General features: G+C 48.9%; 116 protein-coding genes, 3 tRNA genes and 1 pseudogene. 61 read left to right on the top strand and 59 right to left on the bottom strand.

The window, feature by feature from the left end; genetic code table 11:
* Nucleotides 1–89 precede the first annotated feature (89 nt).
* Together GKC03_02395 and GKC03_02390 are read right to left on the bottom strand one after the other, a co-directional pair.
* Nucleotides 90–581, bottom strand: a complete 492-nt coding sequence (locus GKC03_02395; protein ID NYT11384.1) for a DNA-3-methyladenine glycosylase I — start codon at nucleotides 579–581, stop codon at nucleotides 90–92.
* 193 nt (nucleotides 582–774) lie between these two features.
* Nucleotides 775–1,044, bottom strand: coding sequence for a hypothetical protein (locus tag GKC03_02390; GenBank protein ID NYT11383.1), 270 nt, complete (start codon nucleotides 1,042–1,044; stop codon nucleotides 775–777).
* 343 nt (nucleotides 1,045–1,387) lie between these two features.
* On the opposite strand from GKC03_02390, the gene GKC03_02385 reads away from it, so the two are divergent.
* Nucleotides 1,388–1,543 carry a DNA-directed RNA polymerase gene (locus GKC03_02385; GenBank protein ID NYT11382.1) on the top strand — a complete coding sequence of 52 codons (156 nt, stop codon included), beginning with the start codon at nucleotides 1,388–1,390 and terminating at the stop codon, nucleotides 1,541–1,543.
* A 412-nt stretch (nucleotides 1,544–1,955) separates the two neighbouring features.
* Here the strand turns inward: GKC03_02385 and GKC03_02380 are convergent, their stop codons facing one another.
* Both GKC03_02380 and GKC03_02375 read right to left on the bottom strand, forming a co-directional pair.
* Nucleotides 1,956–2,465 (bottom strand): isoprenylcysteine carboxylmethyltransferase family protein, encoded by a 510-nt coding sequence (locus GKC03_02380; protein ID NYT11381.1) that lies wholly within the window; start codon nucleotides 2,463–2,465, stop codon nucleotides 1,956–1,958.
* 180 nt (nucleotides 2,466–2,645) lie between these two features.
* A tRNA-Gly gene (locus tag GKC03_02375) sits at nucleotides 2,646–2,719 on the bottom strand.
* A gap of 140 nt (nucleotides 2,720–2,859) precedes the next feature.
* Here GKC03_02375 and GKC03_02370 point away from each other — a divergent pair.
* The gene (locus GKC03_02370) at nucleotides 2,860–4,263 is read left to right on the top strand and encodes a DEAD/DEAH box helicase (GenBank protein ID NYT11380.1); all 1,404 of its coding nucleotides are present in this window, start codon (nucleotides 2,860–2,862) and stop codon (nucleotides 4,261–4,263) included.
* Nucleotides 4,264–4,282: 19 nt separating this feature from the next.
* Here the strand turns inward: GKC03_02370 and GKC03_02365 are convergent, their stop codons facing one another.
* The 6 genes from GKC03_02365 to GKC03_02340 form a co-directional block, all read right to left on the bottom strand.
* Nucleotides 4,283–6,904, bottom strand: a complete 2,622-nt coding sequence (locus GKC03_02365) for a valine--tRNA ligase (protein ID NYT11379.1) — start codon at nucleotides 6,902–6,904, stop codon at nucleotides 4,283–4,285.
* A 44-nt stretch (nucleotides 6,905–6,948) separates the two neighbouring features.
* A complete protein-coding gene (locus tag GKC03_02360; protein ID NYT11378.1) occupies nucleotides 6,949–8,127 on the bottom strand; it encodes a CBS domain-containing protein in 1,179 nt (392 codons plus the stop codon).
* Between the two features lie 134 nt (nucleotides 8,128–8,261).
* Complete coding sequence (gene glyS, locus GKC03_02355) at nucleotides 8,262–9,968, bottom strand: glycine--tRNA ligase (GenBank protein ID NYT11377.1); 1,707 nt, start codon at nucleotides 9,966–9,968, stop codon at nucleotides 8,262–8,264.
* 2 nt (nucleotides 9,969–9,970) lie between these two features.
* Nucleotides 9,971–10,819, bottom strand: coding sequence for a CBS domain-containing protein (locus GKC03_02350; protein ID NYT11376.1), 849 nt, complete (start codon nucleotides 10,817–10,819; stop codon nucleotides 9,971–9,973).
* Complete coding sequence (locus GKC03_02345; GenBank protein NYT11375.1) at nucleotides 10,820–11,263, bottom strand: universal stress protein; 444 nt, start codon at nucleotides 11,261–11,263, stop codon at nucleotides 10,820–10,822.
* The gene (locus GKC03_02340) at nucleotides 11,260–12,333 is read right to left on the bottom strand and encodes an amidohydrolase family protein (GenBank protein ID NYT11374.1); all 1,074 of its coding nucleotides are present in this window, start codon (nucleotides 12,331–12,333) and stop codon (nucleotides 11,260–11,262) included. The genes GKC03_02345 and GKC03_02340 overlap by 4 nt, the downstream gene beginning before the upstream one ends.
* A 98-nt stretch (nucleotides 12,334–12,431) precedes the next feature.
* Between GKC03_02340 and GKC03_02335 the strand changes: the two genes are divergently transcribed.
* Both GKC03_02335 and GKC03_02330 read left to right on the top strand, forming a co-directional pair.
* On the top strand, nucleotides 12,432–12,602 hold the full coding sequence (locus GKC03_02335; protein ID NYT11373.1) for a 4Fe-4S dicluster domain-containing protein: 171 nt from the start codon (nucleotides 12,432–12,434) through the stop codon (nucleotides 12,600–12,602).
* Between the two features lie 157 nt (nucleotides 12,603–12,759).
* The gene (locus GKC03_02330) at nucleotides 12,760–13,503 is read left to right on the top strand and encodes a PrsW family intramembrane metalloprotease (protein NYT11372.1); all 744 of its coding nucleotides are present in this window, start codon (nucleotides 12,760–12,762) and stop codon (nucleotides 13,501–13,503) included.
* Here GKC03_02330 and GKC03_02325 read toward each other — a convergent pair.
* Nucleotides 13,495–14,442 carry an NAD(P)/FAD-dependent oxidoreductase gene (locus tag GKC03_02325; GenBank protein NYT11371.1) on the bottom strand — a complete coding sequence of 316 codons (948 nt, stop codon included), beginning with the start codon at nucleotides 14,440–14,442 and terminating at the stop codon, nucleotides 13,495–13,497. The two genes, GKC03_02330 and GKC03_02325, sit on opposite strands and share 9 nt — an antisense overlap.
* Before the next feature lie 80 nt (nucleotides 14,443–14,522).
* Here GKC03_02325 and GKC03_02320 point away from each other — a divergent pair, with 80 nt between their 5' ends.
* From GKC03_02320 to GKC03_02300, 5 genes are all read left to right on the top strand, one after another.
* Nucleotides 14,523–15,053, top strand: a complete 531-nt coding sequence (locus GKC03_02320) for an Appr-1-p processing protein (protein ID NYT11370.1) — start codon at nucleotides 14,523–14,525, stop codon at nucleotides 15,051–15,053.
* Nucleotides 15,050–15,604, top strand: a complete 555-nt coding sequence (gene thpR, locus GKC03_02315; GenBank protein NYT11369.1) for an RNA 2',3'-cyclic phosphodiesterase — start codon at nucleotides 15,050–15,052, stop codon at nucleotides 15,602–15,604. The genes GKC03_02320 and thpR overlap by 4 nt, the downstream gene beginning before the upstream one ends.
* Nucleotides 15,605–15,700: 96 nt before the next feature.
* Nucleotides 15,701–16,180, top strand: a complete 480-nt coding sequence (locus tag GKC03_02310; GenBank protein NYT11368.1) for a carboxypeptidase regulatory-like domain-containing protein — start codon at nucleotides 15,701–15,703, stop codon at nucleotides 16,178–16,180.
* Nucleotides 16,177–16,656: a hypothetical protein gene (locus tag GKC03_02305; protein NYT11367.1), complete on the top strand. Its 480-nt coding sequence runs from the start codon at nucleotides 16,177–16,179 to the stop codon at nucleotides 16,654–16,656. The genes GKC03_02310 and GKC03_02305 overlap by 4 nt, the downstream gene beginning before the upstream one ends.
* Nucleotides 16,653–17,114, top strand: a complete 462-nt coding sequence (locus tag GKC03_02300) for a hypothetical protein (protein ID NYT11366.1) — start codon at nucleotides 16,653–16,655, stop codon at nucleotides 17,112–17,114. The genes GKC03_02305 and GKC03_02300 overlap by 4 nt, the downstream gene beginning before the upstream one ends.
* On the opposite strand, the gene GKC03_02295 is transcribed toward GKC03_02300, so the two are convergent.
* Entirely contained in the window at nucleotides 17,063–18,268 is a 1,206-nt protein-coding gene (locus GKC03_02295; GenBank protein NYT11365.1) for an aminotransferase class V-fold PLP-dependent enzyme, read from the bottom strand. The genes GKC03_02300 and GKC03_02295 overlap by 52 nt on opposite strands.
* 136 nt (nucleotides 18,269–18,404) lie before the next feature.
* Between GKC03_02295 and GKC03_02290 the strand changes: the two genes are divergently transcribed.
* Together GKC03_02290 and GKC03_02285 are read left to right on the top strand one after the other, a co-directional pair.
* On the top strand, nucleotides 18,405–19,313 hold the full coding sequence (locus tag GKC03_02290; protein ID NYT11364.1) for a dihydroorotate dehydrogenase: 909 nt from the start codon (nucleotides 18,405–18,407) through the stop codon (nucleotides 19,311–19,313).
* Nucleotides 19,306–20,082: a dihydroorotate dehydrogenase electron transfer subunit gene (locus GKC03_02285; GenBank protein NYT11363.1), complete on the top strand. Its 777-nt coding sequence runs from the start codon at nucleotides 19,306–19,308 to the stop codon at nucleotides 20,080–20,082. Before GKC03_02290 ends, GKC03_02285 begins: the two co-directional genes overlap by 8 nt.
* Here the strand turns inward: GKC03_02285 and aksA are convergent, their stop codons facing one another.
* Nucleotides 20,083–21,246 carry a homoaconitate hydratase gene (gene aksA, locus GKC03_02280; GenBank protein ID NYT11362.1) on the bottom strand — a complete coding sequence of 388 codons (1,164 nt, stop codon included), beginning with the start codon at nucleotides 21,244–21,246 and terminating at the stop codon, nucleotides 20,083–20,085.
* Between the two features lie 227 nt (nucleotides 21,247–21,473).
* On the opposite strand from aksA, the gene GKC03_02275 reads away from it, so the two are divergent.
* Entirely contained in the window at nucleotides 21,474–21,911 is a 438-nt protein-coding gene (locus GKC03_02275; protein NYT11361.1) for a hypothetical protein, read from the top strand.
* Here the strand turns inward: GKC03_02275 and GKC03_02270 are convergent.
* Nucleotides 21,900–22,763, bottom strand: a complete 864-nt coding sequence (locus tag GKC03_02270) for a hypothetical protein (GenBank protein ID NYT11360.1) — start codon at nucleotides 22,761–22,763, stop codon at nucleotides 21,900–21,902. The two genes, GKC03_02275 and GKC03_02270, sit on opposite strands and share 12 nt — an antisense overlap.
* Before the next feature lie 114 nt (nucleotides 22,764–22,877).
* On the opposite strand from GKC03_02270, the gene GKC03_02265 reads away from it, so the two are divergent.
* From GKC03_02265 to feoB, 8 genes are all read left to right on the top strand, one after another.
* A tRNA-Cys gene (locus tag GKC03_02265) sits at nucleotides 22,878–22,965 on the top strand.
* A 101-nt stretch (nucleotides 22,966–23,066) separates the two neighbouring features.
* Nucleotides 23,067–23,477 (top strand): universal stress protein, encoded by a 411-nt coding sequence (locus tag GKC03_02260; GenBank protein NYT11359.1) that lies wholly within the window; start codon nucleotides 23,067–23,069, stop codon nucleotides 23,475–23,477.
* Between the two features lie 21 nt (nucleotides 23,478–23,498).
* Entirely contained in the window at nucleotides 23,499–24,422 is a 924-nt protein-coding gene (cysK, locus tag GKC03_02255) for a cysteine synthase A (GenBank protein ID NYT11358.1), read from the top strand.
* 175 nt (nucleotides 24,423–24,597) lie between these two features.
* Nucleotides 24,598–25,242, top strand: coding sequence for a serine O-acetyltransferase (cysE, locus tag GKC03_02250; protein ID NYT11357.1), 645 nt, complete (start codon nucleotides 24,598–24,600; stop codon nucleotides 25,240–25,242).
* Nucleotides 25,243–25,345: 103 nt separating this feature from the next.
* Nucleotides 25,346–26,743, top strand: coding sequence for a cysteine--tRNA ligase (locus tag GKC03_02245; protein NYT11356.1), 1,398 nt, complete (start codon nucleotides 25,346–25,348; stop codon nucleotides 26,741–26,743).
* Nucleotides 26,728–27,768 carry a radical SAM protein gene (locus tag GKC03_02240; protein ID NYT11355.1) on the top strand — a complete coding sequence of 347 codons (1,041 nt, stop codon included), beginning with the start codon at nucleotides 26,728–26,730 and terminating at the stop codon, nucleotides 27,766–27,768. Before GKC03_02245 ends, GKC03_02240 begins: the two co-directional genes overlap by 16 nt.
* Nucleotides 27,769–27,843: 75 nt before the next feature.
* Nucleotides 27,844–28,503: a metal-dependent transcriptional regulator gene (locus GKC03_02235; protein ID NYT11354.1), complete on the top strand. Its 660-nt coding sequence runs from the start codon at nucleotides 27,844–27,846 to the stop codon at nucleotides 28,501–28,503.
* 5 nt (nucleotides 28,504–28,508) lie between these two features.
* A complete protein-coding gene (gene feoB / locus GKC03_02230; protein NYT11353.1) occupies nucleotides 28,509–30,419 on the top strand; it encodes a ferrous iron transport protein B in 1,911 nt (636 codons plus the stop codon).
* 1 nt (nucleotide 30,420) lies between these two features.
* Here the strand turns inward: feoB and GKC03_02225 are convergent, their stop codons facing one another.
* Nucleotides 30,421–32,106 (bottom strand): glutamate--tRNA ligase, encoded by a 1,686-nt coding sequence (locus tag GKC03_02225; GenBank protein ID NYT11352.1) that lies wholly within the window; start codon nucleotides 32,104–32,106, stop codon nucleotides 30,421–30,423.
* 218 nt (nucleotides 32,107–32,324) lie between these two features.
* Here GKC03_02225 and GKC03_02220 point away from each other — a divergent pair, with 218 nt between their 5' ends.
* On the top strand, nucleotides 32,325–33,587 hold the full coding sequence (locus GKC03_02220; GenBank protein ID NYT11351.1) for a UbiD family decarboxylase: 1,263 nt from the start codon (nucleotides 32,325–32,327) through the stop codon (nucleotides 33,585–33,587).
* Here GKC03_02220 and GKC03_02215 read toward each other — a convergent pair.
* The 6 genes from GKC03_02215 to GKC03_02190 form a co-directional block, all read right to left on the bottom strand.
* Nucleotides 33,584–34,888, bottom strand: a complete 1,305-nt coding sequence (locus GKC03_02215; protein ID NYT11350.1) for an adenylosuccinate synthase — start codon at nucleotides 34,886–34,888, stop codon at nucleotides 33,584–33,586. The genes GKC03_02220 and GKC03_02215 overlap by 4 nt on opposite strands.
* Nucleotides 34,889–34,940: 52 nt before the next feature.
* Nucleotides 34,941–35,996 carry a tRNA (guanine(10)-N(2))-dimethyltransferase gene (locus GKC03_02210; GenBank protein NYT11349.1) on the bottom strand — a complete coding sequence of 352 codons (1,056 nt, stop codon included), beginning with the start codon at nucleotides 35,994–35,996 and terminating at the stop codon, nucleotides 34,941–34,943.
* Nucleotides 35,997–36,040: 44 nt separating this feature from the next.
* On the bottom strand, nucleotides 36,041–36,586 hold the full coding sequence (locus GKC03_02205) for an NTPase (GenBank protein ID NYT11348.1): 546 nt from the start codon (nucleotides 36,584–36,586) through the stop codon (nucleotides 36,041–36,043).
* A gap of 191 nt (nucleotides 36,587–36,777) precedes the next feature.
* The gene (locus tag GKC03_02200) at nucleotides 36,778–37,158 is read right to left on the bottom strand and encodes a dihydroneopterin aldolase (protein NYT11347.1); all 381 of its coding nucleotides are present in this window, start codon (nucleotides 37,156–37,158) and stop codon (nucleotides 36,778–36,780) included.
* Between the two features lie 48 nt (nucleotides 37,159–37,206).
* Nucleotides 37,207–37,929 carry an acetyl-CoA synthetase gene (locus tag GKC03_02195; protein NYT11346.1) on the bottom strand — a complete coding sequence of 241 codons (723 nt, stop codon included), beginning with the start codon at nucleotides 37,927–37,929 and terminating at the stop codon, nucleotides 37,207–37,209.
* The gene (locus GKC03_02190) at nucleotides 37,926–38,513 is read right to left on the bottom strand and encodes a 2-oxoacid:ferredoxin oxidoreductase subunit gamma (protein NYT11345.1); all 588 of its coding nucleotides are present in this window, start codon (nucleotides 38,511–38,513) and stop codon (nucleotides 37,926–37,928) included. The genes GKC03_02195 and GKC03_02190 overlap by 4 nt, the downstream gene beginning before the upstream one ends.
* Before the next feature lie 90 nt (nucleotides 38,514–38,603).
* Here GKC03_02190 and GKC03_02185 point away from each other — a divergent pair, with 90 nt between their 5' ends.
* The 6 genes from GKC03_02185 to GKC03_02160 all read left to right on the top strand — a co-directional run bounded on the left by GKC03_02185 (nucleotide 38,604) and on the right by GKC03_02160 (nucleotide 44,555).
* Nucleotides 38,604–40,394, top strand: a complete 1,791-nt coding sequence (locus GKC03_02185; protein NYT11344.1) for an ABC-F family ATP-binding cassette domain-containing protein — start codon at nucleotides 38,604–38,606, stop codon at nucleotides 40,392–40,394.
* 40 nt (nucleotides 40,395–40,434) lie between these two features.
* A complete protein-coding gene (locus tag GKC03_02180; protein NYT11343.1) occupies nucleotides 40,435–40,716 on the top strand; it encodes a peptidylprolyl isomerase in 282 nt (93 codons plus the stop codon).
* 119 nt (nucleotides 40,717–40,835) lie between these two features.
* On the top strand, nucleotides 40,836–41,246 hold the full coding sequence (locus GKC03_02175) for a hypothetical protein (protein ID NYT11342.1): 411 nt from the start codon (nucleotides 40,836–40,838) through the stop codon (nucleotides 41,244–41,246).
* Nucleotides 41,247–41,352: 106 nt separating this feature from the next.
* Entirely contained in the window at nucleotides 41,353–43,167 is a 1,815-nt protein-coding gene (locus tag GKC03_02170; GenBank protein ID NYT11341.1) for a hypothetical protein, read from the top strand.
* Between the two features lie 75 nt (nucleotides 43,168–43,242).
* On the top strand, nucleotides 43,243–43,776 hold the full coding sequence (locus GKC03_02165) for an ArsR family transcriptional regulator (protein ID NYT11340.1): 534 nt from the start codon (nucleotides 43,243–43,245) through the stop codon (nucleotides 43,774–43,776).
* A gap of 182 nt (nucleotides 43,777–43,958) precedes the next feature.
* The gene (locus tag GKC03_02160) at nucleotides 43,959–44,555 is read left to right on the top strand and encodes a PH domain-containing protein (GenBank protein ID NYT11339.1); all 597 of its coding nucleotides are present in this window, start codon (nucleotides 43,959–43,961) and stop codon (nucleotides 44,553–44,555) included.
* Nucleotides 44,556–44,657: 102 nt separating this feature from the next.
* Here the strand turns inward: GKC03_02160 and GKC03_02155 are convergent, their stop codons facing one another.
* The 3 genes from GKC03_02155 to GKC03_02145 are packed head-to-tail and all read right to left on the bottom strand — an operon-like array spanning nucleotide 44,658 to nucleotide 46,835.
* Entirely contained in the window at nucleotides 44,658–45,473 is an 816-nt protein-coding gene (locus GKC03_02155; GenBank protein ID NYT11338.1) for a 2-oxoacid:ferredoxin oxidoreductase subunit beta, read from the bottom strand.
* A gap of 1 nt (nucleotide 45,474) precedes the next feature.
* Nucleotides 45,475–46,593, bottom strand: coding sequence for a 2-oxoacid:acceptor oxidoreductase subunit alpha (locus GKC03_02150; protein ID NYT11337.1), 1,119 nt, complete (start codon nucleotides 46,591–46,593; stop codon nucleotides 45,475–45,477).
* Nucleotides 46,590–46,835 carry a ferredoxin family protein gene (locus GKC03_02145; GenBank protein NYT11336.1) on the bottom strand — a complete coding sequence of 82 codons (246 nt, stop codon included), beginning with the start codon at nucleotides 46,833–46,835 and terminating at the stop codon, nucleotides 46,590–46,592. Before GKC03_02145 ends, GKC03_02150 begins: the two co-directional genes overlap by 4 nt.
* A gap of 217 nt (nucleotides 46,836–47,052) precedes the next feature.
* Here GKC03_02145 and nadA point away from each other — a divergent pair, with 217 nt between their 5' ends.
* Nucleotides 47,053–47,955 (top strand): quinolinate synthase NadA, encoded by a 903-nt coding sequence (gene nadA, locus GKC03_02140; GenBank protein ID NYT11335.1) that lies wholly within the window; start codon nucleotides 47,053–47,055, stop codon nucleotides 47,953–47,955.
* A gap of 20 nt (nucleotides 47,956–47,975) precedes the next feature.
* Here the strand turns inward: nadA and GKC03_02135 are convergent, their stop codons facing one another.
* Nucleotides 47,976–49,463, bottom strand: a complete 1,488-nt coding sequence (locus tag GKC03_02135; protein ID NYT11334.1) for a hypothetical protein — start codon at nucleotides 49,461–49,463, stop codon at nucleotides 47,976–47,978.
* 114 nt (nucleotides 49,464–49,577) lie between these two features.
* On the opposite strand from GKC03_02135, the gene GKC03_02130 reads away from it, so the two are divergent.
* Complete coding sequence (locus GKC03_02130; protein NYT11333.1) at nucleotides 49,578–50,423, top strand: hypothetical protein; 846 nt, start codon at nucleotides 49,578–49,580, stop codon at nucleotides 50,421–50,423.
* On the opposite strand, the gene GKC03_02125 is transcribed toward GKC03_02130, so the two are convergent.
* The 6 genes from GKC03_02125 to GKC03_02100 form a co-directional block, all read right to left on the bottom strand.
* Nucleotides 50,396–50,785, bottom strand: coding sequence for a hypothetical protein (locus GKC03_02125; GenBank protein NYT11332.1), 390 nt, complete (start codon nucleotides 50,783–50,785; stop codon nucleotides 50,396–50,398). The two genes, GKC03_02130 and GKC03_02125, sit on opposite strands and share 28 nt — an antisense overlap.
* A gap of 39 nt (nucleotides 50,786–50,824) precedes the next feature.
* Nucleotides 50,825–51,454, bottom strand: a complete 630-nt coding sequence (locus tag GKC03_02120) for a LysE family transporter (protein ID NYT11331.1) — start codon at nucleotides 51,452–51,454, stop codon at nucleotides 50,825–50,827.
* Between the two features lie 63 nt (nucleotides 51,455–51,517).
* On the bottom strand, nucleotides 51,518–52,153 hold the full coding sequence (locus GKC03_02115; protein NYT11330.1) for a hypothetical protein: 636 nt from the start codon (nucleotides 52,151–52,153) through the stop codon (nucleotides 51,518–51,520).
* 51 nt (nucleotides 52,154–52,204) lie between these two features.
* On the bottom strand, nucleotides 52,205–52,444 hold the full coding sequence (locus GKC03_02110; protein NYT11329.1) for an Lrp/AsnC family transcriptional regulator: 240 nt from the start codon (nucleotides 52,442–52,444) through the stop codon (nucleotides 52,205–52,207).
* Nucleotides 52,445–52,727: 283 nt separating this feature from the next.
* Nucleotides 52,728–55,268, bottom strand: coding sequence for an RND family transporter (locus GKC03_02105; protein NYT11328.1), 2,541 nt, complete (start codon nucleotides 55,266–55,268; stop codon nucleotides 52,728–52,730).
* A gap of 58 nt (nucleotides 55,269–55,326) precedes the next feature.
* Nucleotides 55,327–55,905, bottom strand: a complete 579-nt coding sequence (locus GKC03_02100; GenBank protein ID NYT11327.1) for a TetR/AcrR family transcriptional regulator — start codon at nucleotides 55,903–55,905, stop codon at nucleotides 55,327–55,329.
* A 236-nt stretch (nucleotides 55,906–56,141) separates the two neighbouring features.
* Between GKC03_02100 and GKC03_02095 the strand changes: the two genes are divergently transcribed.
* Complete coding sequence (locus GKC03_02095; GenBank protein NYT11326.1) at nucleotides 56,142–56,396, top strand: hypothetical protein; 255 nt, start codon at nucleotides 56,142–56,144, stop codon at nucleotides 56,394–56,396.
* An 85-nt stretch (nucleotides 56,397–56,481) separates the two neighbouring features.
* Here the strand turns inward: GKC03_02095 and GKC03_02090 are convergent, their stop codons facing one another.
* Genes GKC03_02090 through aspS form a run of 3 tightly spaced genes read right to left on the bottom strand, consistent with a single transcriptional unit; the run spans nucleotide 56,482 to nucleotide 59,608 of the window.
* Complete coding sequence (locus tag GKC03_02090) at nucleotides 56,482–57,696, bottom strand: hypothetical protein (protein ID NYT11325.1); 1,215 nt, start codon at nucleotides 57,694–57,696, stop codon at nucleotides 56,482–56,484.
* 17 nt (nucleotides 57,697–57,713) lie between these two features.
* Nucleotides 57,714–58,241: a Holliday junction resolvase gene (locus tag GKC03_02085; GenBank protein ID NYT11324.1), complete on the bottom strand. Its 528-nt coding sequence runs from the start codon at nucleotides 58,239–58,241 to the stop codon at nucleotides 57,714–57,716.
* Nucleotides 58,242–58,288: 47 nt separating this feature from the next.
* Nucleotides 58,289–59,608, bottom strand: coding sequence for an aspartate--tRNA(Asn) ligase (gene aspS / locus GKC03_02080; protein ID NYT11323.1), 1,320 nt, complete (start codon nucleotides 59,606–59,608; stop codon nucleotides 58,289–58,291).
* Between the two features lie 246 nt (nucleotides 59,609–59,854).
* Between aspS and GKC03_02075 the strand changes: the two genes are divergently transcribed.
* The 5 genes from GKC03_02075 (at nucleotide 59,855) to GKC03_02055 (ending at nucleotide 64,677) form a co-directional block, all read left to right on the top strand.
* Nucleotides 59,855–60,112 carry a ferredoxin gene (locus GKC03_02075; GenBank protein NYT11322.1) on the top strand — a complete coding sequence of 86 codons (258 nt, stop codon included), beginning with the start codon at nucleotides 59,855–59,857 and terminating at the stop codon, nucleotides 60,110–60,112.
* A gap of 175 nt (nucleotides 60,113–60,287) precedes the next feature.
* The gene (locus GKC03_02070; GenBank protein ID NYT11321.1) at nucleotides 60,288–61,430 is read left to right on the top strand and encodes a fructose 1,6-bisphosphatase; all 1,143 of its coding nucleotides are present in this window, start codon (nucleotides 60,288–60,290) and stop codon (nucleotides 61,428–61,430) included.
* Nucleotides 61,423–62,100 carry a triose-phosphate isomerase gene (gene tpiA, locus GKC03_02065; GenBank protein NYT11320.1) on the top strand — a complete coding sequence of 226 codons (678 nt, stop codon included), beginning with the start codon at nucleotides 61,423–61,425 and terminating at the stop codon, nucleotides 62,098–62,100. The genes GKC03_02070 and tpiA overlap by 8 nt, the downstream gene beginning before the upstream one ends.
* A 188-nt stretch (nucleotides 62,101–62,288) precedes the next feature.
* A complete protein-coding gene (locus GKC03_02060) occupies nucleotides 62,289–64,226 on the top strand; it encodes a hypothetical protein (GenBank protein NYT11319.1) in 1,938 nt (645 codons plus the stop codon).
* A 16-nt stretch (nucleotides 64,227–64,242) separates the two neighbouring features.
* Nucleotides 64,243–64,677, top strand: a complete 435-nt coding sequence (locus GKC03_02055; GenBank protein ID NYT11318.1) for a GNAT family N-acetyltransferase — start codon at nucleotides 64,243–64,245, stop codon at nucleotides 64,675–64,677.
* On the opposite strand, the gene GKC03_02050 is transcribed toward GKC03_02055, so the two are convergent.
* From GKC03_02050 to GKC03_02035, 4 genes are all read right to left on the bottom strand, one after another.
* A complete protein-coding gene (locus GKC03_02050) occupies nucleotides 64,674–66,203 on the bottom strand; it encodes an AAA family ATPase (GenBank protein ID NYT11317.1) in 1,530 nt (509 codons plus the stop codon). The two genes, GKC03_02055 and GKC03_02050, sit on opposite strands and share 4 nt — an antisense overlap.
* Nucleotides 66,204–66,205: 2 nt before the next feature.
* Nucleotides 66,206–67,447, bottom strand: a complete 1,242-nt coding sequence (locus GKC03_02045; protein ID NYT11316.1) for a DNA primase — start codon at nucleotides 67,445–67,447, stop codon at nucleotides 66,206–66,208.
* A 297-nt stretch (nucleotides 67,448–67,744) separates the two neighbouring features.
* A complete protein-coding gene (locus GKC03_02040; GenBank protein ID NYT11315.1) occupies nucleotides 67,745–67,951 on the bottom strand; it encodes a MoaD/ThiS family protein in 207 nt (68 codons plus the stop codon).
* A gap of 60 nt (nucleotides 67,952–68,011) precedes the next feature.
* Nucleotides 68,012–68,425, bottom strand: coding sequence for a CBS domain-containing protein (locus tag GKC03_02035; GenBank protein NYT11314.1), 414 nt, complete (start codon nucleotides 68,423–68,425; stop codon nucleotides 68,012–68,014).
* Between the two features lie 136 nt (nucleotides 68,426–68,561).
* Here GKC03_02035 and GKC03_02030 point away from each other — a divergent pair.
* Together GKC03_02030 and GKC03_02025 are read left to right on the top strand one after the other, a co-directional pair.
* Nucleotides 68,562–68,667 (top strand) — tRNA-Ser (locus GKC03_02030).
* 135 nt (nucleotides 68,668–68,802) lie between these two features.
* Nucleotides 68,803–69,186, top strand: coding sequence for a winged helix-turn-helix transcriptional regulator (locus tag GKC03_02025; protein ID NYT11313.1), 384 nt, complete (start codon nucleotides 68,803–68,805; stop codon nucleotides 69,184–69,186).
* A 126-nt stretch (nucleotides 69,187–69,312) separates the two neighbouring features.
* Here GKC03_02025 and GKC03_02020 read toward each other — a convergent pair whose 3' ends face one another.
* Complete coding sequence (locus GKC03_02020; protein NYT11312.1) at nucleotides 69,313–69,876, bottom strand: hemerythrin domain-containing protein; 564 nt, start codon at nucleotides 69,874–69,876, stop codon at nucleotides 69,313–69,315.
* Between the two features lie 129 nt (nucleotides 69,877–70,005).
* Here GKC03_02020 and GKC03_02015 point away from each other — a divergent pair, with 129 nt between their 5' ends.
* Both GKC03_02015 and GKC03_02010 read left to right on the top strand, forming a co-directional pair.
* Nucleotides 70,006–71,442 (top strand): TldD/PmbA family protein, encoded by a 1,437-nt coding sequence (locus GKC03_02015; GenBank protein NYT11311.1) that lies wholly within the window; start codon nucleotides 70,006–70,008, stop codon nucleotides 71,440–71,442.
* On the top strand, nucleotides 71,439–72,770 hold the full coding sequence (locus GKC03_02010; protein ID NYT11310.1) for a TldD/PmbA family protein: 1,332 nt from the start codon (nucleotides 71,439–71,441) through the stop codon (nucleotides 72,768–72,770). The genes GKC03_02015 and GKC03_02010 overlap by 4 nt, the downstream gene beginning before the upstream one ends.
* A gap of 8 nt (nucleotides 72,771–72,778) precedes the next feature.
* On the opposite strand, the gene larE is transcribed toward GKC03_02010, so the two are convergent.
* From larE to GKC03_01985, 5 genes and pseudogenes are all read right to left on the bottom strand, one after another.
* The gene (gene larE / locus GKC03_02005; protein ID NYT11309.1) at nucleotides 72,779–73,570 is read right to left on the bottom strand and encodes an ATP-dependent sacrificial sulfur transferase LarE; all 792 of its coding nucleotides are present in this window, start codon (nucleotides 73,568–73,570) and stop codon (nucleotides 72,779–72,781) included.
* A 43-nt stretch (nucleotides 73,571–73,613) separates the two neighbouring features.
* Nucleotides 73,614–73,877, bottom strand: a pseudogene (locus GKC03_02000) (hypothetical protein).
* 196 nt (nucleotides 73,878–74,073) lie between these two features.
* On the bottom strand, nucleotides 74,074–74,190 hold the full coding sequence (locus GKC03_01995; GenBank protein NYT11308.1) for a DUF1059 domain-containing protein: 117 nt from the start codon (nucleotides 74,188–74,190) through the stop codon (nucleotides 74,074–74,076).
* 51 nt (nucleotides 74,191–74,241) lie between these two features.
* The gene (locus GKC03_01990; GenBank protein NYT11307.1) at nucleotides 74,242–74,619 is read right to left on the bottom strand and encodes a TfoX/Sxy family protein; all 378 of its coding nucleotides are present in this window, start codon (nucleotides 74,617–74,619) and stop codon (nucleotides 74,242–74,244) included.
* Nucleotides 74,619–74,996, bottom strand: coding sequence for a hypothetical protein (locus GKC03_01985; GenBank protein ID NYT11306.1), 378 nt, complete (start codon nucleotides 74,994–74,996; stop codon nucleotides 74,619–74,621). Before GKC03_01985 ends, GKC03_01990 begins: the two co-directional genes overlap by 1 nt.
* 115 nt (nucleotides 74,997–75,111) lie before the next feature.
* On the opposite strand from GKC03_01985, the gene larB reads away from it, so the two are divergent.
* From larB to GKC03_01965, 4 genes are all read left to right on the top strand, one after another.
* On the top strand, nucleotides 75,112–75,882 hold the full coding sequence (larB, locus tag GKC03_01980; protein NYT11305.1) for a nickel pincer cofactor biosynthesis protein LarB: 771 nt from the start codon (nucleotides 75,112–75,114) through the stop codon (nucleotides 75,880–75,882).
* A gap of 110 nt (nucleotides 75,883–75,992) precedes the next feature.
* Nucleotides 75,993–76,967: a GNAT family N-acetyltransferase gene (locus GKC03_01975; GenBank protein NYT11304.1), complete on the top strand. Its 975-nt coding sequence runs from the start codon at nucleotides 75,993–75,995 to the stop codon at nucleotides 76,965–76,967.
* Between the two features lie 58 nt (nucleotides 76,968–77,025).
* Entirely contained in the window at nucleotides 77,026–78,318 is a 1,293-nt protein-coding gene (locus GKC03_01970) for a hypothetical protein (GenBank protein NYT11303.1), read from the top strand.
* On the top strand, nucleotides 78,302–79,159 hold the full coding sequence (locus tag GKC03_01965) for a radical SAM protein (GenBank protein NYT11302.1): 858 nt from the start codon (nucleotides 78,302–78,304) through the stop codon (nucleotides 79,157–79,159). The genes GKC03_01970 and GKC03_01965 overlap by 17 nt, the downstream gene beginning before the upstream one ends.
* Nucleotides 79,160–79,165: 6 nt before the next feature.
* Here the strand turns inward: GKC03_01965 and GKC03_01960 are convergent, their stop codons facing one another.
* Entirely contained in the window at nucleotides 79,166–80,077 is a 912-nt protein-coding gene (locus GKC03_01960; GenBank protein ID NYT11301.1) for a hypothetical protein, read from the bottom strand.
* A gap of 170 nt (nucleotides 80,078–80,247) precedes the next feature.
* On the opposite strand from GKC03_01960, the gene GKC03_01955 reads away from it, so the two are divergent.
* Nucleotides 80,248–81,921, top strand: a complete 1,674-nt coding sequence (locus GKC03_01955) for a thermosome subunit (GenBank protein NYT11300.1) — start codon at nucleotides 80,248–80,250, stop codon at nucleotides 81,919–81,921.
* Between the two features lie 160 nt (nucleotides 81,922–82,081).
* Nucleotides 82,082–83,440, top strand: a complete 1,359-nt coding sequence (locus tag GKC03_01950; GenBank protein ID NYT11299.1) for a hypothetical protein — start codon at nucleotides 82,082–82,084, stop codon at nucleotides 83,438–83,440.
* Between the two features lie 115 nt (nucleotides 83,441–83,555).
* On the opposite strand, the gene GKC03_01945 is transcribed toward GKC03_01950, so the two are convergent.
* Nucleotides 83,556–84,011, bottom strand: a complete 456-nt coding sequence (locus tag GKC03_01945) for a YbhB/YbcL family Raf kinase inhibitor-like protein (GenBank protein ID NYT11298.1) — start codon at nucleotides 84,009–84,011, stop codon at nucleotides 83,556–83,558.
* 144 nt (nucleotides 84,012–84,155) lie between these two features.
* Between GKC03_01945 and GKC03_01940 the strand changes: the two genes are divergently transcribed.
* Nucleotides 84,156–84,905, top strand: a complete 750-nt coding sequence (locus GKC03_01940) for a hypothetical protein (GenBank protein NYT11297.1) — start codon at nucleotides 84,156–84,158, stop codon at nucleotides 84,903–84,905.
* 50 nt (nucleotides 84,906–84,955) lie between these two features.
* Here the strand turns inward: GKC03_01940 and GKC03_01935 are convergent, their stop codons facing one another.
* A complete protein-coding gene (locus tag GKC03_01935) occupies nucleotides 84,956–85,396 on the bottom strand; it encodes a hypothetical protein (protein ID NYT11296.1) in 441 nt (146 codons plus the stop codon).
* Nucleotides 85,397–85,598: 202 nt separating this feature from the next.
* Here GKC03_01935 and GKC03_01930 point away from each other — a divergent pair, with 202 nt between their 5' ends.
* The 4 genes from GKC03_01930 to GKC03_01915 all read left to right on the top strand — a co-directional run bounded on the left by GKC03_01930 (nucleotide 85,599) and on the right by GKC03_01915 (nucleotide 89,268).
* Nucleotides 85,599–86,438, top strand: coding sequence for a recombinase family protein (locus tag GKC03_01930; GenBank protein ID NYT11295.1), 840 nt, complete (start codon nucleotides 85,599–85,601; stop codon nucleotides 86,436–86,438).
* A complete protein-coding gene (locus GKC03_01925; protein NYT11294.1) occupies nucleotides 86,431–87,294 on the top strand; it encodes a recombinase family protein in 864 nt (287 codons plus the stop codon). Before GKC03_01930 ends, GKC03_01925 begins: the two co-directional genes overlap by 8 nt.
* 470 nt (nucleotides 87,295–87,764) lie before the next feature.
* On the top strand, nucleotides 87,765–88,313 hold the full coding sequence (locus GKC03_01920) for a hypothetical protein (GenBank protein NYT11293.1): 549 nt from the start codon (nucleotides 87,765–87,767) through the stop codon (nucleotides 88,311–88,313).
* Between the two features lie 238 nt (nucleotides 88,314–88,551).
* Nucleotides 88,552–89,268 carry an alanyl-tRNA editing protein gene (locus GKC03_01915; GenBank protein ID NYT11292.1) on the top strand — a complete coding sequence of 239 codons (717 nt, stop codon included), beginning with the start codon at nucleotides 88,552–88,554 and terminating at the stop codon, nucleotides 89,266–89,268.
* A gap of 897 nt (nucleotides 89,269–90,165) precedes the next feature.
* Here GKC03_01915 and GKC03_01910 read toward each other — a convergent pair.
* Entirely contained in the window at nucleotides 90,166–90,882 is a 717-nt protein-coding gene (locus GKC03_01910) for a hypothetical protein (GenBank protein ID NYT11291.1), read from the bottom strand.
* A gap of 137 nt (nucleotides 90,883–91,019) precedes the next feature.
* Nucleotides 91,020–92,213 carry a tetratricopeptide repeat protein gene (locus tag GKC03_01905; protein NYT11290.1) on the bottom strand — a complete coding sequence of 398 codons (1,194 nt, stop codon included), beginning with the start codon at nucleotides 92,211–92,213 and terminating at the stop codon, nucleotides 91,020–91,022.
* Between the two features lie 151 nt (nucleotides 92,214–92,364).
* On the opposite strand from GKC03_01905, the gene GKC03_01900 reads away from it, so the two are divergent.
* The 7 genes from GKC03_01900 to trpA all read left to right on the top strand — a co-directional run bounded on the left by GKC03_01900 (nucleotide 92,365) and on the right by trpA (nucleotide 99,483).
* Nucleotides 92,365–92,754, top strand: coding sequence for a VOC family protein (locus GKC03_01900; GenBank protein ID NYT11289.1), 390 nt, complete (start codon nucleotides 92,365–92,367; stop codon nucleotides 92,752–92,754).
* 233 nt (nucleotides 92,755–92,987) lie between these two features.
* The gene (locus GKC03_01895) at nucleotides 92,988–94,373 is read left to right on the top strand and encodes an anthranilate synthase component I family protein (protein ID NYT11288.1); all 1,386 of its coding nucleotides are present in this window, start codon (nucleotides 92,988–92,990) and stop codon (nucleotides 94,371–94,373) included.
* A gap of 2 nt (nucleotides 94,374–94,375) precedes the next feature.
* Nucleotides 94,376–94,951, top strand: coding sequence for an aminodeoxychorismate/anthranilate synthase component II (locus GKC03_01890; protein ID NYT11287.1), 576 nt, complete (start codon nucleotides 94,376–94,378; stop codon nucleotides 94,949–94,951).
* Complete coding sequence (gene trpD, locus GKC03_01885; GenBank protein ID NYT11286.1) at nucleotides 94,948–96,903, top strand: anthranilate phosphoribosyltransferase; 1,956 nt, start codon at nucleotides 94,948–94,950, stop codon at nucleotides 96,901–96,903. The genes GKC03_01890 and trpD overlap by 4 nt, the downstream gene beginning before the upstream one ends.
* Nucleotides 96,900–97,487, top strand: coding sequence for a phosphoribosylanthranilate isomerase (locus GKC03_01880; protein ID NYT11285.1), 588 nt, complete (start codon nucleotides 96,900–96,902; stop codon nucleotides 97,485–97,487). Before trpD ends, GKC03_01880 begins: the two co-directional genes overlap by 4 nt.
* Nucleotides 97,484–98,659, top strand: a complete 1,176-nt coding sequence (gene trpB / locus GKC03_01875) for a tryptophan synthase subunit beta (GenBank protein NYT11284.1) — start codon at nucleotides 97,484–97,486, stop codon at nucleotides 98,657–98,659. Before GKC03_01880 ends, trpB begins: the two co-directional genes overlap by 4 nt.
* Complete coding sequence (gene trpA / locus GKC03_01870) at nucleotides 98,656–99,483, top strand: tryptophan synthase subunit alpha (GenBank protein NYT11283.1); 828 nt, start codon at nucleotides 98,656–98,658, stop codon at nucleotides 99,481–99,483. Before trpB ends, trpA begins: the two co-directional genes overlap by 4 nt.
* On the opposite strand, the gene GKC03_01865 is transcribed toward trpA, so the two are convergent.
* The 9 genes from GKC03_01865 to GKC03_01825 form a co-directional block, all read right to left on the bottom strand.
* On the bottom strand, nucleotides 99,484–101,043 hold the full coding sequence (locus GKC03_01865; GenBank protein NYT11282.1) for a hypothetical protein: 1,560 nt from the start codon (nucleotides 101,041–101,043) through the stop codon (nucleotides 99,484–99,486).
* On the bottom strand, nucleotides 101,030–101,821 hold the full coding sequence (locus GKC03_01860; protein NYT11281.1) for an ABC transporter ATP-binding protein: 792 nt from the start codon (nucleotides 101,819–101,821) through the stop codon (nucleotides 101,030–101,032). The genes GKC03_01865 and GKC03_01860 overlap by 14 nt, the downstream gene beginning before the upstream one ends.
* 4 nt (nucleotides 101,822–101,825) lie before the next feature.
* The gene (locus tag GKC03_01855) at nucleotides 101,826–102,824 is read right to left on the bottom strand and encodes an LD-carboxypeptidase (protein NYT11280.1); all 999 of its coding nucleotides are present in this window, start codon (nucleotides 102,822–102,824) and stop codon (nucleotides 101,826–101,828) included.
* 41 nt (nucleotides 102,825–102,865) lie between these two features.
* The gene (locus GKC03_01850) at nucleotides 102,866–103,672 is read right to left on the bottom strand and encodes a hypothetical protein (protein ID NYT11279.1); all 807 of its coding nucleotides are present in this window, start codon (nucleotides 103,670–103,672) and stop codon (nucleotides 102,866–102,868) included.
* A 67-nt stretch (nucleotides 103,673–103,739) separates the two neighbouring features.
* On the bottom strand, nucleotides 103,740–104,303 hold the full coding sequence (locus tag GKC03_01845; GenBank protein NYT11278.1) for a hypothetical protein: 564 nt from the start codon (nucleotides 104,301–104,303) through the stop codon (nucleotides 103,740–103,742).
* Between the two features lie 185 nt (nucleotides 104,304–104,488).
* Nucleotides 104,489–106,321, bottom strand: coding sequence for a cobyric acid synthase (locus GKC03_01840; GenBank protein ID NYT11277.1), 1,833 nt, complete (start codon nucleotides 106,319–106,321; stop codon nucleotides 104,489–104,491).
* A 2-nt stretch (nucleotides 106,322–106,323) separates the two neighbouring features.
* Entirely contained in the window at nucleotides 106,324–107,688 is a 1,365-nt protein-coding gene (gene cobB, locus GKC03_01835; GenBank protein NYT11276.1) for a hydrogenobyrinic acid a,c-diamide synthase (glutamine-hydrolyzing), read from the bottom strand.
* A gap of 120 nt (nucleotides 107,689–107,808) precedes the next feature.
* Entirely contained in the window at nucleotides 107,809–108,909 is a 1,101-nt protein-coding gene (locus GKC03_01830; GenBank protein ID NYT11275.1) for a DUF362 domain-containing protein, read from the bottom strand.
* Nucleotides 108,910–108,965: 56 nt separating this feature from the next.
* Complete coding sequence (locus GKC03_01825; GenBank protein NYT11274.1) at nucleotides 108,966–111,308, bottom strand: hypothetical protein; 2,343 nt, start codon at nucleotides 111,306–111,308, stop codon at nucleotides 108,966–108,968.
* A gap of 175 nt (nucleotides 111,309–111,483) precedes the next feature.
* On the opposite strand from GKC03_01825, the gene GKC03_01820 reads away from it, so the two are divergent.
* The 3 genes from GKC03_01820 (at nucleotide 111,484) to GKC03_01810 (ending at nucleotide 112,993) form a co-directional block, all read left to right on the top strand.
* On the top strand, nucleotides 111,484–111,927 hold the full coding sequence (locus GKC03_01820; GenBank protein ID NYT11273.1) for a GNAT family N-acetyltransferase: 444 nt from the start codon (nucleotides 111,484–111,486) through the stop codon (nucleotides 111,925–111,927).
* A 184-nt stretch (nucleotides 111,928–112,111) separates the two neighbouring features.
* Entirely contained in the window at nucleotides 112,112–112,333 is a 222-nt protein-coding gene (locus tag GKC03_01815; GenBank protein NYT11272.1) for a hypothetical protein, read from the top strand.
* A gap of 51 nt (nucleotides 112,334–112,384) precedes the next feature.
* Nucleotides 112,385–112,993, top strand: coding sequence for a hypothetical protein (locus GKC03_01810; protein NYT11271.1), 609 nt, complete (start codon nucleotides 112,385–112,387; stop codon nucleotides 112,991–112,993).
* Here the strand turns inward: GKC03_01810 and GKC03_01805 are convergent.
* Nucleotides 112,917–113,735 carry an aldo/keto reductase gene (locus GKC03_01805; protein ID NYT11270.1) on the bottom strand — a complete coding sequence of 273 codons (819 nt, stop codon included), beginning with the start codon at nucleotides 113,733–113,735 and terminating at the stop codon, nucleotides 112,917–112,919. The two genes, GKC03_01810 and GKC03_01805, sit on opposite strands and share 77 nt — an antisense overlap.
* Before the next feature lie 156 nt (nucleotides 113,736–113,891).
* Between GKC03_01805 and GKC03_01800 the strand changes: the two genes are divergently transcribed.
* On the top strand, nucleotides 113,892–115,178 hold the full coding sequence (locus GKC03_01800) for a response regulator (GenBank protein NYT11269.1): 1,287 nt from the start codon (nucleotides 113,892–113,894) through the stop codon (nucleotides 115,176–115,178).
* The last annotated feature ends 165 nt before the right edge of the window (nucleotides 115,179–115,343 follow it).

Genomic DNA, 115,343 nt, shown 5'->3' with positions numbered 1-115,343 from the left:
CTAGGAAGAAATGTTGACCTATCAAAGATACCTGGAAGCCAAGAATGCGGTTGATGGTCGGTTTCAAAAATCTACTCAACTGATTCAGATCAATCCCTTGACATCTCCTGGGGACGATGTATGTCCTCACCGATACTGTAGAGAAATATTCGGGAAGAAGATGGACCCATTCTTATGAATCTCTTACTAATATCCTTGATGGCTTCAGAGTAATTATCTCTCTTATCCAGGGAATTGATATAATTCTTAAAAGAACCATATTCTCTCTGAATCTCTATGATTCTTCTCGCATTTTCTATGGTTGCCTCTATCTTGGCTTTATTCCTAATGATTTTGGGATTGGAGAGCAGTCTCTTCTCATCATCGGGTCCGAACAATGCGATCTTCTTCAACGAGAAATTATTGAAAGCCTTCCTGAACTCGGGCCATCTATCATTGATAACCTTCCATGAGAATCCTGCGAGAAATATCACCCTTGCCATATTCTCGAAGTAGGAATCTTCAGATGGAGGGCTTTCTTCTCGATACATCCAGCTCGGAGGGCGCCTTCTCTCGTCCTCGAGCATTTCGTTCCCTTCCATATTATAATTCCTCCAATTCTTTCCAATCTTTCCAATTGATTGGACTAATGAATAATCTAGTTGCCTGCTGCTTATAAGGCTTTAGGCAAATGATCAAATCATTCAGAGAACATCAATAGGTCAGACACTTGAGAATTGAAATTAATTATTATTTCAATTGATCGAATAAATGGAAAATAGGGAGGTGTTCAATTCAGTCCTTGCCCCAAAACTCATCGGCTTCCTTTTCCATCTTCTCAAGTCGATCATAGTAGTCCGGAAATTCGTTGAGATGAGCCAAGGCGATCTTTCCAGTCATTAGCAGATCATTATTGGTAACATTTGTTGAGGGATCCCTGATACCATGTTCAAGTTCCACTTCCATCCCTCTCTTGAATTGATCGACATCGAATTTGTCCCACTTGATTCCCAGTTTCTCCCCTATTGATCTCGCTTCCTCGTCGGTAATCTTTCCAGAAGTCATAAAATTACCCCGAGAAACAATGATACTCAATCATACTAATTCTTTCTCTTCTTTTGAGTAATGCACTTCACGACTTCATATGAAAATGCAATAAAACAATGCCAATTTTCGTATGAATCTCAAGAGTAATTTTCGCACTTGATTGTTTCAATCTATTGACCATTACCTATTGATCATCAGAGTTTGTAAGGTATCATTACTTCCAATAGATTAAAATAGTAATAAGGTCTGACTGGAATTAACTAGATAGGAGATTCGCTGGTGTCCTAGCTCCTTCACCAGGAAGTCAGGCAAGCTAGAGGAATAATCCGTATTTAGGTAGAATTGAAGGAGGTGAGAAAGAATGTACAACGACAGGGCACCCAGACAGATGCACAAGACAACTTGCTCAGATTGTGGGCAAGAGTGCGAAGTACCGTTCAAGCCCACTGAGGGCCGACCGGTCTACTGCCGCGACTGCTACCAGAAGCACCGCCCACCTAAGCGCAACCGATACTGAGAGTTACACTCCATATCAGTAGTTTTTTCAATTTTTCTTATCATTCTTTTATTGATTTTTTTTTGTTTCTCAATCCGACAGGTAGAGGAGCCCCTAAATAATTACAAATCTCAACTCTCCTCTGGTTTCGATTCTTCGAGACAAATTCCTTTTTCAATCTTCAACACCTGTAGTTCGAGCAACCCAATGTTATTGAATCATCAGGTTTCACTCCGTGAAATCCGTTAATAAGAATCATCTTCAAATAGACATTCTTCACCTTGAAGAATTTGAAAATATCATTGCTAGAGTGATATTGAAATTCAGGGGGAGTATGCTTGTAGATGGTGAGGGGCCGATTCCCGCCTCCATCGATGGTTTGATCCAAATGGATGATAGGTGAGTTATGAGAACTAATACAAGCCAATGTCTATCATTTCCCTTCGTTACTTCCTCGTCTTAATAATCTAATAATCCCCAGTATGAAATTCGTTCTTGGAACCCTTTTCATATAGAGCTTGTACTCTTCTCCGAATTTCTCGAGCTCGTGCTTATCTGTCATTAAAATATCTATATACAGCAATAAAATCACCAAAACACCAATTGCCAAAATTAACCAGCTTTGCGAAATCAGAATCAGTGAAATGCTAAGCAATATTCCCGCCGTATACTGAGGATGGCGAACGATCGAATAAAGTCCACTGTCAACAAGTCTTGTCGTATGGACATATCCTTTCCCCGTTGGAACACCACCCCTTCTCTTCAAAATGAATATTGGTAGCCACCCAAGGATCAAGGAAATCACCCAGATCACCCACCCGACGTACATCACTAGATCGAGTTCAGCCTCATTGAATATCCCAAGAAAAAATACGATTACGAATTGGGCCACCAATAAAGGACTCCAAACGCATGACAAGATATGCATTTTCCTTTTTTTCATGCCGGACGTTCCCCATTGTTGAATGGCATACCAAGCCACTGAAGGGTATTCTCATACTCTTCTTAGACGCAGCGAATAATACACCTAACTAGCAACATCGGTCATCCACTGAGGGTGTACCTATGTTAACATTGTTTATATGATAAAATCCATAATGAATATAACCCCGGACAAAAAGAGTGCGGGCGCCGGGATTTGAACCCGAGTTTTAAGCTTGGCAAGCTTAAGTGATAACCAGACTACACTACGCCCGCTTAACTGAATTCACTGTATGGCATGACCTCTTATAAACTTTGTTTCATGCTATCCAGTCATCGCAGATGTAAATAACCCGTCCTATGATAAAGGTTATTACAAACAAGACAATACAGACTTGGAAATCAAGTGATAGCCCATGGGAAAACGTTTCGAGGATTTCAAGATCGAGCCCAGAATACTCAAGGCGATTGGAGATATGGGATTCGAGGAACCCACACCGGTCCAAGAGGAGACTATACCGCTTATGCTTGGGGGTACCGATGTCATGGCTCAAGCCCAGACCGGTACTGGAAAGACAGCTGCTTTTGGCATACCAATTATTCAGCTAATCAAGCCTGAGAAGAAGCCTCTGGCTCTAATCATTGTTCCAACAAGGGAGTTGGCGACTCAGGTTGCGGAAGAAATAGATAACCTGGCCAAGTATTCAAAGGTAAGATCATTGGCAATCTATGGGGGACAGTCCATAAACGTCCAGATCCAGGCTCTAGAACAAGGAAGGGAGATAATTGTTGGAACCCCTGGTCGTCTGATCGATCACATCAGAAGGGGAACGCTGAGACTTGGAGAGATACAATTCGTTGTCCTGGACGAGGCGGATAGGATGCTTGACATGGGTTTCATCGAGGACATAGAGTACATCCTGAAGCATGTCAAGAAGGGAGTTCGAACCTCATTATTCTCGGCCACTATCCCACCCGAGGTCCGTAGGCTGGCTAAGAGCTACATTGAGGATCCTAAGACTCTTATCGTAAGTGAGGACGAACTCACTGTTCCCTCAACAGAACAAGCCTACATCAGTGTTGGAAGAAAGAACAAGATCTGGGCTCTATGCAGAATACTGGACAAGGAGAAGCCCAAGGCCATTGTGTTCTGCTCCACCAAGAGGATGGTCGACATATTAGTGAGGAAACTTCAATCATACGGCTATGCCGCGGAGCCCCTTCATGGCGATCTTACCCAAGCAAAGAGGGAGAAGATCCTAAAGGACTTCAAGAACGGCAAGATCAATGTTCTCGTAGCATCGGACGTTGCGGCGAGAGGCCTGGACATCGATAATGTCACTCATGTGATCAATTACGACATTCCTGAGAACCCAGAGGTATACGTTCACCGCATCGGCCGTACGGGACGAGCGGGACATGAGGGAAAGGCAATAACCTTCGTCTCCTGGGACGAGAGGCATCTTCTAAAGAACATAACGGATTTCGCTAGGTCCAGCATTTCTGAGACCGATGTTCCGCAGAAGAATGGCAAGGACCTCGTGCGCAGGGTGTGGGACTTTGACGAGATGTCGGACATCTTTGGGATGGTTAAGTTCCGTATCAACCTCGGCTCCAAGGACGGGATGAAATTCGTGGATATCGGGGACTTCGTCATGGAAGAAGGCGGTGTAAGCAACATCGCAATAGGCAACATTGAGGTCGGTACGGAGGAGTCCGTTGTCGAAGTGCATAAGGACTACGCAGAGAAGATGATAAGGCGCCTCCGAAAGATGAAGTTCAAGGGAAAGGAAATCAGGGCTCAGCCATTCAGAGATTGACCCCATCCTCTTCAATAATTCAAAGCTGGATGGCAATCAGCATTTCTCTTACCTGGAGAGTTTCGACCTCCTTTCCGCCGAGTGTAAGGCTTTTCTCCACCTGGAAGTACTCTCCCTCTAGTTTGACCTGAGTGCCATCAGATAGCTCGATCTCGAGGGTCCCTTTCTCGATGGATGAGGCTATCTCCTCAGGATCGAATAGCAGAACTTTGGAGATGATCTCCTTCGCCCCCTGCTTGAATTCTGGACCCAGTTTCGAAAGCACGGGTTTGATGTTGGTGATCCTCTCCTCCAGTTCGATCTCGCTCGTGATCTGGAGCCTCTTGGCCCTGATGGTCTCAAGGATATCCCTCTCCACTCCAAGCAGGTATGAGGCTTTCTCTCCCACCAATTCCACCAGTTCGATTTCTTCGTTAAGTGCCATCCCTCTCTCCGATTTCCAGTTGCGGATGGCAGAGATAACCTCTTTCAGGAACTCACCTCGCTCCTCCTCGTCCTCGTCGATGAGAATGGGTTCTGGCCAACCGCTCACGTGGACGCTCTTCGCCCCTTCCATCTCCTGGAAGAAGCTCTGATAGATCTCCTCGGTGACATGTGGGATAACTGGGGCCATCATCTTGATCACTCCAAGGAATGTTGTGTAGAGTGTGAACCTCACACCTTCATCGTCCGGGTCGCGATTTCGGTACTTCACCATTTCCAGGTAATGATCGGCCAGCTCATGCCAGGCAAATGCCTCAAGCTCCCTCATGGCTTTGTCGAAGTTGTAGTTGTCGTAGTGGGAAGTAACGGACTCGACTAGCCTGCTGAATTTTGAAAGGATCCACATGTCCGGAAGCTTCAACTTCCCCTGTTCGGGTTTCTCTTTCACGAAGTTGCTAATGAACCTCCCAATGTTCCAGAGCTTGGTCAATAGCTTCTTACCATGCTTGACATCCTTCTCCCGGAATGCGTTGTCTTCTCCCAGGGAGCAGGTACTCGCGTAATATCGGAGTGCGTCTGCCCCGTAATCTTCCAGAATGGGGATGGGATCGATTACGTTTCCCAGCGATGAGTGCATGGGGGTGCCATCAGACGACATAATGAACCCGTGGATCATGATATGATCCCAGGGCTTCTTCCCTACCGCGAGGTGTTCTCTTAGAATCGTGTAGAATGCCCAGGTCCTAATGATGTCATGGGACTGAGGCCTCAGTGACATGGGATAGAGCCAGTTGAACCTCTCCGCATCCCTTTCCCAGAATGTGTTAAACAGTGGAGATATTGAAGAGTCCATCCAGGTGTCGAATACGTCCTCGCACCCCTTGAGCTCGCCATCGCATTTTGGGCATTTTTCCAAGGGGGGAGGATCAGTAGTGGGATCGATGTAGCAATCCTCTTCACGGGCTGGAACCACATGTCCACACTCGGCGCACTCCCATAGCGGAATGGGAGTAGCGAAATACCTTTGTCTGGAGATGACCCAGTCCCACCCCAGCGAGTTAACCCAGTCCTGCAGACGGACCTTCATGAACTCAGGGAACCACTCGATTTCTTCCGCTTTATTGAGAACATCATCTTTGAAGTCAAGTATCTTCACGAACCACTGTGGTACCTGCAGGTACTCGATGGGTTCGTGGCATCTCCAGCATATGCTCACGTTCTGCTGGAGCTCTTCTTTCTTCATGAGCTGACCGGCAGACTCGATGTCCTCTATGATGAGCTTCCTAGCCTCTTTGACTGGAAGTCCTTCGTACTTACCGGCGACCTCGGTCATCCTGCCCTGCTCGTCGATCCCCTTCTCCAGTGGCAGGTTGTACTTCATTACCCACTCCAGGTCGTCCTTGTCACCGATGGTGCAGATCATCACCACTCCAGAACCGAAAGCGGGATCGACCTTGGGATCTGCGATTATATCGACTTCCTTCTCATAGATGGGAGTGAGAAGCTTCTTGCCTATGAGGTGGCCCCGTGCCCTGTCCTCGGGATGGACCGCCACGACTTGACAGGTACAGATAAGCTCTGGCCTAGTGGTCGCGATCACCGCGTAATCGTCCGTTCCCTTGACCCTGAATTTGATGAAGTTGAGCTTGGTCACGTTATCAGTATACTCCACCTCGGCATCTGCCAAGGCGGTCATGCAGCGGGGACACCAGTTCACTGGGTAGGTTCCTTTGTAGGCCAACCCCTTCTCCAGTAGCCTCAGAAACGATATCTGGGTTATACGGCGGTAGTAGGGTGCGTCGGTCTGATAGTAGATGCTTGGGTCCATGGATTCCCCGAGAATCTCGAACTGCAAGGTCATCTCGTCAATGAAGCTCTCGGCGTACTCAGAGCAGAGTTTGATGTATTCCTGCCTGCCCACTGATAACTTGTTGATGCCGTACTTCTTCTCCACCCTGACTTCGGTCGGTGTGCCGTTGACATCGAAGCATAGGGGAAAGAACACGTTGTAACCTCTCAGCCGGCGGTAACGGGCAGCGAAATCGATGAGCGAGTAGCCTGTGGCATGTCCAAGGTGCAGCGAACCCGAGGTGTATCTGGGAGGGTTATCAACGCTGTACACCGGCCGGTCGGAGTCGAAGTCGAACTTGTAGAGCTCCCACTCCTTCCACTGCTTTTGCCACTTTCTCTCTGTGGGAACAGGATCGTACTGAGTCATGGCAGGATGGGAAATGAGCCCAGATTAAAAAAGGTTGTTGAGGGCTAGCGCCCCTTGCGCCTGTGCAGGCGCTCCTCTTTCTTCTCCATGACCCGTCGTTCAAGGTGTTCCATCAGCTGGATGGTCGCCCTGGTGATGTTCCAGTCGACAGCCTTTGCCACGTATACGTTGTATTCGGTCGTCAGCCTTCCAGAGAGACTGTACTTGGATGAGTTGCCTTTCTCGTGATACTTGGAGACATGCATGGTGAATAGCATTGGGCGAGAGACCTTAGCGATCTTGGCCAAACCTGCCTGGATCTCTTTCTCCATCACCTCGAGTTCCCTGCGGTCTTCTTCCTCTAGGCCAGTTATCTGCACGTAGACCATGTCCCTTTCCCTCAATGATGCCACAAGCTCCACCATATCATAGTTCGTCACGATTCCAACTATGTCCTTTCCCATGATCACGGGGAGGGTGGATATGTTCTTTTCGAGCATGATTTTTACCGCTTCGCCCAGCGTGGTGTCTGGTGATACGGTGGTGGGTGAGTTTACCGAAAGGGACTCGACCTTAATCTCCACCGGCGAACTATTCCCGGTGATCTCCCCGACCGTCTGCTTCTGCTTCTCTCTCCAATTGTAGCGGACGATATCCTTAACGCCCACAATTGCCGTGAGTCTTCCATCATCGTCAACAACAGGAAGGGTTCGAATATCGAGATTGCGCATGAGCTCCACTGCATCTCTGACCGCATCATTCTCTTTGATGGTCCTGACATCCTCGGTCATGATATCAGCCACGACGAGGTTTCTGAGGTCCTTGATCTGGGGGATGATCTTGATTATATCCGTCCTGGATATTATCCCAGCGATCTTGTGTCCCTTCACTACGGGCATCTGCCTGTAGCCAGTCGAGACCATATTCTCCGCCACCTCCGTCAGAGGCGTGTCGGTTCCTACCTCTGGTGGGGACTCCATGACCGATCGTGCCTTTGTGGTCACGGCCACGGTCTTCCTTCTAAGAAGGGTACCGAAGCTCACGATCCCAGCCATTCCATTTCCATCGAGTACGGGGATCTCGTGCAGATCCTGGGATTTCATCTTCGCCAGGATATCGTAGAGCGGAGTTTCCACATTCACGGTGTCGAACTCCTCGCTCATCATGCCACTCAGGCTCTTCGAATCGATCTTGGACCTGAGAATCTCTCTCTTCTTGATACCTTCCAGTTCTTCAACACCCATTCCAATCACTCCCTACGGTCGGGCAGATCCCGACCGAAATATGATTCAATCTGAATAAATCGCACAAGCGTTTCAAGGGGGTGTCCCCTTTGAAGGATTGAACGCAATACGTTTTCCTCCTGGTCGGGGATTGTTTACTCGCCCTCGAGCATCTCCCCGATATCGGTGAACTCCAGGCCGTAGATTAGTGCCCCAACTACTACAGGCACATCATCTGCATGGATTCTCACCTGCTCCGCCGTGTCCCGGTCCCTTATGGTTACAGTACCGTTCTCAAGGGTCTCATAGTCTACGGTGATACACCACGGAGTCCCTATCTCGTCCATTCTCGCATATCTACGCCCAATGGACCCCGAGTCGTCGTAGTAGGTGGGAACCCCGCTCAAACGGAGGTCTTCGTCCACCTCCATGGCTTTCTCCTCTAAGCCATCCCTTGACATGAGTGGGAAAACACCTACCTTAATTGGTGCCACTTCGGGCTTGAGTCTCAGAATGGTATAGCCATCATCCTTCTGGGTGAAGGCGTGTTCCATCACCGTGAAGAGTATTCTGTCCAGGCCGTGGGAAGGTTCTATCACATGGGGTATTACCTTCTCCCCCGAGACCTTCTCTTTCACCGTGGTGACCTCGAAGAACTTCGGGTCGATTAAGATATCCTCTCCATCGACCGAAACTGTTATGCCCTCCTCCACTCCGGAAGGGGTCATCTCCTCCAGTGCCTTGCCGATCTTGGCCGACTTGGCCTTGAACTCCGGACCCAGCAGTCCAAACTTGGGTTTGATGATTTCCTTTTCGATCTCCTTGGGCTCATCGAAGCGCTTGAATGCGGACATGTCCGCCTTGGAGTAGTCAATGTGCCGAGAGAGGTCCCAGCATCCACGGTCGGCAATGCCCACCAGTTCCGTCCAGCCGTAGGAGAGAAGGGCCTCAGCATCCCAGCAATCTGCTGCGTAATGGGCCATTTCAGTGGAGAGATGCTGCCTGAATCGCATCCTTTCTGGATCCACACCAACCATCTTCAGGAACTCGGAGGTGAACCACATGAAGTAGGCAATGGTCTGGTGGGCGATGATGCCCTTATTAACAGCCTCATCTAGGCTCATTTCCAGCTCCTCGCCGTCCTGGGGAACAAGTTTGAGCATCTCGTCCTTGACATCTTCAAAGGCTTCCCAATTCTTGTCCTCTGGGTCAACGAACAGCTCTGCCTCCATCATATTGAACTCCCTGAGGCGGATCATTCCCTGCCTTGGGGAGATCTCGTTTCGGTAGCCTCTACCGATCTGTATGACCCCGAATGGAAGCTTCTCTCTCATGTAACGGTAGAAGGGAATGTAGTTCACGAAGATGCCTTGAGCGGTCTCTGGACGAAGGTAGCCCACTCGTCCGGTACCGGGACCAATGGTGGTCCTGAACATGAGATTGAACTCCTCAGGAGGGGTGAGCTCCCCCTCGCACTCGGGGCACTTCACTTCGTTCTTCATCATCAAGGAGTGCATCTCCTCCTTGGAGAGCGAGTCTGGATTTGGATGATAATCAGTAAGCAGATGATCGGCTCTATAGCTCTCCTGGCATACCCTGCAGGAGACTATGGCATCAGAGAATTCGTCAACGTGACCCGAGGCCTTGAAGACCATCTCAGGTCCGATGGTCGGTCCATCGATTTCTATGAATCCCTCGCCCAAAGTGTAGGCGTTGCGCCAAACCTCTATGATGTTGTTCTTGAGCCCTATGCCTAGAGGGCCGTAGTCGTACATACCCGCAACTCCGCCGTAGATCTCGTAAGCGGGCCACAGGTAACCTCTACGCTTGCAAAGCGAAAGAACGTCCGAAGCATCAACCATTTTCATTCCTCTGCTAGAATGGAGACTACATCAATGTCGTATATCATAGCGAGTAATCTATCTTTCGAATCTCGGACGGGCAGTTGACCGAAATCGTTCTTCCTCATTATCCTGGCTGCCTCCGAGACGGTGGTCTTCTTGAACACTGTCGTAGGGCAGGGAACCATGATTTCCTTCACTGGTAGCCCGGGGATCTCGATTTTGGAGACCTCGTACCACAGCTTCATGACGTTTCGGAGACCCTCCCAGGACCAATCATCCTCGTCCTGCCCGATACCAAGGTCAGAGATGGCGACCGATCCGTTTATGTGGGACTTGTTGAAGATGTCCCTATCAGTAAGTATACCAGCCAGCCGTCCTCCGTCATCTAACACAGGCAGTGCACTGGCTTTGCTCACCTTGAAAGTGACCAACGCCACGGCCAAAGGAGCATCCTGGTATATTGGTATGCAGGGAGACGAGATCACGCTCTCAACCGTCGCTTCAGTCCCAACTTTCTCCACTACTTCTAGCAGGTTCGTGGGGGTGATTATTCCCACGAGCTTATCACCCTCGACCACGGGAAGGTGCTTAACACGCCCCTCAAGGAAAATCTTCGCCGCCTGATTTACGGTATCCTTGGGTGTGATGATCTCTGGATTCTTATTCATGATCAGAGCTAGCTGATCTTCATCTGGCTTTTCGAATATGTTCTGTCTGGTTATCATCCCTGCAAGGGAACCGTCACTCCTCTTGACTACAGGCAGGCCGGTAAGATTGTGTTTGACCATTATCTTGAGGACCTCGGTCCTGCTGCCTGGAATCTGGGCGACGATGGGGTTTGTGGTCATTACTTCTTCGATGAGGACCATTTAAGATTCCTCCGAGGACGCCCGAACCACGAGAACTGGACAGTAGGCATGTCTCAACACACGCTCGGCCACACTTCCCAGCAACAACTTGGACACACCTGTTCTTCCCAGCGTGCCCATAACGATCAGATCGTGGTTCTTGGACGCTTCCACGATCTTCTTCACGGGTGAGCCCTCCTCTATCTTGGTGGTGACCTCTACGCCTAGCTCTTTCCCCCTCTCATTGACATATTCAAGGGCATCATTACCTTCTTTCTCCAAGAGGGAGTAGACATTGACAATGGTGGAATCCATCGGGAAGTTCACGAACGATGTCTGGTCGACCACGTATATGGCGGTGACCTTGGCATTACTTAGCTTTGCTAGGTGGATGCCCTTCTCGATGGCTGCTTTCGTATACTCGCTTCCGTCAGTTGGTATCAGTATTCTATTGAACAGGCTCACCTTGGTTCCCTCCTTGTTGTCTTGCCCTTAATCACCAGGAGTGGATTCGCCGATCCCGAGCGGAGTACGAAATCAGTCACAGCTTCCCCCCTCCTAGGTCCAACTACCAATAGGTCGCAGGGCGACCCGGGCTGGATACCTATTGTCTCATTCAGGTTTAAAATCTTTCGGCCATTGCATAGGGCCATATGAAGAACTGGGTCAACTCTATTGAAACCCTGTTGTCTGAGAATTCTGCCCGCGAACTCCATCTCCGTCAGCATGTCTGGCAAGGAGATCATGGCATTGTCTGTACCCAGGGCGATGGTGACACCTGCATCGAGCATCCTTGCGAGAGGAGGCTTCCTTCCATAGAAGAGGTTGGAGCGCGGGCAGACCACCACTGGCAATCCATGGTCGGAGCAGATCTCCAGGTCTGAATCTGTGGCCATCGTCATATGCACTAAGTAGTCCGGCTTAAGGTCCAATATCAGGTCGATGTCCTCGCGTAACCTCTCGCTGGCGTGAAGGGCGAACATCTTTCCCTTTTGATGGGTGAGTTCCGCGACCTCCATCAGTTCTGAGTAGTTCCAATCGGAGATGCTTGAAATGCCCACTCCGTTCACTACCGATAACAGGGAAATCATCTCCTCCCTGTCGAATTTGAGGTCCATAGGTCTCCCCATTATCACTGGGAGAGCCCCTCCGCAATCGCTCTGGTAAAGGAGGCGCGACCCTTCAATGCCCGATTCTCTGAAATCAGCGAAGGTGGAAACGCCCCTTTGGAACATGAACTCCGACGCCTCCCGGAAGACATCGCGCAACTCTACCTTGCTCATTGAGCTAAGCATTCTGTGCTTTAGCCCGTCTGGAGGGGCTACTAGTTCCTCCAAGGACAAGGACAGGTCAACCGGGACACGTAGATCGGCCACATGAGTATGGGAATTGATGAGCGTGGGGGTCACGATCCCCTTGGCTATGTGGGTTGGAGGTTCTCCTCTCTCGACCTCAACGATAAGATTGTCCTCGAATCCCACATATCCTTCCACGAATCCTTCGGGTGTGAGGATTGCCCCAGCCACGTATTCCATCGACGGTGGAATTGCAGATATAATATATTTAACCTGATAGGTGTTCGTTCGGAAACGATTATATACGGCCATTCAATTCGGCGGGACAAGGTGTTAACATGGTTGCCAAGATCAATGAGGATGAGTGTGTCGGTTGTGGAGCTTGCGAGGACGCCTGCCCCGTCGGTGCTATCACCGTAGATGACATCGCTGTGGTGGATGCCGACGAGTGCACCGATTGCGCCACCTGTGTCGATGAGTGTCCCAACGACGCCATTGAGGTCGACTGAAAACAATCACCTTCGCCAAACTTTGTGAAGGATTCGACCCAAACCACTTTCCCTTAGGGATATTTGATTTTTTACCTTTGATTCCTCGAGAGGAATTTTTCTCTTTTTCGTAATTGTGAACCATGGGTTAAAAAGGGGTTGTCCTATCGGTTCATGGATGGACCTAGAGGTACTGTGGACTGTGACCTTGCTGATATTGGTGGCATTCATTCCCACCATTGCATTCATGGCGTGGTTCAGGGCCACTGGAAAGAGGATAAGAGAGCCTTGGTCTGTTGTCATCTTGTCCTATCTCTTCGGTGCCATTGGCGCCATCATCATCGCCCTTGTACTCGAGATGGTCGCCATGGGCCTTCTCTCCAGTCCTGTCGTGCGAGAATACGATATATTCGCCTTGGATCCTACGGCCTTCACCTTCGTTATGGTCATCGTTGTGGCCCCTATCGTGGAGGAGGCGGCAAAGGCACTGGGAGTCTCAAAGAGCATGACGCGGGCTCTAGGAACGCCAAGAAGCGGTCTTGTGTTGGGAGCAGCCGCGGGATTGGGATTTGCCGCCACCGAGAATCTCCTGTACGAGGGAGGGGCTCTAATGGAGGGAGGGGTTTCTGCTTTCATCGCAATTGCCGTGGTAAGAACATTCTCCTCGGCACTGATGCACGCTTCGGCGACCTCGGTTTCGGGCTACGGAATTGCGAAATCCTCCTTGGGAGGTGGTTCATGGCTACCTTACTACCTATTGGCGGTGCTCATGCACGCATCGTTCAATCTATTCGCATCCTTTGGAGAACTGTTCAAGGGCACGCTTGGCGAGACGGCAGCGTTGATCGGGTTGATCTTCGCTTTCATTCTAGTCATAGCTTCGGTCTCATGGACAAGGAGAAGGATCAGTGCCTTATCCTGATCTGGCCCAGTATGGATTCTTAATGAACTTGTAGGCGCTGTTGGCAGCGGTAGCGGCCTCTCCACATCCAGTTACGATCTGTTTGTACTTTCCAGGATAGGTGACGATGTCACCGCAAGCAAAAACACCTGGCCTGGAAGTTCGCATATCGGGGTCCACCACAATCTGAGTGCCTTTAAGTTCGACATTCCACCTTTTCAATTCTTCGAGCTCTGGTGTGAATCCGATATTGATGACCACAAGATCGATCTTCAGGATCAAGTTTTCCTCCATGTCCGCAACTTTGATAACCACTTCCTCGACCACTTCGTTGCCCCGGATGTCCTCAATCTGTCCGCTCATAATGGTCTGAATGCTGGAGTTCTCGACCTGCTCCACGATGCCCTCGTCAGCCCGGAATTCATCCCTCCTGTGGAGTACGTATGTCTCGGCTACCTGCGAGGCGATCAAGGCCATCTCAAGAGCACTGTTACCCCCACCGACGAACAATACCTTCTTGTCGATCAAGGTGTCCTTTTCAGGAATCTTGTAGGTGATTCCCTTTCCGTAGAATTCCTTCTCACCTTGAATGCCCAGCTTCTTCGGCTTGAAAAGCCCGATGCCTGCTGCAATGATCACCGCCTTGCAGGGATAATCCTTCTTATCACTTCTCACTAGAAGCTGCCCTTCGCTGTCTACGATGTCCACTACTTTCTCATTCTCGTGCATCTCACAGCCCATGTGCTGGGCATGCGCTATCATCCTTTCCGCCAGCTTCTTTGCCTGGGTCATCACGAAACCGGGATAGTTTGCTATGCCCTTGTCAGGGTATAGGCTGGTAAGTTGCCCCCCCGCTTCTCCAGCATCAAGTATAAGTGTGGTGAGCTTCCTCGATCTGCAATAGACACCGGCGGTAAGACCGGCGGGTCCTGCACCGATGATCACCAGGTCAAGGCTCATTGGTCGTTTTATTCAGCTGATTACCCATAAACCTTGCTGTCACTGGAAAATATTACATATCTACAAACAAATGAAATTGCATGCGAAGGGAAATCGATGGGGTCCTGATCGAGGTTGTTGGTGGCAACATAACGGAGCAGGATACCGAGGCCATTGTCAATGCGGCCAACACCCACTTACGGATGAGATCAGGAGTTGCCGGAGCCATTAAGGTGAAGGGTGGCGAAGACATAGAGCGGGACGCGATTTCCAAGAGCCCTTTGGAGATGAGCGACATCATGGTAACGGATGTAGGTACACCCAGGAGGCTGATCATTCACGCGGCTGTCATGGGAGAAGACCTCAAGACAGACGAGGAAAAGGTCTCCTTAGGGACGGAAACAAATCTGATAAGGGCAGTCGAGAAGAATTTATCAATCATTTCATTTCCAGCTCTTGGAACGGGAGTTGGAGGATTTCCTTTAAAAGCTGCCGTTAAAGCCATGTTGGGGACTGTCATCGAATATGTGCGCGGACACACAGATTTGACACTGGTACGTTTCGTTCTCTTTGATGAGCGGAACGAATCAATGTTCAGGAATGTTCTTTTTGAATTGGGGGGAGGGGATTGAGTTTCAGGGCCTTCATATCAATCGATATCGATGCTGGACAATCACTTCGTGAACTCTGCAGGGAGCTGAAACAGAGTGGAGCAGCACTGAAGGTTGTCAATCCAGATATAATGCACATCACCTTGAAGTTCCTGGGGGATGTGGAGGAACCATTGGTCGAGGATATATCCAGAGTTATCAGGGACTCGGTCCATGATGTAAGTAGATTTGAAATGAAGTTGCACGATATTGGCGCTTTTCCCAACAAGAACAGGATACGGGTGGTTTGGGTAGGCATACCTGACCCTGGACCGCTCGAGAGCGTCGCCGAGAGACTCGATGAGGGCTTATCACCCCTCGGTTTCGAGATGGAGAAGCGCAAATTCAGACCTCATCTGACTGTAGCCCGAGCCAAAACCCCTCAGGGAATGGATAGGGTCCAGGAGATAATGGAACGTTGGGGGAATACTGATTTTGGGAGTCAGGTTGTCGATAGGATCAGACTTAAGAAGAGCGTGCTAGGGCCGAAAGGTCCCACCTATTTCACGGTTGAAGAGGTTGGGCTACTCTGATCGATCCCCTTTCTAGGGATCATTGGTTGATGAATATTAACTGTAAAAGTCCTGTTCATAAAAGGTGCTGAGATTCCTCATCACAGGGATAAGATGATGAGGAAAATAAAGACCTTCAAGAAGGATTGGAAGGCCGGCATAGAGGGTCTGCCCCTCCAGCTGATGATCATGGTAGTTATAGCCGGAGTCGGCACCACGGTCATTCTGGGTTGGATGTCGGGCCTTCAGCCTCCATCCTCCATAGGAAGCGTTCACGCATATCCTGGGGAGATCATTCTCACCGATACAGATGGAGACGGAATATTCCAGGCGAAGGATATCACTATCCAGGTCACGGTTCTGGACCGTGAAGGCAACGGGATCCAGGGAGCAACGGTTCTACTGGAGGGTGCCGGTATCTCCTACCAACTGAATGATGGAACCGTTCACGGGATGACCGATTCTTCAGGACAGCTGACTTTGAGCGAGCTCGAAGTCTCTCTGGCGGGAGGCCCTTTGGGATTCGTTACAGTGACCGTCACAAAGAGCGGGTACGGGTCTGAAGGTGGGCTGCAGGTGCCAGTGATATGCGAATGATGAAGAGAATGCATGAGGACAGTAGAGCGCTTGAGGGCCTTCCCCTCAGGTTGATGATAGTCCTCCTTCTCATTTCGATTTCCTTTCCCATTTTCATCAATACCTACCACCATTACACATGCGCCCTCTTCTCGGAAGCCATAGAGGCTGAGATGGAAAGGCTAGAATCGGCAGCAATCTCCGTATTTCTAGGAGGTCCAGGTAGTAAGAGGACGGTCGATCTGCATCTGCCTACAGGTTCTGAGGCTCAAAACGTCATGATCGAGATCGGGGGCAAGTGTGGTTCCGCTCAAGCAAGGAGTTTGAGGTATCATGTTGGAGATGTAAGTGGAACGAAATTCATTGAAGATCTTCCCATAGACATCACATCCGCAGAAGGTGACGCAATCATCATAACAGCACCCGGTGCGAAACTGATCCTCGAGTGCCTTCAGGACGAGACAGGGTCATGGATAGAAGCGAGGCCTTTATCATGATCGAGTTCGTGTTATCCAAGCTTTGGACAGTATTTTTCGGTCTTGCCCTAATTGGCGTTCTTGTGATCTCCTTCGATGCGATAGACAGGGATTGTCAGATAAGGGATATGGAAGCCGAAATGGAGAACATTTTGAAGGTTCTCGACGATATTTCCGATTTGCCTATAGGGTCAAACCTTGCAGTGTCTCTTGAGGGAATGATTTGCGAGGGAGAGGCCCTCGAGTTTGAAAATGGGTCCTTCAGATTATCAAGAGAGGATATCTCATTTTCTTGTTCGTATCAAATACCGACCTTACTTGTTTCTGCAGAAGGTGAACTTAAGAAGGATTTCTGGATCTGCTTGAATCATCAGAGCATCATTCTGATAGAGAGGAGTGGTTCTGAGAACTATCCATGTTTGACAGTTCACCTAGCGAAAAGCTCAATGATCTCCTTTAGAACATTCACGAATCGCTGACATTCCTCTATTGAGTTGTATATGTACAAAGAGGCTCTTACCGATCCTTCGATCCTCCTGGAGTGGAAAAAGGGATGGGCACAATGCATCCCCGATCTTAGTAGAATACCGCCCATCTCATCGAATATGGTCGCCACATCATGAGATTTCATTCCTCTGACGTTGAAGGATAGGATTCCCCCCCTCAGTTCGGGGTCCCGCGGTCCCACAACGTCTATTTCGGGCAGATCGATCACTCTCTTCGAAAGTTCCTTGTTCAAAGTGGTCAAGTGCTCGTCGATCTCCTCCATACCGATTTTCAGAAGATACCGGATGGCTGGCCCTGATCCTATTATCCCAGCATAGTTCATGAGCCCCGCCTCGAACTTCTCGGGAGGTGGAAGCAGGTCCATTCCCTCGTAGGATGAAAGGCTGACCCCTCCTCCGCCCAGTATAAGAGGTTCTAGCTCCTTTTGGATATCCTCCTTAGCATAAAGGGCTCCAACCCCAGACGGACCTAGCATTTTATGGAGTGACAGTGCGTAGAAATCCACGTCCAGATCACGAACATCAATTACATGGTGAGGGGCGGCTTGTGAACCATCAAGCATTACCAAGGCCCCGTTGTCGTGAGCAATTTCTATCACTTCTTTAGCGGGAATTGTTGTTCCAGTCACGTTGCTGGTGTGGACAAGACTGACCATCTTGACCTCCCTCGACATCTTCTCCTTGAAAACCTCAATATCAAATATTCCATCTATTGTAGGAACGAAGACCCTATCTGTGCCCTTGTCCCTTGCAACTCTTAGCCACGGAAGGTGGTTGCTGTTGTGTTCGATGTCGGTTGTGAGTATCTTCTCCCCCTTCTTGAATGGATATCCATTAGCGACAATGTTGATCGATTCTGTGGCATTCTTGGTGAAAGCAATCTCGTCCGGTGATGCATTAAGAAAATCGGAAAGAGCCTCTCGGGATTCGTCCATTCTCAGGGTCACTTGTGTGGCGAGTCGATGAACACTTCGACCTCCGCATGCTGGATACTCTATGTAGTATTCGTTGATAGCATCTATGACTTGATCGGGACGAAGTGTCTGGCATGCGCTATCGAAATAGATGAGCTCGCTTCCATACTTGTCGTAGAACGGGAAGTCTTTCCTGATTCGTGCAACATCCATGGGTGTCGTCAATGAATCCCTATGTACTATATTCTCATTTCGGGAGGTACCAAGGTTAGGGAAATCGGGATTCGATATTCAACATGGTTTCCTCTTGACAATCTTCTTATCTTCTGAGACAATATCTGGAATTTAGATGTCATCGCTTTCAGTGAGGATAGCAGGAATGGATCTGGACAATCCTACGATGCTTGCCTCGGGCATAATGGGGGAGACAGGACCCTCATTGGTGAAGATGGCCGAGTGGGGAGCAGGGGCTCTGGTCACCAAATCCATCGGCATCGAGCCCAGGTTTGGATATTCGAACCCAACATTGGTGGAGCTGCCCTTTGGCTACCTCAACTGTATGGGTCTGCCCAATCCCGGCATCGAAGCCTTTGGAGATGAAATGAGCATAGCTTCCACGGCTAATATCCCGATTGTCGGAAGTATCTTCGCTTCCGACGAAGATGGTTTCGCAGAACTGGCAGGTCGAATGGAGGATTACGGAGCATATGCTGTAGAGCTCAATTTGAGCTGCCCCCATGCTGAAGGCTACGGTATGGAACTGGGGACCGATCCAGAGACAGTCAGATCCATAGTTACCGCGGTCAAGGGGTCAATCAACATTCCAGTCTTTGCCAAGGTCACTCCCAACACCGAGAAACTGGTGGATGTCGGGAAGGCAGTTCAGGAGGGTGGGGGAGATGCTGTCGTCGCAATAAATACAGTGAAGGCAATGTTCATCAACGTGGAGATGAAAAGGCCAGTTCTATCCAACATTACCGGAGGGCTCTCTGGACCCGCCATCCGACCTATAGGGGTCAGATGCGTCTACGAGCTGTACGAGGCGCTGGATATCCCATTGATTGGGGTGGGGGGTATCGAGAATTGGAGGGATGCCCTCGAGTACATCATGGCTGGAGCCACGGCAATTCAAGTAGGAAGCGTCCTGGGCAGGAAGGGTCTGGACTCCTTCAGGGAGATTCTGGGAGGCATAGAGAATTACATGAACATCTCAGGTTTCAATAGCATCGAATCGATGGTGGGGATAGCCCATGAGTGAAAGATCAGTGGTAATCATCGAAGAGGTCGTGAAGGAGACCGAGGATATCATTACCCTCAGGTTCAGGTATGATGGTCATTTCCTTCCAGGTCAATATATAATGATGTGGATCCCCGGAATAGATGAGATCCCCATGTCGCTCTCATATCTTGGAAGGATGAAAGGGGTCACGGTCAAAAAGGTGGGAGAGGCCACCAAGGCCCTCTGTTCCCTTAAGGTAGGAGATCAAATTGGTGTAAGGGGCCCTTTCGGACAGGGCTTCGCAATATCTGAGGAGAGAACACTTTGTGTCGGCGGGGGAGTGGGCATGGCAGCAATAATGCCTGCAGTTACCTCCTTCAAGGACCGGAGATTGGTGGATGTTGCCATCGGAGCCCCGACAAAATCAGAACTCCTATTCGAGGACCGGGCCATTGGCAATTGTCGTGAGGTCATCGTTTCAACCGATGATGGTTCGAAAGGGTTCCATGGGACGGTCGTCGATATGATCAAGCCCATGTTGGAGAGTGGCGAATATCAGATGCTCCTGGGGTGTGGCCCTGAGTTGATGTTGGACGCACTTCACAAAGTATGCATGAAGGCCGGGGTGGAATCGCAGCTCTCCCTGGAGAGATTCATCAAATGTGGCGTGGGCCTTTGCGGATCCTGTGCAATCAACGGCATAAGGGTATGTGCCGATGGGCCGGTTTTCTGGGGAAGTGAATTAACAAAATGTTCTGAGTTCGGTAAGTACAAGAGAGATCAGTCCGGCAGGAAGACAAGGCTTTGATCAATTGGATGAGAGAACCTTTTCCACGATTCGACGGAACTCGTTGTCGTCCACGATCCCATTCTCCTCCCCTTTTATCTTGACCCTAAGAAGGATCTCGCAGATGTGCTCTTCCGAGGTCTTGTATCCAAGCTCATCGATCCTTTTCTTGATGTAGGTGATACCACTGTGCTTGCCCATCCTGAGCTGCCTGTGATTGCCGACCGCCTCCGGTGGGATGGACTCGTAAGTGAATGGGCAGTTGAGAACCGCAGCTACATGAATTCCGGATTCATGAGCGAAGGCATTTTCCCCTACAAGTGGTTGGTTCCGAGGCATGGGATTGCCTGTGAAATTGGTGACCATTTCAGAGAGATCCTTGAGTCTGGTGGTATCAATTCCCAGATCCGACCCGTATAGATACTTCATGGAGACGACGAACTGCTCGAGCGGGACATTACCGCCCCTCTCCCCGACGCCGTTCACGGTGGTAGTTATGGCCTTGGCCCCGCTCTTCACACCTGCGATTGCATTTGCCAGGGCTAGACCGTAATCGTTGTGAAGATGAAGCGAAACGGGGGTGTTTGTCTTATTGACGACCTTAGAGACAATGGTGGTGATAGCCTCGGGTGCAGCGCAGCCAACCGTATCTGTGAGACCAAGCCTTTCAGCTCCTGCCTCCTCAGATGCCTTGAACAGCTCCAGAAGAAAGTCCAGATCGGTCCGAGTTGAGTCCTCAGAGCTCAGGCTAGCCCTTATTCCTCTATCCTTACAGTATTCAATAGCATCGACAGCCATCTGCACAATGCACTCTCTCGGCTTCTTGAGCTTGTACTTCAGGTGGATGTCCGAGGTCGCAATGAACAGTAGGGCCATGTCAACTCCACTTTCTACAGCGGCGTCTATATCCTTCTTCACAAGCCTAGACAGAGCCAATATCTCGGCGTTCAATCCCATGGATGTGATCTCCCTGATGGAATCGAACTCATTTTCGGAAACTGCCGGGAATCCAGCCTCGATTTGAGGTACCCGTATCTCGTCTAGAAAGGTAGCGATAGCAACCTTCTGTTCCAGGTTGAAAGCCACTCCTGGCATCTGCTCACCATCCCTTAAGGTGGAGTCGTAGACGACAATCTTGGATAATTCGAGAGAAGGGTTGAAAGGACTAAGAGCGCTGGGTTCCATACTCCACCAAAACGTTTTGGCCTTTTCTTTAAGCTTTCGACCATACACTTCGACAATCAATGAACTCAAGCCGAAATCTAGAAGAACAGCCAATAATTGACCGATTGCCTCAAGTGCATGCTCGATGAACCACTGATGTCACGCATTGACGAAAATTGTACCCAGGATCCTTGTCAAGGCAGTCAAGGGAGCAATTATTCATATCAGGAGCGGATAACAAGTATGGAATGTCACTGAGCGATGTTGTCGAGAGCCGAAGAAGTTACTTCAAGATAACACATGGCAGTCTTTCTATCAGTGTTCCTTACAGCATTTTCAAAGGAAACACCGCAGTGCTCGATCCGAAAGGTGTCGAAGAATTCCGGGACCTCCTGGCCTCAAGGTACCCTTGGCTTTCCAGGTATGCTCTGGACATTATCGTGGAGAATGCAAGGACTGGAAGAGAGCAGAAGCTCTTGGAGACGCGGTCCGTTGCCCAGAGGGCAAGGGATCTATTGGAGAGGGGATCTATTGAACATTCTCTCGGTCTGCTAGACAAACACATCAAGGAATGCCCTGAGGACGCTGAGGCGCTCTATGTGAGAGGCGAGGCCCTCTGTCGAGTAGGGCGTTTGGAAGAAGGGTATAGCTGCATCTCGAAAGCTAGACTACTCTCAAGGAGTTGAGTCAACTTCCCATTGATCGAAGAAGGCGTTGATGGCCTCGGTGACCTCTCTCACGGAAGCGCCCCACTGAACCACAACTATGTTTTCATCTATCAAGTGGTCTGACTTCACCTTACAGCATTTCACGATCGTAGGGATCCCATCTCTGGGCGCCAGGTCCCAGGGGCATATGTTGACGAGTCCAGGTTCCTTTTTGTATATGGACCTGAAGATCCTGGCCGATAGGTCACACCCTATCAGGTCGGTCTCGATGTCCAGCTCTGGTGTCTCATCCAAAAAGAAATACCTCTTGTCCGAGCTCATGTTTGATGCCTTACAGGGGAAAATCACTCCCTCATTTTTCACACCCTTTGCCAGCTCGTTGAGATCGATCTCCTCCAAGATTGGGAGAATTGGGAGGTCGATGTAACCTGATGCAAGGGCATTTTCAACTAGGCAGGATAGTTTCGAAGGGCTAGGGGGTACGGTATCAAGCACCCTGAGCTTGATTGGCACAATGTCTTTGACGAAGGAGACATGGTTGAACATCCCCTCCACGACCACTACCTTACCAGCATGCTCCTCTGCCAACCGCGCAAGATGAGATGGATTCAGCACATCCACTCTCTCATCCTTTACAAAGACTGTGTTATTTGGAAGGGACACTATCTCAAAACCAATTATGGGTTTGAAGAGCTCCTTGGTATTCTCTTTCATGACCCGGACAACGGCCATATCCTCACCGTTGACGAGGATCAGGTGATCCGTCCTGGTGTATGCCTTTCGCCCTTTCATCTGATGGGCGATCTCCTCTGCATCGAGGTCGAAGTCCACCCTCCTCATTGAAACGTCCTTGCAATGGTCCGGGATCATCACTCTCGCATCGTATCGAGACTATATTTCTTTATTCGGTCATCGAGCCTGCGGATGATTGATATATGACCAGGAAAAGATTGATAATTGATAACTCGATATGGGCCATCAGACGCCGGGATGACAGAGCGGCTATGTGGCGGACTGCAGCCCACGTGGTGGATATCCGTACACCCGAGTTCAAATCTCGGTCCCGGCCCCAATAATTTCCCCCATCTTTTGAATCCTTCTGTTCGACCCAAAGTATTTTCTCCGAGTTAGGTCATGATTGTGAACAACATCCAACGAAGCTGGGGTGAAGTCATGGAAAATAAGATGCTGATGCTTTTATGTGTTGACGGATCAGAGAATTCAAACAGAGCGGCCTCTTACCTGGCCAGATTGGCAGCATGCTCCAACATCAAGGTCACTTTGCTCCATGTAGTGCCAGAGAAGAAGGCGATTGAACATCTGGATGATAACCAGGAGATTCGAAGGAGTGCCATCGAACATCGAATTGAGTTCGCGGTCAACGCTTTGAATGATGCCAGTGTCGATTACATCGAGTCCATTCAGATAGGCGATCCGGACGAGGTGATCGTCGAGATGTCAAACAAGTACGATGGCATCGTTATGGGTTACAAGGGCCATGGAGTGATTGAGACTCTCTTCATGGGCAGTGTCACTGAGAAGGTAATGAAGGAAGCCAAGAAACCTGTCATCCTTGTGCCATAGACGCAGTCCTGGGGTGTATTGATGATATTTAACTCGATCTTGGACACGGTCGGAAATACTCCGGTGGTGAGGCTGAATAAACTTACTGCTCCGGGCGACGCCACCGTACTTTTAAAGATCGAGTCCTTCAATCCCATGCATTCGGTAAAAGACCGAGTCGCTCTGGGCATGATAGAAGATGCCGAGGAAAGGGGGGAGCTGAAATCCGGAATGACGGTAGTAGAACCTACTTCTGGAAATACGGGTATAGGATTAGCAATGGTTTGCGCGGCCAAAGGATACCATCTACTAATAGTGATGCCCGAGAGCATGAGCGAGGAGCGGAAGAAGCTGATGATGGCGCTTGGGGCAGAGTTGATCCTGACCTCGGCGGAAGGTGGAATGAATTCGGCGGTAGAGAGAGCCAAGGAAATAGTCGATTCCGATCCTAATACCTTCATGCCACAGCAGTTTGAGAATCCAGCAAACCCGGAGGTGCACGAAGAGACAACATCCAAGGAGATACTGTCCGATGTGCCAAATCTGGATGCGTTCGTGGCTGGAGTCGGCACAGGCGGGACGATTACAGGGGTCGGACGCGCCCTCAAGAGGGCCTCTCCTGGAACATTGGTGGTGGCCGTTGAACCAGCCAGGTCACCTCTGCTCTCTCAAGGAAAGTCGGGTTCTCATGGTATCCAGGGAATCGGAGCTAATTTCATACCGAGCATCCTCGACATGGACGTTGTCGACAGAGTCATTACCGTTGACGATGAGGACGCGATCGACTGTGCCAGGAAGTTGGCAAGGGAAGAAGGCATAATGGTTGGAATTTCTTCTGGTGCAGCACTGTTCGCCTCTTTGGAGATCGCACGAGAGCTTGGACCTAAGAAGACCGTTCTCGCGCTTCTTCCAGACGGTGGAGAGAGGTACCTATCAACTCCGCTTTGGTCTGATATTCCTCTATGAATTGGGCAATTTCTGATCGATCGCCTACATTTATTTGATAGTATCCAGCCTATGCATTTGTGTATTCATCGAGGGGTTGGGTTGGTGTTGCGAGTGCAGAAAGAGATACTATACCCAGTCATAGAATTGAAGCCAAAAGATATTAGTCCACATTGCTATTTGAGACTTGACTCCAATGAGCTGGAAGGACGATGTCTACACAGTCCTTGAAAGGGACCCAGCACCTCGCTCGTTCAAGGAAGCCATGTTCTTTAGCCAGGGCGTTCACGCTGTCATCATCTATCGTATTTCCCATCGCTTCTGGAACGATGGGAAGATAACCATAGCGCGGGCTCTCAACTACTTCGCCCATTTCCTCACGGGGGCCGACATCCATCCTGGTGCCCAGATAGGGAAAGGGTTCTTCATCGATCACGCAACGGGAGTAGTAATCGGCGAGACGACCGTGATCGGGGACAATGTCTCTGTGTTCCAGGGGGTAACGCTGGGTGGCGTGAGCACTTCTAAGGGAAAGAGACATCCCACCATCAGAGATAATGTGGTAGTTGGTGCTGACGCCACCATACTGGGCAACATAACCATTGGGGAGAATGTCAAGATCGGAGCCGGCTCTGTCGTGGTAAAGGATGTTCCGCCGGATTCCACAGTCGTAGGGGTGCCGGGTAAGGTTGTCAAGCGACAGGGTGAGAAAAAGGTGGACCTCAGGCACGACCAGATTCCCGACCCTATTCTGGACGCAATGAAGGACATGGTTGACACCATCCACAAACTCGAGCACAGGATCTCTGTCCTTGAAGAGGCCATTGATAAGGATAAATGATTCTTATCTCCTGGATGAATCTCGTTTGCTAATAGCAATCCAGATATGGCGCATGAAAAATGAGATATAATTGGAACAATCTTCGCATTCTGAGGCGAAGGTGATGACCCTGAAGATGTACAACACGCTCTCGAAGCAGAAAGAAGACTTCAGACCAATTGATGACAACAAGGTCAAGATGTACGTCTGCGGAATGACGGTGTACGATGACATGCACATGGGTCACGCACGTTCCATCGTGGTCTTCGATATGATCGTCAGATACCTTCGATGGAAAGGTTACGATGTCACCCACGTAACGAATTTCACGGATATTGATGACAAGATCATAAACAGGGCGGCGGAGGAAGGCATCCCCGCCCTGGAGCTGTCCAAGAGGTACATAAACAAGTACTTCGAGGATGTGAATTCCCTGGGCGTCAAGAGAGCCGATATCTACCCGAAGGCATCGGAGTGCATCCAGGATATAATCGACATGATCGCGAAGATAATGGACAATGGTTATGCTTACGTTGCGGAAGATGGCTCTGTCTATTTCTCAGTGGACAAAGTCGAAAACTACGGTCGTCTCACCGGCCAGAAGCTGGAAGACATGGTCTCAGGAACCCGTGTCGACATCGAGGATGGAAAGCGGAATCCCATGGACTTCGCACTCTGGAAGGCGGCAAAGCCCGGGGAAGTGGCCTGGGATACCCCTTGGGGAAAGGGCAGGCCCGGTTGGCACATCGAGTGCTCGGCTATGTGCTCAAAGTACCTTGGAGACCTCATAGACATCCACGGGGGCGGTAACGATCTGATATTCCCACATCATGAGGATGAGATTCTTCAGACAGAGGCTGCTACTGGTGAGAAGCTTGCAAATTACTGGCTTCACAACGGTATGCTTCAGATCCAGGATGAGAAGATGTCCAAATCGTTGAAGAACTTCTTCACGATCAGGCAGACACTTGAGCGCTTCAGTAAGGAAGAGGTCAGATTCTACCTGCTCAATACCCATTACCGTGGTCCTCTGAGCTACAGCGATTTGGCTCTTGAGGAGGCAGCTTCTTCTCACAAGAGACTTCAAAATGCCTATTTCGAGCTGAAGAATGTGGCAGAGAACGGAGTGGGTGAAGAAGACGCAGAACAGCTTGTGAGCAATGTGCTGATAGAATTCGAAGAGAACATGGACGATGATTTCAACACCCGAGCGGCTATTTCTGCGATTTTTGAGATGGTGAGGGAGCTGAACAGGCTGATCTCCGAAGACCGGCTCAGCAAGAAGGGTGCTTCGAATCTACTCGAAGCACTTGAGAACATGGACGAGGTACTGGGAATACTTCCCTCCGAGAGCACCACATCAGGCGAGGCAGACGCTATCGTGCAGATACTGATAGATATCAGGCAGGAACTCAGGAAGAGAAAAGCGTTTGACCTGGCTGACGAGATCAGAGACCGTCTCGCTGAGAGTGGGGTCAAGGTTGAAGATACGGCGGAGGGAGTCAAGTGGAAGTGGACTTGAACAGTGTTGCCTACAAGAAGGCCGTTTTGATCACTGGAGGCTCCATCAAGGTCCCTGAGAACTTCAAGCCACCTTTCAGACTGAGCAGATCGACCGCTGGACCAGGAGCGGGGCATCCCTCCATTGTGATCGGTTTTAAGGGAACCCGGGTGAAGAAGGCCATCTCCAATGATAAGGGGGAGTTCGAGCTGGTTGGGAACGTGACTCCATACAAACTTCTCTGGAAGGGAAAACCCTTTCTGGAAGAGGTGGAGATCCAACCGGTTCTCTATCATGCGCCTCAGCAGGCGTTCTTCAATCTGAGTCAGGAATGCATCTACGACTGCAAATTCTGCAATTCACCAAGACTTGAAAAGGATTATACAAAGAATCTGGACCCCGAAAAGGTAATTGGCATGATACTTGAGGCCTCAACCAGGCCTGATTTCAAGGGAGTGGCACTCACAAGCGCCGTTCCCGACGATCCACATAAAACCGTCATGAGAATGGCTTATATTATCAGTGTCGTGAGGGAGAAGCTGGGTCCTGAGGTTCCCATCGGGGTTGAGCCTTATATCGATGATTTCCAGGACATCAATCGGTTGAAGGCGGCCGGGGCCGACGAGATCAAGATCAACATCGAGACTTTCGATCAAGAAATCTTCAAGAAGGTCTGCGGAAAGATGAATTTTGAGCATATTGTCAAGGCCATCAAGTTCGCCGTATCCGTTTTTGGGAGGGGAAACGTCTGTTCGAATATCATATACGGTCTGGGAGAAACGGACGAAAACGTGATCGAAGGGGTTGAGTTCCTGGCCAAGATGGGCTGTGTCGCTACCCTCCGAGCTTTGAAGATCGACGACAGGAACAGGCCAGCGCTGGAGGAAACTCTCGGCCTTCTAGAGCCCGTTACCCCAGAAAGAATGGTCAAGCTAGCTCAGGAAGCCGAAAATGCATTCATCATCTATGGTATGTCCCCATTGAAATTCAAGACGATGTGCCATGAATGCACCTGTTGTGATCTGGTACCGTTCAAGGATCTCTGAATCAACTAGTAGGAGCCAGGATAAGAGTTTAGGTTCACCGAAATATTAAATATTAGGCATGCCTATTTTCTGTTGATGGTCAGTGAGAGTACAGAGGATTATCTCGAAGCCATCTACGTCTTGACCCGGCGACATCAGGCTGCCAAGACCAAGGACATAGCCCAGAAGCTCAAGATCTCCCCCGCGAGTGTGTCCGAGATGCTGGGAAAGCTCTCGGAACAGGGTTACATTCACTACGAGAAGTACAAGGGAGCAACATTGACCGATATGGGCATGAGGGAGGGAAGGAGGGTCAGGAGAAGACATCGTCTCCTGGAGAAGTTCCTCACAGAAGTCCTGGGAATTAAGAGAGATAAGAGTCATGAGGAAGCCTGCCGTCTCGAACATATTATTTCAGATGAATCAATGAAGAAGATATGTCAGATGGTGCAGGAACCCAGTACTTGCAGGTTTGAAAAACCTTTCGAGGAATGCAACGACGACTGCGAGATCTGCAGAGGAGAACCGACCATTTCTCTGAGTGAGTTGAGTGAGGGGGAAGAGGCCACGATTACCTATCTCATCTGTGAACACCCAGGCAAGGTAAGGAGACTCATCTCGATGGGGTTTGTTCCAGGGAGGAAGGTGAAGATGGAGGAGGAGATTCCGATGGGCGGCCCCCTCCTCGTTATGCTTGACGAGTGCAAGGTCGCACTGGCAAGGAATTTTGCGGACCTCATCCACGTTAGAAGGTGATCAGTTTGAGGATCGCCCTTGTCGGCAACCCCAATGTCGGAAAATCGATGCTTTTCAACCGTATCACCGGAGTAGGGGTCATTTCCTCAAACTATCCCGGGACAACCGTCGAGATATTCGAGGGAAAGGTGACCTGCAAGGGTAAGACGATCGAGGTCGTTGATCTACCTGGTACATATTCACTCTCCGGATCAAGTGAGGATGAGGAGGTTACACTTCGATTCCTCGCTGAGAATGGAGCTGACTGCGTCATTGCGGTAGCAGATGCTACAAGATTGGAGCAGAGCCTCGTTCTCATCCTGCAAATGATCGAGATGGGGTTCAGGCTGGTCGTTGCCCTGAACTTCATGGACATGGCTCGAGAAAGGTTCGAGATAGACATCGAACGCCTTTCCGAGGAAATAGGAGTGCCTTTCTTTCCGACCGTTGCTATCACTGGAGAGGGAGTGGACGCCCTCTGTGAAACGGCATGCCTCGAAGACGTTCGAGTTTCGGAATTCAAGGTACACTATGACAGCCACATCGAAGAGATACTGGACAATCTTACTCCTGAGGCTGAGAAAGACGCGGTGGATTTCCCCACGAGGGGGGCTCTCCTCAAGCTCCTAGAGGGTAACCTGTTCTTCACCGGGCAGTTCTCTGAAGAGACCAAGGCCAAGGCAAAAGATCTCACCGAGGGTTTCAAGAAGCAGCATGAGGAGACCATCGATGTCCATATCGGCCGTGATCGATACGGGGAAGCCGGCAAGATCAAATCAAATGTGGTCAGGAAGATAGAAAAGCCTCCTGGTTTGAAGGAGAAGATATCTCGGTTCACACTCCAACCAGTGACGGGACTTCCCCTTCTCGTTCTGATTCTGGCTGGTATCTTTCTTTCTGTAGTCTATGTGGGAGGTGCCCTCGAAGGGCTGATCCTCGATGCATATCATGCCATTGTGGGCAATTTCTTCCAAAACCTCGCGGACCTCATTGGCGGGAAAGCGGGAGAAGCTATAGCCGAAGGCATCAATCTGAGTATCCAGGCCATATTGGCCATCGTCATACCTTACATCCTAGTATTCTATCTTATTCTTGGAATCTTGGAAGATTCAGGTTATCTGCCCAGGGTCGTGGTCATGCTGGATGGTCTGATGCATCGTATCGGACTGCATGGAAGGGCAATCATTCCCATGATCGTGGGCTTGGGATGCAATGTACCGGCAATTCTTGCCTCAAGGGTCATTGATTCCAGGAGGGAGAGGCTGATACTGGCGGTGATCACGGTGGTTGCCATACCGTGCTCAGCCCAGACCGTGATCATCATTGGAACCGTCGGCCACTATGCTGGACTTGGCTATGCTCTGGGCATCTATCTCATTCTTTTTGGACTTGTCCTTGTGCTTGGTAGGTTGATGAACAAGTACATGAAGTTCGAACCAACGAGTCTAGCCATTCAGCTTCCTGATCTGACCATCCCGAGGGCAAAGAACGTGCTCTGGAAAACATGGGTCAGAGTCTCAGAGTTCTTCCTCATAGCATTCCCACTTCTACTGGTTGGAAGCATCGTACTCGAGTTCCTGATGGTATACGGTATCCTTGACGGCTTGGTCGAGCCCTTCACATGGCTTACCGTCGGACTTCTGGGGTTGCCAGCGGTCACAATTATCGCACTCATCTTCGGAGTACTCAGAAAGGAGATGGCCCTTCAGCTGCTGGTAGTGTTGTTCGGAACTACCAATCTTGCTTTGGTACTCGATCCCCAGCAGATGTTCGTATTCGCTTTGGTGATGGCCACCTTCATGCCCTGCATTGCGGCGTTCGCCGTCCTTAGGTCAGAATTTGGTATGAAGGACGCGATGAAGATAACCCTTGGTTCCATAACCATAGCCTTTACTCTGGGGACAATATTCAATTTCATTTTACAGGTATTCGGATGAATCAACGATGGGAGTAGACCGCTTTCACAATCGGGGTTGTCTGCTCGATCATGCAGAAACCGAAGCGCTCGAACTGGACCACTTCTCCAACTTCATGATCTGGTAATGACTCTGAAACACCTTTCTTGATGATCCCATCTGGCTCTATGACCTCGCACCTCGGCCCGTCAACTGTTGTCCAGTGCACTATCCTGGCTCCTTCTTTTACTATAGAGAGGTCATTGCCGATGTAACAGGCTTTTCCGTCAACGTATTCCAGGTTGCAGAGGTCCTTCAACCTTATCCTGCCATTCTCTACCAGTAGGCAATGGTCCTCAGGTGTAAGCAGTATCTCGATAGGATCACCATGGAGCTCAGTGATCCGTGCTCCTCTCTCAGGATGATCAGGATGCAATGGCGCCCTTGACGTCAGATCGTTCACCCCTTCTATCCTGATCTTTACTGGGTTCCAGACGAAGAAGTATCTGTTGGCCTCCGGATCCACAATCTCCTTGTTGAAAGCGTAGAGGTTCTCCCATGAGAATTGGATGTCCACGTCCTTCATGCCTACATCCACCCAGTATGCTCTTATCGCCTCCGGTTGAATCCCCCTTCGCCTGAGCGAGCGGAAGGTTCCCAGACGCACATCATCCCAGCCTGTGAACTCCCCCTTGTTGATACCTTCCCTGACGACCGAGGTCTTCAAGACAGCCTCTGGAATGGAAACGAATCCGTAGTGGTGATACCAGGGCATTTTCCATCCCAGATAGTTGAAGATATACTCCTGCCTCAGAGTATTGTTGAGATGATCCTTACCCCTGAGCACGTGTGTAAGTCCCAACGTATGATCATCCACTGCAACACTGAGATTCATCATTGGGTAAGCGTGATATCTATCACCTGTTCTTGGATGGGGTTTGTCCACGATTCTAAGACCTATGAAATCCCGGATAGCGGGGTTTGGATGACGGAGATCGGTCTTGATGACCACCACGGCCTCTCCCTCTGCGTAATCTCCAGCGAGAATTCGTTCGTATGATTCAAGCTGTTCCTCTATAGGTAAGTCCCGGTGAGGGCAAGCTCTTGATTTCTCCTTGAGAGACCTCCAATCCTCTGCCTGGCAATAGCATATGTAAGCTTTACCTAGTTCTAGCAGTTCCTTCGTTACTTGGTAATATAGTTCGAATCTCTCGCTCTGAATGATTGTTTCGTGGACATCGACACCCAACCATTCGAGGTCCTCGGGTATCATCCGATAAGCTTCTGGATCAATCTTGTCTGGGTTGGTATCCTCCATCCTGTTGATGAATTTGCCATTGTATCTCTTCACGTACTCATCATTCAGGATGGCCACCCTGGAATGGCCGATGTGCAAAGGACCAGAAGGCCCAGGAGCGAATCTCATGACCACCTTTCCGCTCTCAGCGCCGGGCAGATCTGGAAGACGGGATGCTCTTTCCCCCTTCTGCTTGACGAGAAGGGAAGCGTCTATCTCCCCCAGGGCCTTTATCCGATTCTCGGGGGTCATTGAATTGATCTCATCCACAATATCCTGTGTCAGTGACATTAGCTCCTTGGCCCTTGGTCTCAGCTCTGGGGTTTCAGCCAACACCTTCCCCACGACTGCCTTGGGATTGGCCTTTCCCTTATACAGTACCGCATTCTGGAGAGCGTACTTCCTTATGATCTGCTCAGTATCCTCGGCCATCAAACGGCCATTCACGATTGACCTATTGTAACTTTCGATGGCCAGTTAGGTCTTTGAAAGGATGGCCGCCTGTACTATCTATTCAAGGCTGACCAGTTCTACCCTCAACTTCCCAAGAATCGAATTGAATTTTGTGATATCTTGAATGGGTGAAGAAGGATTCTCAAGCCAACAAATGAATGGATGATTAATATACCTCTGAGTGGGATTCGGGAACCATGTCCCTAAGGGCTGCCATCACAGGATCGGAGGAGACGATCACGGTGGAGAATGAGGTTTCTGTTGACCTTGAAGCAACCCGGATCATGCTCGAGAACCCAAAGAGCCCCATACACTTCCTCAACCTCAACGGTAATGAGGCGATTGCCAACCTCTGGACCGACAGGACGAGGATTGCCAAGGCACTAGGTATGCAACCCGGAGAGATTCTTGGTAATTTACTCAACGCTCTTTCCTCTCCGGAGAAGACCGTGGAGGTGGATGATGCCCCCTTCCGACAGAATGTGATGGAAGACTTTGATCTCAGGGATCTTCCCATTCCCAAGTTCTTTCCTGGGGACGGCGGAAGGTACATAACCTCGGCAGTGGCCATTGCCGAACAGGACGGGAGAAGGAATCTATCTTTCCACAGGATGATGCTTCTTGACGATAGGAGGTTCGCCATCCGCCTTGTGCCAAGGCACCTTTTCACAATGCATCGTATCGCTATAGAAAGGGGAGAGGATCTTCCTGTGGCATTCTGCATAGGCGTATGCCCGTCCATACTTCTGGCTGGAGCTTCTTCCGTAGACTTTGGTCAAGACGAGATGGAGATAGCGAGCGCCTTGAGACGATCAGGTCTGGGACAGCGGGTAGAAATCGCCCGTTCCAATGGAGGTCTTCCAGTACCTGCTTATGCCGAGTACGTTCTAGAAGGGCGCATTACCTCACAGACGACTAATGAGGGCCCCTTCGTAGACATCACGGGCACTTACGACCGGATTAGGGAGCAGCCGGTGGTCGAAATAGATCGCATTCATCACCGTGATCATCCCATATTTCACATCGTTCTTCCGGGAGGACTGGAGCACTATCTGCTCATGGGCATGCCCCGTGAACCGATCATATTCAAGACGGTCAGGCAAGTGGTGCCACGTGTCCACGAGGTCAGACTGACAGAAGGGGGATGCTGCTGGTTGCATGGCGTCGTATCCATTACCAAGAACAAGGAAGGTGATGGGAAAAACGCGATAATGGCTGCCTTCACAGGTCACCCCTCCATGAAGAAGGTGACGGTGGTGGACGGGGATGTTGACGTATACGATGATCAAGCGGTAGAATGGGCGGTGGCAACCAGATTCCAGGCATCAAGTGATATGGTCGTTATCAACGACGCTGCCGGGTCCTCTCTTGATCCAAGCTCGACTGGATTGACTTCAAAGGTGGGCATTGACGCTACCAAACCTATGTGGACCGACGAGTTTGACAAAGCCATCCTCTAGTGTGTCCAGCGGTCTCTGTCAAGATCGATGGTCTCTTCTCTCTTAGGCCCGATCCCTAGTATCGTGGCCTTAACCCCCGTCTCTTTCTCAATGAACGCCAGGTAATCCCTCATCTCCATGGGAAGGGCATCGATTCCCTTGCGGGCGATATCGATCGAGCTCTCTTCCCAATCTTCCCATCCATCCATCTCCGTCATGATGGGCTCGACCTTTGCCAGCCGGTTCAGGCTGGCTGGGAAATATCTGGTTTCCTCTCCATCTATCTCGTAGGCAGTGGCCACCTTCACACTCTCCAACCCGTTTAGGACATCAAGTTTCGTGACAGCTATTTGACTGATCCCGCTCAACCTGATGGCGTGGTTCACTATGACCAGGTCCAACCATCCGCATCTCCTGGCGCGGCCTGTTGTGGTCCCGAACTCTCCGCCCTTTCTAAGGAGATGCTCTCCCAGGTCTCCGTGTAACTCAGTGGGGAATGGTCCGCTGCCCACTCTTGTCGTGTAAGCCTTGACTATGCCCACGATCTCGCCAATCGCTGTGGGAGGTACTCCTGCTCCAGAGCAAATGCCTCCAGAGACGCAGTTGGACGATGTGACGAACGGAAATGTACCATGATCGATATCAAGCATTGTTCCCTGGGCACCCTCAAAAAGCACCTTGTGGCCCTTGGAAATGAAATCGTTGATCAGGACCGAGGTATCTGTAATGTATTTTCCGTAAGATTCACCGAAACCAAGTAGGTCCTTCATTACCTCATCACGATCCGGAACCTCCCCCCCCAGGATTTCGATTAGCTTCTCCTTGATTACATGAAGCATGTCTAACCGTTCTGACAGATAATCCGGTTCCAGAAGGTCGCCAACCCTGATCCCATATCGGGCGATCTTATCGGCGTAGCAGGGGCCAATACCTCTTCCGGTAGTGCCTACTCCTTTCTTGCCCCTGTAACGCTCCTCCGCGCCGTCCAGGATCTTGTGATAAGGGAGGATGACTGCAGCCCGGTCCGAGATTCTCAGGCCCTCCACGCTCCTTCCGGAGGAGACCACCTGTTCTATCTCCTCTCCCAACTCCTCCAGGTCACATACGACACCGTTAGCTATGACTGAAACGGTTCCCTTTCTGAGTATGCCTGATGGAAGTAAGTGAAGTTTGAACACCTCGTCCCCGATTCCTATGGTGTGTCCAGCGTTCGTTCCCCCCTGGAACCTGACCACCATATCGGCATCCTCGGCCAGATAATCAGTGATCTTGCCCTTTCCCTCGTCACCCCATTGGGTCCCTACGACAGCCAGAGTCGGCATTTAGTCACCAGTTAGCCATAATGCGAGGAATAGATAAATGGTTCGCTACAGGTCATACTAGTTCCTTGAAGGAATCGAGCAATTCATCGAAATCCATTTCGGTCTTGAATCCTGTTGGGGAGAAATGCGTGCGTGATACATTGCCTCTTTCTCCAAGTTTCTCGAGAATCGCGTCCAGTGGGGGAGGGGACATTCCCAATATGGCAGAGACCTCGTCGCTATCGTAGAAGAATGGAATATCCAGCTCATTTCTCCAAGTCTCTAGCATCTTCTCCATCCTCCTCGGTTCTGCGAGCTCTATACCAGACTCCATGGAGCCAAGAATCAATGGATCGAATAAGGGACCGATCCACAACGGTCCATAATTCGTCGGTCCGGGATCTTTAGACAGAGTTCTCCTGCCAGTTTCAGTCTCATATTCAATAAAGCCCAGTAGATCCAGGCTCTTATCCGCACTTCCACCGCCTTCTCTCATCTTCAGATGGACGCGGAAATAATGGTCTGCGTAGAAACATAGTATGGGATCGACCCCGCGATCATATTTTGCGGCTTCTCTGACAATATGTCCAATGAGTATGCGAAGGCCGACCTCGTGGCCGAACCTGCACCTCAGAGGTCTGGCTCCATATCTTCGAACGCACTTCTTGGGATAGGTACCGGCAAGCGGGGCGGTATCAGTCGCTGTAGCCGCAAGGATTCCGTTCCTCTTGCATCCGATTATCGCCGAATGGAGATAGGGCACGGGAGAACCGAAAGGGTCGATATCCACGTAGTCGAACACTCGCTTGGTCAAGAGACATCTCAGATCTTCGTTGATTGGGGAGGCATTCTCAAGATCATTCAGCTCAATATTCCTTTCGATTATCTCATAGGCCTCTGGTACCGCATCGTTTATCCAAATATCGAAACCGCCTTCCGCCTCGTTCGCGATACGGACACCTCTGGCACCGGTGCCTGCCATAGCATCAAGGGCGGTTCTTCCCTTAAGATCGAGGGCGGGGAACAGGCACACGGAAACGTCCCTGTTGAACCCCATTTGCCTGTTATAGAAGACCTTGCCGACCCTTTTTCCAGGGCCGTTAATTGAATGGTCTTCAGGGATCTCCAATTTCGTTTGTCCTTCTCTGATTTCGATTCTTTCAAGAAAAGGACTCACAGCAGTTCTCCCTTCATGAGTTTCATAATCTTGTATGGGAGAAGATTCCTGTTTATTGGTGTAACTTCTAAAATTCGAACATCATCTCTTCTTCTAATATCCTGAAGAAGTGGGTTTCTGGATTTCTTGTGAAGTGTTAGGATGATTGGTTTTTCAACTTCCAAGGCTTCCTTGACTGCCTTCACGAAAGATGGGCTCTCAACTTCCATTCTTCCCACCTCGTCTATTACAATGACATCTGATTCCCGACTAGCTCTGCGAAGAGAAGCGACTCCCACCTCTTCCAAGGCATTAAGGTCCACACCGAACTTGCCGACCATGAACTTGCTCTGGATATCAACATGGGCCAGGACCGCTTTTTCTTTTGTTTGCCAATCTATCACATGAAATCCAGTTCGTTTCTTGTCCTCTATGATGGGCTGGGTTATCATTCCACCCACCTTCAGCTCCTCTGCCTCAAGCATCTCAATAACTTTAAGCAAAGCATGGGTCTTCCCCGCTCCGGGAAGACCAGTAATACCTATCTTCATGCCTCGATTCATATAAATTCACCGTAAAGAAAGCAAGATAATCGTCTCCCCTCGGAACCTCAAACCAACGCCATCCGATATGCTACTTCTTCTTAATTATCTTTGTGCAAGAAAGTAAATCCCTGGGTGAATGAAATTCGAACCCATCACCGTTAATATCAGATCGGCGGTAGATCAGCGATAGGGGCGACTCATTCAACCGCTCAATCAAGTATCTCCTTGATGTACATCAAGGGATAGTTCAATTCCTCGATATATCGCATCACAGCGATCACGAGAACCTCATCCACCTTGATAGTGAGCTCAACACTGATCATGCTCCCGGTAAGGCTCTGGTAATCGAACTTATTCTTCTTCTCCCTAAGTTGGGTTCTATCGATACACACCTTGACTTTCTCGACGAACGGCTGCACCATGACTCCTTCCTCGATGGCCTTCTCCAGGCTAGCGACATTCGACGATGCTACCGGTGTTCCAACGAATTGATGATAGATCGTCCCCAACTTGATTCCAGCCTCGAAAGCTGCTCGTTCCCTTATATCGCATTGGAAGTACTTGGAAGCCAATTCTTCCCGTCTGGACATAGGATTTACCTCTTTTCATCTATCGAAGTCGAGATTATTTTAATTAAACTATCTGGTGATTAGGGGCTCAACATGCAGATTTTGTTCAAGGGGTTCGAAAATGATTTTCGCGTCAACGACTACACAACCGTGCTCCTTAACGATTACCGGGTTCAGATCGATCTGATTGATGTGCTCCTCGAGTTCGATTCCCATATCTGAAGCCTCAAGGAGGATCTGCTTGACAGCCCCCCTGTCGGCCTTTATTCCTCTGAATCCTCTAAGAAGCTTCCCTGCCTTGATTTCGTCCATCATCTCATCCGCGTCCTCCGGGGTTATGGGAACCTTCCTGAAGGAGATGTCCTGATAGAGCTCGGTCAACACGCCCCCCGTTCCGAACATGATGATGAGGCCGAAAACCGGATCCTTGAGTAGGCCAACAATGAACTCAGCATTTCCTTCTTCCATTGATTCGACGAGTACCTGCCCTTCCGGAAACCTCCTCTCAATGGTGTCGAAACGTCTTGTCAATTCTTCCCAGTCCTTGACATCGATGAACACTCCACCTTGATCTGTCTTATGGAGTACGTTGGGCGAACTGACCTTCACTGCCACCGGGAATCTTATACGAAGCGATGCTAGCTCTTCCCTTTTCGGCAGGAGGAAATTCGTTGTGGGTATTCCCCATTCCCTCAGCAATGATTTGGCCTCTGCCTCCGAGAGAGTTGTTCTCCCATCCTTTCTCATTCTGAGGATGTCCATTTTCTTGACCACAGTCAACCCACCGTTCATTCCTCTCTGTTCTTGCCTGATTCGAATTTCTTTGCGAGAACCTGCTTTGCCAGCGCGCTTCCCAGGCGGAAAGCCTTCTTGTTCATCTCCTTTGTTCCATGAGGTGATATGTCACCAAGCGCCTCGTAGATGGCCTTCTTGGTAATGATGCCAGAGATTTCCACAAAGGCACCGAGCATGATCACATTGGCCACTATCTTTGCCCCCAACTCCTCTGCCTTCTCGGTAGCTGGAATTATGTAATGCATCAGATCGGTGTACCCCTTGATTTGACCCTTGTCCAAAATCACCAACGTGCCTGGTTTCGTATCCTCGATATACTTATCAAAGGCATCTTGAGACATTAGGACAAGGAAGTCCGGTTTTTCTACAAATGGGTATGAAGACTCATCGTTGGTGACTCTGATATCACATTTTGAGGCTCCACCTCTCGCCTCAGGACCGTAGGATTGGGTTTGGTATGCATAGTACTCCTTGCCGTGTCCATTCTCGTAGAGAGAGAATGCCCGGGCTAGAGCAATTCCGGAAAATATGATTCCCTGACCGCCTTTGCCGGCAAACCTGATTGAAATGCCTTCGCCCATCCGCCAATACAATGGTTCTCAGGGTAGATTGTTTTTTTCATTGGCCTCTGTTAGGCAAGGGTTTTATCCGAGCTTCGGCATGAAGAGGACATGCTTATCAGGGCAGAGGGAGTGGCCAAATCGTTCGGACCAAACCAGGTTCTCAAGTCGATTAAGCTCCAGATCAACAGAGGAGACAGGATAGCTCTGATAGGCATCAACGGATCTGGAAAGAGCACCCTTCTTCAGATACTCACAGGAAAGTTGAAACCCGACATGGGAGAATTGATCATCAAGACCGACAAGGTTGGGTATCTTCCCCAGATGCCCACCTTCAATGGTGATGAGACGGTGTTGGAAGCTGTGAAGGGAGCTAGCATCTCGTCTTCCCTCTCACAAAGGATCGGGGAGCTGGAGAATATGATGTCCTCTGGCATTCCGGAGAACGGGCTTACCTGGGACGACATTGCGGAAGAGTACGGGCACCTTAGGGGGCAGATGGACCGTTTCTCAGGAGACCTCAACTCCAGGGAACGTGACATTCTCAAGCGAATGGGAATCGACCAGGAAATGCTACTGAAAAAGACAGCTCAGCTCAGTGGTGGAGAAACGACCAAGGTGATGCTGGCCAAGGTCCTGCTGAGGGTTGAGGATTTTGATCTCATTATCCTCGATGAACCAACTAGCCATCTTGATATATCCGCGGTTGAATGGTTGGAGGACTTCCTTCTGAAGCTCGACTGCACTCAGATCGTGGTATCTCATGACAGATACTTCCTTGATAACGTGGTGACCAAGGTGGTCGAGCTGGAAACGGGGAAGCTGAGAGCGTATTCTGGTAACTACTCCTCTTTCACCGAGAAGAAGTCCTTGGACGTGGAGAGACAGTGGAAAGAGTCCGAAAAGATCCGCATCGAGAAAGAGAGGCAGGAGAGAGTAATGGAGGATCTCCATCGACGGGAGTGGTTCGGCACGACTCACAAGACTCGTCAGAAGATGATCGATCGAATGGACCAGGTGGAGAGGCCGTTCAAGGACAAGGAGATCATGATCGATATCGGGGTCAGCGGTAAATCTGGCAAGAATATGATACTGGCTAAAGACCTTCAAGTCCGAAGAGGCAGGAACGAGGTTCTCAGAGGGCTTGATCTCTCCTTGGAGACCGGGGACAAACTTGGTATCTTCGGACCCAATGGCTCAGGGAAGACGACCTTGATCAAGGCGGTTCTTCAGGAACTCTCCTATAAGGGGGAGATGTGGATCGCTCCTGGGGCGAGGATAGGGTACTATGCTCAGGGACACGACATGCTGAGCAATACCATGACACCAGAGGAGCAGCTATTGAAGATAATGGGCGAGGAGGAACGGCTCACCGTGAGAAGGCTATTGGCAAAGCTTCTTTTGACGGGAGAGCTGGTGGAACGCCCCATCGGCACCCTTTCTGGCGGTGAGAGGGCAAGAGTGGCCCTGGCTGTTCTCATTGCAGATCGTAGGAACCTTTTGATCATGGACGAGCCAACTAATTACTTGGACATTCCAGCAAAACACTCCGTTGAATCGGCACTTTCCGAGTACCCTGGTACACTTTTGATAGTAACACATGACCGCTATCTCATGGATGCCGTGTGCAACAAGGTTGGCCTTCTGCGCGATGGGAGGTTGGATGTCCATTTGGGCAACTATTCAAGTCTGAAGGGTAGGGCGATTCAGTCTACAAAGGTAGAAGAGGCTCTGGTCTACAGGGTAGTATCGCCATTCACAGAATGGAAATCCAGAAGGAAGTACCAGCCTGGAGAGCGTATAACGATTTCCGAGAGCGAGATGGATAGATTCCAGTGGGCTCTTGATACCGGGAAGATCAAGCGGATTCCCGGAAAGGAGATGAAGCGGGTCAGCTCCTAGAATCGATGAAATATTATCCAATGACCGCCTTCGGGTCATCATGGCAAAGAAGGTTCATGCTGCACATATCCTCGTCAAGGATGAAGTCCAGGCCAAGAATCTGATGGCAGAACTCAAGTCTGGCGGCAACTTTGAAAATCTGGCAAAGAAGTTCTCAACGTGTCCATCCGGTAAAAAGGGTGGAGACCTTGGCTGGTTCAGTAGGAATCAGATGGTCCCTGAGTTCGAAAAGGCCGCGTTTGGGGGTCGGAAGGGTGACTTAATAGGCCCCGTCAAAACACAGTTTGGCTGGCATGTCATTAAGGTCATAGATACGCAGTAGACTGTCACGCGAGCGTTCGAAGATTGGTGATGGAGGTTCGATTCACCATCACTCAGTCTATTCATTTTTGGAAACTCTTAAGTGCCGTGAACAATCATTTGTGCCTAAGGAGTGAGAACATGGTGGATTTGCCAGAAGTTGTAGCCAAGACTATCAACGATCCGAACGCGGTCAAGGTAGTTGCGACCGTATCGCCAGAGGGAGCTCTGCACGCCATCCAAGTTGGTGCAATCGTGGCTCCACAACCCGGAGTCATAGCGATTGGAGCGATCCTGATGCAGCACACATCGAAGAACATGGAGGAGATGCAGAAGAAGGGTCAGAACGTTGCGATTATCATGGCTAAGGGGACGGAGTCGTATCAGGTCAAAGCCAAGATCCAAATTTATCAGACCGAGGGACCTGTTTTCGAAGCAATGAATGAGAAAGTCAAGAGTCTGGGTCTACAGGTGCGCGGTGTTTGGATACTGGAGCCTGAAGAGGTGTGGAATCAGAGTGCCACCTATGAAGCTGGAAAGAGGATGATTTAAGGGCAACCATCCAAACCCTTTATTTCTCTATTTTTAAATGAGAGGTATTGACATTCAAGTCAACGCTCTGAAGGGTTACTTATAGTGAAATATTGGATAATAGGACGTGAGCCCCCTCGTTCGCAAGGCCATAGCATTTTCCTTGGTGCTGGTATCTTTGTTCGCCCTTTTCGCAGGAATGGCTTTGAGCGACGAGGGAGGATCCAGCACCGGGGAATCCATTCTTCCCGCCTTCCAATCCACAAAGGATCTTATCAACCACATAGCCTCTCGTCCTCACACAGGGCTCGTATATAGCGAGGGAAATGGCCTGGAGATTGATGATGGAGAGAGCAGTCACTCGGAGACAAATATTCAGGTGGAAGGCGTTGACGAGATGGACCTGGTGAAGACTGATGGGTCTCTCCTTTTCATTGCCAATTACAATGGAGTCAACATTATCAAGGCCTACCCGGTTGAGAACCTCTCAAATCTCTCGTTCATTCCCTCATCCAGCTTGATCGAATTGCCTCAAGACAGATATATGGTCAGTCCTCAAGGAATTTTTCTTGATGGAGACAACCTTGTGGTAATCTCCGCGATACACGACTGGAGGCCGATAAACGAGTTGGAAGAAGCAATAGGGGCCTTCACTTCGATAGGTGAAATGACCGCGGTCTCATTGTTAGATGTTTCTGATCCATCAAACCCTGTTCTCGAACGAAGCTGGGGAATCTCTGGATATCCCGTTGCAGCCAGAATGGTAAGCAGCGTCGTTTATGTGATAAGTCAAGATTGGATATGGTTTACTGACGAGGTCCGGCTTCCAAGGGTAATGAACGGTAGCGTTGTTTTGGAATTAGATGGAAGCAGCATCCGCTACGACCCCCTGGGGGACCAGAGAGACGGTTACATCAATATGATGGCAATAGATATGAATTCATTCGAATTCGAAACCCTCTCGATCCTGGCAGGTTGGACTTCGACGATCTACATGTCCCACACATCGATCTATCTCTCGATGAGGAACTGGGAGCCGATCCCATTTCTTGTGTCAGCAGTTCAAGCAAATGAGGTATCCTCTAATGTTTTGAGCTCTATTTTCTCAATAGAGTTTTCGGGAACCTCTATGCAGCCGGTGGCCAAGGGGGTGGTTCCAGGCTGGCTTCTGAACCAGTTTTCCATGGACGAATACGAAGGGTATCTCAGGGTGGTAACCACCACTAGCTGGGAGCCACCGGAAAACTGTGTCTACGTTCTCGATCACTCCCTGAATGTCACTGGCTCTCTTGCCGGTATTGCTCCTTCTGAGACTGTTCAGGCCGCCCGCTTCTACGGGGATGTCTTGTACCTGGTAACATTCGAGAGGGTCGATCCTCTTTTCGTCATTGATATGGGAGACCCATCGAATCCAGTCGCATTGGGTGAGCTGGAGGTTCCAGGATTCTCTGCCTATCTTCATCGCATCAATGATGATCGTGTCATTGGCATAGGGATGGAGAACTCAAGCGTGAAGATCGCGATGTACGACGTATCGGATCCCTATTCACCGATTGAGGTGAGCAGGTACCTTGTGGAAGGGGAATATTCCTACACCGAAGCGATGTGGGACCATCACGCGGTCCTCATCGATGTCCAGAAGGGGCTTCTCGTCATTTCTCTCGGATATTTGAATTCCTCGTCCGAAATGTGGATCCATGGTAACGCCGTTTTTGACATTTCCGATAGCGAGGTGACTTTGAGAGGTATCATTGATGTTGGAGATCGGAGCTGGAATTTGAGATCGGCTTACATCGATGATATGCTTTACTCCATTTCGACCACTATGATCAAGGTTATTGATATTTCGGAACTTTCGGAGGTAAATCTCTTAGTGTACCAAGCGCAATCGGGTTACTGGAGAGCGGACCCCGAGGTCGGCATCTTTGTATCGCTGGAGTGATTCGAAGGAGGAGCGACCTTGACTGATGCAGATCTAAACTCGAATTTGGGGTCCCTCATTCCAAGGGGATCACCAATGCGCGTAGAGCTGGACAAGAAGGCGTTATTCGCCCTAGCATCCGACACCAGACTCGAGATATTGAAGGCTCTGAATCCCATGAGAAGAACGGTGACCCAGCTGTCACAATCACTGGGTATCGATAAGGCTGCGGTATACCGCCACCTGAAGAAGCTCGAGGAGGGTGAGTTGGTCAAGCGATACGAGGATCACGGTTTCGTCTACTACGGGTTGACATGGAAGGCCAGGGACCTTCTGGACCCAAAGGAGAATACCAAGATAGTGATACTGATCTCATGCGCATGGGCTCTACTTCTTGGAGCCATCATCGTCTTCGCTTTTGTTTCCATCACTCAAAATGGAGATATGGAAGCCGCAACAGGGGACGGCTATGGGGGAGCGACAGACAACACGATGGAGTCCACGCTTCTGATCTTAGGAGGGGTCGTATTGGGCGGTGCAGGACTGTATCTTGTTGGTAGGATTCTTAGATCCATGAGGAAACCAAAGCAAGCACCCCTTCCTGGTGAAAATGAAGGCGAGGTCAATTAGCGCTGAGTCCTCTGGATCCCCATGCTTGGAGGAAGGAATCAACACATCATACCTGGGCAGCCTTCGCTTTTCCACATTCCGAGGTAATATTGGGAATCTTCTTCACCCTTCTCATATGTTCGAGAATCAGATGAGAATATTTCGAAATAATAATAAGGTCGGATGGCGAAGACATATTGGAGATGGAGATGGTTGAGCTCAATACAGAATTCAAACCCTCACCCCGGTTCAAGAGCCTATATTTCATTTACCTGACAACCATAGTTGTAGTACTCTTTCTGTGGTGGCAGATACTGCTGATTTTCTTCGTTCCATGGTGGATTTGGCTGGCTTTTTTCATGCCAGTACTGGTAGTCACATTATTCACAGCCTACTGGATTCCGAAGTTCTGGCAGAGCATGGTGTATACTCTGTCCGCTACGGAGATCAATTGGAATAGAGGCGTATGGTTCAGGAAAACAGGGATTGTGCCCTACAACAGAATCACGAACGTGGATATCAGCCAAGGTCCTATATCCAGATCACTTAGGCTGGCCCACTTGTCAGTTCAGACGGCTGGTTACTCGGGATCATCACAGAGCGGAATGATACGGCCTGAGATAAGATTGGAAGGTATAGAGGCATACGAATCCCTGAGAGACCAGATCATGGATTTTGTGAGGAGAAAGAGACCTGAGGCAACCGAAACGCACTTTGATGAAGAACAGAATGGTGAGAGGATCGTCCTTGAGATAACCAGGATCCGTGAATTGCTGGAAGAATTGACCAAACAGAAATGAATACTGGTGAGAATGAATAACTTCGAGGCGCAGGTGGACCTCGTGACATCCAGTTTTGAGTTTCTATTAGGGACATCAATAATCAAACTGGGTTGAATTGGATCACTTTGCAGCGATCTCTTCAGGTGAGTATATCATCCTCAATGGAGTTCGGTCTCTCTCGATGAACTCACCTATGGTGATCTTACCCGAGATATTGAGGTCAACAGGATCCAATCCCAGGGATTTTGTCCTCTCCCTTCTAACGGTTCTGATCTTCATATACTCATGAAGCTGGCATGCTTGAGGCATCTTGTTCCTCCTGCCGAAGCCAGTGGGGCAGGGCGACATGATCTCCACGAAAGACATGCCTTCCTTTGTTATGGCTTTCTTCATGGACTTCACGATCTCTTTTACGTTCCTGGTGGTCCATCTAGCCACATAATTCGCTCCTGCGGTGACTGCGAGTTCGGAGAGATCGAAGGGGTAGTCCTTGTTCCCCATAGGAGTGGTGGTGCTCATGGCTCCATGTGGGGTCGAGGTTGATGCCTGACCTCCCGTCATGCCATATATGTTGTTGTTTATGCAGAAAACAGTGAAATCTGCATTTCTGCGACATGCGTTTATGAAGTGATTGCCTCCGATTGCTCCCAGGTCGCCATCTCCCGTGAAGACAATAACCTTCAGATCGGGATTCGCGAGTGCGATCCCGGTGGCAACTGGGAGCGGTCTGCCGTGAGTGGTGTGAATGGAGTCGCCTCTGATGTATCCGATAATCCTGGAGGAGCATCCTATGCCACCGACGAAGACACAATCATCCACATTGATTCCGAGCTGTGAGAAGGCCCGGAAGAAAACATTCATCACGGTACCAATACCGCATCCAGGACAGAACATGTGGGGCCAGCGGTCCTGTCTGAAAAGATCGAAAAACTCCATATCAGGCCTCCTCTAGAAAGTGACGGATCTCCCGGGGCTTATGAACCTCACCGCCAACCTTGGAAAACAATCGTACCTTCTCGCAACCAGCCTGACAAGCGATCCTTTGGATCTCTGGGAAGAGCTGACCAAGGTTCATCTCCAGGACCACGATCTCCTTGGCCTGCGAGGCGATCTTGCTGATCGCATTCTCTGGAAGAGGCCAAATCGTCTGGAGCTGTAGAAGGCCAATAGAGCTGGTATGATTGACCGCTTCCTTTGCGGCCAATGTGGGTGACCCGTAGCATACAATGAATCTATCAGCGTCAGGATTGAATAATCGACTCAGGCAGATCTTGTCCTTGGCCCTGATGATCTTCTCCCTCAACCTGATGACCAACTCCTCATGGACATCCACGTCTGTACGGGGGTATCCAGAGATGTCGTGGGACAATCCGGTCACATGTACTCTGAATCCTTTTCCGAAGACCGGGAACTCGGGAACCAATGACTCATCGTAGGCGAATCCATCATGCCACACCGGATCCTTTCTGATCTTCCGTTCCACAACATCTATACTGCCGGGGATCTTGAGTTTACCACGCATGTGTCCGACCTCAGCATCTGCCAAGATTATGGTGGGTACCCTATATGTCTCTGAGAAGTTGAACCCCTCAACGGTCAAATTGAACATCTCCTGAATGCTGGCCGGTGCAAGGGCTATGATCTGGTAGTCTCCATGAGAGCCGTAACGTGCCTGCATCACATCTCCCTGGGAGGGCATAGTGGGCAATCCGGTTGACGGCCCTCCCCTCATGACATTTACAATCACTATCGGCGTCTCTGTCATCGCCGCGTAGCCGATGTTCTCCTGCATCAACGAGAAGCCAGGCCCGGAAGTGGCAGTCATCGATTTCGCTCCGGTCCATGATGAGCCAATAATGGCAGATATGGAGGCCAGTTCGTCTTCCATCTGAATGAAGGTACCACCATTTCGATGCAGAGTCTTTGCCAGACCTTCAGCTATTTCTGTGGATGGGGTGATGGGATATCCGGCGAAGAACTTGAGACCCGCAGCAAGGGCTCCTCTCACGCAGGCTTCGTTCCCATGGATAAAATAGTTACCTTCCTTGAGCTTCAAGCTTCAACCTCCTTTTCGCTCAGAGTGATGGCTTGGTCGGGGCAGGTCAGCAGACAGATCTCACACACTGCCTTGTCCTTGCTCTTGCGACTGAAGTTAGGGCATCGTTCTGGATTGACTATGGTGGGCTGTATGTACCCTCTTTCTGAGGTCATCTCTCCCTTTTCGAAGACCTTTCTTGGGCATACAATTGTGCACAGGTTGCAGCCTTTGCAGTATTCTGAGTTGACTCGAATCTGCATTCTCCCATCCTTCTTTCGAATAGGGTCTGATGTCACTAAATATAGTTTCCGGGCTTTTCATGATTTTGTATCTAGGAAATACCCATGATACGAATTGTACCGCCCTTTGAAGCGTTTTAGGCGTTTGTACGGTAGCCTTCGTATTTGGTACGAGTCGAAATCGAGTGGATTGGTGGGCCTCCCAAGATTTATATATGGCCCCCCGAATCTAAGGAACATGGACATCCTGAAGAGGATCGATGAGCTCAAGAACAAACGTAACGCGGTCATCCTTGCCCATAATTACATGATCGCCGAGGTCCAGGAAGCAGCAGACTATGTGGGAGATTCACTTGGACTATCCATCACTGCTTCCAAGGTGGACGCAGATGTCATCGTATTCTGCGGCGTGGACTTCATGGCCGAGAGCGCCAAGATCCTCAGTCCAGATAAAACGATTATTCATCCGGAATCAGGAGCAAAGTGTCCAATGGCAGCAATGTGTACCCCAGATGCGCTCTTGGATATGAGGAAGAAGTATCCAGAGGCAAAAGTGGTGGGGTACGTGAACAGTTCGGCGGAGTGCAAGGCCGAAATGGACCTTTGCTGTACATCGGCCAATGCGGTTAAGGTCGTCAAATCCCTGGAAGTGGAGAAGGTGATCTTCGTTCCCGACTGCAATCTCGGTCATTATGTCCAAAGGTTCGTCCCTGACAAAGAGATAATCCTGTGGCCAGGATTCTGCCCTACCCATCAAGGTATTACTCCGGAGCAGGTTAAATCGCTCAAGGCAGAACACCCCTCGGCAATATTCATGGCTCATCCTGAATGCAGACCCGAGATCATAGACATTGCAGATTTTGTCGACTCGACAAATGGAATGATCAATTTCGTGTCTGAAACGGATGCCGATGAGGTCATAGTCGGCACTGAACTCGATATGGTGTATCCACTCAGCAAGAAAGCTCCAAACAAGAAGTTCTACTGGTTGCCCAATGCTATTTGCCCTACCATGAAAATGATCACACTGGATTCAATAATAAGGAGTCTTGAGCGTATGGAATACAAGGTCGAGCTGCCAAAAGAAACGATCGAAAGGGCGAAGCTCCCCCTTGAGAGAATGACCCAGATCGGTAGATAAAGAAGAAAGGGGAAAGGGGTTTACCTTCTGCGATACTCTGGCGGAAGCTGGTAGGCAAAACGTTCATCCATTCGCTTTGTCTTTCTTCTCAGCACCACGACGGCTCCGATTGGCACCACACATGCTATCACTGTGCTTATCACCAGAAGGAGAATTAGGGGTTGGAAGTCAGAACCGATATTGAGCATGATGCTGTTGGCTTCAAAAACTGGATCGTGGTATATGTTCTCTCCAGCGGGATAGATATAACCTCCCAGTATGGCTATAGCCTTGACATTGCCGTCGTTGTTGTCCCCCCGCATTTCAGCGGCAGAGCCAGCGTGAATCTGGTAGTACATATCCTTCTCATCACCATCTACCGTAACATTGCTGACCCAACTGAGAAGACCGCACCGCTCCCAGTTGTCCCTGAATACGATCTTGTTGTCGGTGATTCTTGTAGACCTTTCGGGAAGATCTTCAGTCGTTTCAGCTGACATCCCCCCATCCTCGGTCTCGTACTCGACGACGCCGCTCCCCTCGTTGACCTCATCGATGAATTGGGCATCGATCCAATCCTGGACAATATCTGGGATGAATGTTGCAAAGAACAGGAAGTTCTCGAGCATCAGTTTCGAGGTGTCGGATTGCGAGTTGTAATCCCATCCATCGATTATATGATCGTATTTGAACGATGCGGAGATATGGGTACCGGTGTATGTCTTAGCCTCCACTTCTTCAGAGGCGATGATGTCGTTGCCATCATCCATTGTTACTCTGTACCAGGGCACATCGGTGGTTATGTCTTCAGAAAGAGCTTCAACATGGAACCGGAATTCCACGTTTTCCACAACTCCGTCCTCTACGGTGCCAGTCCTACTGCCATCCAGATTCTCCGCAGGCCGATCATCCCATATTTTGTCGTATGTCAGGTTCTGGGCGCTGAGTGAGAAATCGAACCGCTTGCTGTTGTTCGCCTCGTCGGTAATCTCCTCGATCTCGGAGAGATTCCATGCTGTTCGCAGGTCAACCATCTTATAGATGGGTTCGAAACTCACAGGGTTGAAACTGCCGATGCTCCTACGTCCAAGGAAATCAAACACACCGTTATCAGCTCCAACACGCTCGCCAAGGAATGGGTAACCAGTGTCATTGAACTCAACCAGAGCGAAAAGGCTCTGCGCGAAAACGGTCACTACTGGTATGGGAACGGCGGGGACCATCATTCCACCGCTCTCATCCCTGATCTCCGCACCGCCAAGATATCTGACATAGATGCCAACCAGGGTTATGGGTGCTGGCGAATCCTCTGTCCCGTAAACGACACCAAACCATGCCGGTGTTGTCCCATCACCGAGGTTGATGGCGACGAAGTTGCCTCCATCAAAGTCGTCAGCTTCCCCTTGTTCGAGGGTGATGCCCTCCAAGGCATCCGTTCCGGGGTCCGCGGAGACCATGCCAGCCATGCAAGTGATCATGAGGAGGCCGGCTACAAAGGCCGCGGGAATTGCTGCACTTAGGGGTTTCATCTTGAATACCTCCGTCAACTCAATCAACGAAGGTGTCATTATAAAGGCCAGCAGGAGTTTTCCGTAAGATTGTTTCTGAGGGATTTAAATAATATAATACACGGTCATCCAACGGTGAGCCGAGCTGATGTCAGGGCGGTGGAGAACCCAATCTCCGCCATATTCGATTTGGCCGATGATGTCACTAAAGAAGCACCTAAGATCAGGAAACTGGTAACTTACGCCACCGTCTTCATAGTCTTCTGGCTGATCGTGGATTTCATATTGATACTGGCATTCCTGGTCACCAACCTTTTCATAAGCCTGTTTCTCATCATCTTGTTCATATTGGGTCTGTTTACCCTTTCACTTCTTCGAAGGTTCAATGATTTCTTCAGGTACTATGCCCAAAGGCACAAAGTGATTTTGAGTGTCAGGGATGACGATCCCGTCGTTCTTGTACCTGAAGGCAGGGACTCAGTAGATCGCTTGGTCAATCTGCTTATCTCCAGGAATCCCGGGCTACGGGAGAGCTACATGCTAGGCAGCGCATCGACCCCTCAGATTCAAAGGGGCAGGTCTGGGACATTCTATCAATTCGACGGCTTGATCTCGAAGAGCCCGGGTCCACTATGGAGGATGCTGAGGATCGGTTACCCAGGATACCAGATGTTCATCAAGAATTTCGATCATCCGCCCAGCTCAGAGGATCTACTGGCCCTCAAGCGAGCTGTAGAGGACATCTCCCTGGCAAATCTGGTCCCTCCCTCAAGGGTAATCGCTCTTTGGCAGAGAAAACCCGATGAAGAGATAACTGAGGATGTGTACGAGATCCTAATAACACAGGTGGCAGTTCTGCAGCGGGGCTCCAGAACATACGCCTGCTCCCTGGAGCTGATAGTTGAGAATGAAGATGGGACCTATGAATTCGTTCCATATGTAGTGGATCACTCTTACTTCTCAACTTCTCGGGCCCAGTGAGGCATACCTCCAAAGCGGTAGTGATCCCTGATCTGTTCCCTGTATATACTCATGAAGAATTGGTTGTATTTACGGACATAGAGCACCCCCTCCTTGGTGATCTTAATCCCGTATTTCCCCTCAACCTTCTCCACCTTAACCAGTCCGTCCTCTTCCAGTTTCTCGATTACCTTGCTGGTCATGAAGTGGTTGGAGCGGATCTCATGCTTGATCTCCTCCTTGGAGATGCTTGGTTGGCCCTTGAGAATCTCATCTAGCTTATCCTCAAGACCAGGCTGATAGAGATCGATGCCCAGCTCTGATACAAGGCGATTGAGGGTGAAGCAGCAGTACACCTTGTAATCCTTGTAGACCCTGGCCATGGGTGTCCAGAGATATATATCACCCTGCCTATTTAAAGGTCAAGCGAGGTTGATAACCGAGCTCGAAAGGAAATAGATCCCGAAAATCAACATGATGATTCCTGAGGCCAGGAAGAGAAAATGATGTCTCTCGCTGCTCCACATGCCCTTTGTCCGGAAGATGGAGAACGATATGAAATGTTCCCAGATGAAGTCGCATGCGGTATGGACGAGAATGAAGAATGGAAGAATTATTAGGCCGAATTCGACCGCACCTGCTATAAGTGCCGCGCCAACCGTCGCCCACCAAAGGAAGAAATAGGGATTGCTGGCCGTGGTAAGTACGCCTGCGGTGAATGCTCCATACCTAGTATCCTCTTTCTCGATCAATATCTCCTTCCTAGACTTGATCATTGAATATCCCATGTAGACAAGGAGGGACCCACCCATGATCCCGATAGCAGCAAAGACCGCCTGGTCCTGGAAGAGATAATCCAATCCAAAGAATATGGCAAGAATCAGTGGTATCTCCACAACAGCGTGACCAAGCGCGATCTTCAGGCCGGCCTTAACATCGTTGTATCCCTTTGCCACAGTAGCCGCGAATACTGGACCTGGCATCACCACTCCTGAGATGGAGATGAAGCCCACCATCGCAAGGAATACCAGTGGTGATTCTGGTCCCGCCATAGTTTCAGGGATTACCGATGATATATATAGACTTTGATGGAAGCTGTCTTGCAGAGTATCGTGCTAGATGTACCATTCTTGGGATCTGTCATAGTAGCCTCCAGGATCGTTCTCTTTTATGCAGGCATTTTCAACATCGATCACGAACACGCTGTGTATATGTGAATTCACTATCTCCTCCCTAGTGACAGGTGGTTTAGAGTAGTACATGTCACAGTAGCCCTTTATGACCTCGAGATCATCCTTCTTCCTGTACCTTGGAGGGAGTGTGAGCACCTCAGGTATTGGCATTATGTAGTGTGGTGGTGCTCCGAGTGCAAACTTATGACAGAACTTGCTATATCTGGATATCTTGCTTGAAATTCGGGCGCGTATATAGCTGACAGGGTCAAGAGCGTGGGCCGGAGGAACGTAACCTGTCTCCACTTCAACAATCATTACTCCCATGCCCTTCCTGGCAAAGACATCGCAGGTAAGCTCCCCGTCTACCCTGTACTCCAGGTCGACATCGTAACCCTCTTCCATCAGGTGTTTTGCCACGATCATTTCAAGGACTGAATGATTTATCTTCAAGAGGTTCTTCTGGCGAAGCTCGAAAAGCCTATCGGTCAGACCCAGCAGCTTCTCTTTTGTCAGAGGGCTAGCCCCTTTCTGGAGTTTATCCATCAGGGTTCTAAGGTCTCTCCTGAAGTAGTCCACGGAACCACCTGTAAGATGCGGCCGTTAATACAACATCTCGAAGTTTGAATCTCACTTGCAGCGCTTGCTTACGATAAGGGTGAGTGTCGACCGTACACCGGGAATCAGCCTTATCTTTCTTCGGATGATCTCCTCGAGTTCATCCATCGTATTAGTGCTCACTTCAGCCAAGATATCATACACGCCGTATATCAGATAGCCCCTCTCCACCTCATCGAAGGTACACATCTCCTCCAGGATCTCAGCCTCTTTTCCGATCTCAGAGTTCAGCAGGATAACCGCACTGGGCATTCTAATCGGAATACAATTGTTGCCAGGTAACTTCAATTTTACCCATCGACACAATGAAATAATCCCGTGAGAATTCCAATAAGAGGAGGGCGGCCCTTCCTTTTCAACAATCAGGATGAAGAGAAGAGGGTCAGCTGATCCCTAAGGAAGTGATGAGCCCTATGAGTGCAGATTGGGTCGCCCTTCATCCAATCATCTCATCTGAGTGCGAGAAATTGTCGATTGAATATCGATCGTGCTCGTAAATCAAAGAAAAATGAAAAATATTGGAAAGTAGGGTTTTTTAAGCCCTGTTCTTCTGCTTGGTTCTTGCCCAAATGACCAGTATCGCCGGTAGCACGAACACCGCTCCTATGAAGCTGAGACCAATGGCCAAAGCGGTGATCACGCCGAATTGCTGCAGAGGAGGCAGGATGGAGAAACCGATGATACCGAACCCTACTATGGTGGTGAGGGCGGCTCCAAGAAGCGATACGCCAGTCTTTCCTACCGCCTTGTTCACTGCATTATCGATATCTCCATTGCGCTTGAATTCCTCCACGAATCTATGGGTTATGTGTATGCCGTATGTCACACCCATTCCCACCGTGAGAGACGCAATAGTGAGCGTCATGACGTTCAGGGGAATGCCGAAGATGAACATGATCCCCCACATCCAGACAACGCATAACACAACGGGTAGGATGGACACCGCTCCCAGGACGAAGGACCTGCTGAACGCGTACATCACGATTGTCAGTATGATCAAAGACGCGATCAGCGTGGTGATGAGTGAGGTCATCTGACTCTTATCCATATCGGATATTATCAGCTCCGTCATGATGGTCTCTCCTGTGACCTGGGCGTAGAGTCCCATGTCCCTGATCGATTGGGTGTCATCCATGAGGTTATTGTAAAGAGCCATCGTATCATCTGAAGACATCTGGCTTGTGATGCTGATGTCCATCAGGGCAGAGTAACCATCATCATTGGGCATCAATACCTGGACCATGTCCATGGGAGCGTTGAAGAACAGCCATCCCACCAACATTTCAACGTCGTCCTGCGTGGTATCGTTCTTGATGAAACCGGTGTTGTTGCTTACCGTGAAGTACTGGTGATACACCAGAGAGAAGGTTTCGTTGTACCTTTGATCAATGAAGCCTTCGCCAGAGGAATTGGTCGCCCAGTCGTACATCACTGATAAGAACGAATTGACATCTGGTTGACCACCAGTCTTGAGCACATTCTCGTCATCAGCCATATTCTCGATCGCGATCTCCATGCTCCGGACGGCTTCGGGGTCAGTTACCCCTCCCTTGATCAGGACATTTGCGGTCGCCTCGCCTGTGTTGTTGAATTCGTTGGTAAAGAACCTGATGTTCTGCGAAGTTTCCATGTTCTCTGGTAGAAAATCGTTCATATCAAAGGTCGTCTCAACTTGAGTTGCTCCGATCCCAAGACCTATTGTGATGATTAGGGCAACTGCGACAACGCCCCACGGATGCCTCTTGGCCGCCTGGCCCGAAAGGCTGTTGATACCCTCCATGGAGTATCCGTTCATCTTCTTCTTGATGTATCGTTCGGATATCTTGCCCTTGGCCTCTTTCCTACGATCCCTCAATATTTTGACGCCAGGGATAAGAAGAATCATTGCCACGAACGAGCTGAATATCCCGACAGCTGCCAGCACGCCGAATTCCGATATTGGCTGCAAGGGAGAAGTGAGGTTGGATAGGAAGGCTATCATGGTAGTGATCGTGGCGAGAAGAAGTGCCTCACCTACGAAGATGATGGTATTGCTCACCCCCTTCTCTATTCCTTTACCTCCCATTCTCTCTTCACGGTATCGCATTATCAGATGAATGCTGTAATCGATTCCAAGACCCAAGATGAGAATGGGGACGATCATAGTCATGGGGTTGAATGAATAACCCAAAAGAGCTCCGAATCCGTACATCCAGACTATTGCGATAACCAATCCAAGAAGGCCGACCAGCGTGTCACCAATATCCCTGTAGATAAGGATCAGGATGATCACGATCGCTGCCAGGGCTATTGGAAACAGTATCATTATGGATTCGTTGGCCGCGTCATTGATATCGTTACTGATAAGAGCGGTACCGATGACGAATATTCCCGCCAATTCACCCGTGTTATCAATCTTCGTCTGCATATCCAGTTCGAGTTGTAGAGCAGTGGTGTTCTTGTCCTTTCCAATATCCTCCTTGTTGAAGTTGTAAAGGATCATCATGCCCTGTGCCGATGGAGACATGCTGGTCGAGTTGAAATCGCTGGTCATGAATCTCTCGATAGCGGCCTTCAACTGATCAGGGGTCAAGGGATTGTTGAGTATCCCGTAGACTGCGATCTTGAGATTTTCTGTGGATGTGACCTGCATAACCTTGATCAGGTTGTCATATGTGGGAATCGGTGTGATATTCAGCATTGACATCGTTGTTGGATCCATCGAGTACAGAATGCTGGTGGCAATTATGTCCACAGGGCTGATCACCGAGTTTGCGGGATTGGTTGGATCCACCAAGTGCTGGGATATGTTCTGATCCTCATAGATGGCTTTTTCAGTTTCCAGAATATTTATGAAGTTATCCTGGGTGATGACGTCTCCTCCGTCGTCCTTGACCAGAAGGACGACACTATATGCAGAGGCAAAGGTCTGCTGGATCTCCGTAGTAGCATCTGATACCTCGTTCTCCGGCATGAAATTCTCGAAATCAAAATCAGTATTGAGGCCATTGTAGGCTACTGAAAAAATCGAGAGGAGGGTGATGAACACCACTATTAAAATGGCCGTTCTCGGTCGTTTGGATATTCTATCGCCCAATTCTCCTAATATGCTGCCTATCGAATCACTCTCCTTTCAAGATGTAACTATCGTTTAATCACTTCATCCTCTTGAAGAGGATTTCTTTGAAGATGCCTGGTTCAATACCAAGAATGCGTTCGGCAAAATCCGCGACGGCTTCAAGCTTCTTCTGTGGGGCGGTGCAGTCTTGCTCAGATTCAGTAATAATCCTGCTTCCAGAGATAATGAAGCTAAGTGCTTCTTCTGGATGATTGGTATCGAAGAGGCCTTCTTCAATACCTTCTCGGATTATTCTCGAGAGAAGAGGTCTCGCCCTCTTCACCCCCACCATTATGAAATTCTCTTGAACGACTTGGTTCTTGTAAGCAACCATGCGATCCAACTCGGGAATATTGCCGCTCCTGAGGTCGAAAATCAAACCGATCAGGGCATCCAGCTTTTCAATGGTTCCCATATTGGAATCAGCTGCAAGTCGGTCAACTCGTTCCTCAAATTCATTCAATTGCCTTTCCAAAATGGCGTTTAAAAGGTCCCTCTTAGATCTGAAGTAGTGGTAAAATGTACCTTTAGCCAGCCCCACTCTGCCGATAATCTCATTAATTGAGGTGGATTCATAGTCCTTCTCGATGAAGAACAGTTCTTCCGCTACTTCCATTATCTGCAAGCGGCGTTCTTTTGATTCTTTACATATTCTCAATTTTCAGGCACATCCTTCAATTGCTGGCTAATGACCGACCGCCGGTCGAGAGGTCAATGAATCATCCCTTATTAAATTTTACGCAATTGAAGAAAAGAGAATATTTTTTTCTCTATGTTTCTATAAAAATTAATCTTGTTTTACCTTAACTAGTAACAAAATTGATTTATAGCCTGGGCACTTAGAAACAATTGATGCGTGATATCGGGATTTGCGGGATTCTTTGCTCCGAGTGTTCATTATTCCAGAGGGAATGCATGGGTTGTCTGAAGGAGTTGAAAATCCATCCTTCTCAGAAATGCGATGTAATTGTTTGCGCAATAGAGAGGGGCATCGCCACCTGTGAAGAATGCCCTGAGGACATGAATCATTGTTTGAAAGCGAAAGAGCATCGTTCGTTCTGTCCCTTACTCGTTGCTAAGACCACAAAGTTCCAACTGAACCTTTGATTCTCCTAATTTGGTCCAGGAGTGAATCCTTCAATCTTCATATTCGTACTTGAATCAGAATTGAATCTTGATCTTGAAAGACGTGTCATACATCGTCTTCATGCTTGATCGCGCGATCGATGAAACACTCCTTTCGAAGGACGATCCGGGTAGTGTCCCACAGGATCAGAAAACCGATCAATGATAGCATCAGGCCTGCAACCCATGCCCATGGAACGTCTATTGCTGGTTTTCCCAAAACCCCATCGCTGAATGCAGTTGCCAGGGCAAGAGGAATGTAGACCCCCCAGCACCTAAGGAATATCCGGAAGTCTTCAGTTGACCAGATAATTAGAAACGCGATCGGGATCAGGAAGTAACCAAGGTGTATCTTGGGGTAGAAGGTGAAGAAGGTCAAGACGAGTATCAGGGATGATTGCCAGATTGGTAGACGCTTGTTGTATACAAAATAGACCGCTATAAGGAATGCCACCGCCGTGATTATCGTACTAACCTCTCCGGGGACCTTCAACCCCCCGACCTCAAGAAAGTGCCAGAACGACATTCCACCCATCACTGCACCATCCACATCCAGGCAGTAGTATTGAGGGAACCTTAGGAATTCTTGGGGACAAATAATAAGGAACGGCAATGAAATGAGGAATATCGTTAGTGCGATCAGAAAAAAATGTTCGATATGCTTCTTTATCGGTCGTTTCTCAAGGAATATCAACGGCAGCAGGATCCCGGAGAGCATCTTGGTCATGATACCTACTCCAAGAGAAACAGACGCTTCCCGGACCTTTTTGATCACTAACAGTAATGGCGGAAGAATGAAGAAGAATACAACGATTGATTCGTCCTGTATGCCCCACGTTGACTCGAAATATGCGAATGGGGAGAGAACGAAGAGCACACCTGACACAAAAGCAATATGCTCGTCGAATCGCCTTAGCACAAGATATATGACTGCTCCTGTCAAGAAGGTGAAGAACGAGAAGTAGGCCGCATACATCCACCCCTCACCACCCAATAGTTGAGGCGGCACGAGAAGATAATTGATGATAGGAGGGCTCTCGACATAGAAATCCCTGTAAGGTATCATTCCGTCGATAATATTTTGAGCTCTCTTCTGATAGACTGGAAGATCAGGAGAGGGGCCAGCCCATCCCGTGAACCAATCCATTAGAAACAGGTTGTGAACAGCGATCGTGGTTCCGTAGAGAATGATCACGATCACGAGTAAAAGTGCGACCTTCTGCCATGGTTCAAGGCTTCGAATCCAACCACTTAAATTCAACCTTATCCTGCCGAGATCCATGGCAACACTCGCCTTTGCTATTCCACAAGGGGTGAACTCAATCCCACTAGATATTCTATTAGTTTACTGAGCTTCATACCATTCTCCCACCTCATGATGAAATTGCCCTTGTTGCTCTCTTCTGGTTTGGGCAATTTACTTTGAACAAGACCAAGCCTTCCGTCCACTTCATTGATAGGTAGGGCAAATACTCTCCAAGGATCCCCACGATACCCCTTCAGACGGAATGCGTAAACCGGTATCAACCCCGCCCTTGAACACTCTTCTATGAACATCTCGCCCTGCTCAATCAATCTCTGACTATTGCTGAACCACAGAACCCCGCTCTTTGAGCTCTTTACTTCTATGGGTAAGGCCAAATCTCCCCATATCGCTACCAGGTCTATGCCCAATGAGCCAGCTGCCCTCACCACCATGAATGGCCTCTTATTGATTGATAGGTATCCGTGGGTCTCTTCTTCGCTACAGGTCTTGATCATCTTCTTCAGCGCCTTCTCATCCCCGCTGAGAATGGCCTTGAGCTCCCTTTCGTAAGTGTCTCCCATCCAAATGGGAAGGGAATTGATTCATTGATTAATCTTTCTAAACTGGACTACGGTTCCAGGCGATTTCTGTCCCGAGGGAACAATATGGCTTCCCTAATATTGGGCAGACCAAGCATGTTCTGTACCACCCTTTCCAGGCCTATACCCCAACCACCGTGAGGTGGCATGCCATAATTGAACGCGTTCAAGTAGAATTGGAAGGAATCCGGATTGAGCCCTTTCTTCTTCATCCTCTCGACTAACCTGTCGTACCTGTGCTCCCTCTGACCTCCTGATGAGATCTCCTGACCTCTGTAGTCCAGGTCAAAACTGTGAGAATATGGTGTATCGTCCTTCTCCATGATGTAGAACGGTTTCGACTCCTCTGGATATTCTGTGATCCAGTACATCTCATATCCCTTCTCTATCATGATGTCCCCAAGTAGCTTCTCGCCTTCAGTATCTATATCGCCCATCTCCTCGATCTCCTTTCCCTCGGAAGAAAGGATATCCACTGCCTCTGCATAGCAAATGACTGGATATGGTTCACTTGGGATGGATATCTCGGTCTCAAGCATCTCAAGCTGGGGTTTCCCGTTCTCCTTGACGGTCTTGATAATGTGTTGCATGCAACCCTCTATGGTCGCTAGGACGTTCTCTTGAGAAGAGATGTATGCCATTTCCCCATCGAACGAGATGAACTCGGAAACGTGCCTAACTGTATCGGATGGTTCCGCCCTGAATGCGGGAGATATCTCGAACACCCGGTCGAGGCCTGTTGCCATCAGTATCTGCTTGTAAAGCTGAGGGCTCTGTGCAAGGTAGGCCTTTCCCTCAAAGTACTGGATGGGAAAGAGCGTGGCGCCCCCTTCGGCTCCTGAGGCGACAATCTTGGGGGTGAAAACCTCAACAAAATCCTGCTTCCTGAGGTAATTCCCAATGGCTTCGACAACGAGTGATTTGATCTCGAAGACTGCCCTTATCTCAGGTCTCCTAATATCGATATATCTGTGGTTGAACCTCGTATCGGCCTCGACGTTCACCTTGTCCACCACGCCCATGGGAAGAGGAGAAGCTGCCTTATTGAGGACATCGATACTCGATGGAATCACCTCCCATCCCATCTTAGCCTGTTTGCTCTCCTTGACCTCTCCGAATATTCTTACCACCGACTCCCTTGGAATGGTGTTTATGATCTCGAATACCAGGGGATCAACCTTCTTCTTCGGGGCAGTAACCTGAATAAGACCATACCGATCCCTCAGGATCAGGAAAGATATACCCCCAAGTGCACGAACGTCCTGGACCCATCCATTGAATTCTCTTTCTTGGTTGAAATCCTTCTCTGTCAAGCTCCTTGAGTTCCTGAGGGCAGGCTGCTCGCTCATCTGTACACCGTTGGTGTGATAATCGGGCCAGGTATATAATATTGGGGGAACCAGGAGAAGTCAGATGCTTTTAGATTAGCAGATGGAATTTCATGAGGGAGATTTGAGAGAAAAGATGGATGAACCGTTTTCATTACCGTGCTTGATCATAAATCAGGAGGTCAATTCTAGATTGACCCCTTGGACATACAAGTCTTTTAAACGAAATTAAGTAATATTTGATACACCCAATCATAACCTATGATCATCAAGGTTGAAATTGATCAGGAAGAGTGCAGTGAGTGCGGGCTGTGCTACAATGATGAATGTCCCGAAGTCTTCGAGGAGGATGAGGATGGGATCTCCCAGATCAAGGAGAAGTACCGGATCGGAGAGCGAGGTGAAGGCGTTGTTCCTCCTGAGCTAAAAGAGTGCGTCCAGAACGCAATGGAGGCGTGCCCAACAGACGCTATTGCGATTCTTGAAATGGATGAACTTCCAGAGGATAAGGCCGTAGGATATTGATCATCTTCATTAGGATCGATTTCATTGATTAATCATGAAGAGTTTGTCATCTCTAGGCATCTCAGCTTATAGCTTTTCAGTTTATCAGGGAAATGATTCACTGGCCCGATGAATCTCTACATCAAATCTTTTATATGGTCGAGAGCATTAGCAGGCCCGACAAAGGGGGAAGACGATGTCTGACCGAGTCACAGTATCTGTAATCAAAGCTGATGTTGGTTCTGTTGCCGGACACGCCTGTCCTCATCCCAAGATGATGAGAACCTGTCATGAGGTTCTCAAGAATGGGGTGGCTGATGGCACGATTAACGATTTCTACGTGACCAGGGTTGGTGACGATATCAACCTGTTCATGATTCACGAAAATGGTGAGAATAACAGTGATGTTCATGGGTTAGCCTGGGATGCCTTCATGAATGCCACTGCACTCGCAAAGAAGATGAAGCTGTATGCGGCTGGTCAGGACATTTTGACTGATGCCTTCAGCGGAAATATCAAAGGAGCTGGCCCTGGAACTGCCGAATTGGAGTTTGAGGAGAGGGGAGCAGAACCCCTGCTTTTCTTCATGGCCGATAAGACCGAGCCATCAGCTTATTCACTGCCTCTTACTAGGATTTTCATGGATCCATTCACTACCACGGGTCTTGTCATCGATCCCCGGGCTCATGAGGGGTTCATCTTTGAGATTCATGATGTCGTGGATTCCAAGAAGGTGATAATGGCCTCCCCAGAAGAAGGATATGACATTCTCAGCCTTCTTGGGGACACCACAAGATATGCGATCAAAAGGGTGATGAGCAAGAACGAGAAGCTCGGTGTTGGAGCCGTGGTAAGCACGGACAAACTAAATCTGACCGCGGGAAAATATGTAGGAAAGGATGACCCTGTCATGATCGTCAGGGCACAGAGTGGCTTCCCCGCGGTTGGAGAAGTATTGCAGCCCTTTATGTTCCCGATGCTTGTACCAGGATGGATGCGTGGATCCCATTACGGAGCTTTGTATCCGTGCTCTGTAGAAGACTCTGACCCCTCCTATTTTGATGGTCCACCTCGAATTGTCTCGTTGGGAATGCAGGTATCTAATGGAAGATTCCAGGGACTCGAGGATCCAGATTCCCCGCCAGGCGAACACCTACCGGTAGATTTCTTCGCAGGAAGTGTCTGGAACCATGTCAGGCAGAAGGCGGTGGAGATGAGCATTTACATGAGGGGACATGGCCCATTCATGCCAGCCATACTTGCTCCTGAAGAAATGGAGTACACGACCAGACCGGCCGTCCTAGAGAAATTGACCAAGAGGTTCGAGGACATTGAGTAGACTAAGAACGCCCATAATAATCGTCAACTTCAAGGCCTACGAGGAGGTCGAGGGGTCCAGAGGATCTATGATCTCCGGTCTGTGCGAAGAGGTGGCCAAGGATTCAGGAGTAAGCATAGCTGTTTCTCCACCTCAGGTCCAGCTTTCCTCAACTGCCTCTCTCGTTGACATTCCAGTTTTGGCTCAGCACGTGGACGCCATGATTCCAGGTTCTCGAACTGGTTGGATAACACCCAGCATGGTGAAGTCGGCCGGTGCCAAGGGCACTCTGATAAACCACTCTGAACATCCCGTCTCACTTGATCAAATTGCCAAAGCGATCGAACTTTGCAGGGAACTGGAACTTGCGACGGTTGTCTGTGCTGATACTGCTCATAAGGCAAGGGACATAGCTCCTTTCGGACCGGATTTCATTGCAGTGGAACCTCCTGAGCTCATCGGAGGGGATATTTCCGTAACCACCGCGAAGCCGGAGGTTGTTAGTAGTGCCGTGGAGGCAGTTCACGATATGAATCCATCCATCAAGGTCCTCTGCGGGGCGGGAGTGAAGACCGGAAATGACGTGAAGATTGCACTAGAGCTGGGGGCAGAAGGAGTACTCCTTGCCTCTGGCGTTGTCAAAGCTTCCTCGATAAAGAGTGCGCTGAGGGGATTAATCCAGTACATTTAGGTTTTCATTTCAATTGGAAACTAGAAGTAATCCCTGCCCTTTTCTTATGTAATGGACTGCTAGGTAGGATGAGAGGCCTATGCTGTTTCCTGGCGGTCATCCTCATCTTCCCGACTGTTCAGCTCGGCCTCCCATCTTCTCCAATCGAACAGATCGATTCACCAATTTTCGATAACAGCGAATTTATAATGGACAGTCAGAAACAGGATCTGGTTGGAACCGTCTCAGTTAATGATCAGGAAAACCAGACCGGCCTCCTGATCCGGGAAGTGTGTCCAAGTTTCACTGCAGAGTTCGTTACTTTAATGAACAATGGAGAATGCGAGATAGATCTGAAAGGCATTTATCTTACAGATGGAGAGGGAACTATCACATTTAACGAAAATGTGATTCTTAATGAAGGACAAATATTGACAATCTGCTCAAACATGAGTACTATCAGGCAAATGGGTATAGTTGACCGAGCAGTCGAATTGGAAAGCAGATATCTTCTTTCGAAGGGCACCTTCCGTCTAGCTGACAAAGGGGACGAAGTGCTCATGTTCTCTCCCTTGAACAATCTCCTTGACGCATTTGTCTATGGAATATCTGAATTCTCAGATGAAGGTTGGAAAGGATCTCCTTTTCCAAAGCTAGATCGGGGGCATTCCGCCCTGAGAAATGGAGATTTCGATACGGATTGTGCTGAGGATTGGAAAGCAACAGTCCCAGGGCGATCATCCCTTTCCTGCTCTTCTGGTTGGTACAGTGTTGAACCTTTCATTATTCCAGTGGAAGGGCGGGAGAGACTAATCAGGGAGATCGATTTCTCATCAAGGACCATATTAATGGCTCTTTACAAAATCAACGATCCCGCCATCGTGGATAGGCTGTGTCAATCTTCTTTGAGAGGTGTGAACGTTACGATCTTGGTCGAAGGTCAGCCTGTTGCTGGAATAGATGAAGCCGAACGTGATTCGTTAGGAAAGCTCTTAGCCTCTGGCATCGACGTCCGTTTACTGCAATCGCACGATGGATACAAGAGATATCAATACATTCATTGCAAGTACGCCATTTTCGACGGTCATCGGACTTGTGTCTTGTCTGAGAATCTTATCACCTTTTCCCTGGATTCCAATAGGGGCTGGGGAGTACTGGTGGAGAGCGATGAATTGGCGAGATATTTCTCAAGAATCTTCAACGAGGATTCGGATCTCTCTCGGATGGATGTGAAAAGAGCATTGAAGGAGGATTTCAAAGTAAACGTGATACAGGATCGCACAGGTACACCGATCGGCAATATTGAACATCAGAAATTCAGTTGCCTGGTGAGGCCAATATTATCCCCCGATTTCTCCTTTGAGCTGATTCACGATATTATCTCTAATGCCCAGGAGGTAATTCTGATTGAACAGCTTTATTGTGATCTTACGCTAGAGAATGAACTTCTAAGAGCGATCTTAGATGCTGCCAAGAGGGGTATCAAGGTCAGGTTTCTCCTCGATTCATCTTTCTTTGCCCAATCTGGATCTAGCAATCAAGACCTGGTTGAAAAACTGAATACAATCGGGGCTTCTGAGAACATAGACCTGCAGGCTAGAATGGTATCCAGTTATCACGAATTCTCTGTACTTCATAACAAGGGAGTCATCATAGACGATCATGTGATTGTCTCAAGCATAAACTGGTGTGAAGCTGCCTTTCTTGAGAATAGGGAAGCGGGCTTGATTTTGAGTTCAGCAAGTTTGGCTGATTTCTTCTCTAGATCTTACTGGAATGATTGGAACATAGATCCTTACCCACCTGTCGTAAACATCGATGCTTCTGAAAAGGTTCACGAAGGTGAAATGATTTTATTTAGTGGAAGGAATTCAAGTGATAATGCTGGCATATCAGAATACATCTGGGATCTAGATGGTGACGGTGTATTTGACCAAACAGGATCCCTGGTTCTTGCGGCATTTCCCGAAGGGGTGTATACGGTGTTGCTAAGGGTCACTGATATTTACAACAATTCAGCTGAAGCTACCAAAATCATCCAGGTGCTTCCAAAATCTGAAAGCGGAATTGGCTTGATCCTACTCTCGCCTATTATAATGGTGCCTCCTCTTCTTATATGGCTCTTGAAAAAGATTAAGGGACGCTAGTGATATTGGACCAGACGTGCGGGTAAGACAGTTCGAAGTTAACGATATCTCAGAGGTTTTCGCTCTAGCCCTAAACACATTGAAAGAGTCATATGATCCATCATTCTTGTTGGATCTCCATTCGTATTGGCCTGATGGTTTTCTTATCGTCGAGGATTTGATGGGGATACAGGCGTTCATGGCTGGCGTGCTTATGTCCCGTCAACATGCTAGGATATTAATGCTTGGAGTCAAAATGGAGCGAAGAAGGCAGGGTTTGGCCACAATGCTCTGTCTGGATTTTCTCAGGAAGTGTGCTATGAGGGGCGTGAAGATGGTGACCTTGGAGGTCAGAACCACCAACAAGGAGGCAATATCATTGTACCGGAAACTAGGGTTCAGCAAGATCATGAAGTTGGAAAAATACTATACTGATGGAGAGAGTGCTTACAAAATGCAGCTGATACTCTAGTGAAACATCGAATCATCACTGCGATGTTCGTTCCAAAAGTAATATGAGGATTTCTCCTTCTGCGCCGAGCTGATGTCGGTGGAAAGTCCTTTCATGTAGGATCCATACCTTTCCTTTATCTGCTCCTCGACAGTTCGTGAACGTTTCAATGCTTTCTTGATGTGATTCTCATCAATTAGCTGATCTTCGTTAATGATTGCGATATCTCCTGCTGATCTGATGAGGCCGCCGAGTTCTCTCAACCTGAGCGTCAGCGAGTTGTTCTCCCCATCAATTATCCTTGCCCTTCTCCTACCTTCCCTTATAATGGCCTGGACGCCATCAAGCGAGACATGCGGTATCTTCCCGTCAACGGAGACCTCTTGAGCGATGAACTGGCAATATCGGGCTCGATTCAACTCCGTATCTTCGAAAGTGGTATCCATGAGCACCTCGTAGCCGCTACCAGAGACTCTCGATCGAAGGGGAGAAAGCAGGTGCTCAAGATCCTGTATATTGCAGGCTCCTACCAGTATGAAGTCGCAAGGAACGCTATCCACCCTGACGCTTGCCCCCGCACTCTGTGGATTCCTTCCACTGATTGGGAATATCTTCTCCTGCATAGCAGTCAGAATGTAGCGTTGAAGGTGTCCGAGATGGGGCAGCTCGTCGAGAAACAGGACTCCTTGGTGCGCTTCGTGTATCGCCCCAGGAACAACCCTCTCATAGGGAGGGGTACCCAGTTGAGGGTGCCCCCCATAGGGGTCATGTCTTACATCCCCCAACAGTTCAGTCTCGCTGGCTCCAGTTGCTAGGACGAATGGGTTTCTGTCAAGTCCGACCAGGCTCTTCTGCGGGCTTATCTTCTCCAGTTCCCGCCTCTTCTCGAGAGCATCTTGATCTAAGACCCTTATCATCTCGCCACAACGTTCGAAGACCACCACCTCCTCCTTTCCGAACCGTTTCCTGGTAGTGGTGACCTTGTCTCTGCCGCTAGGTATCCCCTGAGCGCCTGCAAGACTAGCTTCAAGCATCCCGCCAAGGAGATCACCGAATGGATTACCGGTGTTATCCATGGTGACTTTTGGCTTCTGACACTTAGGGCAGTATCTCTCCTTTGTGGAGGAGTATACTCCACAGTTCTTGCAGCGATAACCTAGTCTTTCTGCCACATTGATTGGCGCTTTCTTAGGATCGATGAGATCGCCTTCAGCGAACTCTTTCGACTCCATTTCCCTCTTGACCTCGGTTCCCTGTTTCAATTCAATGAGGGGCCTCTCCGGATTTTCAGGGTTGTGAACAACTCTTATTTCCTCACTCGGACGAGGAAGATGCAGGGACAAAGCTTGGGCTATCATCGACTTACCTGTTCCGGGGGGACCAACCAAGAGCAGATGGCGACGTTGCTTCCCGGCCACTCTAGCCAGGGAAACGGCTTCGTCCTGGCCGATAACCCTTTTCAAGGGGTCGATGGGTATCTCCACATCGGCTGTGGTTTCTATGGACCTTATATCGCCCTCTCGGACGATGTCTATTTTGCTGCTCATCTTCAATTTAGATCGCTTTTTGTCCACACCTCCACGGACGTGGGTTGTTTGGTGATGTTACCCATCTTCGTTCCCACAATGGTGGAGATCTTCTGCTCTGCAGCGATGTCAAGTATCCTCTGGGTGACAATACCGTCGAATACTATTGCAGCTATCCCTTTGGAATCATTCTTGAGCGAGTTCACAAGTTCCCTAACTGGAACCTCTTTCACTACGGTGCCCTTTCCATTAAGGAGCTTTGCCTTGGATGTAGAGGAGAGCTCGTTAATGATCTCCTTGTATTTCTCTTGAGTTGAGGAAAGCTTCTTTGAAGGTTTCTTTTCCTCCACTACTTCGATCTTTGCTGGTATCTCTACACGCTCATGTCTCTCTACAGGTCTGTGCACCTCCTCATGGTGCGCAACCTCCCCTCCCAGACCGTACATCTCAATGAATTGCTCCCCTGGAATCTTGTTCCGGAGACACTTCATGATCTGTTTCTGGGTGAGTTCTTCTACCTCCTGGCCTTTTGGAGCGCGAGCCACGAAGTCCACTTCAGCCACTTGAAAGAGCTCCCTCAGGATCAACTCTCCTCCGCGGTCACCGTCGACGAATGCAGTGATTATCCTTTCCTTGGAAAGATCGCTGATGGTTCGGGGTACATTAGTACCCTCAACAGCAATTGCGTTCTTGATGCCGGAACGCAATAAGTTGAGCACATCCGAACGTCCTTCGACTATGATAATAGCATCTGATTCTGTAACGTTTGGACCGGCAGGTAATCTCTCCCTGCCAAAGTGAATTATTTCCTCCATTTGGACGGATTGACGGACGCTTTCGGTCAGGTCTATTCCACTCGATTTTGATTGTTTGATGAGATCGCCAAGTAACGAACGGGCCCTATCAATTATTCGAGCCCTCTTTGATATGCGGACATCCTCGATAGACTCGACGTTGATTTTGGCCTTGCACGGGCCCACCCTATCGATGGTTTCCAGTGCAGCCGCTAGAATGACGGTCTCTACCTGATCCAAGCTTGAAGGTATGAGAATCTCCCCTTCTGACTTCCCCTGCTTGGAACCGACCTCCACCTCAATACGGCCGATGCGACCGCTTTTTTGAAGATCTCTAAGGTCGAGCTCATCACCGAGTAAACCTTCAGTTTGACCAAAAATAGCGCCCACCACGTCCGGCTTTTCGACTATGCCGTCTGCAACTAATCTTGCTTTGATCATGTATTTGGTGGTGCTAGGATCGATGTTCATTGGGGTCACCTCAATGGTGTTGGAAAAACAGCTTTCAGCCTCTTTATCCCGACTCTTTAAGCCAGTAGGCATATGCCTTTCTTCACATGGATCAACATATCCTAATGTTATCCCATACGGGTCATGTGATTAGATGATAGTGATGATGATATTAGGCAGACTTATCTGCTTTTCCACTCCTTTAACCATGCATCAATATTTAAATATTTTTCGATGCTGATGTTTCTTCAAAGTGTTAATCCAATTGCTTCGAACATGGGCCTTTCGGTAATCGAGGATTTTTGTCGAAAAGGGAAATTATCCGCCGGAAGCGACCCGAATGATTCTTATGCGATCTCCATCTAGAAGTGTTTCTGTCAGGGGAATCGGAAGATCATCTCGAATAACGATATGTCCATCGGGATGTCTCCCTAGTGATTCAAGAAGATCGCTCGCATCGATCGACTCTTTGAAATTCACTTCTGTAGAATTTCCATTTTCTTCAACCGTGATCTTCAGGAGCATGCTCTAAAGATTGCATTATCCCTTAAGAAATTACTCATCCTACGAAAGTCTTCGATTCATTCAATCGAGGAGAAGGTGGGACATAACGTCTTTCCTTGAGATGATGCCGACAAGTTTGCTCCCTTCAACCACAGGAAGACTCCTTAGATTGAACTCAACCATGTATTCAACAACCTTCCTCAAACTATCATCGGGCTCAACGGAAATGACGGCGCGCCTCATCACCCCTCCAACATTCTCAGCGAACAACTTCCAATAATCGGACCTTGAGAAATGCGTTCCCATCGTGAATATCTTGAGAAAGTCGAGCTTGCTCACAATACCCACGATTTCCCCTTTCTCCACTACAGGGAAGGAATTATAGTCATGCTTCTCGAAGAGATCTTTCAACTCCTTCACCGTTGTTATGGGGGATACATAGACGACATCCTTCTCCATCACTTCATCCGCCCTCATGTCCTCGATCTCTCTCATAATCTATCGATTAGAGCTTTCTCAATAAATTCATTTTGATTATCACAAGAGTCCCTTCCCGAGAAGAGTTAAGCTCAAACTTCAAATTACAAGGGGCTAAACATAGAAATACCAGAAAAATAATGGCTTGCCGTTTGCCGAGGTAGCCTAGCCAGGTCAAGGCGGTGGCCTCGAGTGGCATTGGATGCCCGAGTGAGCCACTGGCGCTCTGCGCCACGGGAGTTCGAATCTCCCCCTCGGCGCTCGGCAATCTCATTTTCGTACGGTAACGTCGAATTCAACCGCTAAAATGGGATAAATTCTTTCCTCTAAATGATAACTGGCCAGAAACTTTATTAATTAAGAATGCGTTTAAGTTCTATCGGAGGGATGGGGTATTGTTCACAGCTCTGGATAGTTGTAGGGAATACTCTATATGGGATGCGATCAAACTAGCGACCGATCAGAAGGATGAACTTGCGGATAGCATGATCAATCCAGCAGTTCTCGAGATCCTTGCTCTGACCGTCAGGAAGGAGATGACAGTTAATGATCTGGCATCGTTCCTTGGGATACCGCTCACCACATGCTACAAGCTTGTGGAGAGGATGACAAAACTTGGGATCCTCGCTGAGACAGGATATGTCAGGACATCTGCTAGGGGCAGGGCGGCAACCTACACCGCCACCGTAAAATCAGTCTCCATCCAAGCAGGCAACGGTAAGGTCGCGATGGATGTCACATGGAAGAATGGTCAGGCCGATACCATAGTACTTAGGTGAAAGACCTGGATCTCTTTCAAAGACGCCAATGATAGGATCGTGTTGGCAGCATAGGCTATGCCTTTCCATATAGCGAAATATGTTCCTTTGGGACGCTTTAGCTCAGGCTTTTTTATAGTTCAATGACTAGGCAATACCCTCGTAGTATCCTGGCCCCAACACCTTGTTCTCTATTTCGAAGGCACGGTCTTCATTTCTACGCATGAAATCCGCATCGAACTCGTCAACCACGAATCTCTCGCATTCAGTATAGATGTCGATGTCTTCCTCAACAGAGATGATCCCCTCGAAGATGGGAAATGCACGTTCCTCCTCTTCCTTGATGTGATCCGTAACGTGTCTGACTAAATTCTTTCCAGCCTCAATGAAGCTCGATCTATCTGATATCGACCCTTCACTAATTGATTTTTTCATCCTGGCCAGAAATTCTCGGGCTTTTTCATGATCTCTGATAAGAGAATCTGATATCCTGGCCGTCTCATCAGACTTATTGGAGACTGATGGAAAGATGAAATTTTCTTCCTTTCTGTGATGGAATCTATCCATGAACTCCGAAAGGAAGTCATGGATGTCCACGGCGACCCTCTCATACTCATCCAGAAAGTCATTTTCTAAGATCTCTTTGAGACAGTCAAGGACCTGGCGAATTACCCCATGATCATACTGAAGCAGAGTAATAGATACCCGCATCAATATTGAATTTAGGCATTTGTGGTATGTATTCCTTATGCTAGATTCTAGACTTTTTCCCTTGACGTGGGTGACAACGAACCTCTTTATATTGTTGGAGATGTGTGATTGGATTAAGAAGGGAGGAGAATGGAAGATTATCTGGAACTAGCTCTAGATCTTGCCCTGAATGCTGGTTGTAAATATGCAGAGGCGAGATACCAGACCGATTACTACGAGACAAACCTTCTCAAGAACGGTATCCCAGAGGTTTCATCATTCAGCACTAAGAAGGGGATAGGGATGAGAGTCCTGATAGACGGAGGACTGGGCTTCGCCGCGACAAATCAGCTCAACAAGCGGGAAATCCGCTCCTTGGTTAAAAGAGTCGTTTCCTCGACCAAGCGGGCCTCTAAGCTAAGAAGAGGCCCAATAGAAATGGCCGAGACTCCGGCCAGTCAGGGAAAGGTAGAGGTAAAGACTAGAATTGCATTCGATAGCGTATCTCTAGAGGGTCGGATCGATCTGCTGAAGGAGACGGATGCTGAAGCACTCGATGCCGCCGATCAATCCAATGTCAAGCTTCCAGGGAGATTCCTGTCATTGGACACTCATATGACAGAGAAACTGGTTATCACCTCCGATGGGGGAAGGGTCTATAGCAGGATACCCAGGGTTGAGCTCTTTATGTTACTCACAGCTCTTTCAACGGAAAAGGGATCTGTCCAGAGATTTCTATCACTGGGCAGCTCATCCGGCTGGGAAGGGGTTGAGCGATGGGACCTTCCAAGCGTGTCAAGAAAGGAGGTCACAACTCTTGGCAAGGTACTGAACCAGGCAACTGGAATCAGATCAGGAGAATACGATCTGATACTTGGGCCAGAGGTGGTCGGTATCGTGTCCCATGAATCTAGTGGACATCCTGGAGAAGCGGATAGGGTGCTGGGAAGGGAGGCCGCCCAAGCTGGGGAGACATATCTCGATGAAGATTCGATAGGGAGGAAGGTGGGTTCTGAAGTGGTTAATGTGGTAGAAGATCCCACCATTCCAAAGTCCTTTGGCTATTATCTATTCGATGATGAATGTATCAAAGCCCGGAAACGATACCTCATAAAGGAGGGGAGAATCCACGAGTTTCTGCATAATCGGGAGACCGCAAGGGTCTTCGGAGTCGAGAGCAACGGCTCCTCAAGATCAGTTTCATTCGACAGGGAACCTATCGTCAGAATGTCAAATACCTTTGTAGAGAAAGGTGATCACCAACTTGAGGAATTGATAGAGGATGTCAAGGACGGTTTGTTCATCAAGAACTTCATGGAATGGAACATCGACGATAGAAGATTCAATCAGCGTTACGTTGGATTGGAGAGCTATCGCATCGAGAAAGGGGAGATCAAAGGCTTGGTAAAGAACCCTGTCATAGAGATCACCACCACGGGGCTCTGGTCCTCCATTGATGCTGTAGGTAAAGAGGTGGAATACTTTTCCGGCGATTGCGGCAAGGGCGATCCGATGCAGGCGATGCCGGTCTGGATGGGCGGCCCACCTGTCAGGCTTCGAAATGTCAGATTGGGGGGTTCTTCGTGAAGTCCGAGGAGATTTGCAGCCTCGTGCTCCAAGAGTGCAAGGCAGAGGGCGCAACCGATACGGTGGTCACCGTCATGGAGCTTGAGGAAGTAATGATAAGATTCTCCAACAACCAGATAACGGTCACGAAGAACTTGAACGAGACCACTGCTGATATCTTCACCTTCGTGAAGGAAAGGAAGGCTGGCACGGATCTCGCAGACCTCTCAAAGAGGTCTTTGAAAGCAACCGCAAGAAGGTTGGTAGCTGAAGCAAAATCAAGTCCACCTGGCGATGTCTACGCTCCCCTACCGCAAGGGCCATTCACTTATTCTAGGGCTCTTCTCAATCAACCAAGCATTGATCTTAATCCGAACATGATTGTTGGTCACGTGGAAGCGGCTGTAGAGGCAGGTTTGAAAGAAGGGGCAAAGAGAATAGCTGGTTCATTGATCGCTAGGAACATCAGAATCACACTTCAGACCAGCGGTGAAGCCTTTGGTGTTGCCCTCAAATCAAGCATTGAACTCTCTTTGAGGGCCTTTGGAGAGGGACAATCTTCGGGTCATGCCGTCTCTGTTTCTGGAACCGAGAGGGAGTTTAATGCCGAGGCTGCTGGACGCGAGGCAGGCATGCTTTCGAGATCATCAGCCTCCCCTCAGGACGGAGTTCCGGGGGAATGCGACGCCGTCCTAGGACCTCTGGTCTTCGCTGATCTTATCAATCAGGTCGGAAGAGCCTCATCTGCCTTCTTCGTGGACGCTGGACTATCATTTTTAACTAACAAAGTGGGAGAGAAGGTGTCTTCCAGACACCTGTCGGTGGAAGATGATGGTACCCAGGCAGGAACCTATGGTTCATTCCCCTTCGATCTAGAAGGGCTTCCCGTCCGAAAGACTCCCATAATCGAAAAAGGAGAACTCAAGGGGTATCTCCACAACAGCACTACGGCCAAGAAGATGGAAACCGAGACAACAGCCAATGCTGGCCTGATCAATCCTCATCCCTTCAATCTGATTGTGGAAAGCGGCAAAGGAACTACTGAAGAACTTATCTCTAAAGTAGACAGCGGTATCTATGTCACGAACGATTGGTATCTAAGGTACCAGAACTGGACAAATGGAGATTTCTCCATGATACCCAGGGATGCGATGTTCGTCATCAAGGATGGAGAACTAGGCGGTCCCATAAAAGAATTGAGGATCAGCGACAACATACCAAGAATGCTCCAATCCGTGGAAGAACTCAGCGGAGACAGAAAGTGGATCAAATGGTGGGAGGTAGATACTCCAACTCTAACACCGGCCGCTCTGATCAAAGATACCAAGTTCACCAAGTCGACGATGTGATATGGCGATCAACCCAGGCTACCGCTTCTAAATCCTTCTAAATCCAGGGTGATGAAGCGAAATCCTAGCTCTCGAAATCGAATAGCTATCGCATTGGCGTTGTTGAGTATGATCTCAAATTGGTCTGGAAGGACTTCAATTCTGGCAAGGTCCTCATGGTCTCTCACCCTGAGCTGTTGGACCCCCAGAGAGCGAAGGAATGACTCAGCATCATCGATCCTCTGCAGTTTTTCTAGGGTGATCATCTGTCCCCTTGGGATTCGGGTGGCCAGGCAAGTGTTCTCTGGTCTTTCAACATTTTCCATGTTCAGCCTGCGAGCCATCTCCCTTACATCGGTCTTGGAGATTCGAATTTCGGCCAAGGGGCTCCTGACACCCAGTTCTTCGAGAGCTCTCAAGCCTGGCCTGTCCTCTCCAAGGTCATCGAGATTCGTCCCGTCTACAAGAATGTCCAAATTCTCTTTTCTCGCGGCCTCGAGAAGCCTTTCGAAAATCATTCTCTTGCAGAGGTAGCATCTTTCCTTGCTGTTTTCAACAAAGGCATCGTTTTCCATGACCTGGACAGATACTTTACGAAAAGGAACTTCCAGTGATTCTGCAATTCTCTCAGCTTCGGAACTCTCATGTTGGGAAACCAATTCCGAAACCGCCATTAAGGCCATCACTCTGATTTCCGGCAAATCGCTCGCCACTCTGAGAATCAGGGAACTGTCAATGCCCCCAGAGAAGGCAACCGCCAGGTTGTCCATAGAAGACAGTGTATTCCTCAGATGGCCGAGCTTGGTCTCCACTGTATCCACGACCCCTTATCCTCCAAGGGGTAAAAACCAGTTGCGATTGAGATCATACATGGCCGATCCTAGTGTATTCGGATATCTCTGAGTTGACGGTGCAGAGATCCCTCACATCGAGGGAGTGAACATCATTATTGCCGGTCAATCTGGTAAAAGCCTTGAGTTCATCGTTGCTTACTCTTAAGAAGTTTTCAAGTTTCTTTGAGGAGTACTCCACATTCAGCCTTTTCCTAAGCTCCGGGTCGTGAGCGGTCACCCCAACAGGACACTTACATGTATTACATGGCCTGTACTGTTGACACGCTTATGCCATCAGAGCCGAGGTCCCAATTTCAACCGCGTCCGCCCTCCCAGTTCGATTTTATTTGTTTATAAAGGCCTCATTGGAAAACGATTATTTGAGAAGTTGAGAACCCTTTCCAATGAAGTTGTTTTAAGAGATTAATCACTCTAGTTATAGATAACTGGAGGTTTCGCTGTCTTCAAAGCGAAGCAACAACGATCGGAACTCACTTTTCCTCTTTATCGTGCTCCTCCTTACGATGTTCTATCAGCATCTTCTTGGCTTCTTCCTCGGTGTCGGCAGTGAATTCCAACCCACACATTGGGCATTTCAAGGTGACCATTTGATCATTGAATAATCAGAGTAGGTCAAAGAAAAAGCTTCCTTTATATCGTCATCGATTCTTGCTCTTCTTCTCCTTCTCTGGAAGGGATGACACGAATGCGAAGGACTTGTTCTTCCATTCTCTGAATATTTCGACATCCCTAAGGAATGATTCTTCAAATGCTACATATTCCTTTATGGTCCTTCCCTCCCTTGGTATGAAAGGATGGACATCATCCCGCTCCTCAAGAATGGTTTCTCGATCATTCTGGGACAGCCTCATGAATATATGGTCACCATGCACACCCATGAACATGTTGTCGTTAACGAAGTAAGCTGGAGACCCGAACATCTTCCTGAGCTCACAATCGAGATCTTGGAGTTCCATTGAAAGTAGGTCAACCAACTCAGGGTTTGGCTTCTTCCAAGGCACCTTCCTTTCCTCCATTAGCCCTCCATCCTGCTTCGTACAAACTCCATAGGATCTTGAAGTGTCTGAGAGGCATTGATCTCATTGGCGGATATCAGGAGTGTTAATCGCTTTCCACTCTTGATGAAGGCAGCCGGTAATTCGAAATTGATCTTTGTATATGACTCCTTGAACTCATCTCGGTGCAGGAATACAACTTTGATCTCAAGACCATCTAATATTTCCTTCCATTCGTTTTTCATGCCCAGGTTTCCATAGGTCAATCCGCATACACGGCACTCGTAGGTAGCTGTGATGGTTAGCTTATGCAGATGATCCTTGACCGCATTGAGGGCTCCGAGGTTACCGTTGTAAACGAATAGGAGTGCCGCGTCCTTAATGTCGGTCTTAGCCACATACGAAATATTCGAGGACCTAGGAAATTAAAGTATTTCTTTGATGAATTTTTCTTTGATGAATTAGGCTTCTCCTCAGATAAATGGAAATATCCTGAGTAGCATTGGGCATTTTATGGACGTCCGGGACATCCTGGAACGATATTCGAAAGGCGAGATCAGCTCTAAGGAGGCCGAGAGGCTGTTGAAGCTGGATTTCCTAGAGAGAATTGGCGATCATACTCTGTTTGACCACTCCAGAAGTGCTCGAAGGGGCATACCCGAGATCATATTCGGAGAAAGCAAGGACCCAAATGTTCTGGCGGAGATAGTTGGAAAGCTTATGGAGAGCCGTGATCTGGTAATTATCTCTCGAACAACCCCTGAGCATTACAAGGCTATCAATGAGAAGATAGGTAAGAGAGATGGAGTAAAATGGGCTGAAAGAGCCCGTATGATCATTGTGGATCAGAGACGGGAGAAACCAAAGTCAGGCACGATAGGGATTATGGCTGCTGGAACCTCCGACATTACTGTGGCGGAAGAGGCGAGAGAGGTAGCAGAAGCTATGGGGTGCACTGTGATTGCAGCGTACGATGTTGGCATAGCTGCCCTCCATAGATTAATTGCACCGCTCAAGGAAATGATGGAATCGGGTTGCGAGGTGCTCGTCGTGGTGGCTGGAATGGAGGGGGCATTGGCCTCGGTGGTATCAAGCCTGGTTGATATACCCGTAATAGGGGTTCCTTGCAGTGTGGGGTATGGCAGGGGAGGTGGGGGGGAGGCAGCACTACTCTCAATGCTGCAGTCTTGCTCCCCTGGACTCGTGGTAGTGAACATAGATAATGGAGTCAACGCCGGGGCCACTGCTGCATTGATCAGCAAGAGGCGAGCTCTGCACGATTAATGATTGACTTACTCTGAATCCCGAAAATTGCATTTTCTAAAGGGATAACTTATTCCTAGTATGGTGGACTTATCCTTAGATGCTGGACTTTCAGGTTACGAGGTGTGGAAGTGAGGGTGCTTTCCAGATTCAAGGGCAATAACATAGAGATAAGACCAATGCGTGAGACCGATATTCCAGAATCTCGAAGAGTCGGTCAGGAAGCGTGGTCAGATCTGGTATCCAGGGACATCGGCAGGAAGATCCGCTATCCAATCCGACCTAGGAAGATAGTGGAGACATATATGTGGAAGGAACCCAAAGGTTGCCTGGTCGTATATGAGGATGATCATCTGGTAGGTTCCGCATTCTCCCATGTCTGGGGAAAGGTCGGTTGGGTAGGACCGATCGAGATACTTCCGGAAAGTCAGAACAGAGGCGTCGGTAGGAAGCTCCTTGATGCATGTGAGGAATACCTCAGAGGAAGAGAATGTCAGGTAATCGGTGTCGAGACCATGCCAAACATACCCAAGAATCTTCATTTCTACATCATGGGAGGATACGTACCAAGGCAGTTGACTCTCATCACTGAGAAGCCTGTCAGGGTCTCCGAGTCAAGACCGATCCCCCGAGCAACTAGAGAGCTAGAAGAGAAAGAGCTTGACACTCTCTTGCCAAGAATCGTTGATCTTTCAAAGCAGGTTAACCCACTTCTGGATTACTCCATTGAATTCAGGGCTTTGTTCAAGAAACGACTCGGTCAATGCATGATCATTGACCACGAGGGGGAGGTTGGAGGAGTGGCACTTCTTCACTCCTACAATCGATCGGGTGATACGAACTTCTGCTCGATCAAGCTAGTGCTTGTAGACGGCAATCTTCCTAATCCATGGGAGGCATTTGTCGATCTGATATTCGCCTGCGAGAATAAGGCTCTTGAGCTTGGGAGGAAGAGGATCTACTCCCGTTTCTCCGGTGATAATCCCAAGATGTACTCTGTCATGACCAATTGTGGATTCCGTTTGGCCAACTCAAATATTCGAGTGGTTAAGGACGGGGATTATATCGAGAAAACTGACTTTCATATATCCTCCTGGGCAGGATGACACTTTCAGTGCGGGTCCGATAAAAGTATTATACCCAATACACGGTTTGAAGTGTTGGATGGTTACAGGAGGCACCTCCGCTACCAAAGAATTCTTCAGCGCACCAGATACGGTGAGCACCTCTACACCCAAAGGTAGCCTGTGTGCTCTGTGTAAGGGATCTAAGAAGCTGTGTGGAAAGGAACGCTGTCCACTAATGATCAAGTTCTACTCAATATCTAAGACCAAGAGAATCTACGATGCCATGGACCTTTATGGAAGCAGCCCACCTGGCGTTTTCGTTGGAAGATATGGGTACCCCAATGTGGACATCGGGCCCCTTGTTCCACCAGAGTTGGGAGATACCTCAATAATGGACACTCCCGAGATGTGGGCGGGTAGGTCTATTGATGAGATAGTTGACTTCAGGTTCTCACTGGTAAGAGGTAAGCATAGGATCGATGTCAAGGAATTCCAGAAAGGGGGAAAGATAGTCGATTTCACTAGGGAGTTGGCACTGGCAGTAAACCCATTGGAGGTCGAAGCCAGTTTCCAGAAACGTCCTTCAGGGAGGATAGTGCTAGATGATGAGATTCAGCCCTTTGGTCCTTCTGCCAGGTTAAAAGAGCTGGATATAGGGAATCCAAAATACGATCACAAGATTGAAAGGGCGTTCTACGACACCGATCTGAGAGCTGCGGAAGCCGTGGGTGGTCTCTACCGAAATGGTGTATTAGTCTCCAAGCTGCAGAAAGCATTTAGCGTCGGAGCTTTCGGAGTTGAGAAGAATAGACGTTTTGTGCCTACGAGATGGAGTATCACAGCAGTTGATGACATCCTGGGAAAATCACTACTTCACCATACAAAGACCTTCCCTACAATAGATGAGTTCAGGGTCTATCAGTGGACTGAACTTGATAATCGATGGTCCATCTTACTCATGCCCACCTCATGGCGTTACGAGCTAATCGAGGCCTGGTATCCAAACACTGCTTGGAACCCGGCGGGTAGACAGATCGAGATCTTCAGCAGCCATGAGCACTTCAACGGCCGAAAGGACTATGCCGAGATTGGGGGATGCTACTATGCGGCAAGGCTTGCCATCAACGAGCTACTATCTCGGGAGAGAAGACAAGCTGGAGCTGTGATTTTCAGGGAGGCTCATCCTGGATACATCATGCCTGTTGGAGTATGGAATGTCCGTGAGAACGTTAGGAGGACACTGGAACAGGTTCCCACCAAATTTGACACACTTGATAAAGCCCTGGCACATGTCCAGATGATGATGGATATCCCTATGAATCGCTGGATAAAGAATAGTGCCATCCTCAAGGATGTCATGCAGCAGAGGAGGATTGAGGATTACCTTTGATTTGTCTTCCTTCAACAAAAGCCAGCCTCTTCGATCCAACGGCGTTTGCAGATATCTCGAGACGGGTTGCTCTAAGGCGCTTTCCCCCTCCCGTCTTCCGGGATTAGACTGGGCACTGAATCCATATATTGGATGCGAACATGGTTGCACCTATTGCTACGTCCCCTCGATCATGAACATGGACAGGAGGGAATGGGGGCAATTGGTGAAGATAAAGAGAAGAGTGCCCAATCTACTGGCGAAGGAGCTGAAACGAACAGAGGGGATCATAGGAGTGGGCACCGTAACAGATCCTTATCAACCCATAGAAAAGAAATTGGAGCTCACCAGAAAATGCCTTGATCTCATCTCGCATTCCCACTGCACTGTCAGTGTTCACACGAAATCAGATCTTATTGTGAGGGATGCGGACATACTTCGTGCGATTCCTGGAAGTGAGGTCGGCGTTACCATAACTACCATCGACCAGAGGATGGCAAAGTATTTCGAGCCAAATGCACCGTCACCAGAGAATCGACTTGGTGCAATGAGGGATCTGGTCAATTCGGAGGTTGATACATATGCCCTCATCGCCCCAATGATCCCCCTGGTCACTGACATTGATCTCGAGGCCTTGGTTGGGGCCATAGATCATGCCGGAGTAGGAAAGGTGATGATCGATCCCTTAAGGTTGAGGGATGGAATGCTGGACAATCTTATATCTATCCTGCAGCCCATAGAATACTTCAATTCAGGACTTTTCAAAGAGATGATCACATCCAAGTCGTACTTCCACGAGCTTGAGGATAGGATCATCCACATTTGTCAGGAATTTGGAATTGAATGTGTAAGCGCATTCTGATAGCGCTCAATAATTCCGCTGGGAGACAAGTTTGAAAAGCAGGTCTGCTAGATTAGAGATTCGGTTGCGATTCTGTACCTTGGCGGACCATTTGGAAGGTATGTCCTCGTATCCGTATTTTGCCCCAAGTATCCCTCCGGTCATTGCTCCAATCGAGTCTGTATCGCCACCTGCATTCACGGCCTCTATGATCCCCTCCTGAAAGGATGAAACCTGGGAGGCTATGAAAAGAGAGGCGTTCACCGTTTCCACAACGTAACCGCTCGTCCCTATCCGGGAAAGAGCTTTCTGGATGTTCATGCCGTCGTACTTTATCGTGTTTGACATGGCTTCGTAGAATTCGGCACTCGTATGTCCCACAAAATCCCTGATCCTAAGTAACATCTCCTTTCCCCTGATCCTTGATTCCCTGACAGAGAGAGATGTGGCATATGCAATTGCAATGGTTCCAGCGATTGCCCTGGAATCATTGTGTGTTATGAGAGATGATTCCTCAGCATCACGTTTCAACTTCTTCGGCTGAAAAAGATTGAGAAGACCAATAGGATAGGCCCTCATGGCACTCCCGCACCCAGCCGATCCAAGCCCACTTGCCCTCCAGTCCACTCCCTGAGAAAGACGTGTTGCTGCGTACATACATGTGAACCCTGCGCCGACAGCGTAGTCCTTCCACTCGGCGATCCTCTTAGCATAATCCCCCGGATAGAAGTCCCCACAATGGAGGATGCTCTCGGCAAGGGCAATGGTTAGTTGGGTGTCGTCTGTATAACTGCCAGCAGATAACCCCCTTCCAGGAATGAACTCCTTGATCTCACCATAAGTGCTCAGGATCTCTTCTCTCGACATACCTTCAACTGGCATCCCAAGGGCATCTCCTATTGCACAGCCTAAGAGGCATCCTACGAACCTGCTTCGCATATCTGCACAGCCAAATGGATAAATGTAATGAGATGTATGTCGAGGAATCCAAATTAATATATTCCCTCTCTGGTGGCAATGAGGCTGCTTTCCATGTATGGGTGACTCTTTTTTCTGGGCAATGTTTATATAGAAGGACTAAAATACCGGACGGAAGGAGGCTATTCCAAATGGCGTACGCAATGGGAGGTTCTCAGCCTATCATAGTCTTGAAGGAAGGAACTGAGAGATCGAAGAACAGGGAAGCACAGTCTAACAACATTGCCGCCGCGAAAGCCGTTGCTGATTCTGTACGATCCACTCTGGGTCCAAAGGGCATGGACAAGATGCTCGTGGACTCTGTAGGGGACGTAGTCATCACTAATGATGGTGTCACGATTCTCAAGGAGATTGACGTGCAGCATCCAGCGGCCAAGATGGTGGTAGAGGTCGCCAAGACCCAGGATACTGAATGCGGAGATGGAACCACAACCGCAGTAATTCTGGCCGGCGAGTTGCTCAAGAAGGCAGAAAGCCTGATTGAGTCGAATGTGCACCCCACAATAATTGCAAATGGTTACAAGATGGCCGCCACTGAGGCAGTGAAGATCCTTGAGGACATGGCGTTCGATGCTACTAAGAAGCAGAGCGAAATCCTCAAGAAGGTCGCCATTACTGCCATGACCGGTAAGAGTGTTGGTGGTCATAGCGAATACCTCGCTGACATGGCTGTCAAGTCCGTCATCTCCATAGCTGAGGAGAGAGACGGTAAGTACATAGTGGACGTCGACAACATCAAGGTCGAGAAGAAGATCGGCGCCTCCATAGCCGAAACAGAGGTCATCGAAGGCTTGGTCATTGACAAGGAGCGTGTTCACCCCAGGATGCCCAAGAAGATCGAAGGTGCAAAGATCGCTCTTCTGAAACCCGCTATGGAGATCAAGAAGACAGAGATCGATGCCAAGATTTCGATAAAGAACCCTGAGTCCATGGCGCGCTTCCTCGAGGAGGAGGAGTCCACCCTGAGGAAGATGGTCGAGACAGTTAAGGCCGTTGGTGCGAACGTGGTATTCTGCCAGAAGGGTATCGACGACCTGGTCCAGCACTACTTGGCCAAGGAGGGCATATATGCCATCCGCAGGATCAAGGCCTCGGACATGGAGAAACTGGCGAAGGCCACTGGAGCCAAACTTGTGGGTAGCATCGATGAGATCAGTGAGGATGACCTTGGTCACTCTGAGCTTGTAGAGCAGAAGAAGGTCGGTGAGGAAGGCATGACCTTTATCACCGGATGTGTGAACCCCAAGGCCGTCACGCTTCTGATAAGAGGTGGGACCGACCATGTCATCGACGAGGTCGACCGCGCAATGCACGATGCCCTGAGGGTAGTTGGCGTTACCCTTGAAGACGGAAAGGCCGTTACTGGTGGAGGCTCATCCGAGATCGAGCTCTCACTCAGATTGGCCAACTATGCCGCCAGTGTCGGTGGAAGGGAACAGCTGGCTATCGAGGCTTTCGCCGAGGCGATGGAAGCCATACCCTGGGCACTTGCCGAGAATGCTGGTCTGGACGCGATTGACGTTGTCATAAAGCTCAAGAGCGCCCACGAGCAGAAGAACAAGAAGGCCAAAGTCATGGGCGTTAACCTCGCCAACGGGGAGCCCATCAACATGCTGGATGAGAATGTCATCGAGCCTCTAAGATGCAAGACCCAGGCAGTGAAAGCCGCCGCAGAGGTCGCCAATATGATCCTTAGGATCGATGATGTTATCGCTTCCAAGTCGGCACCCCCAATGCCTCCGGGTGGCGGAGGAATGGGCGGAATGCCCGGTATGGGAATGGGCGGAATGCCCGGCATGATGTGAGCGTAAATGACGCTTGAAACACCTTAAACCCCCCTTTCTTCTTTATTTCATTCTAGCAATGAGCCAGATTACTCTATTCACATTTGATATTCTTCACGAAAGTTATAAAAGGAGAAATACGGAATGGATTGCACCCAAAGTAAACTTGGAGTGATCTCAGATGAATCTGAAAGCAACCTTTCCAACAGCTGTTCTCGCTGGAATCATGGTCCTTTCAATCTTCGCCTGCTGTTCCGTTGCGTCAGCCGAGGCTACCCCACCTAGCTGGGAAGAGGGAGACGCATGGGCAATGGGCTTTTCAAGAGACCTTGGAGCGGAATATGCTGACGAGATTCTGAGTCTCGAGGGAGAATTGGAGAATCTCACTGAACCAATGGGCCTAGAGGTCAATAATTTCGACGCTGATGGAAATGTCGAGTTCTACCTAGTCTTCGAGGTAACCGATGATGATGGCACATACTACACGCTGACAGCGGATATGGGTCAGAAGCTTCAGTTCGGCCTTGACGTAGAGGTCACAGGTGAGTTGCCCAAGGCGGGAACCTATGATAGTGAAACCATGCCAGAAATGGAAGAGAAGACCATTTCAGTGGATGCTTCCCTTGATTACGCATTGTGGACACACGTTGATGTCCAGGTAGTCAAGTCGACCATGGCCATCCAGAGCATCGATATTGAGATCCATGGAAGCCTGATCATAGATGCATCTGTACAAAACTTCCCCAATGTCCAGACCGGACCTGAGGAGGAAACCGTTTCCTACGAGTCGATGGACGTGTGGATGAGTGCGGACATTAATGTCGAGATCAATATCGATTTCGAACCAGCACTTGACATATTCCAGTTCCCATTCGATGTAGGTGATGAGTGGGTGGTTGGATCCAATGCAACCATTTCCGCTTCAGCTGATGGTTTCATAGATGCGACCGGGCTGCCTGCTGAGTTCGAAGAGGAGATATTCTCGGATGAGGTCTTCGTGGCCAACGGGGTGAACGGATTCCCGATAGAGCTTGACCAGCTCGTATTCGAGGGAGAGGACGCACCACCTATATCGAACGGGGTACTGGAGGCCACCACAGAGTACATCGAGTTCGACATGGCCTGTGTGGGTTCTAACCTAGTCACACTTCCGAATTACGGTGCCGTGAACGTTTACATACTTGAAATCAACGGTGAGCAAAGGTTCTATTATTCCCCAGACGTCAAGTTCCTGACCTCAATGGACATAGACTTCGAACAGTTGTTCGGAGAGTCTGGAATCGAAATGCCATTCGAACTCCCCGAAATGAGCGAAGACGATACCACCCTCGGATCCATGGATGCTTCTACTGCCAAGACCGGTATCCAGGAGATTGCGGACTATCAGAGCAGCATCTCTGAAGATGCTGAGGATGGTCCCGCGACAGGCGGAGACATCAACGACTTCTTCTTCAAGGAGCCATACTTTGGAATAATCATAGTAGTCTTGGTCGTCGTGGTAGTCATCTCGGTCGTGTTCGCTGCTGTTAAAAGGAAGTAGACCCAAACCCCTTCCCTTAAATCTCTTTTCCTTATTCTTCTACTCTCATTCAAGACATTGGCAAATAATATAGAAAGGAATACTTAGAACACGAATTGATGTATGGACCATTACTTCATCTGCCGTAAATTCCCACCAATCGTGCCTTGTCCAAAATATGCTTTTTCATCGACTCCAACAACTCGGATTTATTAGATCCAGGAGATATTGATAGTCTTGTATCTAATGCGAAAAGTTTGAAGATATAGCGATGAGGCTTTCCAGGGGGTGGACAGGGACCTCCATAATAGGATCTGCCCCAACTGTTCTTTCCATGGATTTCCCCTCCGGGCAATCGCCTTTCCTTGGACACGGCCTCGGGTAGTCCTCCTTTTGACGGATCTATGTTGAACAAGATCCAGTGATCCCAAGTACCTGTTGAAGCATCTGGATCGTCGCAGATGATGGCCAGAGATCTGGTCCCATTAGGAACCTCCTTCCATGAAAGCGGAGGGGAAATATCTTCACCATCACAGGTGAACCTCTTCGGAATCATCTCCCCCTCTCTGAAAGCTGGGCTCTCGATCTTCAAGACCATATTCATTACATTTGTACCACTCATATGATAAACATTCCGAAAATTGGGAGTATAGTTCCTAACTCCGCCTGCATATTAGCAAGGTGTATTAATGGATGGACTTATACCTGATTTATTAAAATGGATGGGGTTCCACAAATGGCTGAGGACAAGACGATTTACTTCATATGCAGGGACTGTGGTAGAACCCTCCGTCAGGAGGAATTGCTGACCCATATCGAGTATGATCAGAGATTGATCGAACGCTCTTGGATCCCGTCCATAGGGGATCATTCCGACTGGTGGTATGAGAAAATAGCTCCCCTGAACCTCAAAGAGGGAGAAATAGTTCATGTGTGCAGATTCTGCGGAGAGATCAAACCAGAAGAAGGGATTCCTACAAGGGAAGGAAAAGGTGTCGCCGATCTTAGAATGATACTCAACCGGATGGATGAGGGATTCGATGAGGAAGCTCAAGCCACTCTATTGACTAAGAAGAAAGAACTGGAGGATCTCTTGAATGAGTATTTCTACGCTAGCTATATCCTAGATCTCAAGAACGTCGAAGAGAGAATCAATACCAGTTCTGGTACATTCCATATATACGGGGATGGAAGTGTGAGATACGAGGACATCATGCGCAGAGGCGGCCGCTATTTCAAAGTCCCAGTTTACCATTGGGAGAAGATAGCTAACGAGTATGCCGAACCCACCTTACTAATCGAGTTCTTCGACGAAGAGAAGGGCTGGACCGTTGATGTCGACTCTTTCGGGAAATACGATTACAAGAAGCAGCACGGCCCTAAACTCGTATGTTTCCAGGAAATAGATGGCTTCCTGTTGAGAAAGAGGGTTGAACTCCTTGAGGAAGAGGTTGCTAGGCTCAAAGAAAGAATAGGCGATTATTAAGTCACATATATTAGTTTAGGTGTTTTCGATATATACTAATATAGTTAATGTTAAGCCAATACCTCAATCCTTCCTATCTTCCCTTTGTTCGCATCTACACCGAAATCGGATATCTTGATATAGAAGTTGATAAGGGCTAACCTGGAACCTTCAGTGATGCCTAAGGTCTCTGGGATCTCGATGTCGTCATCCCAAAGCGTAAGCTGGCAACTTCCCGAATCATCCTCTATCAAGATCTTTCGGAGATAACCGGTTGTCCCATCCTTTCTATTGAACTCACGAGTCTCGTATATCTTTATCACCCTTACCTCAAGTGAGGCTCCTTCTCGATCTCTGAGATCCGAGATTTGCTTTCGGTTCAATACGAGTTTCCCGAGCTCTTCTAGGGCTAGCTTCTTAATGGCCTCGTCGTTCAGGAGTGCTCCGAATTCCTCCCTGAGCTCTGCAATCTTCTCTTCCAGCTCCCGGTCTTCATCCATTGCCAGTTCCATCCCATATCCATTATTTAATTTGAGTTTCTACTATTAGAGTTATCATTACTACCTTTTTCGCTCTTACTAAAAAATCTCATCATATTCTCATCCAATTCAAGAATAGCGATCTTCCAGGACATCATTTCAGTAGCTGAAATGTCTGACATATTAATTAAATATTCGAATAATTGTCATACATTTGTCAGAAGGAGGTTCCCAACTGAGAGCGGCCCTTTATGCTAGAGTATCGACGGAAGATCAGGCCAAGGAAGGTTTCAGCATAGCTGCCCAACTGAAGCGCCTGGAATCCTATTGCAAGGCCAGAGGTTGGGAACCAACTGACCGTTACATTGATGACGGCCATAGTGGGAGAGAAGTCAATCGCCCAGCTTACCAAAGAATGATGGTTGAAAGAGATCTCTGGGACGTTCTTGTCGTTCTGAAGATGGACCGCATTCACAGGAACAGCAAGAACTTCACACTCATGATGGATGACCTGCGGGAGTGGGGAAAGGAATTCAACTCCATGCAGGAAAGTTTCGACACTACCACCGCAATGGGCCGATTTGTAATGGACATCATACAAAGAATCGCCCAGTTGGAGAGTGAACAGATAGGTGAAAGAGTAAAGTTCGGGATGACGCAAAAAGCAAGAAGGGGAAATGGCTATCTGGGCTCCGGACACCCCTATGGATATTCATATAAAGATGGGGGTTTGACCATCATTGAAGAAGAGGCGAATATCGCGAAGGATATCTTCCGACGATACTTAGATGGAATGAGTCTGCGGGAGATTGCCGAATCGCTAAATCATCTTGGTGTGCCCTCTAAGACCGGGAAGGAGTGGAGCAAGCAAGCGATATCCAAGATGTTGAAGAATCCCCTTTACTGCGGCTTCATTCGATGGGACGGAATCCTTCGTCAGAGGGAACATGATCCAATAATCTCAAGAGAAGTATTCAACCGGGTACAGATCCGGATGAGGCGAGGAATAAGGAATCGTGAGAGGCTCGGTGAACTCACTCTTGTTGAGCAGGAGATGGGTGAGATCGGTGTCTAGGGTTGCCATCTACACTAGGGTATCGACGGATGATCAGGCAAAGGAAGGATACTCCCTGGACGCCCAGAAGGAACGTCTCGAGGCCTATTGTGAGGCTCAAGGCTGGACAATCACCGATTTCTATGTAGATGAAGGACACAGCGGAAGGAATACCCAACGACCGGAATACCAACGGATGATCGAACAACGCGACTCGTGGGATACCATTCTGGTACTCAAGATGGACCGCATTCACAGGAACAGCAAGAACTTTATGATTATGATGGAGAACCTCGAAAGTTGGGGGAAGAAGTTTGCCTCTATGCAGGAGTCGCTCGATACCTCCAATGCAGTTGGTAGATTTGTTGTGGACATCATCCAAAGGATCGCTCAGCTTGAAAGTGAGCAGATCGGTGAGCGAACATATATGGGTATGAAGCAAAAAGCAGAATCAGGTGATGGTCTGCTCGGTTTCAGGATACCCTACGGTTATGAATTAAAAGAAGATGGACTGGCTCCTGAAGAATTTGAGGCCGAAAAAGTCAGACATATTTTCAAAGCGTACCTAGCGGGGCAGACAATGGACTGGATTTCCTGGGATCTCAATAGACAGGACATACCGACCAAAAAAGATAATCTCTGGACCCTGTGGTCAATAAGCCGCATCCTTCATAACCCAGTATATGCTGGTTTTCTCAGATGGGACAATTTGATCATTTCCTCGCAACATAAACCATTGGTTTCCATTGAGGACTTCAACGAAGTTCAGAGGATTATTGCTTCCCGGATAAAAAATCCAAAACATCAGAAATTCATTGAACTTCCTATGAAGAAAGATGGAGTTTCTAGTGAAGGTGAACTGACCATCCAGTTATGATGAAACACGCGCATGATTGGGGCGTTTCCACAATAATGTGAGCTTTCAAATTCCAATAATTAAGAATTGAAAAATAGTTCGGAACGATACGAAGAATATCACGACGAATGACGAACAAAAAGAGTTAATTCCTGTTTGATAACAAATTAGAGATTCTGGCACATTGGCTTTGAATATTTAATCATATTGATGAATAAATTGGTTATTATTTGTTAATATGATGAATTTTAGCCTTTATTCAGACGTTATAGAAAATATTATAATTTTAACATTCTTAATAGATAAAGTATAATAATGGATGCCTGAGGATTCGCTGTCTAGACCTGATAAAGGTCCTAGATCTGTGAGGAAGGGATCGGATGCAACTCGAAATGATTGCAGAACATGGCTTGGGGGGGCCATTATTATGATACTGAGGAACCCTCAGTCAAGATTCCTTTTGAATGGAACTAACATCTGGAGTGTACAACATGTCAGATGAGACAAAAATTAAGGTCGCGATGGCGGATGCCTTCGGGGTCATACTGATAGGCTGGATAGCCTTCATGATGGCTTTTGTATTCTTCGACCAGTATGGACTAAGTTTCATGGTCGGAGGACTCAGCGGTATTGTGGGAATCGCCCTGGCCGCAGTAACCATTATGGCTTTCCTGAACGACAATCTGTTTGGAACCGCTCTGTTCGGCCCCCTTGCAGTATTCTTCTACGTGTTTCCTACCGTAATAGCAGACACGCCTGAGGCGGTCTCCACGTTGATTCTCTTCATGGGCGTATACCTGCTGGTAATGGGCATCATTTCCTTGGCACAACCTGTCAGGATGGTGACCATTGTCCTCTTTGTAGCTGCTATCGCCCTAATCCTTGTTGGATACTGGTGGATCGATGGTGGAGAGACACTGAAGACTCTGTCAGGCGTCTTCCTGGCGCTGCTGGGCATTTTCGCCTCCTATCTAGGCTTGGCGATTGTGACCAACACGGTCAAGGGAGACATGGTCCTTCCTCTCCTTGTGAAGGGATGAAACCCTTCCTAAGGAGATTGAATGAAGGACATTAGGCCACGAAAACCTCTTACAAACCAATTCCCTTATTTCCTTTATTTAACATAATGCTGGAAATATAATCATGTGGCGACATTATCCCGTGAAGAACATCTCTATTAATGGACCTCGAATTTCTAGCGAGACAATGATGCTATTGTTAGCTCAATCGATAGTTTCTTCAAACTAAATCTTCTTCAGTAATATGAGAGGCGTTTGCATGACCGAGCTCTTGTACCTGGATGATATGTTCTTGAAAGAATTCGATGCCAAGGTGGTCTTTGTAAATGATAAAGATGTTGTTCTAGATCGAACAGCTTTCTATCCCAGGTCAGGAGGAGTTGCCTGCGACACTGGAGAAATAATTAGAAAATCTGATGGTTTAGAGTTCAAGGTAATTTCCGTAGGAAAGTCCGACGGAGAAATTTCCCATGAGGTAGACCATGAGGGGCTTAAGAAAGGGGATGAGGTAATCGGTCGAATAGAATGGGAAAGGAGATATCGACTCATGAGACATCATACCGCTGCCCACATTCTAAGCGGTGCGTTCTGGGTCAGGGGCAATGTGAAAATCGGTGGTAATGAGATTGATATCGACGGAGGCAGAATGGATTTCACCCTTGAAGATTTTGATAGAGAAAAGATCGAAAGCTACGTAGAGAAAGCAAATGAGATCGTATTTCAGGATCTTCCCGTTGAGACATATCACATCACACGAGAAGAGCTTGAAGTTGATCCTAATCTAACAAAATTGTTGATGGGACTACCTGAAGACATCGAAAGGGTAAGAATCGTAGATATCAAAGGGTTCGACAAACAACCGGATGGTGGTTGTCATGTATTACACACTTCTGAAATTGGCAGAATCAAACTCACAAAGATGAAGAACAAAGGGAAGAACAACAGGCGGATGTACTTCGTTCTAGAGAATGATTAGCTTCATCATGAGTCCCCCAAGATTGTCAATATCTAGAATCTCTATCTTGATGATGAAAATTAGACATATTTAGTAATTACATTTATAATATTAGTTATTATCAATATTTTCTATATTATTTTAGTATTATGCTATATTGAACGATTTTCAGATCTCTTGACCTTGATTCTAGGTAAGAGATTCTACTTTGATCTATCGAGGATTCGAATTTTCTATCCTGATTTTCCCGAGATAGATCTAATATCAAATTGAATTTGAACACGTGATAACATGTAGCAAGATTAAAAACCATATATTGGGGTCGAAATGGGGGAAGAAAACGTATTTCTTAGGATACTTAAGTTGATATTCGGGAGACCGTCGTTGACTAAATTGCGTGATACGCTGTATATTATTATGTATATACATAGAAGTAACATAATTTAGATATAAAATATTACTATAATTCTATAATTTCTATAATAATATGCATGTTGTAAATACTGAAAGAATAATTGTTTGAATTATAAATTACAATATGTATTATTATATATGTAATTAGTCAATTATATATATTAACATACACAATTATATCTATAATCAATATAGATACTATGATATTATACGCATCAATAGGAGGAATCTAATGGAAGATAAGAAAACAAGCATTCAAATCTCGACCGACACTCGCGACCGCCTTTACAGACTCAAATTCAGAAAGACCTATGAAGAGTTTCTCAATGAACTCTGTGATCTCTATGAAGAGTCCCAAAAAGACAATTCCTAATTCCATTTTCTTATTCATCTTATTAAATTTAATATGTTAAATTACTACCTTAATTAATTTAGTACTTATAATTGTTGGAGTATAATTGACGATATCTCTAAGAAAAAATCAAGAAAAGTAAGAGTTTGAGTTCAGATCGTCGCTACAAGCATTCCAAACCAGGATGGCAGCCATACTTTGAACATGATGACTTCTCCATCCTGTATCTTAAGAATAAGATGGGACCAGAGGTCAAGCTCAAGAGGCAGGTACTCCACTTGAAGGTCAGAAGTAATAGACATCTCGCCCCTGAGAATGGTGTTGACCATTACCTTGTCGATGCAGATCTGATTGTTCTCAATGCATATGTCCTTCAGATGGAGAATGAATTGGAAGCACTTGACATCCATATCGATTGTCAGTGTATCGACTACCTCACCATTCTCATAATGAAGGAAAGATATAGAAATCGATCCCTTCCAGTGGAAATGTACATTTGCATCGCCACATCCATTTCTCTCCCAAACATGGGCATTGATATGGTACTTACCATCCAAGACCATCTGGACTTCGTCGATGGAATCGACCAGAGCCCGGATCAAATCGGCTTTTTCAGGATTCTCTAATGCCCATGCAATGATAGTATCTTGGACTTCTGGATCAAGAGACTCAAGAATATCCTGAATATCTTCACCGCTAGGGAATGGTACAATTATGGTCTCGTCGATGTCACCATTCTCTACCATCTTGCTGATATCACAATCGCCCTTGGCCTTTGTCTCGGAAGATACTGCGACTATGGAGACGCTAAACATCATAAGAGCGGCGAGAATCACGATAACGCCAATCACTAGGTTTGTTACTTTCATTTGTCCCCCCCTCCCTACATGATCGATCGTATTGGCGCGATCATGACAAGTTCATAAACGATTTCACATTCCGTATTATATTTCATTATCGCTGTTTAATAATGGGAAAAATGAGAGGGTCAGTACTCGAAATCATCTCAATCGTTATTGAGTTCGATAATCTTCTCAATTGTATTGAGTAGACCGTCAATCAGTTTCAAAGACCTGAAGGCCTCTATTTTGATCAACAGGGCAAGTTCGTTGTCCTCGTCCTTAAGCAATATCTTCTCGGTTATCTTCAAGGCTTTCTTCCCTTGCCCAATACGGACAAGGGAATCGGCTTTTATGAGGAGAGCTCGGGTATTATTTGGTTCCTTTTCAAGGACTTCGTCAACGATAGATAATGCCTCCTCGTTCCGGCCAAGTGCTCTAAGATCCTCCGCTTTTGTCAGGAGTATGCTGGACTCATCTGGATTTCGTCGGAGAGCTTCATCGAGAAGCTTCAGTGCTTCCTCGTGTTGCCCATTGCACCTCATGACGAAGCCTTTGAGCATCAGCGCTTCCTCGTTGTCGGGTGAAATAGACAATATTTGGTCGAATAACTTCTCCGCCTCAGAATTCTTATCAAGTAACCAGAGGGCTCTTCCTTTCTCAATCAGATAATCTTCATTCATCGGATCAAGGGCAATGAGGTCGTCAAGCATGCTCAATGCCTCCTGATACCTATCGAGGTAATTCAGAGTCGATGCCTTCAAGTGCAGGGCATCCTCATTCTTTGGGTTGAATTCGAGGATAACGTCCAAAGGCTGAATGGCCTCTTCATCCTTGTTAAGGGTTCGGAGGATGGTTGCTTTCATTAGAAGTGCCTTTTCACTGAAAGGGGCGAACTCGAGTATCTTGTTCACAGCGGGCAAGCCTTCTCTTGAATTGGCCAGATATCCAAAAAGTGTGCCATTTATCTTTCTAGCCATTCTTCCTTCTGGATTTACTTTAATCAGCCTGTCAAACGTATCAGAAGATTGTTTATTCTTATCGAGTATCCACAGAAGAAGTGCTTTCTTCAAGAGAGCAGCTTCATCCGTGTCGATTATCTCAACAGCCTGGCTCACCACATCGAGTGCCTTTTCATAGTCCCTCATAAAGGTCAGAACATCGACCTTCTTGAGAATGGCTTTCATATTGAAGGGACCTGTTGATACGGCGATCTCGATTGAATCCAAGGCTTCCTCGTACCGCTTAAGAAACATGAGAGCTTCTGTTTTCAATATGAGCGCCCTGTCGTTTTGAGGGTCATCCTCCAGGACTCCTTCAAGATATTCCAGAACATCGGTGAGTCTGCTTTCATTTGCCAATCAATGCACCTATTAACAGTGTAATAGCTCTGGGTATTAATTCATTCTGAAAAGGCTTTCATACTGATTGAAGGAACTGGGTTGGATTTCCAGTTATATTACATGAAAAAAATAATGGTTAGATTAAGCAATTATGCACTGAGGATTCAAGATGGATAAGGTTAGGGCATTTGACATACCTGTCGATGATATGGAAAGGGCCAAGAACTTCTATCGAAGTGTTTTTGGCTGGAAAATCATTCCAGTTCCAGGTAGTGGGGGAGATTTCCACGCAGCCAATACGGCTCCAGTTGACGAAAATGGAGAAGTGATGATTCCGGGTGCGATAAATGGTGGGTTCTACAAGAGGGGGACTCATGGCCTTGAAGGTACTTTTCTAGAGATTGAAGTGGAATCTGTTGATGAATGCTTGAAGAGAGTCGTTTCCGAAGGGGGAGAGATCATCAGACCCAAAAACCCAATACTGGACATAGCCTTCTTTTCAGTTGTCAGGGACAGCGAAGGCAACGTTTTGGGGCTTTGGGAGAATATTGAAGGATGATATTTCAACTAATGAGCTATGATTAGAATCTTACATTAGTCAATACATTGAATTATTAAATTAAGCATATAAAATTAATAGTTACTTTTAAAATAGTTATATTTCATTATCTTTTCCAATGTAGTAACTTATCCATAAATGTATATATTTATACTACAAAGTAATTTATAATACAGTTACTATATGACGCAACATGACTCAAATGAGGGATTTACTTTGGCTACCAGGGAGAAGTGAGCGGAAACAAGCTCTCAAACACCCTGGCCCTTCCCACTAGCGTTTCTGTTAGAGATGAACATAGGCAGGATCCCCTGTCTGTATTTGCCTCCTTGAGGGAAAAGTTCCCCGGGGAATGCTTCCTCCTTGAGTCGGTCGAGGGGCCGGAGAAGACGGCTAGATACTCATTCATTGGCGTCGATCCCATCTCTACCTTCAGGTCAAAAGGGACCATGATTGTGATTGATGAAAACGCATACCGCGTTCCCTCGGCATACGACTCATTGAGAGGGCACTTCAAGTCATTTGACTGCGGGGCTTCCGACCTTGCACCATTCTCGGGAGGAATGGTCGGCTTCATCGGATACGGGATGGTGAGTGAATTCGAAGGTATTCAGCTTCCAGATGGAGAAGATGAGATACCGGACATGTACTTCGTTCTACCTCGACACTTGGTCTGCATTGATCATCTGGATGAAAAGACCTATCTGATCTCCCATGGAGATCTGAGGGAACTGAAAGAGGCTTTCAATACGGTAAGGGAGAAAGAAGAAACTGGAATTGTCATTCGAGGAGGTACCCCAAACACAAGCCAGGAGGAATTCGAATCCAAGGTCGTTGAGGCAAAGGAGATGATAATGGAGGGTGAGATCTTTCAGGTTGTCCCATCCAGAAGCATTGATTTTGAGATTCACGGGGACCCATTGGAAATGTATCGGGTTCTCAGATCTTTGAATCCCTCGCCATACCTCTTCTATCTGGACTTCGGGGAGACCAAGCTTATCGGTTCATCCCCTGAGATGTTGGTAAGGCTAAAGGGGACTAAACTCACGACCAGACCTCTTGCGGGAACTAGACCACGAGATCCAGATCCAGAGGAGGACGAGAAGCTCAAGCTCGATATGCTTCTAGACGTCAAGGAAAGAGCTGAACACCTGATGCTGGTGGATCTTCATAGAAATGATATGGGGAGAGTATCCAGAACGGGCACTGTGAAAGTGACAGAGCTAATGAATGTGGAGAAGTTCTCCCATGTCCAGCATATTGTCAGCAATATTGAAAGCGAGCTTGACGATTCTTTCGATGCTTTCGATGCCTTGAAGGCATGCTTCCCCGCAGGAACAGTCACCGGAGCACCTAAGATTCGGGCAATGGAGATCATCTCAGATCTGGAAGATGAACGAAGAGGGCCTTATGCAGGAGCTGCCGGTTATTTTGACTTCAACGGCAACATGGATTTCGGCATCGTGATCCGTTCCATTGTTCTCCACGGCAAGAGAGCTAGATTGCAGGCTGGCGCTGGAATCGTCCACGACTCGATACCCGAGAAGGAATACATGGAGACTCAGCACAAGATGGGGGCTCTGCTACTTGCCTTGATGACCAAGGATATGGAGGATTGACAATGACCCGGATATTGATAGTTGATAATTACGATTCCTTCGTCTACAACATCGCACAGTACCTTGGTGAGCTTGGTGCTTCAGTATTCGTTGAGAGAAACGACTCTCCCAGCCTGAAAGAACATCTAGGAGAAATGGACGGTTATGTTATATCTCCTGGACCTGGGCACCCAAGGACCACGAACATGTCTCTGGATGTCATAAGAAATGGGGGATATGGTTCACCGGTGCTTGGAATATGCCTGGGACACCAGGCAATCGCCCATGTTCACGGGGGTTCAGTGGTCAGGGCAAATGAGGTCGTACACGGCAAGGTCAGTGCGATCACACACAATGGGGAAGGGGTGCTGGAGGGAATACCTTCTCCACTGGAGGCGACCAGGTACCATTCGTTGATCGTAAGCGCTGAGGACCTTCCCGATTGCATAGAAGTACTCGGAAAGAACGATGGGGGGGAGATCATGGCCTTACGGGTCAAGAACGAGGAGATCTTTGGACTCCAGTTCCATCCAGAATCCGTGATGACTTCCCAGGGTAGAAAGATCCTCTCGAACTTCATTGGGAGGTGCGGTAGATGATAAGGGATTCGATCTCCCGAGTGGTTGAGGGAACCGATCTCTCCACGGATGAGTCCTCCGAGGTCATGAGGGAGATAATAACGGGGCAAGCAACGCCTAGCCAGATAGGGTCTTTCATCACCGCGATGAGGATGAAGGGCGAGACTGTGGAGGAGCTATTGGGTTTCGTCAAGGTCATGAGGGAAATGGGTCAGAAGATCCGCTCACCTCTCAGCGCCATCGATGTATGTGGTACTGGAGGTGACGCCACAGGAACCTTCAATATAAGCACCACAGCTTCATTCGTGATATGCGCTTCCGGTTTACCGGTCGCAAAACATGGTAACCGCTCAATCTCAAGCATGTCTGGTTCCGCGGACGTCCTCCATGTATTGGGGATACCAAACGATCTAGATCCGCTCTCGGTGGAGAAGTGTCTGGAGAGCACTGGCATCGGCTTCATGTTCGCTCCAATTTTTCATGATTCCATGAGGAATGTCCTCGCTCCTCGGAAGGAAATAGGCATCAGAACCTTCTTCAATCTACTTGGGCCATTGGCTAACCCAGCGGGAGTGAAAAGGCAGCTCATTGGCGTCTACGATCCGGACATTGCCCCTATGGTGTGCAAGGTCATGCAGAGGCTCGGTTCAGACCGGGTCATGGTGGTCCACGGATCTGGGATGGACGAAATCACCACTCTTGGAAGGACCAGAATAGTAGAGATTATTGAAGGAGAAATGCGAGATTACACGATCGAACCGAAGGATTTTGGCATCGACGTCGCACCCCTGGATCGGTTAAAGGGGGGGAATCCTACAGAAAACGCCCGTATCTTGCTCTCCATCCTGAAGGGTGAGAATTCACCTAGAGCCGATATCGTTGCCTTGAATGCTGGAGCCGGACTATACATCGGTGGAAGGGCCGTTTCCATCCATGATGGATTCGAGATTGCCAGAGAGATTTTGAGGAACGGCAGCGCATTTGCGAAACTGGAGCAATTCACATTCAAGTGTCTGGAATTAGAGGAGAAGAGACAGATCTCAATGCAAGCAAGCGAGCTTTCAGAAAGACGGATCTTGTCTCACATTCTATCACAAAAAAGCCGAGAATTGAGTGAGCATTTGCTCGACCAGATCCTTGGAAGCGAGGTTGAACACCATTTGGAGAATCTCGAGAAGGATTTGATCGATGATCCCAATGTCCTCACCTACATAATGCTGAGAAGGATACTCGATCTTCCACGAATCACCGTACCTGAATTCAAACTGAATCGATCGAAGACTGCACTTGCCCAGGCCGTTTCAAATGATTCGGGGGTATCCGTCATAGGGGAGTACAAGCCGACATCACCAACCGCTGCTGCCTTATCAATTCCACCGGATCCCGAATCAGTGATTGAAGCTTATGAGTTGGCCGGAATGGCTGGAGTATCGGTATTGGTCGAGTCAAGTATGTTCGGGGGAGGTACTGAACTCTTTGCTTCGATCAGGTCGACCGTCAATCTGCCCATGCTTTTCAAGGATTTCGTGATCTCTCCAAAACAGATCGATGTCGCGGATAACCTGGGAGCAGACTCGGTCCTTCTGATCGCCTCGGCCCTAGAGATCGAGTTCCTGGACGAGATGATCCATAATTGCCTGCTGAAGGGCATGGAGCCCTTGATTGAACTTCATTCGAAAGACGATGTGGCAAAGTTGAATTCACTCTCCAATCTTGATAAGGTCGATCTTGTTGGTGTGAATACTCGGAACCTCAAGACCTTGGATGTGGACATGGAGAACCTGAGCAGAATCGGCCCTCTGCTCGACGGCAACAGGTTGACGATCGCAGAGAGCGGGATCAGATCGATACAGGAGCTCGATATGGTCAAGGGTTACGATGGCGTCCTGATCGGTTCAATGTTCATGGGAAGTCCTGATATTGCAAGAGCGGTGGGTATGGTGATCGACCGTTGCAGGGAGGTTTACGCATGAAGGTTAAGATCTGCGGTATCACTTCAGAAGAAGACGCCCATATGTGCGAAGATCTGGGTGCGGATGCGTTGGGTTTCGTTCACTTCCTTGGTCGGAATCGAAGTCTTTCCCTTGAGAGAATCTGTCAGATATGCTCCACACTTGGACCCTTGACCACGAGAGTGCTGATATGCAATCCAATGGGGCCTAATGAGGCCATTCATATTCTCGAGAAAAGTGGTGCTGATGTCCTTCAGACATACTCGCTCTCCCCGGTGTTCATTTCTAGGGTGAAGGAGAGCGGCATCAGGGTCATAAGAGCAGTAACACCTGAGATAAAACAGGTCGAGAAATTCGAAGGTGTGGCCGACGCCCTTGTATTTGAAGCCGGGATCCCAGGGACTGGAACTAGCTATGATTACTCAAAGATCCCGATAGATTCATGCAGCAGAGCCATTGTGGCAGGCGGACTGAGCCCTCACAACCTAAACGAGGTGAAGGAACTCAGACCATATGGCGTGGATGTCTCTTCCGGTGTCGAAACCATCCCCGGAAAGAAGGACCTGACGTTGGTCGATTTGTTCATAAGGAGGTGCCATAGTTGACATTATCATCTTACTTTGGGAATTTTGGAGGATTCTACATTCCTGAGGTTCTAGTCGCCGCTTTCAAGCAGGTGGAGAGAGAATACATCCGGCTGAGAAACGATGATGAGTTCAACGCTAGACTGGATAAACTTCGAGCGCAGTACATCGGAAGACCGACACCTTTGTATTTCGCCGAGAGGCTCTCCGAGGAGCTAGGTGGAGCCAGGATATACCTCAAGAGGGAAGATCTTGCTCACACAGGCTCCCATAAGATCAACAACGCATTGGGACAAGGGCTTCTGGCTGAGGCTATGGGAAAGACCAGGGTCACGGCAGAAACGGGAGCCGGACAGCATGGTGTGGCGACCGCGACCGCATGTGCCCTGCTTGGTCTCGACTGCGAGGTGTTCATGGGAGCGGTGGATGTGGAGAGACAGAGGCTTAACTGCTTCCGCATGAACCTGCTTGGAGCGAAGGTAAATGTCGTTGAGAACGGGTCAAAAACGCTCAAGGATGCGATCAATGAAGCAATGAGGGACTTCGCCTCCACCAGCGACCATACCCATTACCTCATCGGGAGCGTGATAGGCCCGCATCCCTACCCGACAATCGTGAGGGATTTTCAATCCGTGATCGGAAAAGAGGCCAGGGAGCAGATTATCAAGGAAGAGGGCAGATTGCCCGATGCTCTTGTCGCATGCGTTGGTGGGGGTAGCAATGCCATGGGCCTCTTCCACCCCTTCCTTGACGATCCGGTCAAGATGTATGGAGTGGAGGCGGGAGGTTGCGGAATTGATACGGGATTGCATTCGGCAAGTGCCTCAGTCGGAACTCCTGGTGTCCTTCATGGCTCTCGCATTCTGCTCATACAGGATGAAGAGGGTCAGATCCGAGAGACCCATTCCATCGCGGCGGGTCTTGATTATCCCGGTGTCGGTCCCGAGCACTCATATCTCGCTGTGATGGGTCGAGCGCTTTACCAATCTATCAACGACCAGGAGGCCGTTCAAGGATTCCATCTTTTGTCTGAAACAGAGGGAATAGTGCCTGCACTGGAGAGCGCCCACGCTATTGCCTTCGTAGCCAAACTCGCAACGGAAATGGACAGGGATCAGATCATAGTGGTGAACCTGTCGGGAAGGGGTGACAAGGATGTCGAGCAGATAGCGAGAATGGAGGGAAGGCTGTGAGCAGGATAGGAAAAGTATTCGATTCCCTCGGAGACGAAGAGGGAGCCTACATACCATACGTGTGCACTGGAGATCCTGATATGGAATTCTCTATCAAGCTGGTTGAGGTTCTATGCGACTCTGGTGCAGACATTCTGGAACTTGGAATCCCCTTCTCTGACCCCGTTGCAGACGGTCGTCTTATCCAAGAGGCAATGAACCGTTCATTGGTAGGAGGATTCCGTTGTGGTCATTTATTTGAGATGATCCGTTCCATTCGGGAGATCGGACTTGAGCAGCCCGTGGTCGTCATGGGCTACTACAATACAATGCTTCAACGAGGATTGGGCAAATTCTGCAACGATCTCGCCGACGTCCAAGGTGATGGAATTATTGCTGTGGACCTTCCCATGGAAGAGTGCAAAGAACTGAATGGATTCATGATGGAAAGGAACTTGGATCTTATCAACCTCATCAGCCCGAACACACCATTCGAGAGGAGGCGCCGAATCTTGGATGAAGCAAGGGGATATGCCTATCTGGTATCTGTAGCCGGCACAACGGGCCTCAGGGACTCGCTAACAGGAAAGACCCTTGAGATGATCAGGACGGTCTCAACGGAGAGTGAGCTTCCGATAGCATTGGGATTCGGTATATCCAAACCACAGCAGGCAAGGAAGGCCAGAGACCACGGTGCAAAAGGTGTCGTAGAGGGGTCCAACCTGATCAGGATATACGGTAGCAATCTCCAGAACAGAAGATCGGCACTTAATGATGTTGAAGATCATGCTCGACTCATGAAATCCGCGCTTCAGATGAGCGGTGACGCAGTTATTGATGAATGATCATTCAATTCGGCTCAGGTTTCTCAGGCCCAGGTATAGTACAGAGAGTGAAATCGCCCATGAAACGGGTATGTAGAACAGGACGAATCCAATTGAACCAAAGAATACCTCTCCAATGACGAAGAGGATGAAGAAGAGGAACATTGTCCCCATCATGTTGACGATCATCTCTCCTGTTTTCTCAGAGAAAGCTGGCATTACTAGGAACAACCCCAGTGAGAAAACCGTAATCGCCATAGCCATCTGGTCCATGAATAGGAGATAGGCGAAAAGGTCAATGAGCGGAAGTCCAGGAATGAAGGCCAGCATGATCAGAACGATAATGGTTGTCACAGGAACAACGATGAACCAGCCTTGGATCAATCTTGCCCAGACAAGCCGATTCTCGCCCCGAGGAGCTTTTCTGTAGATGAAAAGCATCTCTTTACCACGTATAGTCACCTCCCCTACAACGAAGGCGGCGAGCAACCCTATCATGAAAGTAAGGAGTATGATTACAGCAGTTGGTTCTTCAGGCCTGGTGAAGAATATGGCCAAGAGGAAAACTAGACCAACGACATAGCCAACCTTTGACAGATTTTCCAGTCTTCTTCCCCAGTCCTTGAATATGGTGATTACCATGACGGAGAATTGCCCAGAGCCGGTTGCCCACCCGATGAATTTCAGAAGAAATCCATCCTTTTTCACGATGGAAGAGGTGAACGAAGTAGGCTCGAGAGTGTAAGCTCTGGCAATAACCCTGTTGCCAAAGAAGAATGATGCGACGGTGAAAAGGATAACTCCGGGAATAGCTACTACCACCAGGGTTTCAGGAGGGAACAACAACCCTGGGAAATTGGCATAACTTACGAGGATATCCGCCCCCCATGTTGTCGGGAAGAATGCAAGGATCATCTCTACCAGATCTGCCGTGCCAGGGTCATCGAGTGCGGAGAACATCATCCCGCTAAATAAGGCATACATGAGTCCTAGTAAAGGAAGGGCTATGATGATAGAGAGTCCTTTACCGATGTCCTTTCCTTTGGCCGTCCTGCTCAACTTCGTCCTTAGTACGGCAGCAATGACCGTCCCTATCCACAGCCCAGATAATAGAAGGAGGAATATTGTAAGGACTATGACCAGCATCTGCACGGTGTTTATCCCCACCAAGGTGAAAGCGGCGGCGAATAACCCCGCAATGATGGCGGCCAGCGTTCCAAACAATATAAGCTTGCCCATGAACTTGCCGAGCAGTACCTCCTCTGGTTTCACAGGGGCGGCTAGGAATATCTCCAACTCCGATGCCTGTTCTTCCTTCAAGGTGTTGGTTATGGGTATTACCAGGAAGTAGAAGAACAGTGTGAGGAGGATTATGGCTATCGTGGCCAAAGCCGCCTGGGAAAGAACCAGTACTAACCAGTCGCTCTTGATCAGGTTGAAGAGAGCCGGCCCCAGGATGAACACGAAAATCAGGAATAATGCCACGAGCAGGTAAGGAAGGGTTCGCCTTAGCAGGAGAGAACCACTGGTCATCAACCGGTACTCGTTCTTTGCTATTACGAACCACTTAGGCAGATTCACCCCTAAACTCCCTCCAGGCCAACAGTTCTTTTTCCTCAACTCCGCCCGTGATCTCGATAAAAGCATCCTCGAGTCTGCTGGTACCCGTGCTGGTCAGAATATCATCGATACTGCCAATAGCAATCAGTTTCCCTTGATTGATTATACCGATGCGGTCGCATAACTCCTCCATAACAGGCAGGACATGGCTGCTTATGAAAACCGTTTTACCAGCTTCTCCTGCAAGGTCCTTGATGAGATCCTTGACCATGTGAGCCACCCGTGGGTCAAGGGATGATGTTGGCTCATCGAGAAAGATAAGCTTTGGATCGTGTATGAGTGAGGCGGCGATCAGCACTTTCTGCTTCATTCCCCTGCTGTATCCCTCCAGAAGTTGGTTTGATCTCTGAGTGAGCCCGAAGAGCTTGAGCAGCTCCTCTATGCGGTTGGAAAGAACATTCTTGGGAACATCGTAAAGGGCTCCCATGAATTCGAGGAATTCATGAGCACTTAACTTCTCGTAGAGGCCAGGGGTCTCGGCGAGAAGGCCTGTCTCCCGCTTGACCTCGTTCTTTTCGTTTATAATATCATGACCGACCACCGTCGCGGTCCCACTTGTGGGAGATATTATACAGTTGAGCATCCTGATAGTGGTGGTCTTACCAGCACCGTTCGGGCCAAGCAGTCCGAAGGTCTCTCCCTCGTATACTTCAAGATCAAGGGAATCTACCGCTTTGATCATATTCTGCTTCCCATAGTATTTGCACAGCCCTCTTGTCTTTACGATTAACTCGCTCATCTGATCACCTTACAGCACTTTCCATTAGCTCGATCCTCTGATTGTAGGCATCGACCATGCATCTAACGCCCAGGGGAATAGTGATAATGGGGTCGGTATGGGCGAAATCTACACCACTGACAATGGGGAAATCATAGCCCCTAGTGGCTTCCTCCAATATCATGGACAAGGTGTCCTCTTTGCTGAAACCCACCTTGGTGGGAAGGCGGCCGAGGACCATTCCGGATATCTCATCGTAGACTCCTATGTGCCTCAACTGGGTCAGGTATCTATCGATTGTTTGAGGCGTCTCTCCATCATCCTCATCAAGGAACAGTATGCTCCCCTCCATATCGGGCCAATAATCCGTTCCCGCAAGGAGCATGAGTGTGCTGATATTGCCTCCCACGCAGGAACCCTCAGCAATTCCCGATCGGAAAACGTCCCAGCCCGGATTTGCCTTCCACTCCCTCTTTCCATAGTTGATTGGTTCTCTCCACCAAGCGTCCTCTGCCCATTCCTCTGATGCGCGGATAGTAGACCTCTTGCCCTCGATCAGAATCTCGTCAAAATATTTCTCGGTATATTCAGGAAGATCGGGCTGGCAGAAAGTAACGAATGCTGGACCAGAGAAATTGATTAGTCCCGATCTTGATAGGAAAGCGTTGCTCAGGGCGGTGATATCAGAGAACCCAATGAAGACCTTGGGGTTCTCCCTGATCACCTCATAATCGATGTAATGAAGGAGCTGATGAGAGTTGAACCCGCCCATAACAGACATGATTGCGTCAACCTCAGGGTCCTCGAACATGTTCATGAGATCCTCGAGGCGTTGCTGGACGGTTCCGGCAGTGTGTCCCCGCTTCTCTTGAATATTGTTGCCAAAACGGAGTGTGAACCCTTTAGACTCCAGTTTCTTTATGCCAATGTCGATAATTTCTGGATTGATAAGTGACGCTGAATTGGAAGGTGCAACGACACCGATGGTGTCACCTTTCTTGAGGCGACTGGGCTTGATGGCCATGATTGCTAATGCAGTTGGACAATTGATTATTCTTTCGCTGGCTAGGGTGCTGGAGACCTGCCCATCCCATTGAGAGTTTTAAGATAGGACTTCCTTCGTTCCTCATACGATTCTCCACCAGGACCAAACGGTATGTACTCGGATACTTTCCAACCTTTCTGCACCAAATCGAGTTTGGTTGCATCGGCAAGACCCTTCAAGAACGAGAATTCCACTTTCTCCTTCTGGTTCGAAGTGGTCTTTTTCATCCATTCTATGATATCTGGATCATGCGTAGCGATCTTGAATTCTTCTCGCCTTATAAGAAGAATTTCCGCCAATTCTCTAAAGCGCTCCTGGATGTCGTTAGAATCAGAAATATCGCCCGAATATGCACCCTTCACCAGCCTGACCAAGCCCCCTCTTCGCACCGCGTTATAAATATCGTCCCGAGTGCGGTCCAGGTAAGCCTGCAGACTCAATGTCAAGGGGTAATCTGCAAGGCAGGAGTTCACAACATCTATCGTGAATTCCACGAACGCCATTGATTCCATGTCGATCTCAAGATCGACATAGTTCTCGGTTGCATCTTCGAAGAGTACAACGAGATAATCTCGGCAGAGCTGTTTATCGAACATGGCTCCGATAGTTGTTAGCTTCACCGCAAGAGAGGCATTGACTTTCTCCTCATAGATTCTCTTGGCGCATGAAACGAGATCGTCGAGAGCGTTTTGAGAAGCTCCTATGGTGGTGCTGCACTCACCATGTGGTGAAAGAATGCACCTGATCCCCTGGTCGTTCCTCTCCCTCGTCCACTCAAGTGCCGATGTGAGGTCTGGAAAAGACCAACGCGTCTCACCGTCTTTCACGATATTCATATTCTAACTGCAAATAGAAGAAAGTGTTGTATTGAAGTTGCCCAATAGACGAGTATGATTACTGGATTTCTAGGTATTCCAGGATTGCTTCCTTGGTCTGATTGAAATCCGTGTTCACAATCTGATAACCTTCAGAAGTCTTGCCGAATTCCAGAAGATTGATTGTCCTCATTATGAGCGGTTTGGTCTCGTACCAGCCAAAATAGTAAACGATGCCGAAGTTTCCCCTCTTCCTCACGAGTAGCTTCTCCCCCGTTGACAGGAAGAAGGCCTCAAGACCGATTTCGACGTCGTTCCCTGTTATCTTCTGCTCATCGGAGCCGAACTCTGCCTGCCAAGTCTTGCCAGCATCTATAAGCTTAGCAATGAACTTGTGGGCAAGGATGGTCTTCACCTTGGTGCAGGCAATGAAGGCGTCGATATAATCCTCTGTATAGATCTTGATCTCTGAGGCTTTCTTGGAAACCTCGGGGTCCGTTTCTGACATCACAGGTCCAGGTTCCTGTGCAACTTTTCGCACGAAGTTCCTAAAATCCTCATAGGCTTCGAGAATGCTACCGCCCTGTTTCGAAGCACTCATCCCGGTCGCCTGTGATCCAACTTTCCCTCCGGTCATGGACATCTGATTACCCCAATTCGGAATAAGTATAGATAGAGGTTAACCCCTGTTCAGTTGCTTATCGTGGCCATCCTATTAAAACTTTTGAAGAAGCCCATTGGGGCGCTCTGAAAATACCTGCTCGCCTGTGAGAATCGTTCAAGTGTTGCGCTGATGAGAAACAAGAGATCCGAAATGGGAAGTTGCATCTAAAGCTTCAATATTTTGAGGAGAACATCCATTTCAATGTTATTCTGGACCGCTTCTGCAAGCTTATCTAGGTTCTCTTCGACAAGCCTGTCATGATCTTCGATATCTCCATCACGCTCGGATTTCGTTACCAGTTCCAGGAAGAACCTTCTGAAGGATGGGAGGTCAAAGAGTCCATGCAAGTAGGTGCCCATGCACATCTTGTCCCTGGAAACTGCTCCCTCTGGTCTTAATTCGCCGTTCTCTTCGATCTGGAACAGCGGAGAACAATCTCCAATATCGGTCTTTCCCATATGTATCTCGTATCCCTTGACCGCACCTAGACTCCCGTCCACGAGTAGCTGGCCATTGACCTGGACAGTGCGCTTGTCATAGGCATCGAACCGAGTCTCACAATCGAGAAGTTCAAGGCCCTCTACCTCTGGCCCAGCTTGCCCTTCAAGGCTTTCGGGGTCGAGTATTCTCATTCCCATGATCTGGAAACCTCCGCAAATTCCCAGTATCGGGACCTTTCCCTCAAGTTCCCTGATTGTATCGAAGAGTCCCGTCTTCTTCATCCATATCAGGTCAGCCACCGAGTTCTTGCTTCCAGGAATGATTATCGCGTTGACTTTCTGAAGGTCCTTGGGTTTGTCAATAAATATGACTGACACATCCTTTTCCAAACCAAGAGCATCGAAGTCGGTATAGTTCGATATCATGGGTAAGCGGATTACACCAATGTCGATATTGGAACCTTCCTTTCTCATCGAGGAGAGCCCCATGGAGTCCTCATCAGGAAGGTAAAGATCAACGTGGGGAACAACTCCCAACACCGGTACTCCAGTGAGCTTCTCGATCTTGACTATACCTTCCCTCAGGAGGTCAGGATGCCCCCTCATGTTATTGATTATGACCCCTTTGAACATCCTCCTATGCTCTTCCTTCAGAAGGCCGAGTGTGCCAAGAATGTGGGCGAATGATCCTCCCCATTCGATGTTCACAACAAGAATGCAGGCCGCACCCATGATTTCCGCGGTCTTCATGTTGGCTATCTCCACATCGTAGATGTTTATCTCGGCTGGGCTCCCTGCGCCCTCGCCGACCACGATGTCGTTCGAACGCGATAGAAAATCAAAGCTGCGGCGAATAATCTCCACGCCTTCGGTCAGAGTGAAATCGTTGTAGTAATCTTCTACATCAATATCCTTGTAGGGTCTACCTTCTACAATGATCTGAGAAGTTCTGTCTCCCTTCGGCTTCACTAATATGGGGTTCATGTGAGCATTGGGTTCCTTCCTTGCCGCCATTGCCTGGAGTACCTGAATGCGGGCTATCTCCTCCCCCTCAGGGGTGACCATGGAGTTCAAGGACATATTCTGGGATTTGAAGGGTGAGACATCGTATCCAAGGTTTGAGAAGATCCTGCAAAGGGCTGCCACGGTCAAGGATTTACCTGCACCCGATGTTGCCCCCAGTACCATCAGTGACCTTGCCCGCTTGGGATGTCTTCTCTCGATCTCGGATCTTATGGATTCCAGCTCTTCCCTCGAAGCCCTGATATCACTATCTTGGAGTAGGGGGATAGACTCCCTCGCTACCGAACCTCTGTGTATCCAAAGGCATTTGGAACAACTCCATACCAAACCACCCCTTTTTGATTCGACGAATTCTCCCAGGTCATCATCCTCGCAGGGATAGAATGGGCAGAAGCAGAGGCTGCAGTCCAGACCCGGAAAGTGACATGGATAGTAGGCGCATTCTAGATTCGGACCGATCTGACCCCTGCGTACCTCCTCTTCCACAATATTATCGAAGTCAATTTTCTGAGGATCGATATTCTCATCTGGCAACGTCACGACCTCCGGTATTTAGCACATGAATCCACGAAGTAGCTGGCAAAATTGGGACACGAGGCAAAGTGAAGATGGGTATAGGCCGAAAGGGTATTTCCTGAGATGAATCCATCCATTCTTCCATCAATTCCCTTGTTCTTGTGAAGGCGATAGGCGAATTCGGTCTCGTTGCATTCCACTACACGAGAGAAGTGGAAGACATGACCTCGAGAACTTCCGCCGGCTGGCGATATTGGGGTGTCTTTGAGGACCTCCACCTCAACATAACCCAGTGCCTGGAGTTGCTTAGTCATCTCCACTTTGGCGTCGAACACTCCCACCATCCCTCGTTCATTGCCCTCCATATCGGTGACTGAATGGCAGAGATACATCATTCCTCCGCACTCGGCATAAATGGGCATTCCATCCGATGACATTCGTTTCACATCTCTCCTCAGATCCTTGTTCTTCTCAAGATTTGCGGCGAAGATCTCGGGATACCCTCCTCCAAAATAGAGACCGTCAACATCCGGAAGGTTATCATGGAGGGGTGAGAAGTAGACTATCTCTGCTCCTCTCCTTTGCAGCAGATCAAAGTTATCTTGATAGTAGAAGTTGAAGGCCTCGTCCATGGCGACTCCTATGGTGGCCTTAATTTCGCTTCCACTCGCCTCAATGGGAGAAAATATTTCCAATTCATCGGCGGATCTAGCGATGTCCACAAGTAGATCCATGTCAAGATTGTCCTCGATCGTCCGTCTTATCCTCTCATACTTATCGCGGTCGAGATCCTCTTCGGCTGGAACGAGTCCGAGGTGTCTACTTTCCAATTCGATAGAATCGACTCGTGGGATCCCGCCCAGTGATTCTGTCCCCTTCAATGAGTCCTCAAGCATCTCCAGATGCCTTTGGCTCCCCACGTGGTTGAAGATCACACCTGCGATGTTAACATCCTTGTCGAACTGCTTGAATCCCAGGGCTACCGCACCGATGCTTCTCGACGAGCCCGAAGCATCAAGGACCAGTATGACCGGGGACTCAAGCACCTTGGATAGATGGGCTGTAGATCCTTCCTCGGAGCGTCCGTCATATCCATCATATAGCCCCATAACCCCCTCTATCACAGAGATGTCGGCCCCAATCGAACCGCGGACGAATATTTCCTCGACGGCCTGGGGGAACATCCAGGTATCCAGATTCCTGGACACTCTTTCCAATAGAATTGAATGATGCATTGGGTCCAAGAAATCGGGTCCTGCTTTGAATGGTTGGGGTATCATACCTCTTCTCTGGAGTGAGAGGAGTATGCCCACTGTGATGGTGGATTTCCCAACACTGCTCCGTTCACCTGCGATGGTGATCCTTGGAATGTCCATGCTAGCCAACACACAACCCCCATTCTCGAACAAGGAGGTCCTTTTCGCCCATAAAAGGTCATTATCGTATTTAGATTGGATGTTACATCCAACGATGATTCCAAGGATACTTGGATCACTCAGAGAACTTCAGATCTTAATCAGCCTGTAAGACCTCTCACCCAGGCCGATCTCCTCTCCGTACTCCAGCTGGACCTCCCAATCAATCCCTGTCAGAGCTCGTATCTTGTCCTCCCCTGGTTCTTTCCCCTTCTTCAATCGGCTCCCTTCGAGCCCTCTCTGCTGGTTGATCAAATCGACCGACGCCTGATCCAGTGCGATCACGTCCCGGGATGCCAATATTCCTACATCTGGAACGATGGGAGCATCACTCCATGGTGGACAGTCGCAATGGGGGGTGAATTCCACGAGGAAATTGATAAAGCCGCACTTGTCCTCCTTTCCTTTGAGAATGCCCGCACAGTACTCAACGATCTTCTCCTGAAGTGCCTCATTGGATGACATCTCACCCGGTTCCATCGCTTCGTAAGGGCAGGTGGTCACACACTCACCGCAGCCTATACACTTGGATCTGTCGATCTCTGCGATCTTCCGTATCTTGATGGCATCAACCGGGCAGAAACGGGCGCACTGACCACATGCTTTGCATTCATCCTCTTTCACAGATGGTCGCACCTCTGCATGCATCTCCAGCTTCCCCTTTCGGGATCCGAATCCCATTCCGATGTTCTTTATCGCCCCGCCGAATCCCGTCAGCTGATGTCCCTTGAAATGTGCCACTCCTATGATTGAATCGGCATGGAATGCGGCGGAGCTGACCCTGACCCTCTCAAAGTGTTTCAATCCGATCTCGACCTGAACCTCATCCTTTCCCGTGAGCCCGTCCCCAATGATCACTGGAGCGTTGACGACCGGGTATGTGAATCCGTGCAAGGTCGCCGCCCTCAAGTGGTCAACCGCGTTCGATCTCCCTCCCCTGTAGAGTGTATTCGAGTCCGTGAGGAATGGGACTCCCTTCTTCCTCTCAACAACGTCGACGACCTTGGCCAGGAACTGGGGCCTGAGAAAACTTGTGCTCCCCGGCTCGCCCAGATGGGTCTTGATGGCCACCATATCCCCTTTCTCAATAGCATCCTCCATCCCCGTCCGCCTCATGAGCTTTCCGATCTTGGTTGGGATATTCCTGCTCCTTCTGGTTGCCCTCATGTCCGCGAAGTAAACCTCTGCCATGTTATCTCCCCCGATCTGATTCAATATTGAGCCCGGGACGGTATCAAGCTATTGACTCACCTCTCGTGGATCCTGACAAGTCCATTATAGCCATCCACAGTCACTATGGTCCCGTCCTCAAGCTCCATCGCACCAGGAACCGAAACCACGGCTGGTATCCCGTACTCCCTGGCCACGATCGAACTGTGGGAGAGAAAACCTCCGGACTCGGCCACTATCGCCCCGGCCCTTGAGAACAGGGGGGTCCATGCAACATCTGAGAACGGGATCACCAGCACGTCCCCTCTCCCCGCCTTCGAGAATTCGTTGATGGACCCTATGACCCTCACCGGACCCTCGTAATAGCCTCCAGATGTCGGCGTGCCCTTCAGCTTGCCAATCTCCCTCTCCATCACCGGAGGAGGGTCGTCACCAAAAATTATCCCGGGCAGCTCGATGTTGCTCAGTGATTCGATCTCCGATCTTCTCTCATCCACCAGGGACATCGGATCGGCGATCCCTTTGGATCGTACGATGGTCAGGATCTCCTCCCAGGTCAGGTAGAACACATCGTGCGGCTCCATCAGGACTCCCTGCGTCACCAGACGGGTTCCCAGCTCCAGGAAGAGCGGTCGGAAAAGGCCGTAGCCGAAGGTGAAGAGAGAGCTGATCCTGTCCCTCTGGAACATGAACTGCCTTGCCCTCTTGTAGGTCCATCTCAACATGAGACCGGGCCGCTCAGCCGCGAGTTCCTCCAGTGATTTTCCCTCCCGCCTCCCCTCAGCGCTACCGTACTGGACGACCATGTTCAGCACAACCTCTGGATTCTCCCTCCATGGTACCGATGAGAAGTCGTTCCCGCTCTCACTGAAATGACCGAAATCCTCGATGAAACTCGTGATCTCATCGCTCAGAATTCGACAGGATTGATTGTCCTTCAATGCCGATAAGCCCTTCTTGTCGATATCGTTCCTGAGCTCGGGAGGCAGTTCGTGATAGAGGGATCCCATCGACCTCAGACGAATTGATGGATCGTACAGGTGAAGGTCCTCTAGGCCCATTGTCAGGTCGAGTTCCTCGAAGTTCAGGTTCCTCTTCTTCAACTGCACCTTGAACATCTGTGCATATAGATTGGCGAGTAGGGGTGTCACCACGTTCAAGTATGCCATTTCCCGGTTGATCTCATAGAGCCTCTCAACGGCATCGATGAGCTCTCCCTCTGTCATCAATTCAAGATCCTTCGAGGCCATGCTGACATATGAGTCCCTGAGGAGAGGGTACATGACCTCGATCCTTGAGGAGAAAGTGATCTTGTCCAGCCCGACACCCATCCACCTTGGCATCAGTCTGATGGTCCTCGGGTTGGGCTTGAAAACCGGCCTTCCCGCGTCCTCGAAGCCCATGAGCATCTCTATCGAGTCCTTGGGAAATCCCATCGCCTGGAATATCTGCCCGATCGCGCCCATGTTGAAGTATGCCCTGTAATAGAACGACTTGGCGAGAGTCATCGGATCGATGTCGTTGGGTCCGATCAGCTCGGTGAACAGGCGGACCCAGGCTCCGTTTACCAACGGTATGTTCACCGACCACACCAGCGGTTTGATGATTCCCGGTAGGAATTCCTTCGATATCCTGTTCGAGTAGATGTTGACGCTTCTGAATGCGGTTATCTCTCGCATCTGGACCCAATGCAGGACCTTGCCATCGAAAACCCATTCGGCATCCACGGGGTTCCCCTGCCTGGTCTCCATCTCCCGGGTTCCCTTCATGATCGACTCCAACACGGGCAGGTCCAGGGGGCTCTCCTCAGGTTCGATCACGAAATGCCCAGCCCTGTTCACCCATCTGAACGGGGTCTCACCCCTTTGCACCAGGTTCTCACCACTACCCTCCACCGCCTCGATCACGGACTCGTTGAGCCCGGTAACGGGATTGCGACTGAAGCTGACACCTGAGTACTCTGGCTTCACGTATTCCTGTACCAGCACCGCCATCTCGACAGGGTCATCAGAATCCATGGCTCTTGCATATTCGATCGCCTTAGCGGATGTCGCGGAATCCCAAACATCTCCTACAGCACTCAGTATCTCGTCTGTGCCAGAAACGTCCAACCTTGTCTCGAACTGCCCGGCAAAAGACCTATCGGGTCTGTCCTCGACGTTGGCTGAGGACCTGATCGCATACGACTTGCCCTGGTCGATAAGCATCTCGATATCGGCGCGCAGGAAGGTCATTACCTCTTCTCTCGAGTTCAACTGGTCACTGTACGCACCGGTGGTGACCACGAACGTTCTCGGGACGTGGAATCCTAATCGTTCGAGCCTCAGAAGATTGAGACCCTTGCTACCTAGGTAGCCTCCTTCCCGGGCACCTTCCAGAGGAATTAGGTACCTCCCTCCAGCGTTTCTCTTGAGCCTCACCGATATTAAATCGATGGTGGATGCATATATCTTTTATTGAAAGAATGTAACGATAAGATGTCTCCCTGGCCCCCGATTCCGCAGAAAAGGCCTTCCAGGGGAAGGGGCTCCGGGCCGAGGAGCTTGCATTCTCCGCTCGATATAAATACCAAAAAAGCGCTGGTCGGAACGATCCATGACCGAGAAGGAGATCACCATCAGGAAGTTCAGAATCGACGACTATGAACGGGTGATAAGGCTATGGCAGGAGTCTGAGCTCGAGCACCGCCCTACCGGGAGGGATACCAGGGAGAGGATAGCCGCCGAGATCGAGAAGGAGACCGCCATATTCCTGGTGGCTGAGATGGACAGTGAGATGGTTGGATCGATATTCTGCACCCATGATGGGCGGAAAGGATGGCTGAACAGGATCTCAGTGCTGCCGGAGAAGCAAAGGAAGGGCATAGCTTCCGCCCTTATCAGGGAGGGGGAGAGGAGATTGAGGGAACTCGGGATCGAGGTCATATGCGCGCTCATATGGAGATCAAACCTGGCCTCCAGGGAGCTGTTCGAGAACCAGGGGTACGACTTTCTGGAAGATGCGCTCTACTACGTGAAAAAGGATCGGCCCGATATCTAGCATGGCTGGAGGTCCACCAGATCGATATGGATCGGCCTTCCGAGGCATCATGCATCACGATGGGGGTCAGCATTTCAAATCGGTTTCATTGGTCGTGCATCCTGATATGGCCAGTACCTTTGGCGCTTTCAGCTTCTCGAGGGAAGCAGATAAATAGATATTACCCCGAATTCAGTCCGGTAACGTGCGTGCTGAGGAAATTAGCGGGGAGCTCAGGGAGAGGGTGATGGACGCCCAGCGGGACGAGATCACCGAGCATCACTTCTACGCGAAACTCGCCAGTTCGGTCAAGGATCGGGAGAAGAGTCGGGTTTTCGATCAGATCTCTAAGGAGGAGATGGCGCACTATCGGTTCTGGAAGAAGTACACGGGAGTGGATGTCTCGCCCAACAGACTGAAGATCTGACTCTATCTGCTCAGCTACAGGCTGTTCGGGATCACCTTCGCCATCAAGCGGATGGAGGGAGATGAGGAGAAAGCCCAGGAGAATTACGAATCCATAACCAAAAGCATTCCCGAGGCGAAGAAGCTTGTCGAGGACGAGAATTTCCACGAGAGATCCCTGCTGGAGATGATCGATGAGAGGAGATTGAGATATACTGGTGCGGTTGTAAGGGGGCTCAACGACGGCATCGTCGAGATCACCGGGGAGGTCGCGGGCCTAACCTTGGTGCTGGGAAACCCCGCGCTCATCGGAATCATAGCATTCATAACCGGCATCGCGGGAGCATTTGCCCTGGCCAGCTCAGAGTATCTTGCCGCCTCCTGGGAGGAGGGACCTCAGACCCCTATCGCTGCTGCTGGTAATAGCAAATGCCACGGTGTTCATCCTCATCCTGAACTATCAGCTGGCGATCGCCAAGGGCATCGTGTTCCGGAGGAGGGCCTCGGAGATGCTCGCGATCAGCCTTGGAATCGCGGCCATCGCCTTCGTGATAGGATTCATCATAAGGGAGTTCCTGCACATTGGAGCATGAGGGGGCTCAGAATCACACTCGATCGGGGTCTGGACCGACCCTCTCCCCCCGATCCATGGAATCTATGGTGCGCATCTCAGCCGGAGTAAGCTCGAAGTCGAAAATCTGACTGTTCTCAATCATTCGATTCTTCTTGATCGACTTCGGTATCGCTATCACCCCATGTTGGAGGTCCCATCTCAGGGTTGCCTGTGAAGCTGTCTTTCCATACCTCCAACCGATTCCTGCCATGCCCCGATCATAAGGCATGCTCCCCTGCTTTAGCGGGCTCCATGCCTCCATCTGGATACCTTTCTCTTTGCAGAATTCGAGTAGCTCGAGATTGACCAAATGCGGATGGAACTCCACCTGATCCACCGAAGGGTCAATTGAGCAATTTGTGAGGAGATCATCAAGATGATGGACCATGAAGTTGCTCACCCCAATGGCGCGAACCCTCCCGCTCTGAAGTATGTCCTCAAGTGCAGTCCAGCTTTCCAAATACTTACCTGGAACCGGCCAGTGGATGAGGTAAAGGTCAATGTATTCCAAGCCTAGGCGATTGAAACTCTCATCGAAAGCTTCCATGGCCTTTTCATATCCCTGGTCGGAGTTCCAAAGTTTTGTGGTGATAAAAACATCATCGCGTGGGATCTTGCTCTCATTGATAGCCTTTCCAACATCCGCCTCGTTGCCGTAATACTTGGCAGTATCGATGTGTCGGTAACCCACCTCGAGGGCCTCCTTTACGACTTTGGTCGTCACCTCACCAGGCTCGACCTTGTAAGTTCCAAACCCCAACAATGGAATTTCGACGCCGTTGTTGAGCGTGACCCTCGACTCTAAGTTCATCCTTGTCCCAGAGATGCACCATTGTCAACCTGATAATAATAGGTTTGCTGATTGGTGGATCATCTTATCAAGCTCGATATCGTCCTCGATAGGTATATGAGGTTACCAGCATTGAGTATCCATGATATCTTCATTCCATTGCTCCGGTGATTTACCATGATTAGAGTCCTACTGGTTGATGATGAACCAAATCTACTCGAGCTTTCCAAGGACTATATGGAGAGCATGGGAGGACTGGATATCATTGTGGTTGACTCTGCCCCAACAGCTTTGGATATTTTGGAAAATGAACAATTCGATATCATAGTCTCCGATTACCAGATGCCGGAGCTGGATGGTATTGAATTCCTCAAGAAGCTCAGGTCGAATGGGGATGACACGCCTTTCATTCTATTCACAGGTAGAGGCAGAGAGGAAGTGGCCATAAAGGCCCTGAATCTGGGAGCTGATTTCTACATTCAAAAGGGTGGAACGGCGCCCGTGCAATTCGGAGAGCTGAAGAACGCAATTGTCCAAGTCGTCGACAGAGCTCATGCCACCAGGGAGCTGGAAAAGAGGAATCGTGAATTGAGGATGCTCTACGAGGCCAACAAGGTCATGAGCTACACCCTGGATCTTCAGACAATCTATTCTGCCATCCATCATTTCATCAAGGAGATGATGGAGTGCGATGCCCTTATCGTGACCCGATATTCCAGGGAAGACGATCTCATTCACTGCCTCTATGCTTGGCATGAGGGGGAACCTATAGATATTGAGAAGTTGCCCCCCATACCGCTTGCACCACCTGGAGAAGGGATCCAGAGTGAAACTATAAGGACAGGTGAAAGCGTCCTCCTGAAGGACTTTGTTGATAAAGCCCGCAAGTCTAGTAACGTCAGGTATTTCGTGGACGACGACGGAAATGTTCACGAGGACATTCCCGAGGAGGAACCCACCCAGTCCGCACTCATTGTTCCATTGAAACATGAAGGTGTGGTCATCGGAGTAATCCAGGTTTTCAGTGAAAGAACCGATTCCTACACAGATGATGATCTCAGGCTGTTGGAATCGCTGTCGGTCCACGCCGCTTCAGCAATTACAAACGGCATACTCTATCAGCAATCCAGTCTGGAAGCGGAAGGAAGGCGCCAGGCGGAAGAGATATCCACAGCTCTCTTGCAGGCGTTTGAGGAATGCGGGGAAACCGTCATACTCTCCGACCGAGTGGGAAGGATCCTCTCCGCAAGTTCTCCCGCTCTCGAGGTTCTGGGATTGGATGAGAGCAATGGAATTGAAACCCTTGAAGAGCTTCTGAATGCACTGGATATCGAAAACCTAGAAGGAACCATGGAAGATATTCTGGACCGATGCGAGAACGGTGAATGCTCCTTGCCTTTGATGGAGATAATGAAGCTGGATAGAGGATATGTTCTCTTGAAAATGGGTGAGAAAACCGTCTGATTTCATCGTTGGCTAACGGAGAAAATTGCTGTTCATTCGTACTGATTAGAGGTTTGAGGGGAGCTTGAAAAGCCCCCCTCGAGGGATAGAGGGGGAAGGCGTTTAGGGGTGAAAACTATGGGTGCAGAACCTATTCATGCGCCTCCAGGAGGTATGATGCTCGAG

The organism is Methanomassiliicoccales archaeon, assembly GCA_013415695.1.
Classification (GTDB): Archaea; Thermoplasmatota; Thermoplasmata; order Methanomassiliicoccales; family JAAEEP01; genus JAAEEP01.
Note: the sequence above shows the minus strand (reverse complement) of the source record. Positions and strands in the feature narration are given on the sequence as shown.

Bases quoted from the DNA above. Each gene is read 5' to 3' on its own strand.
- GKC03_02175 (NYT11342.1), top strand. From the start codon at position 40,836: ATGGTGGATTTGCCAGAAGTTGTAGCCAAGACTATCAACGATCCGAAC.
- GKC03_02155 (NYT11338.1), bottom strand. From the start codon at position 45,473: ATGGAGTTTTTCGATCTTTTCAGACAGGACCGCTGGCCCCACATGTTC.
- GKC03_01935 (NYT11296.1), bottom strand. From the start codon at position 85,396: ATGGAACTGGCAATGGATGAAGACCGGGAGCTGGAAGAGAAGATTGCA.
- GKC03_02335 (NYT11373.1), top strand. From the start codon at position 12,432: ATGGTTGCCAAGATCAATGAGGATGAGTGTGTCGGTTGTGGAGCTTGC.
- glyS (NYT11377.1), bottom strand. From the start codon at position 9,968: ATGGTTGATGCTTCGGACGTTCTTTCGCTTTGCAAGCGTAGAGGTTAC.
- GKC03_02245 (NYT11356.1), top strand. From the start codon at position 25,346: ATGACCCTGAAGATGTACAACACGCTCTCGAAGCAGAAAGAAGACTTC.
- GKC03_01900 (NYT11289.1), top strand. From the start codon at position 92,365: ATGGATAAGGTTAGGGCATTTGACATACCTGTCGATGATATGGAAAGG.
- GKC03_02295 (NYT11365.1), bottom strand. From the start codon at position 18,268: ATGGATGTTGCACGAATCAGGAAAGACTTCCCGTTCTACGACAAGTAT.
- GKC03_02180 (NYT11343.1), top strand. From the start codon at position 40,435: ATGGCAAAGAAGGTTCATGCTGCACATATCCTCGTCAAGGATGAAGTC.
- GKC03_02185 (NYT11344.1), top strand. From the start codon at position 38,604: ATGCTTATCAGGGCAGAGGGAGTGGCCAAATCGTTCGGACCAAACCAG.
- larB (NYT11305.1), top strand. From the start codon at position 75,112: ATGGACGTCCGGGACATCCTGGAACGATATTCGAAAGGCGAGATCAGC.
- GKC03_02035 (NYT11314.1), bottom strand. From the start codon at position 68,425: ATGAGAGAGATCGAGGACATGAGGGCGGATGAAGTGATGGAGAAGGAT.
- GKC03_02285 (NYT11363.1), top strand. From the start codon at position 19,306: ATGAGTGAAAGATCAGTGGTAATCATCGAAGAGGTCGTGAAGGAGACC.
- GKC03_01990 (NYT11307.1), bottom strand. From the start codon at position 74,619: ATGGAGGAAAGGAAGGTGCCTTGGAAGAAGCCAAACCCTGAGTTGGTT.
- GKC03_02040 (NYT11315.1), bottom strand. From the start codon at position 67,951: ATGCTCCTGAAGATCACGGTTGAAGAAAATGGAAATTCTACAGAAGTG.
- GKC03_02120 (NYT11331.1), bottom strand. From the start codon at position 51,454: ATGGCGGGACCAGAATCACCACTGGTATTCCTTGCGATGGTGGGCTTC.
- GKC03_02085 (NYT11324.1), bottom strand. From the start codon at position 58,241: ATGGGAGACACTTACGAAAGGGAGCTCAAGGCCATTCTCAGCGGGGAT.
- cysE (NYT11357.1), top strand. From the start codon at position 24,598: ATGAGCTGGAAGGACGATGTCTACACAGTCCTTGAAAGGGACCCAGCA.
- GKC03_01855 (NYT11280.1), bottom strand. From the start codon at position 102,824: ATGGCCATCAAGCCCAGTCGCCTCAAGAAAGGTGACACCATCGGTGTC.
- GKC03_02125 (NYT11332.1), bottom strand. From the start codon at position 50,785: ATGGCCAGGGTCTACAAGGATTACAAGGTGTACTGCTGCTTCACCCTC.
- GKC03_02165 (NYT11340.1), top strand. From the start codon at position 43,243: ATGCGCGTAGAGCTGGACAAGAAGGCGTTATTCGCCCTAGCATCCGAC.
- GKC03_01920 (NYT11293.1), top strand. From the start codon at position 87,765: ATGTCAGATGAGACAAAAATTAAGGTCGCGATGGCGGATGCCTTCGGG.
- trpD (NYT11286.1), top strand. From the start codon at position 94,948: ATGATAAGGGATTCGATCTCCCGAGTGGTTGAGGGAACCGATCTCTCC.
- GKC03_01995 (NYT11308.1), bottom strand. From the start codon at position 74,190: ATGGTCACCTTGAAATGCCCAATGTGTGGGTTGGAATTCACTGCCGAC.
- GKC03_01950 (NYT11299.1), top strand. From the start codon at position 82,082: ATGAATCTGAAAGCAACCTTTCCAACAGCTGTTCTCGCTGGAATCATG.
- GKC03_01890 (NYT11287.1), top strand. From the start codon at position 94,376: ATGACCCGGATATTGATAGTTGATAATTACGATTCCTTCGTCTACAAC.
- GKC03_02390 (NYT11383.1), bottom strand. From the start codon at position 1,044: ATGACTTCTGGAAAGATTACCGACGAGGAAGCGAGATCAATAGGGGAG.
- GKC03_02305 (NYT11367.1), top strand. From the start codon at position 16,177: ATGATGAAGAGAATGCATGAGGACAGTAGAGCGCTTGAGGGCCTTCCC.
- GKC03_02325 (NYT11371.1), bottom strand. From the start codon at position 14,442: ATGAGCCTTGACCTGGTGATCATCGGTGCAGGACCCGCCGGTCTTACC.
- GKC03_02070 (NYT11321.1), top strand. From the start codon at position 60,288: ATGTCTGACCGAGTCACAGTATCTGTAATCAAAGCTGATGTTGGTTCT.
- GKC03_02360 (NYT11378.1), bottom strand. From the start codon at position 8,127: ATGGGTGTTGAAGAACTGGAAGGTATCAAGAAGAGAGAGATTCTCAGG.
- aspS (NYT11323.1), bottom strand. From the start codon at position 59,608: ATGAGCGAGCAGCCTGCCCTCAGGAACTCAAGGAGCTTGACAGAGAAG.
- GKC03_02365 (NYT11379.1), bottom strand. From the start codon at position 6,904: ATGACTCAGTACGATCCTGTTCCCACAGAGAGAAAGTGGCAAAAGCAG.
- GKC03_02370 (NYT11380.1), top strand. From the start codon at position 2,860: ATGGGAAAACGTTTCGAGGATTTCAAGATCGAGCCCAGAATACTCAAG.
- GKC03_02235 (NYT11354.1), top strand. From the start codon at position 27,844: ATGGTCAGTGAGAGTACAGAGGATTATCTCGAAGCCATCTACGTCTTG.
- GKC03_02385 (NYT11382.1), top strand. From the start codon at position 1,388: ATGTACAACGACAGGGCACCCAGACAGATGCACAAGACAACTTGCTCA.
- GKC03_02110 (NYT11329.1), bottom strand. From the start codon at position 52,444: ATGCCCAGTGCGGTTATCCTGCTGAACTCTGAGATCGGAAAAGAGGCT.
- GKC03_02145 (NYT11336.1), bottom strand. From the start codon at position 46,835: ATGCAGATTCGAGTCAACTCAGAATACTGCAAAGGCTGCAACCTGTGC.
- GKC03_02050 (NYT11317.1), bottom strand. From the start codon at position 66,203: ATGAGCAGCAAAATAGACATCGTCCGAGAGGGCGATATAAGGTCCATA.
- cysK (NYT11358.1), top strand. From the start codon at position 23,499: ATGATATTTAACTCGATCTTGGACACGGTCGGAAATACTCCGGTGGTG.
- GKC03_02190 (NYT11345.1), bottom strand. From the start codon at position 38,513: ATGGGCGAAGGCATTTCAATCAGGTTTGCCGGCAAAGGCGGTCAGGGA.
- GKC03_02060 (NYT11319.1), top strand. From the start codon at position 62,289: ATGGACAGTCAGAAACAGGATCTGGTTGGAACCGTCTCAGTTAATGAT.
- GKC03_02310 (NYT11368.1), top strand. From the start codon at position 15,701: ATGAGGAAAATAAAGACCTTCAAGAAGGATTGGAAGGCCGGCATAGAG.
- GKC03_01860 (NYT11281.1), bottom strand. From the start codon at position 101,821: ATGAGCGAGTTAATCGTAAAGACAAGAGGGCTGTGCAAATACTATGGG.
- GKC03_02330 (NYT11372.1), top strand. From the start codon at position 12,760: ATGGACCTAGAGGTACTGTGGACTGTGACCTTGCTGATATTGGTGGCA.
- GKC03_02395 (NYT11384.1), bottom strand. From the start codon at position 581: ATGGAAGGGAACGAAATGCTCGAGGACGAGAGAAGGCGCCCTCCGAGC.
- GKC03_01800 (NYT11269.1), top strand. From the start codon at position 113,892: ATGATTAGAGTCCTACTGGTTGATGATGAACCAAATCTACTCGAGCTT.
- GKC03_01955 (NYT11300.1), top strand. From the start codon at position 80,248: ATGGCGTACGCAATGGGAGGTTCTCAGCCTATCATAGTCTTGAAGGAA.
- GKC03_02020 (NYT11312.1), bottom strand. From the start codon at position 69,876: ATGCGGGTATCTATTACTCTGCTTCAGTATGATCATGGGGTAATTCGC.
- GKC03_01910 (NYT11291.1), bottom strand. From the start codon at position 90,882: ATGAAAGTAACAAACCTAGTGATTGGCGTTATCGTGATTCTCGCCGCT.
- GKC03_01830 (NYT11275.1), bottom strand. From the start codon at position 108,909: ATGGCAGAGGTTTACTTCGCGGACATGAGGGCAACCAGAAGGAGCAGG.
- GKC03_02195 (NYT11346.1), bottom strand. From the start codon at position 37,929: ATGAACGGTGGGTTGACTGTGGTCAAGAAAATGGACATCCTCAGAATG.
- GKC03_02095 (NYT11326.1), top strand. From the start codon at position 56,142: ATGCGTGATATCGGGATTTGCGGGATTCTTTGCTCCGAGTGTTCATTA.
- GKC03_01915 (NYT11292.1), top strand. From the start codon at position 88,552: ATGACCGAGCTCTTGTACCTGGATGATATGTTCTTGAAAGAATTCGAT.
- GKC03_02090 (NYT11325.1), bottom strand. From the start codon at position 57,696: ATGGATCTCGGCAGGATAAGGTTGAATTTAAGTGGTTGGATTCGAAGC.
- GKC03_01810 (NYT11271.1), top strand. From the start codon at position 112,385: ATGGAGGGAGATGAGGAGAAAGCCCAGGAGAATTACGAATCCATAACC.
- GKC03_02300 (NYT11366.1), top strand. From the start codon at position 16,653: ATGATCGAGTTCGTGTTATCCAAGCTTTGGACAGTATTTTTCGGTCTT.
- GKC03_02350 (NYT11376.1), bottom strand. From the start codon at position 10,819: ATGGTCCTCATCGAAGAAGTAATGACCACAAACCCCATCGTCGCCCAG.
- GKC03_02380 (NYT11381.1), bottom strand. From the start codon at position 2,465: ATGAAAAAAAGGAAAATGCATATCTTGTCATGCGTTTGGAGTCCTTTA.
- GKC03_02045 (NYT11316.1), bottom strand. From the start codon at position 67,447: ATGAACATCGATCCTAGCACCACCAAATACATGATCAAAGCAAGATTA.
- aksA (NYT11362.1), bottom strand. From the start codon at position 21,246: ATGGAACCCAGCGCTCTTAGTCCTTTCAACCCTTCTCTCGAATTATCC.
- GKC03_02225 (NYT11352.1), bottom strand. From the start codon at position 32,106: ATGGCCGAGGATACTGAGCAGATCATAAGGAAGTACGCTCTCCAGAAT.
- GKC03_02275 (NYT11361.1), top strand. From the start codon at position 21,474: ATGTCACTGAGCGATGTTGTCGAGAGCCGAAGAAGTTACTTCAAGATA.
- GKC03_01960 (NYT11301.1), bottom strand. From the start codon at position 80,077: ATGCGAAGCAGGTTCGTAGGATGCCTCTTAGGCTGTGCAATAGGAGAT.
- GKC03_01940 (NYT11297.1), top strand. From the start codon at position 84,156: ATGGCTGAGGACAAGACGATTTACTTCATATGCAGGGACTGTGGTAGA.
- GKC03_01820 (NYT11273.1), top strand. From the start codon at position 111,484: ATGACCGAGAAGGAGATCACCATCAGGAAGTTCAGAATCGACGACTAT.
- GKC03_02270 (NYT11360.1), bottom strand. From the start codon at position 22,763: ATGATCCCGGACCATTGCAAGGACGTTTCAATGAGGAGGGTGGACTTC.
- GKC03_02135 (NYT11334.1), bottom strand. From the start codon at position 49,463: ATGAAACCCCTAAGTGCAGCAATTCCCGCGGCCTTTGTAGCCGGCCTC.
- GKC03_02320 (NYT11370.1), top strand. From the start codon at position 14,523: ATGCGAAGGGAAATCGATGGGGTCCTGATCGAGGTTGTTGGTGGCAAC.
- GKC03_02260 (NYT11359.1), top strand. From the start codon at position 23,067: ATGGAAAATAAGATGCTGATGCTTTTATGTGTTGACGGATCAGAGAAT.
- GKC03_02340 (NYT11374.1), bottom strand. From the start codon at position 12,333: ATGGAATACGTGGCTGGGGCAATCCTCACACCCGAAGGATTCGTGGAA.
- GKC03_02100 (NYT11327.1), bottom strand. From the start codon at position 55,905: ATGGAAGTAGCGGAAGAACTGTTCTTCATCGAGAAGGACTATGAATCC.
- GKC03_02205 (NYT11348.1), bottom strand. From the start codon at position 36,586: ATGAATCGAGGCATGAAGATAGGTATTACTGGTCTTCCCGGAGCGGGG.
- GKC03_01845 (NYT11278.1), bottom strand. From the start codon at position 104,303: ATGTCCATGACCGGAGGGAAAGTTGGATCACAGGCGACCGGGATGAGT.
- GKC03_02220 (NYT11351.1), top strand. From the start codon at position 32,325: ATGTCCCTAAGGGCTGCCATCACAGGATCGGAGGAGACGATCACGGTG.
- GKC03_02290 (NYT11364.1), top strand. From the start codon at position 18,405: ATGTCATCGCTTTCAGTGAGGATAGCAGGAATGGATCTGGACAATCCT.
- GKC03_01805 (NYT11270.1), bottom strand. From the start codon at position 113,735: ATGAACTTAGAGTCGAGGGTCACGCTCAACAACGGCGTCGAAATTCCA.
- GKC03_01880 (NYT11285.1), top strand. From the start codon at position 96,900: ATGAAGGTTAAGATCTGCGGTATCACTTCAGAAGAAGACGCCCATATG.
- GKC03_02160 (NYT11339.1), top strand. From the start codon at position 43,959: ATGGAGATGGTTGAGCTCAATACAGAATTCAAACCCTCACCCCGGTTC.
- GKC03_02215 (NYT11350.1), bottom strand. From the start codon at position 34,888: ATGCCGACTCTGGCTGTCGTAGGGACCCAATGGGGTGACGAGGGAAAG.
- nadA (NYT11335.1), top strand. From the start codon at position 47,053: ATGGACATCCTGAAGAGGATCGATGAGCTCAAGAACAAACGTAACGCG.
- GKC03_02015 (NYT11311.1), top strand. From the start codon at position 70,006: ATGGAAGATTATCTGGAACTAGCTCTAGATCTTGCCCTGAATGCTGGT.
- GKC03_02200 (NYT11347.1), bottom strand. From the start codon at position 37,158: ATGTCCAGACGGGAAGAATTGGCTTCCAAGTACTTCCAATGCGATATA.
- GKC03_01970 (NYT11303.1), top strand. From the start codon at position 77,026: ATGGTTACAGGAGGCACCTCCGCTACCAAAGAATTCTTCAGCGCACCA.